96 protein-coding genes and 10 tRNA genes (2 of these 106 only partly in view) are annotated in these 115,343 nt (G+C 58.4%); 38 read left to right on the plus strand and 68 right to left on the minus strand.

Annotated elements, in window-relative coordinates; translation table 11 throughout:
• The 5 genes from HUW52_RS21085 to HUW52_RS21105 form a co-directional block, all read right to left on the minus strand.
• On the minus strand, nt 1-417 hold the beginning of the coding sequence (locus tag HUW52_RS21085) for a LacI family DNA-binding transcriptional regulator (protein ID WP_016984939.1). It extends 603 nt beyond the left edge of the window; only the first 417 of its 1,020 coding nucleotides appear in the window; the start codon lies at nt 415-417; its stop codon lies beyond the left edge, outside the window.
• A 3-nt stretch (nt 418-420) separates the two neighbouring features.
• Complete coding sequence (locus HUW52_RS21090) at nt 421-1,398, minus strand: ABC transporter permease (protein WP_016984938.1); 978 nt, start codon at nt 1,396-1,398, stop codon at nt 421-423.
• Nucleotides 1,395-2,948, minus strand: coding sequence for a sugar ABC transporter ATP-binding protein (locus HUW52_RS21095; RefSeq protein WP_175554810.1), 1,554 nt, complete (start codon nt 2,946-2,948; stop codon nt 1,395-1,397). The genes HUW52_RS21090 and HUW52_RS21095 overlap by 4 nt, the downstream gene beginning before the upstream one ends.
• Before the next feature lie 56 nt (nt 2,949-3,004).
• Nucleotides 3,005-3,961: a sugar ABC transporter substrate-binding protein gene (locus HUW52_RS21100; protein WP_016984936.1), complete on the minus strand. Its 957-nt coding sequence runs from the start codon at nt 3,959-3,961 to the stop codon at nt 3,005-3,007.
• A gap of 201 nt (nt 3,962-4,162) precedes the next feature.
• Nucleotides 4,163-4,612 carry a hypothetical protein gene (locus tag HUW52_RS21105; protein WP_016984935.1) on the minus strand — a complete coding sequence of 150 codons (450 nt, stop codon included), beginning with the start codon at nt 4,610-4,612 and terminating at the stop codon, nt 4,163-4,165.
• 348 nt (nt 4,613-4,960) lie between these two features.
• Here HUW52_RS21105 and HUW52_RS21110 point away from each other — a divergent pair, with 348 nt between their 5' ends.
• The 3 genes from HUW52_RS21110 to HUW52_RS21120 all read left to right on the plus strand — a co-directional run bounded on the left by HUW52_RS21110 (nt 4,961) and on the right by HUW52_RS21120 (nt 7,209).
• Entirely contained in the window at nt 4,961-6,049 is a 1,089-nt protein-coding gene (locus HUW52_RS21110) for an asparaginase (protein ID WP_034152752.1), read from the plus strand.
• A gap of 196 nt (nt 6,050-6,245) precedes the next feature.
• Nucleotides 6,246-6,515: a DUF1654 domain-containing protein gene (locus tag HUW52_RS21115; RefSeq protein ID WP_166219800.1), complete on the plus strand. Its 270-nt coding sequence runs from the start codon at nt 6,246-6,248 to the stop codon at nt 6,513-6,515.
• Between the two features lie 4 nt (nt 6,516-6,519).
• A complete protein-coding gene (locus tag HUW52_RS21120) occupies nt 6,520-7,209 on the plus strand; it encodes an endonuclease (protein ID WP_175554811.1) in 690 nt (229 codons plus the stop codon).
• Between the two features lie 54 nt (nt 7,210-7,263).
• On the opposite strand, the gene HUW52_RS21125 is transcribed toward HUW52_RS21120, so the two are convergent.
• Together HUW52_RS21125 and HUW52_RS21130 are read right to left on the minus strand one after the other, a co-directional pair.
• Nucleotides 7,264-8,166 (minus strand): siderophore-interacting protein, encoded by a 903-nt coding sequence (locus tag HUW52_RS21125; RefSeq protein ID WP_175554812.1) that lies wholly within the window; start codon nt 8,164-8,166, stop codon nt 7,264-7,266.
• An 87-nt stretch (nt 8,167-8,253) separates the two neighbouring features.
• Complete coding sequence (locus HUW52_RS21130) at nt 8,254-8,619, minus strand: hypothetical protein (protein WP_016984553.1); 366 nt, start codon at nt 8,617-8,619, stop codon at nt 8,254-8,256.
• Between the two features lie 250 nt (nt 8,620-8,869).
• Here HUW52_RS21130 and csrA point away from each other — a divergent pair, with 250 nt between their 5' ends.
• Nucleotides 8,870-9,064 (plus strand): carbon storage regulator CsrA, encoded by a 195-nt coding sequence (gene csrA / locus HUW52_RS21135; RefSeq protein ID WP_003179932.1) that lies wholly within the window; start codon nt 8,870-8,872, stop codon nt 9,062-9,064.
• Between the two features lie 211 nt (nt 9,065-9,275).
• Here csrA and HUW52_RS21140 read toward each other — a convergent pair whose 3' ends face one another.
• From HUW52_RS21140 to HUW52_RS21150, 3 genes are all read right to left on the minus strand, one after another.
• On the minus strand, nt 9,276-9,731 hold the full coding sequence (locus HUW52_RS21140) for a DUF2214 family protein (protein ID WP_175554813.1): 456 nt from the start codon (nt 9,729-9,731) through the stop codon (nt 9,276-9,278).
• 354 nt (nt 9,732-10,085) lie between these two features.
• Nucleotides 10,086-10,508, minus strand: coding sequence for an RDD family protein (locus HUW52_RS21145; RefSeq protein WP_175554814.1), 423 nt, complete (start codon nt 10,506-10,508; stop codon nt 10,086-10,088).
• 345 nt (nt 10,509-10,853) lie between these two features.
• Nucleotides 10,854-11,693: a class I SAM-dependent methyltransferase gene (locus HUW52_RS21150; protein ID WP_175554815.1), complete on the minus strand. Its 840-nt coding sequence runs from the start codon at nt 11,691-11,693 to the stop codon at nt 10,854-10,856.
• Between the two features lie 465 nt (nt 11,694-12,158).
• Between HUW52_RS21150 and HUW52_RS21155 the strand changes: the two genes are divergently transcribed.
• Nucleotides 12,159-12,332: a hypothetical protein gene (locus tag HUW52_RS21155; protein WP_016984549.1), complete on the plus strand. Its 174-nt coding sequence runs from the start codon at nt 12,159-12,161 to the stop codon at nt 12,330-12,332.
• A 387-nt stretch (nt 12,333-12,719) separates the two neighbouring features.
• Nucleotides 12,720-13,298 carry an acyltransferase family protein gene (locus tag HUW52_RS21160; protein WP_371929223.1) on the plus strand — a complete coding sequence of 193 codons (579 nt, stop codon included), beginning with the start codon at nt 12,720-12,722 and terminating at the stop codon, nt 13,296-13,298.
• Nucleotides 13,299-13,632: 334 nt separating this feature from the next.
• On the opposite strand, the gene HUW52_RS21165 is transcribed toward HUW52_RS21160, so the two are convergent.
• Nucleotides 13,633-13,732 (minus strand) — tRNA-Val (locus HUW52_RS21165).
• A gap of 24 nt (nt 13,733-13,756) precedes the next feature.
• Here HUW52_RS21165 and HUW52_RS21170 point away from each other — a divergent pair.
• The 5 genes from HUW52_RS21170 (at nt 13,757) to HUW52_RS21190 (ending at nt 19,197) form a co-directional block, all read left to right on the plus strand.
• The gene (locus HUW52_RS21170; protein ID WP_175554817.1) at nt 13,757-14,713 is read left to right on the plus strand and encodes a site-specific integrase; all 957 of its coding nucleotides are present in this window, start codon (nt 13,757-13,759) and stop codon (nt 14,711-14,713) included.
• A gap of 95 nt (nt 14,714-14,808) precedes the next feature.
• Nucleotides 14,809-15,705 carry a phage regulatory protein/antirepressor Ant gene (locus HUW52_RS21175; RefSeq protein ID WP_175554818.1) on the plus strand — a complete coding sequence of 299 codons (897 nt, stop codon included), beginning with the start codon at nt 14,809-14,811 and terminating at the stop codon, nt 15,703-15,705.
• Nucleotides 15,706-16,038: 333 nt separating this feature from the next.
• Nucleotides 16,039-16,929: a helix-turn-helix domain-containing protein gene (locus tag HUW52_RS21180; RefSeq protein WP_175554819.1), complete on the plus strand. Its 891-nt coding sequence runs from the start codon at nt 16,039-16,041 to the stop codon at nt 16,927-16,929.
• A gap of 1,332 nt (nt 16,930-18,261) precedes the next feature.
• Nucleotides 18,262-18,639, plus strand: a complete 378-nt coding sequence (locus HUW52_RS21185; RefSeq protein ID WP_175554820.1) for a hypothetical protein — start codon at nt 18,262-18,264, stop codon at nt 18,637-18,639.
• Between the two features lie 15 nt (nt 18,640-18,654).
• Entirely contained in the window at nt 18,655-19,197 is a 543-nt protein-coding gene (locus HUW52_RS21190; RefSeq protein ID WP_175554821.1) for a hypothetical protein, read from the plus strand.
• Between the two features lie 127 nt (nt 19,198-19,324).
• Here HUW52_RS21190 and HUW52_RS21195 read toward each other — a convergent pair whose 3' ends face one another.
• A complete protein-coding gene (locus HUW52_RS21195; protein WP_116657255.1) occupies nt 19,325-20,092 on the minus strand; it encodes an OfxX fusion product in 768 nt (255 codons plus the stop codon).
• A gap of 168 nt (nt 20,093-20,260) precedes the next feature.
• On the opposite strand from HUW52_RS21195, the gene HUW52_RS21200 reads away from it, so the two are divergent.
• The 5 genes from HUW52_RS21200 (at nt 20,261) to HUW52_RS30440 (ending at nt 23,254) form a co-directional block, all read left to right on the plus strand.
• Nucleotides 20,261-20,491: a helix-turn-helix domain-containing protein gene (locus tag HUW52_RS21200; RefSeq protein WP_116657254.1), complete on the plus strand. Its 231-nt coding sequence runs from the start codon at nt 20,261-20,263 to the stop codon at nt 20,489-20,491.
• Nucleotides 20,492-21,050: 559 nt separating this feature from the next.
• The gene (locus HUW52_RS21205) at nt 21,051-21,605 is read left to right on the plus strand and encodes a tyrosine-type recombinase/integrase (protein WP_175554822.1); all 555 of its coding nucleotides are present in this window, start codon (nt 21,051-21,053) and stop codon (nt 21,603-21,605) included.
• A gap of 456 nt (nt 21,606-22,061) precedes the next feature.
• Complete coding sequence (locus tag HUW52_RS21210) at nt 22,062-22,493, plus strand: hypothetical protein (protein ID WP_175554823.1); 432 nt, start codon at nt 22,062-22,064, stop codon at nt 22,491-22,493.
• On the plus strand, nt 22,490-22,843 hold the full coding sequence (locus HUW52_RS21215; RefSeq protein ID WP_175554824.1) for a hypothetical protein: 354 nt from the start codon (nt 22,490-22,492) through the stop codon (nt 22,841-22,843). Before HUW52_RS21210 ends, HUW52_RS21215 begins: the two co-directional genes overlap by 4 nt.
• 192 nt (nt 22,844-23,035) lie before the next feature.
• On the plus strand, nt 23,036-23,254 hold the full coding sequence (locus tag HUW52_RS30440) for a hypothetical protein (RefSeq protein ID WP_256667860.1): 219 nt from the start codon (nt 23,036-23,038) through the stop codon (nt 23,252-23,254).
• 176 nt (nt 23,255-23,430) lie between these two features.
• Here the strand turns inward: HUW52_RS30440 and HUW52_RS21220 are convergent, their stop codons facing one another.
• From HUW52_RS21220 to HUW52_RS21230, 3 genes are all read right to left on the minus strand, one after another.
• Nucleotides 23,431-24,393, minus strand: a complete 963-nt coding sequence (locus HUW52_RS21220) for an HNH endonuclease (protein WP_175554825.1) — start codon at nt 24,391-24,393, stop codon at nt 23,431-23,433.
• A gap of 81 nt (nt 24,394-24,474) precedes the next feature.
• Nucleotides 24,475-25,902: a hypothetical protein gene (locus HUW52_RS21225; protein WP_175554826.1), complete on the minus strand. Its 1,428-nt coding sequence runs from the start codon at nt 25,900-25,902 to the stop codon at nt 24,475-24,477.
• Nucleotides 25,903-26,578: 676 nt separating this feature from the next.
• Nucleotides 26,579-26,655 (minus strand) — tRNA-Val (locus tag HUW52_RS21230).
• Between the two features lie 183 nt (nt 26,656-26,838).
• Here HUW52_RS21230 and HUW52_RS21235 point away from each other — a divergent pair.
• Nucleotides 26,839-28,122 carry an FAD-binding oxidoreductase gene (locus HUW52_RS21235; RefSeq protein ID WP_175554827.1) on the plus strand — a complete coding sequence of 428 codons (1,284 nt, stop codon included), beginning with the start codon at nt 26,839-26,841 and terminating at the stop codon, nt 28,120-28,122.
• Nucleotides 28,123-28,169: 47 nt separating this feature from the next.
• Here HUW52_RS21235 and HUW52_RS21240 read toward each other — a convergent pair whose 3' ends face one another.
• From HUW52_RS21240 to leuC, 23 genes are all read right to left on the minus strand, one after another.
• Entirely contained in the window at nt 28,170-29,141 is a 972-nt protein-coding gene (locus HUW52_RS21240) for an XdhC family protein (protein ID WP_016984545.1), read from the minus strand.
• 1 nt (nt 29,142) lies between these two features.
• Nucleotides 29,143-30,378, minus strand: a complete 1,236-nt coding sequence (locus HUW52_RS21245; protein ID WP_175554828.1) for a cytochrome c — start codon at nt 30,376-30,378, stop codon at nt 29,143-29,145.
• Nucleotides 30,379-30,380: 2 nt separating this feature from the next.
• Nucleotides 30,381-30,920 carry a (2Fe-2S)-binding protein gene (locus HUW52_RS21250; RefSeq protein WP_016984543.1) on the minus strand — a complete coding sequence of 180 codons (540 nt, stop codon included), beginning with the start codon at nt 30,918-30,920 and terminating at the stop codon, nt 30,381-30,383.
• Nucleotides 30,913-33,744 carry a xanthine dehydrogenase family protein molybdopterin-binding subunit gene (locus tag HUW52_RS21255; RefSeq protein ID WP_175554829.1) on the minus strand — a complete coding sequence of 944 codons (2,832 nt, stop codon included), beginning with the start codon at nt 33,742-33,744 and terminating at the stop codon, nt 30,913-30,915. Before HUW52_RS21255 ends, HUW52_RS21250 begins: the two co-directional genes overlap by 8 nt.
• 503 nt (nt 33,745-34,247) lie before the next feature.
• Nucleotides 34,248-34,324, minus strand: a tRNA-Asp gene (locus HUW52_RS21260).
• A gap of 93 nt (nt 34,325-34,417) precedes the next feature.
• A tRNA-Asp gene (locus HUW52_RS21265) sits at nt 34,418-34,494 on the minus strand.
• 55 nt (nt 34,495-34,549) lie between these two features.
• Nucleotides 34,550-34,625, minus strand: a tRNA-Val gene (locus HUW52_RS21270).
• A gap of 168 nt (nt 34,626-34,793) precedes the next feature.
• Nucleotides 34,794-35,570, minus strand: a complete 777-nt coding sequence (locus HUW52_RS21275; protein WP_175554830.1) for an SDR family oxidoreductase — start codon at nt 35,568-35,570, stop codon at nt 34,794-34,796.
• Nucleotides 35,567-36,778 (minus strand): O-succinylhomoserine sulfhydrylase, encoded by a 1,212-nt coding sequence (locus HUW52_RS21280; RefSeq protein WP_175554831.1) that lies wholly within the window; start codon nt 36,776-36,778, stop codon nt 35,567-35,569. Before HUW52_RS21280 ends, HUW52_RS21275 begins: the two co-directional genes overlap by 4 nt.
• A gap of 73 nt (nt 36,779-36,851) precedes the next feature.
• Nucleotides 36,852-38,357: an amidophosphoribosyltransferase gene (gene purF, locus HUW52_RS21285; RefSeq protein ID WP_016984539.1), complete on the minus strand. Its 1,506-nt coding sequence runs from the start codon at nt 38,355-38,357 to the stop codon at nt 36,852-36,854.
• A gap of 41 nt (nt 38,358-38,398) precedes the next feature.
• Entirely contained in the window at nt 38,399-38,959 is a 561-nt protein-coding gene (locus tag HUW52_RS21290; protein WP_007913461.1) for a CvpA family protein, read from the minus strand.
• A 98-nt stretch (nt 38,960-39,057) separates the two neighbouring features.
• The gene (locus HUW52_RS21295; protein WP_016984537.1) at nt 39,058-39,714 is read right to left on the minus strand and encodes an SPOR domain-containing protein; all 657 of its coding nucleotides are present in this window, start codon (nt 39,712-39,714) and stop codon (nt 39,058-39,060) included.
• Complete coding sequence (folC, locus tag HUW52_RS21300) at nt 39,698-41,005, minus strand: bifunctional tetrahydrofolate synthase/dihydrofolate synthase (RefSeq protein ID WP_175554832.1); 1,308 nt, start codon at nt 41,003-41,005, stop codon at nt 39,698-39,700. Before folC ends, HUW52_RS21295 begins: the two co-directional genes overlap by 17 nt.
• Complete coding sequence (gene accD / locus HUW52_RS21305) at nt 41,002-41,922, minus strand: acetyl-CoA carboxylase, carboxyltransferase subunit beta (RefSeq protein ID WP_016984535.1); 921 nt, start codon at nt 41,920-41,922, stop codon at nt 41,002-41,004. Before accD ends, folC begins: the two co-directional genes overlap by 4 nt.
• Before the next feature lie 204 nt (nt 41,923-42,126).
• Nucleotides 42,127-42,753, minus strand: a complete 627-nt coding sequence (locus HUW52_RS21310; RefSeq protein WP_175554833.1) for a phosphoribosylanthranilate isomerase — start codon at nt 42,751-42,753, stop codon at nt 42,127-42,129.
• A 65-nt stretch (nt 42,754-42,818) separates the two neighbouring features.
• Nucleotides 42,819-43,643, minus strand: coding sequence for a tRNA pseudouridine(38-40) synthase TruA (gene truA / locus HUW52_RS21315; RefSeq protein ID WP_034152768.1), 825 nt, complete (start codon nt 43,641-43,643; stop codon nt 42,819-42,821).
• Nucleotides 43,644-43,915: 272 nt separating this feature from the next.
• The gene (locus tag HUW52_RS21320) at nt 43,916-46,576 is read right to left on the minus strand and encodes a FimV family protein (RefSeq protein WP_175554834.1); all 2,661 of its coding nucleotides are present in this window, start codon (nt 46,574-46,576) and stop codon (nt 43,916-43,918) included.
• Between the two features lie 208 nt (nt 46,577-46,784).
• Nucleotides 46,785-47,795, minus strand: coding sequence for an aspartate-semialdehyde dehydrogenase (locus tag HUW52_RS21325; RefSeq protein ID WP_175554835.1), 1,011 nt, complete (start codon nt 47,793-47,795; stop codon nt 46,785-46,787).
• Between the two features lie 154 nt (nt 47,796-47,949).
• Nucleotides 47,950-49,062, minus strand: a complete 1,113-nt coding sequence (gene asd, locus HUW52_RS21330) for an aspartate-semialdehyde dehydrogenase (protein WP_007913448.1) — start codon at nt 49,060-49,062, stop codon at nt 47,950-47,952.
• 66 nt (nt 49,063-49,128) lie between these two features.
• Nucleotides 49,129-50,211, minus strand: coding sequence for a 3-isopropylmalate dehydrogenase (gene leuB, locus HUW52_RS21335; RefSeq protein ID WP_016984530.1), 1,083 nt, complete (start codon nt 50,209-50,211; stop codon nt 49,129-49,131).
• A gap of 54 nt (nt 50,212-50,265) precedes the next feature.
• Nucleotides 50,266-51,033, minus strand: a complete 768-nt coding sequence (locus tag HUW52_RS21340; RefSeq protein WP_175554836.1) for a class I SAM-dependent methyltransferase — start codon at nt 51,031-51,033, stop codon at nt 50,266-50,268.
• A 147-nt stretch (nt 51,034-51,180) separates the two neighbouring features.
• Nucleotides 51,181-51,825 (minus strand): 3-isopropylmalate dehydratase small subunit, encoded by a 645-nt coding sequence (gene leuD / locus HUW52_RS21345; protein ID WP_175554837.1) that lies wholly within the window; start codon nt 51,823-51,825, stop codon nt 51,181-51,183.
• Between the two features lie 11 nt (nt 51,826-51,836).
• On the minus strand, nt 51,837-53,255 hold the full coding sequence (leuC, locus tag HUW52_RS21350) for a 3-isopropylmalate dehydratase large subunit (protein ID WP_016984527.1): 1,419 nt from the start codon (nt 53,253-53,255) through the stop codon (nt 51,837-51,839).
• A 140-nt stretch (nt 53,256-53,395) separates the two neighbouring features.
• Here leuC and HUW52_RS21355 point away from each other — a divergent pair, with 140 nt between their 5' ends.
• The 3 genes from HUW52_RS21355 to HUW52_RS21365 all read left to right on the plus strand — a co-directional run bounded on the left by HUW52_RS21355 (nt 53,396) and on the right by HUW52_RS21365 (nt 59,411).
• Nucleotides 53,396-54,280 carry a LysR family transcriptional regulator gene (locus HUW52_RS21355; RefSeq protein WP_016984526.1) on the plus strand — a complete coding sequence of 295 codons (885 nt, stop codon included), beginning with the start codon at nt 53,396-53,398 and terminating at the stop codon, nt 54,278-54,280.
• Between the two features lie 74 nt (nt 54,281-54,354).
• The gene (locus HUW52_RS21360; RefSeq protein ID WP_175554838.1) at nt 54,355-57,633 is read left to right on the plus strand and encodes a PAS domain S-box protein; all 3,279 of its coding nucleotides are present in this window, start codon (nt 54,355-54,357) and stop codon (nt 57,631-57,633) included.
• An 86-nt stretch (nt 57,634-57,719) separates the two neighbouring features.
• Nucleotides 57,720-59,411 carry a molecular chaperone HscC gene (locus tag HUW52_RS21365; RefSeq protein ID WP_175554839.1) on the plus strand — a complete coding sequence of 564 codons (1,692 nt, stop codon included), beginning with the start codon at nt 57,720-57,722 and terminating at the stop codon, nt 59,409-59,411.
• On the opposite strand, the gene HUW52_RS21370 is transcribed toward HUW52_RS21365, so the two are convergent.
• From HUW52_RS21370 to gltX, 12 genes are all read right to left on the minus strand, one after another.
• Nucleotides 59,408-62,104, minus strand: a complete 2,697-nt coding sequence (locus HUW52_RS21370) for a DUF805 domain-containing protein (protein WP_175554840.1) — start codon at nt 62,102-62,104, stop codon at nt 59,408-59,410. The two genes, HUW52_RS21365 and HUW52_RS21370, sit on opposite strands and share 4 nt — an antisense overlap.
• Nucleotides 62,101-62,796 (minus strand): DUF1266 domain-containing protein, encoded by a 696-nt coding sequence (locus HUW52_RS21375; RefSeq protein WP_016985253.1) that lies wholly within the window; start codon nt 62,794-62,796, stop codon nt 62,101-62,103. Before HUW52_RS21375 ends, HUW52_RS21370 begins: the two co-directional genes overlap by 4 nt.
• A 188-nt stretch (nt 62,797-62,984) precedes the next feature.
• Nucleotides 62,985-63,431: an Hsp20 family protein gene (locus HUW52_RS21380; protein ID WP_034152778.1), complete on the minus strand. Its 447-nt coding sequence runs from the start codon at nt 63,429-63,431 to the stop codon at nt 62,985-62,987.
• A gap of 121 nt (nt 63,432-63,552) precedes the next feature.
• Nucleotides 63,553-64,512: a tRNA-dihydrouridine synthase gene (locus tag HUW52_RS21385; protein ID WP_175554841.1), complete on the minus strand. Its 960-nt coding sequence runs from the start codon at nt 64,510-64,512 to the stop codon at nt 63,553-63,555.
• 168 nt (nt 64,513-64,680) lie between these two features.
• A complete protein-coding gene (locus tag HUW52_RS21390; protein WP_175554842.1) occupies nt 64,681-65,118 on the minus strand; it encodes a thioesterase family protein in 438 nt (145 codons plus the stop codon).
• 46 nt (nt 65,119-65,164) lie between these two features.
• Nucleotides 65,165-65,998: an alpha/beta fold hydrolase gene (locus tag HUW52_RS21395; protein ID WP_175554843.1), complete on the minus strand. Its 834-nt coding sequence runs from the start codon at nt 65,996-65,998 to the stop codon at nt 65,165-65,167.
• Nucleotides 65,999-66,028: 30 nt separating this feature from the next.
• Nucleotides 66,029-66,568, minus strand: coding sequence for a TetR/AcrR family transcriptional regulator (locus HUW52_RS21400; RefSeq protein ID WP_007913421.1), 540 nt, complete (start codon nt 66,566-66,568; stop codon nt 66,029-66,031).
• Between the two features lie 182 nt (nt 66,569-66,750).
• A tRNA-Glu gene (locus HUW52_RS21405) sits at nt 66,751-66,826 on the minus strand.
• Between the two features lie 80 nt (nt 66,827-66,906).
• Nucleotides 66,907-66,982 (minus strand) — tRNA-Ala (locus HUW52_RS21410).
• A gap of 53 nt (nt 66,983-67,035) precedes the next feature.
• Nucleotides 67,036-67,111, minus strand: a tRNA-Glu gene (locus HUW52_RS21415).
• Nucleotides 67,112-67,190: 79 nt separating this feature from the next.
• Nucleotides 67,191-67,266, minus strand: a tRNA-Ala gene (locus HUW52_RS21420).
• A 203-nt stretch (nt 67,267-67,469) separates the two neighbouring features.
• Nucleotides 67,470-68,951 (minus strand): glutamate--tRNA ligase, encoded by a 1,482-nt coding sequence (gene gltX, locus HUW52_RS21425; protein ID WP_175554844.1) that lies wholly within the window; start codon nt 68,949-68,951, stop codon nt 67,470-67,472.
• A gap of 228 nt (nt 68,952-69,179) precedes the next feature.
• Here gltX and HUW52_RS21430 point away from each other — a divergent pair, with 228 nt between their 5' ends.
• Nucleotides 69,180-70,229 (plus strand): HlyD family secretion protein, encoded by a 1,050-nt coding sequence (locus tag HUW52_RS21430; protein ID WP_127926569.1) that lies wholly within the window; start codon nt 69,180-69,182, stop codon nt 70,227-70,229.
• A gap of 49 nt (nt 70,230-70,278) precedes the next feature.
• A complete protein-coding gene (locus HUW52_RS21435; protein WP_175555719.1) occupies nt 70,279-71,769 on the plus strand; it encodes an MDR family MFS transporter in 1,491 nt (496 codons plus the stop codon).
• Between the two features lie 117 nt (nt 71,770-71,886).
• Here HUW52_RS21435 and uvrB read toward each other — a convergent pair whose 3' ends face one another.
• A complete protein-coding gene (gene uvrB, locus HUW52_RS21440) occupies nt 71,887-73,902 on the minus strand; it encodes an excinuclease ABC subunit UvrB (RefSeq protein ID WP_007913411.1) in 2,016 nt (671 codons plus the stop codon).
• A gap of 337 nt (nt 73,903-74,239) precedes the next feature.
• Here uvrB and HUW52_RS21445 point away from each other — a divergent pair, with 337 nt between their 5' ends.
• Nucleotides 74,240-75,436 carry an amino acid aminotransferase gene (locus HUW52_RS21445; protein WP_016983542.1) on the plus strand — a complete coding sequence of 399 codons (1,197 nt, stop codon included), beginning with the start codon at nt 74,240-74,242 and terminating at the stop codon, nt 75,434-75,436.
• Nucleotides 75,437-75,660: 224 nt separating this feature from the next.
• On the plus strand, nt 75,661-75,861 hold the full coding sequence (locus tag HUW52_RS21450) for a hypothetical protein (protein ID WP_016983541.1): 201 nt from the start codon (nt 75,661-75,663) through the stop codon (nt 75,859-75,861).
• Here HUW52_RS21450 and HUW52_RS21455 read toward each other — a convergent pair.
• Nucleotides 75,858-76,088: a hypothetical protein gene (locus HUW52_RS21455; RefSeq protein WP_175554845.1), complete on the minus strand. Its 231-nt coding sequence runs from the start codon at nt 76,086-76,088 to the stop codon at nt 75,858-75,860. The genes HUW52_RS21450 and HUW52_RS21455 overlap by 4 nt on opposite strands.
• 220 nt (nt 76,089-76,308) lie before the next feature.
• Here HUW52_RS21455 and HUW52_RS21460 point away from each other — a divergent pair.
• A tRNA-Asn gene (locus HUW52_RS21460) sits at nt 76,309-76,384 on the plus strand.
• Nucleotides 76,385-76,515: 131 nt separating this feature from the next.
• Here the strand turns inward: HUW52_RS21460 and HUW52_RS21465 are convergent.
• Entirely contained in the window at nt 76,516-78,039 is a 1,524-nt protein-coding gene (locus HUW52_RS21465; protein WP_016983539.1) for a nucleobase:cation symporter-2 family protein, read from the minus strand.
• Nucleotides 78,040-78,293: 254 nt separating this feature from the next.
• Between HUW52_RS21465 and HUW52_RS21470 the strand changes: the two genes are divergently transcribed.
• Both HUW52_RS21470 and HUW52_RS21475 read left to right on the plus strand, forming a co-directional pair.
• Nucleotides 78,294-78,578, plus strand: coding sequence for a BrnT family toxin (locus HUW52_RS21470; protein ID WP_175554846.1), 285 nt, complete (start codon nt 78,294-78,296; stop codon nt 78,576-78,578).
• A gap of 3 nt (nt 78,579-78,581) precedes the next feature.
• Nucleotides 78,582-78,908, plus strand: coding sequence for a BrnA antitoxin family protein (locus tag HUW52_RS21475; RefSeq protein ID WP_175554847.1), 327 nt, complete (start codon nt 78,582-78,584; stop codon nt 78,906-78,908).
• Here HUW52_RS21475 and HUW52_RS21480 read toward each other — a convergent pair.
• Both HUW52_RS21480 and xth read right to left on the minus strand, forming a co-directional pair.
• Complete coding sequence (locus tag HUW52_RS21480) at nt 78,905-79,738, minus strand: arylamine N-acetyltransferase (protein WP_016983536.1); 834 nt, start codon at nt 79,736-79,738, stop codon at nt 78,905-78,907. The genes HUW52_RS21475 and HUW52_RS21480 overlap by 4 nt on opposite strands.
• Before the next feature lie 101 nt (nt 79,739-79,839).
• Nucleotides 79,840-80,634, minus strand: a complete 795-nt coding sequence (gene xth, locus HUW52_RS21485) for an exodeoxyribonuclease III (protein WP_016983535.1) — start codon at nt 80,632-80,634, stop codon at nt 79,840-79,842.
• Between the two features lie 129 nt (nt 80,635-80,763).
• On the opposite strand from xth, the gene HUW52_RS21490 reads away from it, so the two are divergent.
• Nucleotides 80,764-81,339 (plus strand): GNAT family N-acetyltransferase, encoded by a 576-nt coding sequence (locus HUW52_RS21490; RefSeq protein ID WP_016983534.1) that lies wholly within the window; start codon nt 80,764-80,766, stop codon nt 81,337-81,339.
• A 4-nt stretch (nt 81,340-81,343) separates the two neighbouring features.
• On the opposite strand, the gene HUW52_RS21495 is transcribed toward HUW52_RS21490, so the two are convergent.
• The 4 genes from HUW52_RS21495 to HUW52_RS21510 form a co-directional block, all read right to left on the minus strand.
• On the minus strand, nt 81,344-82,786 hold the full coding sequence (locus HUW52_RS21495; RefSeq protein WP_175554848.1) for a mechanosensitive ion channel family protein: 1,443 nt from the start codon (nt 82,784-82,786) through the stop codon (nt 81,344-81,346).
• Nucleotides 82,787-83,008: 222 nt separating this feature from the next.
• Nucleotides 83,009-83,635, minus strand: a complete 627-nt coding sequence (ycaC, locus tag HUW52_RS21500; protein ID WP_175554849.1) for an isochorismate family cysteine hydrolase YcaC — start codon at nt 83,633-83,635, stop codon at nt 83,009-83,011.
• A 56-nt stretch (nt 83,636-83,691) separates the two neighbouring features.
• Nucleotides 83,692-84,375 carry an isochorismatase family protein gene (locus tag HUW52_RS21505; RefSeq protein ID WP_175554850.1) on the minus strand — a complete coding sequence of 228 codons (684 nt, stop codon included), beginning with the start codon at nt 84,373-84,375 and terminating at the stop codon, nt 83,692-83,694.
• 86 nt (nt 84,376-84,461) lie between these two features.
• Nucleotides 84,462-85,328, minus strand: coding sequence for a pirin family protein (locus tag HUW52_RS21510; protein ID WP_175554851.1), 867 nt, complete (start codon nt 85,326-85,328; stop codon nt 84,462-84,464).
• Between the two features lie 104 nt (nt 85,329-85,432).
• Between HUW52_RS21510 and HUW52_RS21515 the strand changes: the two genes are divergently transcribed.
• Both HUW52_RS21515 and dkgB read left to right on the plus strand, forming a co-directional pair.
• The gene (locus HUW52_RS21515) at nt 85,433-86,341 is read left to right on the plus strand and encodes a LysR substrate-binding domain-containing protein (protein ID WP_175554852.1); all 909 of its coding nucleotides are present in this window, start codon (nt 85,433-85,435) and stop codon (nt 86,339-86,341) included.
• A 219-nt stretch (nt 86,342-86,560) separates the two neighbouring features.
• On the plus strand, nt 86,561-87,364 hold the full coding sequence (gene dkgB / locus HUW52_RS21520; RefSeq protein WP_175554853.1) for a 2,5-didehydrogluconate reductase DkgB: 804 nt from the start codon (nt 86,561-86,563) through the stop codon (nt 87,362-87,364).
• Nucleotides 87,365-87,368: 4 nt separating this feature from the next.
• Here the strand turns inward: dkgB and HUW52_RS21525 are convergent, their stop codons facing one another.
• From HUW52_RS21525 to HUW52_RS21555, 7 genes are all read right to left on the minus strand, one after another.
• Nucleotides 87,369-90,587: a transporter substrate-binding domain-containing protein gene (locus HUW52_RS21525; protein WP_175554854.1), complete on the minus strand. Its 3,219-nt coding sequence runs from the start codon at nt 90,585-90,587 to the stop codon at nt 87,369-87,371.
• Between the two features lie 9 nt (nt 90,588-90,596).
• Nucleotides 90,597-91,223 carry a response regulator transcription factor gene (locus HUW52_RS21530; protein ID WP_016983528.1) on the minus strand — a complete coding sequence of 209 codons (627 nt, stop codon included), beginning with the start codon at nt 91,221-91,223 and terminating at the stop codon, nt 90,597-90,599.
• A gap of 134 nt (nt 91,224-91,357) precedes the next feature.
• Complete coding sequence (locus tag HUW52_RS21535) at nt 91,358-91,780, minus strand: hypothetical protein (protein ID WP_016983527.1); 423 nt, start codon at nt 91,778-91,780, stop codon at nt 91,358-91,360.
• 120 nt (nt 91,781-91,900) lie between these two features.
• Nucleotides 91,901-92,617: an MgtC/SapB family protein gene (locus HUW52_RS21540; RefSeq protein ID WP_007913384.1), complete on the minus strand. Its 717-nt coding sequence runs from the start codon at nt 92,615-92,617 to the stop codon at nt 91,901-91,903.
• Nucleotides 92,618-92,745: 128 nt separating this feature from the next.
• Nucleotides 92,746-95,445: a magnesium-translocating P-type ATPase gene (mgtA, locus tag HUW52_RS21545; protein ID WP_175554855.1), complete on the minus strand. Its 2,700-nt coding sequence runs from the start codon at nt 95,443-95,445 to the stop codon at nt 92,746-92,748.
• Nucleotides 95,446-96,037: 592 nt separating this feature from the next.
• Nucleotides 96,038-97,372: a lysine N(6)-hydroxylase/L-ornithine N(5)-oxygenase family protein gene (locus tag HUW52_RS21550; protein WP_175554856.1), complete on the minus strand. Its 1,335-nt coding sequence runs from the start codon at nt 97,370-97,372 to the stop codon at nt 96,038-96,040.
• Nucleotides 97,373-97,504: 132 nt separating this feature from the next.
• Nucleotides 97,505-97,987, minus strand: a complete 483-nt coding sequence (locus HUW52_RS21555; protein WP_016983524.1) for a sigma-70 family RNA polymerase sigma factor — start codon at nt 97,985-97,987, stop codon at nt 97,505-97,507.
• A gap of 319 nt (nt 97,988-98,306) precedes the next feature.
• Between HUW52_RS21555 and HUW52_RS21560 the strand changes: the two genes are divergently transcribed.
• The 3 genes from HUW52_RS21560 to HUW52_RS21570 are packed head-to-tail and all read left to right on the plus strand — an operon-like array spanning nt 98,307 to nt 102,855.
• Nucleotides 98,307-99,479 (plus strand): efflux RND transporter periplasmic adaptor subunit, encoded by a 1,173-nt coding sequence (locus HUW52_RS21560; RefSeq protein ID WP_175554857.1) that lies wholly within the window; start codon nt 98,307-98,309, stop codon nt 99,477-99,479.
• On the plus strand, nt 99,480-101,453 hold the full coding sequence (locus tag HUW52_RS21565; RefSeq protein ID WP_016983522.1) for a MacB family efflux pump subunit: 1,974 nt from the start codon (nt 99,480-99,482) through the stop codon (nt 101,451-101,453). It begins immediately after the preceding gene.
• A 7-nt stretch (nt 101,454-101,460) separates the two neighbouring features.
• Nucleotides 101,461-102,855, plus strand: coding sequence for an efflux transporter outer membrane subunit (locus HUW52_RS21570; protein WP_175554858.1), 1,395 nt, complete (start codon nt 101,461-101,463; stop codon nt 102,853-102,855).
• 122 nt (nt 102,856-102,977) lie between these two features.
• Here HUW52_RS21570 and HUW52_RS21575 read toward each other — a convergent pair whose 3' ends face one another.
• Nucleotides 102,978-104,597 carry a PvdJ/PvdD/PvdP-like protein gene (locus HUW52_RS21575; protein ID WP_175554859.1) on the minus strand — a complete coding sequence of 540 codons (1,620 nt, stop codon included), beginning with the start codon at nt 104,595-104,597 and terminating at the stop codon, nt 102,978-102,980.
• A 185-nt stretch (nt 104,598-104,782) separates the two neighbouring features.
• On the opposite strand from HUW52_RS21575, the gene HUW52_RS21580 reads away from it, so the two are divergent.
• From HUW52_RS21580 to HUW52_RS21600, 5 genes are all read left to right on the plus strand, one after another.
• Nucleotides 104,783-106,153: a dipeptidase gene (locus tag HUW52_RS21580; RefSeq protein ID WP_175554860.1), complete on the plus strand. Its 1,371-nt coding sequence runs from the start codon at nt 104,783-104,785 to the stop codon at nt 106,151-106,153.
• On the plus strand, nt 106,150-107,442 hold the full coding sequence (locus HUW52_RS21585; RefSeq protein ID WP_175554861.1) for an aminotransferase class V-fold PLP-dependent enzyme: 1,293 nt from the start codon (nt 106,150-106,152) through the stop codon (nt 107,440-107,442). The genes HUW52_RS21580 and HUW52_RS21585 overlap by 4 nt, the downstream gene beginning before the upstream one ends.
• A 43-nt stretch (nt 107,443-107,485) precedes the next feature.
• Nucleotides 107,486-108,400 carry a formylglycine-generating enzyme family protein gene (locus HUW52_RS21590; protein ID WP_371929224.1) on the plus strand — a complete coding sequence of 305 codons (915 nt, stop codon included), beginning with the start codon at nt 107,486-107,488 and terminating at the stop codon, nt 108,398-108,400.
• A 162-nt stretch (nt 108,401-108,562) separates the two neighbouring features.
• On the plus strand, nt 108,563-110,224 hold the full coding sequence (locus HUW52_RS21595) for a cyclic peptide export ABC transporter (RefSeq protein ID WP_175554863.1): 1,662 nt from the start codon (nt 108,563-108,565) through the stop codon (nt 110,222-110,224).
• 126 nt (nt 110,225-110,350) lie between these two features.
• Complete coding sequence (locus HUW52_RS21600) at nt 110,351-114,523, plus strand: non-ribosomal peptide synthetase (RefSeq protein WP_175555720.1); 4,173 nt, start codon at nt 110,351-110,353, stop codon at nt 114,521-114,523.
• A gap of 147 nt (nt 114,524-114,670) precedes the next feature.
• Here the strand turns inward: HUW52_RS21600 and HUW52_RS21605 are convergent, their stop codons facing one another.
• Nucleotides 114,671-115,343 carry the final stretch of a TonB-dependent siderophore receptor gene (locus HUW52_RS21605; RefSeq protein ID WP_175554864.1) on the minus strand. It continues 1,808 nt past the right edge of the window, so 673 of the gene's 2,481 nt are visible here — the last part of the coding sequence; its start codon lies beyond the right edge, outside the window — the gene reads right to left on this strand; its stop codon occupies nt 114,671-114,673.

Raw genomic sequence — 115,343 nt, forward strand, 5'->3', positions numbered from 1 at the left:
CGTTTTTACGCCAGCCAGTCCTTGCGCCAGACCGCTGTCACCGCCAGCGGAGGCGACGATCAAACCGTCGATGCGCTTCTCCAGCAATACGCGTAAATAGCTGCGCTGCTTGTCAGGGTTATCGTCGGAGTTGCAGAGGATCACGCAGTAGCCGTTACGCTCGCAGTAATCCTCGATGCCCCGCGCCAATTCCGCGAAGTACGGGTTGAGACTGTTCGGCACCAGCAAGCCGATGGTCGCAGTCGTCTTGGCCTTCAGCGAGCGCGCCACTGCACTTGGCACATAGTCGAGGCTCTTGATCGCTGCCTCGACTTTCAGCCGCACTTCCTGACTGACCGGCCGGGTGTTGTTCACCACATGCGACACCGTCGTGTAGGAAATTCCCGCGAGGGCTGCCACGTCCTTGATCGTTGCCATGTCTTAGCCCCGGCGACTGGCGCGCTGACTGCGATAAGTGTCGAGCACCACCGCGATCACGATGACCGCGCCCGTGATGATACGTTTGGTCGGCTCGGTCGCGCCGATCTGCGCCAGACCCGCCGCCAGTACCGAGATAATCAATACGCCAAAAAACGTGCTGATCACCGAACCGCGTCCGCCCATAAGGCTGGTGCCGCCGATCACCACCGCAGCGATTACTTGCAACTCCAGACCGGAACCGGCATTCGGGTCAGCGGCTTCCAGACGGGAAATCTGAAACAGCGCGGCGATACCGGCCAGCAGGCCCATCAGGCTGAACACCAGAATCTTGTAGGGTTTCGGATTGATCCCCGCCAGACGCACCGCCTCTTCGTTGGTGCCGATGCCGATCAGGTAGCGACCGAACACGGTCCGGGTCAACACAGCCTGGGCGATGATAATCACCAGCAACGCAATAATGAACGACGGCGAGATACCGAACGCGACCGGATTCGACAACCAGGCGAACGAGTCTCCGATGTATGCGGTGCGCGAACCGGTCATCTGATATGCCAAACCCCGAGCCATTTCCAGCACACCCAGAGAGACGATGAACGATGGAATCCGCCAGGCCACGGTGATCGAACCGGTGACCGTACCGGCCAGCGCCGCCACGGCCATGCCGAGCAACGCCGACGGCAACACGCCCCAGCCCCAACCAAGAATCGCTACGCTGACCGTCGATGCCGCCAGCGCCAGCACCGAACCCACGGACAAGTCGATGCCGCCAATGATCAACACGAAGGTCATGCCGACCGCCAGCACCATCAGATCAGGGATCTGGTTGGCCAGCGTACTGAAGGTGTTATACGACAGAAAGTGGCTGCTCAAGACCGAGAACAGCGCAATCATCGCCAGCAACGCACCGGCCAGGCCCAGATAAGTGCCCAGACCATAGAAGTTGCCACTACGTTTGCCGGCAGGAGATGCAGTTTTCATGGGAGATCCCTAGGCGCCGCTTCGTTGAGCAACGCATCACGTTTTTGGTAGCCGGCGAACGCGGCGGCAAGCAAATCATCCTGAGTCCAGCTGTCGCGCTCGAAGGTGTCGATCAAGCGCCCTGCCGACAACACGCCAATCCGGTCGCAGATCAGCATCAGCTCACGCAGGTCACTCGACACCACCACCAGCGCTTTGCCCTGGCGCGTCAGTTCGCCGAGCAAGGCATAAATGTCGAACTTGGCGCCGACATCAATGCCGCGGGTCGGTTCGTCGAACAGCAGCACCGAACAGTCGCGCTCCAGCCAGCGGCCGATCACGACCTTCTGCTGGTTGCCACCGGACAATTCTGAAACCAGCTGTGTCGGGCTTGAACTGCGGATGCGCATGGCGTCGATCTGACGCTGCGCCAGAGCGATCTCGTCGCCGTTGTTGACGACACCGCCACTGGAAATTTCCGGCATGTTGCCGAGCGCGATGTTGGCACTGATCGACTGACTGAGCAGCAGGCCTTCACCTTTGCGGTCTTCGGTGATCAGCGCGATACCATTGCGCACGGCATCGACTGGCGAGCGCACACTGACGACTTTGGCTGGCGAGCCAAGTGCAATGCTGCCGCTGTCGGCAACGTCTGCGCCGAAGATCAGTCGCAGCAGCTCTGTGCGCCCCGCCCCGATCAATCCGGAAATCCCGAAGATCTCGCCGGCACGCACTTCGAACGAGACATCGCGCACTTTGTCGGAACGGGTCAGGCCTTTGATCGTCAGCGCCGGGGCACCGATCTTGCGCGGGCCCATGTCGATATGCTCGCCCAATTCGCGACCGACCATCAGCGTGACCAACTGCTCGCTGTTGTAATTGGCCATCGGCTCGACGCACACCAGATTGCCGTCACGCAGCACGGCAATGCGCTGCGCTACGCGCGCAAGTTCTTCGAGACGGTGGGAAATGTAAATGATCGAGACACCACGCGCCTGCAGTCGAGTGATCTGCTCAAAGAGCATTTCGACTTCACGCGCGGTGAGCATCGCGGTCGGTTCGTCGAGGATCAGCACATGGCAGTCGCCAATCAGGTTGCGGGCGATTTCGACCATTTGCTGATGGCCGATACCCAACTCGCCGACCAGCGTATCCGGATCAATTGCGTCGAGGCCGACTTGCGCCATGGCTTCGATCGCAGCCTTGCGCAACTGCTTGCGGCTGATCCAGCCACCGTTGCTAGGCAGGTTGTCGAGAAACAGATTCTCCGCCACCGACAGGGTCGGCAACAGATTGAGTTCTTGCATGACCATACGCACGCCGAGGTCTTCAGCCTGGGTGCGACTGCCCGGTCGATAGTCCTTGCCCTGGAATTGCATCTGGCCGGTGGTCGGGGTGACCAGTCCGCCGATGATTTTCGACAGGGTACTTTTGCCGGCACCATTCTCGCCGGTCAGCGCCAGTACTTCACCGCGCATCAGCGTCAGATCGATGCCGGTGAGCACCGGTTGCGCATAGGTCTTACCGATACCGCTGACCGAGAGGACAGCGTTCGGGGCGGAAACTGACATAAAAACTCTCCATGCGCTCGCCCGGACGGACGAGCGCCGTTGTGTCGCCAGAAGACTTACTTGGTGACCAGCTCGACCGGTGTTTCGATCACGCCGTTGGCGCCGCTGTCGACTTTTTCGCCCTTGATGATTTTCAGCGCGGTTTCGATGCCGAACACCGCTTGCTTCGCAGCGAACTGGTCAGCCGTGGCCAACACGCGACCGTCCTTCAACATTGGCTTGATGGCATTGATGTTGTCGTAACCGACGACCTGAACCTGACCGGCCTTGCCAGCGGCACGGACTGCGGAAACGGCACCGACGGCCATGCTGTCGTTGCCGGCCAGCAGCGCTTTGACATCCGGATACTCACTGAGAATCGAAGCGGCAACCTTGTTGCCTTTGTCGATTTCCCAGTCGCCGGATTGCAGGGAAACGATCTTGATCTGCGCAGCGTCCATCGCATCTTTGAAGCCAGCGGTACGTTGCTGGGCATTGGTCGTGGTGGACACGCCTTCAATGATGCCGACTTCGTCACCGGCCTTGAGCTGCTTGGCCAGGTATTCACCGACCAGACGCGCACCTTTACGGTTGTCCGGGCCTACGAAGGGCACGCTGATGTTTTTGCTTTTGACGATGGCCGGATCGAGCTGGTTATCGATGTTGATCACGGTGATGCCGGCATCGACGGCTTTCTTGATCACCGGCACCATGGCCTTGGAATCGGAAGGCGCGATTACCAGTGCATTGACCTTGGCCAGAATCATCTGCTCGACGATACGGGTCTGGCCAGCAGTATCGGTTTCATCCTTGATGCCATTGGAGATCAGGTCGAAATCGGCGGAGTGTTCTTTCTGGTAGGCCTTGGCGCCGTCTTCCATGGTCAGGAAGAATTCGTTGGCGAGAGACTTCATGACCAGCGCGACTTTGGGTTTTTCGGCGGATTCGGCGAATGCCGAGGAGACAGGTAGTGCGGCGGCTGTGGCAGCCAGCATAGCGACAGCAAGAAGACGTCCAGCGAATGGCAGCTTCATGGGTTCACTCCGATCTTATGATTATTGTGAGCAACGCTTGCGCTGGCGTAAGCTATCTCGCTTGCTTCCGGGCCATACAGTGCCGGGAGAGCCGCGCAAACGTTTGCGTAGACCGAACTATGCGAATCCCGCCGACATTTGTCAACAATCAGAAATCGTCATTTGTTGTAGGGCGAATCGTCGGACTCGCCCTTTCGCTGCTTATGCCGTGGTGCTGACCAGGTTACCGCTAGTGGAACTCTTCGTCATTTCCTTGACCAGTGCACCAGCCACTTCTGCCATCGCAGCGCTGGTTTGCGCGATTTGCCCCTGAATGGACATCACCGCTTGCGATTTGGCCTCAGGCGTCGGATAGGTCTTGGCTTGTGCGGCCGCCAGTTGTTGTTGCTGCTCCTGCAGTTGCTTCTGCAGTTCCTGCATGCGCTTGAGCAACATCTTGACCGTGACGCTCAGGTTGTCGCCGCTTTCAGCCTTGCTGTCTTCTGGCGCAGCGGCACCACCGGTCCTGACCTGATTGTTCGATTCTTTCTCAGTGCCCAGCGCCTCGGTGGAAGCCTCCGCTCCCGCCTCGCTCAATGCATTGATAGTCGCTGCGGTTTTGCCGCCGATGGTGACTGCGCCAGGATTTGATAAACCGACCGTCAGTGACATGTGAACTCCCTAGATTCTGTTTCCTTGAACAACCATCGGCCCCCGTGAAGGTTTCTTTAGCACAAAAGCCGAAACAGGCCACTCGAATCACTCGACAAAAGCAGTAGTCCTTTTCGGAGAGCCGAACGCGAAAGCGTCCATTGTTCGGAAACCCGGATAAACGATTCACTCCGCAATTTGCCAACTCATAAAATCTTGATGTAAATCATCGAGTTAAACATTTCTCTGACGCAAAGTACGGATGGTACAGATCCTGCTCCCTTCATCGCACTCCGAGCATCCAGATCGGCTTGGGGTGCATCTAGATGAACCTGCATCAGCACCGTCTCACTACTAGAGAGAAAAATAATGAAATCTGCTTTCAACACTTTGGTCCCGGGCGCTTTGGCCCTTCTCCTGCTCCTGCCCACCGCCCTTCAAGCGAAGGAAGTCGAAACCCAGACCAAACTCGCGAACGTCGTGGTACTTGCCACGGGCGGCACAATCGCCGGTGCTGGCGCGAGCGCCGCCAACAGCGCGACCTATCAGGCAGCCAAGGTCGGCGTAGAACAATTGATCGCCGGCATTCCCGAACTGAGCAAACTGGCGAACGTGCGTGGCGAACAAGTCATGCAGATTGCCTCGGAAAGCATCACCAACGAAAACCTGCTGCAATTGGGTCGTCGTGTAGCCGAACTGGCCGATAGCAAAGACGTCGACGGCATCGTCATCACCCACGGCACCGACACCCTGGAGGAAACCGCTTACTTCCTCAATCTGGTGGAAAAAACCGACAAGCCAATCATCGTCGTCGGCTCGATGCGTCCGGGCACTGCCATGTCCGCCGACGGCATGCTCAACCTGTACAACGCCGTGGCCGTGGCCAGCAGCAAAGAAGCGCATGGCAAAGGCGTACTGGTGACCATGAATGATGAAATCCAATCCGGTCGCGACGTCAGCAAGATGATCAACATCAAGACCGAAGCGTTCAAAAGCGCCTGGGGTCCACTGGGCATGGTGGTTGAAGGCAAGTCCTACTGGTTCCGCTTGCCAGCCAAGCGCCACACCATGGATTCGGAATTCGACATCAAAAACATCAAAAGCCTTCCTGACGTAGAAATCGCTTATTCCTACGGCAACGTCAGCGATACTGCCTACAAGGCTCTCGCACAGTCCGGAGCCAAGGCCATCATCCATGCCGGTACTGGTAACGGCTCGGTATCCTCCCGCGTGGTTCCAGCACTGCAAGCGCTGCGCAAGGATGGCGTGCAAATCATTCGTTCGTCCCACGTCAACGCTGGCGGCTTCGTTCTGCGTAACGCCGAACAGCCGGACGACAAGTACGATTGGGTTGTGGCTCACGACCTGAACCCGCAAAAAGCCCGCATCCTGGCGATGGTCGCATTGACCAAAACCAACGACAGCAAAGAGCTGCAACGGATGTTCTGGGAATATTGATGGACCTTCGCCCAATCAATTCTTGATTGGGCACCCTGCGCCACTCGCCTGTCGGTTGGGTGGTGCATCGCTCACAAAGCTCTCGCATTTTTCCTACAAAAAATTCGACACGGCCTACACCAAAATCGGAAAAGCGCTGTCAGAGGATTTTCTTTAATTTTAAGCAGTTGCGAAAATGCTTACAGTTAAATACTGTATGCACGTACAGCTTAATAAGGATAACCTCGTGGCCACCTCCCCTGATGCTCCTGACGCTTACGAACGCATGGGCATGCGCGTTCAGAAAATCATCAATTCCCCCACTGCACAAAAAGCCAAAGCGGCACTGATCTTCCGTCTGCCGGACGAGCCGATGGACGAGTGGGAACGTCTGCTCGAGGAAATCGACGAGAACGACAACGTCACCCTCGCCTATCGCGACGATGGTGGTGTGCAGATTTTTTGGGTTGTACCGAAGGAAGATTGATTCAATGAGTGTCCGCTGTTTTGCTTTGTTGCTTTTGTTCATCGCCATGGGTGCCCAGGCTGGCGCACCCCGCACATTTTCCGAAGCCAAGAAGGCCGCCTGGAAGCTATATGCACCGCAGTCCACGGAGTTTTATTGCGGATGCAAGTACACCGGCAACAAGGTTGACCTGAAGGCTTGCGGTTACGTACCGCGCAAGAATGCCAAGCGTGCGTCACGCATTGAATGGGAACACATCGTGCCTGCCTGGCAGTTCGGCCATCAGCGTCAGTGCTGGCAGGAAGGTGGACGCAAGAACTGCACGCGTTACGACCCAAGCTATCAGAAAGCCGAAGCCGATCTGCATAACCTGGTGCCGAGTATTGGCGAGGTCAATGGAGACCGCAGCAACTTCAGCTACGGATGGCTGCCGGTGCAATCCGGGCAGTACGGTTCGTGTCTGACCCAGGTCGACTTCAAGGCGAAGAAGGTCATGCCTCGCCCGTCGATTCGCGGCATGATCGCCCGCACTTACTTCTACATGAGCAAGCAATACGGCTTGCGCCTGTCGAAACAGGATCGGCAATTGTACGAGGCGTGGAACAAGACTTACCCGGTGCAGGACTGGGAGCGTCAGCGTAATCAAAGCGTGGCGTGCGTGATGGGGCGCGGCAATGAATTTGTCGGCCCGGTGAACATGAAAGCCTGCGGCTGATCGACCACTTAAAAGAAAAGGCCTCGAACGTCATGTCCGAGGCCTTTTTTGTGGCTAGCTGCCCGCCTTGTTGTAGCGCCAGTACCCCATCAGGTTGAGCGACTCGCGTGCGATCCCGCATTCTTTGATCAGGTACCTGCGCAGACTCATCACCGCAGCGCTTTCTCCAGCGATCCAGCCATAGAAACTCTCATTGGCTGTCTCGGCTATTTCCCAAAGAATCTCTTTATCGATATCGACCTCGGCCAACTCGACAGCTTGGCCGATGGATGAGGCATGAATGGGTGCAACGGCTTTCTGAACCGCCGCCACCATCAACGTACCGGCGCTGGCCTGGTCCCGGACCAGCCACTGCACCATCAGCCCGGCCCAATCGGGAACTGCCAGCATATCCTCGACACTGTCGACTTCGAAAAACGCCTGCGTCAGGGGTGGCTCGGCCATAGCGGCCAATTCATCGAGAATGCCCATGGCCGCAGGTAGCGCCGTGCCGTCGGCGACCAGCAAAACCTGCTTAAGGGTCTGCGGCGGCTTCCATTCGAACCCTCCGGCGTCCTGTGCTGAAAAGCGGCGATCCGGGGCGAGAATCTGCATCGAATCACCGGGCTGCGCCCGAAGCGCCCAACGCGAAGCCGGCCCGGTTTCACCGTGCAGGACGAAATCAATATCCACTTCGCCTTGTTCGGCACGCAAATGGCGAATGGTGTAGGTGCGCATTGCCGGACGTCGATCGGCAATCATTGCCTTGAAGCGGGCGTACCAACCCTCGCCCTGAGCAAGCCTGGCAGGAGAACCATCAGCCGCAGGAAAAAACAGTTTCACCCTTTGATCCGGCGCCCAGGTAGCCATTTCTTTAACAGCAGGACTGGCCAGCGTGATCCGCATCATGTGCGGGCTAAGTAAGGTCTTGCGATGCAGTATGACGTCGAACAGCTGGTAAGGATTGGCGGAGGCCATGCGGAGCTCCTTCGGGAAATCGTGACTGACTCGTATTAGACGAGCCGCATCCGAGGTCCTTTAGGTTGCTCCGCTGAAACGCGGCGTTTACGGCGTGAGCGGGTGCTCGATCACCACCGATTCAATATTCTGCTTCTTGGCTTTCACCAGAGCGGCATCCACTTGTACTTTTCGGGCTTCAGCTTCGGCTTGCGAGTTGAAAGGACCAATCAGAATTCGCGCTTTGCCACTGCTGTCCTTGATCACCGTCGGTACGAAAGCGTGCTCGATCAACCAGCCACTCAGGTCGCTGATAGCCTGCGGGGTTTCGCCGCGCACTTCGAGATCCCATTGGGGGGCGGCCGCCGCCGGCGCCGACACTACAGCCGATTGTGGTTTTGCTGCGTTTACATTCTTGCCTTCACCGCACCCGGTCAATACCAGTGCTGCGATTACCCAAACCAATTTGCGCACAACGCTTCCCTCGAAATTCTCAAAGCCGCGATCTTATCATTCATAAATACTTCGCGAGGCCCGCAAAATGGGCACAAAACAACGAGATTGATGGTTGCAGCCTCTGTATAGTTACGCCCTGGGAATTAATGCCGCTTCTGCGCGTCAGAAAGAGGCACCCAAACCGTGAGACTTCGCACTAATCTATACGTACCACCGACCTCTGCACTGTCTGAATCAGGTGCCCTACAAAGCAATCAAGGAGAAGACCATGCTGATACTCACCCGCAAAGTCGGTGAAAGCATAAACATTGGTGATGACATCACGATCACCATTCTGGGCGTAAGCGGCCAACAGGTCCGCATTGGTATCAACGCTCCGAAAAACGTTGCAGTGCATCGTGAAGAGATTTACCAGCGCATTCAGGCTGGCCTGACCGCTCCGGACAAGCCACAAACTCCCTGAACCGCCTCGCAGTCAGTAGCCAGTCCGTTTACCTTGTGGAATGACTGGCTAGAGATTCACGCGCCGTTTTGCCATCCGCTCCCCACTCCGCTGGGCACGGCGCCTGACACACCTCCTCCCCTTCACACCTCCCCTCTTGCTGCCGGATACTACCTGCCATCCCCCTGGCTGGCTGTCGGACATTTCCGATAGAGCGCAGAGAATTCGCCCTCTAACCAAATGTCACGCCACGCGCCATGCCTGTGGCCGCCACCATCGTCAGTAGCAGCAAAAACGCCTCGACATGACTGATTCGCGCGTACAGCTGTGCACGCCCGGTGTCGATCGCTGCGCCGCGTGCGGACGCGCTCCGCCACTTTATCAACGTGATCATCGGGGCGAGCTCTACAATCAGGATCAGCACGAACAGCGTCATCTTCAGATGAAACAGCGGTTGATGAAGATAATAGTCGGTGCCTTTTTCAAAGCCGCCAAAAGCCCGCATTCCGCCTGTCACCAGCAGAATCAACGCAGAGACACCCCAAATATTATCGGCAAGCAAAACGCGCCTGGCCTCACCTGCGCCTGCAGCGAGGCGACTGAATGCCGTTCCACGCGTCAGAATCGCCCAAAAGCCCAAGGCATAAGCCAGTAGATGAATAGCCGCAAGAAACCAGTGAACCAGCATCGATACACCCCATCAGAAAGAGTTGAAAATCGGCCAGTCAGTAGTAGTCGAAAACGTAGGGAATTGCCTGCGAGGAATCGCCAGGCAATTACCAGGCATCGAGAGGAAAATGAAGCAACAAAGCCAAATCGCAGGCAAAAAAAATCCCAAGCAGCTGATGGAAGCTTGGGATTTAAAAATGCATAAACCGTGGTGGTGAACGCGGGACGGATGTTACTTAAGTTCACAACTCGTAACAAGGCTTTTTGGATAACCGGTCAGTTAAAAAAACTCGTAACCCTTTATATATCCACAATATTTTTATGGTCGGCCTACCCTGACGAACCTGCGAAAGCGCCTCGGCTGCCTCATGAATTACCTGGATCGGACCACGATCGTTGAAGCGAGCATGTCACCAAGACGCTTGCGCGAACCAAAGAAAATAAAGATCCAGTCAAGGACATTCAAAAACGGAGTGGTGATATTGCGCATGAACGATTGGTACAGATTGCAATTGAGGTAGCTACGCTCGTCAATCACCGACATCCCCAGCAGCTTTTTGCCCAGGCTTTGACCATTGGGCAGCGCATCGGAAAACAGGTAGTACCCCAAGCCAGCAACCAACGCCAGGATTGCGGCCACGTCCGATGGCAAGCCGATCAGCTCCGCGGTCCGACCTACGGCGAAGTACAAGAAAAAGGTAAAGAAAGAATCAATGATTTGCCCACCCCAGCGCCGCCCCAGTCCGGCCAGATTTTTCGGCTTTTGATATTCACTGCGTGTAGTGCTGATTTCCATGCGCTGCAATCCCGTTAGATTTTAGATACTGGCATATCGGCACTACTGAAGGATTATTTAATAACCGATTGCACGGCGCGGTCACGCCTGCAAAAGGAAGACAAATCACTGACAGACGGATAAAGCATTCTTTGTGAATAGGCGTTGGCAAAAGTTTTGCAAAGTGCAGCCAACAAAAAAGGGCCCACCTTTCGATGAACCCTTGCAGACCGCCCTTTCACATTATGAGGCGTCACAAAATGGCCAGCTTCCACTTGCTTCCGTCTCGCGACGGGTGCGTTACGAAAAGCCGGCTCTTGAAACCGCCAACGCAGAGCTCGGCTTGCTCTTGCCACGCATCGCGTATCAGCCCAAGGGCTTTCTGGTCACAAACACTTCCAGGTACTCCCCATCCAGACCCAGCGCTCTGTCTCTGGTGATATAAGTCGTCGTGGTGGCATCAGACCAGTGATTGATCAGGCACTCGAAATCATCTCCATAGTCCCAAGTTACCAATACTCTGCCATCCCCAATGGGGTTTCCATGGTAGGCCGGCTCGTGGATATGCTCTATCTCTGAGCCAGTCAGCCTGGCCCTTCGGTAACTGGCAGAAAGATTCTTGTGTTTGGGTGCCGTAAAGATGTGAGCGCCACCAGGCTTTAAAACTCTCATGATTTCCCGGGCAGCCAGATCAGGATTGAAGATATGCTCAAAAACATCTTGAGTAATGAACAAATCAAAAGATTTATCTTCGAATGTCAGCGCTTCCAGATTTTCGCAGCGCACACCTTCAACAAGGCTGCCCGGCGCCACGCCATTGAAGTATTGCGAAGTTGAATAATCATCACAGTAACGCGAAATCAGAGTATTCGAAGGTGAGGATTCATGAATACTTTTTCGCTCCCACCCCTGAAAATATTGATCCATGATGTATTGCATATGACGCTGACGCGGAATCGAACCGCAATTGACGCAAAGATACTGATCCCGCAACCAATCCCCTTCAATTTTAAAATACGTTTTCTCTCTGCAACAATGGCAGTAATCAACAGCCTCTGACTTCAACGCGTCAGGTTGGTTGTCTCGCCCTTTGCACCCCTCGGAAAAAGACAGTACCTCAGTGCGCAACCTGTCGCGCTCTACAACGACTCGACCTAATACAGGTACTCGAAGGGCAATTTGCTTTAATAGTTTTCGATGGATCAAAGTAAACTCCTTTTTTACAACCTGACCGAGTCTAAAATCTCATTGCAAATTGTGAAGCATTGCCTACTCTTGAAATTAGGCACCGATTCAGCATAGACAGGAATCCCGCACACGCCTCCCACCCAGACGCACGGTGCAAACGTTATGGAAAGAGTGGTTTTCCCGAGTCTGAAACAGCCCGCGCAGGGCGGGCCAGTTGTTAACCATGCCTGATGAGGGAGCATGTCCGGATGACCGCCTCTAGCATAAGTAGTGGACCAGCTAGAACCTGCTCAGTACGACCATGTGCTTGCTTCATCCAGTTGACTCAATCTCGCCGCAATGCATCAGCGCCATCCTGTAGCTGCGCCGCGTGCAAATTTAGCTTGCGCTGCCGATCATTTTATCCCTCAGAGCTGTATAGTGCCGGGTCGCAAAATCCGAACAGCATTCCAGCTGACACCCTGAGATCAAGCAGACTTGCGGATGACTAAACTCAAAGAAACCAAGCGCCTGGATTGGCTCCAGTCATTACGAGGGGTAGCGGCACTTTTGGTTGTTTTTGCTCACTCTTACTATTTTTTGCAGGGCACAGAATACGACGCGCTCGCAAGATCGATACTGCTGCCGGGCGCCATGGGCGTTGATATATTTTTCTGATCAGCGGCTTCATCATGACCCTCACAACTCGACAGTGATGACGGATCACTGATCACGACCTCTACGTTCTTGATTAAACGTTTTTTCAGGGTTTGACCAATTTATGCAATTCTGACGATTGCCGCCGTCTTCTTGCTTAGACCCAGCGGGTTTCTCAATGACCCGACAGGCCAGATTACTCTTATAAAAAGCTTGTCATTTCTGCCAGTGAACCCGTCTACACCACCCTACTTTGGTTTAGCTTACGGACTGGGCTGGACATTAAATTTTGAAATGTATTTCTACGCCATTCTAGGAATATCGCTACTTGCAAAAAACTACAGATGGCCGGTTTTCTACAGTTGGATCTTCATTACAATAGTTGCCATACCACTAACAGCAACAGGCATGATCAGCCTCAGTGCCAAGCACGACTATCAACTCTCGCTTATATACCTTAACCAAATAGCAAACCCAATTATATTATTATTTGTCGCTGGCGTTATCACCGGAAAGCTTTATCTGTCTGAGTTCGTAATAAAAAACAAAACATATGCTCAAGCTCTTTCAGCTTTAACTGTTCTCGTTGCTTTGGCATGGGCTTATCCAGGCATTCCTGATTTTCATGGGATGCTTGGGTGGGGGCTGCCTATTACTGTAGCGTTTCTCACCGTGGCAATAGCCAGCAAAACTCTGAAATTCAATCCACCCCGCTGGATTATCTGGATTGGTGAAATATCCTACTCTCTATATCTGACTCACCGGCTGACACAAGTATCCTGCACTAAAATACTGGAATTCATCGGGGCTGAATCCTTTGGTAAGACATGGCTATTCGTCATCTTGACTACACTACTCCGCATTTTAATGGCATCGATATTCTATTACCTTGTTGAAAAGAAAATCGCAGTCGCCCTCCAGCGCCTTACCAAGTCAAGAACTACAAACCGGAGTGGCGTGACCGCTAACGGCCGAGAACACAGCTGACCATTGATCGAGTGAAGTATGCGCGAAGGCAAAGAGCCCTGGTAGGCAGCGACGAAGGACGCTGCCTTGGGCTTGGAGAAGTTTACGGTTGAAGTCGTGAGGGGGCTCAGCCCGACTCAAGCGGTGATGGCCGACCATCGCATCAACAAGCAGCAGGACAGCCGCCTGAGGGTGGCAACCGACCAGATTCAATTGAGCTGTTGAGTTGAATTCGTGAAGGTAGCGATCTTCGCTTGCCCGAAGTATTCACAAAGTTTGCCCAAACGACAGACAACAAAAAAGGGCTCACCTTTCGGTGAGCCCTTCCAGACCGCCCAGCAGAGCGGATTTTGTTTGGTAGGCGCGATTGGACTCGAACCAACGACCCCCACCATGTCAAGGTCTGCTAGGAGCAAGCTCCAAGCCCTGCTGCTCTTGGATTTCACAGAACGCCCATTCACATCAATGAGGCGTCACCAATGGCCAATTTCCGCTTACTTCCCTCTGGCAACTGGAATGTCCAGGTCCGGGTTAAGGGCAAGTCTCCCCAGTCGAAAACCTTCAGCAACAAGGCTGATGCAGAGTCGTGGGCAAAACAGATCGAAGCTGTGACGGTGGATCGCAAGCACCACACCATCTATACGCTCGGGATGACTTACTGTGAAACCATGCTCAAGGGTAAAGGCAGCTACAACCACGCACTGAAGATCGTGGAGCACCTGGGCAGGCACTTCACTCAGCCGATTCACGAGATTACGCCGCAGATGATCAACGACTTCAAGATTATGCGGCTGAAGACGGTGAAGCCTTCCACTTGCAGGACGCAGCTCGCGTTCATGTCCCGCTTCTACCGGTTCGCCAAACGGGGCCTATTAATCGACATCCACAACCCTGTCAGTGATATCGCACTGCCCAAGCCTGACCGTTCTTCTGACAAAGTGATTCGAGCAAGCGAGCTTGAGCGGCTACTGGCGAAGCTGTCGCCCGTGATGAAACTTATAGTCGAACTGGCATATGAAACCGCCATGCGTCGATCAGAAATTCTGAGGCTGACAAAAGACTGCCTGCATTTGAAAGACCGCATTGTCGATGTGATTGATGGGAAAAGCGGAACACGATCAGTTCCTCTAACTCACCGAGCTGTGGAAATTCTCCAACTTGCCCAACTGTGGGCCACTGTGGGGCGCCACCCGAACGGCCAAGTGTTTTCGGTTACACCGCACGCCGTGACTCAAGCGGTACGCTTGGCACGCGTGAAGGCTGGCTTGGATAGTAGCGTTCGACTTCACCAACTCAGGCACACTAGGATCACAAACGTTGCCAAGAAGGGATTCAACAACGCTCAAATCATGATCGTCTCGGGCCACCGGGATACTCGATCCGTCGCTCGATACTCACATCTTAATGTCAGGGACGTTCTACACCTGATCGACTAACCCCCACGCCTTTTCCACAGCCAAGGCGCTATCGCTTTGGCTGTTTTCCGTACTACACCAACGGCAACGGCAGCACGCAGTTTTCCGAGTACAAGTTGACCATCCACGACTTCGAAAAGATCCGTCACCGATTGACTGACAAGGAGCTGAAGGGTGTACGTCGATACTTCGGCGTGAAATCAACCGCCGACGTAGCTCTAGATCCGGAGGCAGTTTCGCCGGTTAAAGTGACGGGGCTGGTCGAGGTGACTGTTTTGCAGGCCGCAGGCCCAACAATGAGCAGTAACGAGATTGCTCAGTTGACCGGGAAGCGTCACGACAACGTAGCTCGTGATATCCGAGCAATGCTGGAAGGGTTGAATTTACCCGCCCTCAATTTTGAGGGGAGCTACAAAGATCAAAATAATCAGGATCGCACCTGCTTCTACCTGAATCGTGATCTGACTGAAACACTGATTTTGGGGTACAGCATCCCACTGCGTCACGCTGTCGTTGTTCGTCTACGTGAACTGGAAGCCCAAGTAGCCAAGCCAGTTGTACCGACTCTTCCAGACTTCTCCAATCCCGCTGAGGCCGCTCGTGCCTGGGCATCGGAGTTTGAAGGTCGAGCCTTGGCCCTCGAAGTTCTGAAGGTGAAAGAAGCGAAGATTACCGAAGACGCACCAAAGGTTGAGTTCTACGGCGATGTTGCTGTAGCTGAAGGTTCACACACCGTTAAGCAAATAGCTGACATGTTGAAGACTGGTCGCAACGAACTGTACCGCTTCCTACGGAGGCACAAAGTTTTGATCGAACATGGCAAAGATCACAACTTGCCGTACCAAGTGCAGAAGACCGCAGGTCGATTCACTGTTCTGGAAGAGCCATATAAGCACCCGCTCACCGGCAAGATCACGCTCGGTACTCGCACGATGGTGACTGGTAAAGGTTTGATCTTTATTCGGGAACTTAACGAAGAACATAATCGAGTAGAGCTAGACAGAGTGGAATAACACCCATGCACCCAAATACCGTTGAATACAGGGCCGCACTCGCTTGCTCCGGGGAGTAAAGCTCTGCTTAGTTGACATTTCGCCCACAATGTAGCCATGATTTTTATCTTGACGTCAAAAGCCAAGGCGCTATCATCCGCACCCAGCCAACGACGCTGGCACCGCAACACCTCCCCTGCTGATAAACCATTATCTCGTTTGTTCAAGCCATTAGGCCGCTGAGCAGAACGGGTTTCGTGCTGCCTGGAATATGACATGCGTAACCGACGGTACATCAACGGGAACACATATGAGGGATTGCCATGACCGTATAAACAACAAGGAAAAATAACTATGAATATCAGAACGAAGAAACCAACCGCCTGCCCCCACGAAAACTACAGGGCAAAGATTGCAGAAACCAGAACGGTATGTCTGGCCGATCATATATACGACAAGCGGACGGGTGAACTGGTCGGAACATATATCACCAAAGAGTTCTCACCAGAACTGTTTGTAGCGGACGCTCACAAGTTAACCGCAGCCAGCGTCTTTTGGTATATGGAAGAAGATGGCACCCCGGTGTTTTACAAATATTCCGAGACTCCCTCGCCACGCATCGCTGAGGTTGTAGAGTTGTTTCCTGAACAATCGCCCCCGCAGGCCATCCATCCAACAAGTAAGTCGGGCAGGAAACCTCAGGCCATTCAGAACCACTTGTCCACGGCGTTGACCGTATTGATCCTAGAAGACAGGGCGTCCTGGCTGGAGGACTTCACTTTGGGGGCGATCTGCACCGGCCCCGGTGTAATCAACGGGAAGCACAGCGTAAGCCGGTCTGACGTGAAGAAGTTGCTACGTCTGCCTGTTATTTCGGTAGCCAATGCCGCTGACTGCCTGCTCAACCACAATAGGGCACCCATGAGCACGCGGCAGCTACAACGAGTAGTCGAAGCAGCCAGAATCGCACTGCGTGGTGTTGCCCTGCACCTTGAGCGGCACCCAGAGATTTTGCAATCCATTGAGATGACAGTTGATTTCGACAAGTTCTGGATCACTGACGCCGCCCAGTCAGGGCACCAGGAACATCCGAAGAAATCGTTGGTCCTGGAAATGATCAGAGCCGGTACCGCTATTAAAGCTACTGCACGGGAACTCGGCATCTCGAAGAACACTGTTAAGAAGTGGGACGCCGAAGCCCGGTCATCAGCAGGGACAACAATGGGGGGGGTCAGTGATCGTTGATTAGCGACAGATATAAAGAGTGAAGCTCGACATGCTCCGCATGGTGAGTGAGCGAATCGCCAAAGCGTAGCTTTGAGATTAACCACCTCTATTAAGGATCAACCCTGTAAAGTTAACACAGCAGAAGATAACTTGTGCCCAGTGCATGGATATCAACTCTATAGATTAAAGGGAAGAGATGGGGCAGACAGCCCCTTCCCGCTCTTGCTTCTAACCCTGCTTAGTAACTTGTGGCACCAGCAGCGATTATCAATGTAAGTTACAAGTTATCTTGCAGGATTGATAGCCTGTGCCTATGGGCACAAGTTACTCCTACAGTTAACATCATGAACAGGTGGTGGCTCATCCACCAACCTTCCTTCTTGAATCTCTAGAGGTATCAATCTGGAGAAGAGCTGATTAGATGATTGCCACGTGACGTGAACGTCACAGCATATCTGCACGGGTTAACTGTAGTACTGGGGGCTTTCTTGCCCCTGCCCCCTTATTGCCCATCTGCCGTGAGGCAAGATATCAAGTCTATAAGCCAGGACGAGGTGGTGCAGAACCACGCTCTTCTACGCTTACACATGCCGAGAGGCATAAGATATTATGCCCCGTGGCGGAGCGCCACATATTAACCCCAGCGAGACTCACCTTTTTCACGCACACCTGAAAGGAAACTTACCCGCAAGCACAAACTGAAAAGGAAAGCAACTTTATTTGCATGAAGGTATTGACTACCACAACTTCTGTGTTAATATTAAACAGTGAAAGAAACACATTCAAACATTCTTCAGACCACCTTCCAAAAACACCAAGTCTGCAGCAACCTAGTAAGGATCTATTCCTTTCCTTACTGAGTTGTGTATTCCTGTTTCCGATCCAGAGCAGATGATCGGTGAACCCCGTTGCACCAGATCGCAAGTTAAGTCGAGATTTCGTGCTTGAAGGTCAAAGTTCTAGGCCAGGGAATGCAGCGGAAGCTGGCCACTAATCAAACTGATTTGCTCTGCAACAGAGCAATAGTGCACTTACCCATAACGAGTGCACACGCTAGAAGCACGAATCGCCCGTAACCGCCAACATGAGCTACGGGCTCTTTTTGTCTCGAATAAAAACCAACATACATTCAGAGGTATCTATGGCACAGCGCCGACCACTTCGCCTACGGACTTGTGAGTCCTGCGGCCGCAACTTCTACAGTCGTAGTTCACTCAGCAAGTATTGCTGTATCGCTCATCAGGTCAAAGAATGGAGAGCCCGCAATAACTTTACGCTTGCCGAACTAGAGCAACAGTACATCGCCCAAGAGCTTAAGAAAGCCAACCCATCAGCACAGGAAAAAACACAGTGACTATCAACATCTGGCTCGAAGTAGACAAGAGCAATGGGGCGATCATGTCCTACTACCTACACTTGCCCACAACCTCATCCAGCAAGTTCGACTACATCGAGGCCACCCAAGATGAATTGACCTACTTGAACGCTCTTGAGGAGGCAGTATTTCCCCAAGGAACTATAGCAACAATCAGTGACCTATCAGAGCACCGGGCAAGGGTACGAACGGCAAAAGCTAACGCCGCCAAGACACCAGTCAAGGCAGCCTACAAGCCTTCAAAGAAGCCCCAGAAGCCCGCTGACAAGGCAAAAGACACCAACGCACCAGCGAGCAAATCTAACGCAAAGGAACGCTTTATAGCGGCCCTGAAACAGCGTCGCTCACGTTAGTAATCGAGAACAAACATGACAACACAGTATAACTACGGCATCGACACCGTTGAGTTCTTCAAACACACCGAGCAAGAACTTCAGAAACTAACCAAAGACAAGGAGACGGCCTACTTCCGGCACTGCACTTCACTGGCCTACCCGCAACAAGGCGTAAACGTAGCCTGGGTAAGTGAGAAGCCTCTAACCGCAGCTCTGAACGAGCTGGCAGGATGGATGATCGCGGGTTACACCGTTGTAACTTCCGTAAGCCAGCCGTTGTATCTCAGCGTCAATCTACGAAAGCCACAGAAAATGATCGAGGATGACCTTCTTATCGTTGCAGATGAGGCCAAGGCTGAATACGCAGCCAGCCGCTATGCCCGCAACGTTGCAGAGACGCGTCGCCAGATGGAAATCACCATCACACGACGTGCGAGGGAAGCAGCAGTGGAAGCAGCCAAGGTTGCAGCGGTTCACCAAGTGTCCGAGGAAGAGTTTGCCCTTGCCGACCTGTTGAAGGCCTACCGCAAACCGCCTAAGACCAAGGCTACCAAGTCCGATGAGGTGGCAGCGTGAAGCCAGAACAATTCAAGACTCACATCGAGTCAGACTCAAGGAAGACCTAATGCCAGCAGCAATGGTTGCGGATGTAACAGGCTTGTAACAGTGGCGTCCATCGCAGTCCACGCCCGCATCGGAACGGTCAGTCAGCAGCGATCCCCTTAGGCAAGTGATCACCGAAGATTTCTTCCGGTATTGTGCCGCCCATGTCCCTCATGATCCTCAAGAAACTGTCGACGGCGACCAACCAAGCGTCGTGCGTCCAGACGGGTGCAATCAGGTTCGAGTTCAGGTTGCCAATTGGATTGAGTAGCAGCCTCGGGCTCTTCCATGAAGCTGCGAACAACGACAGCTTGCCATCGACAATCGAAAACTTTGGTAACGGCTTCAACTCGCCTTTGCGTGGACCGTGCGGCTCTTTGGGCTCGTGGCTATGCCAACTTACCCTGATGGCATCATTGAATCTATCAACCAGCACCTGCGGTTCCGACGCCAGCAGCTTTGACGTTAATTCGTTTAAGGCACCGAACGCTATTTGAGCTTTCGTTATCTGGACAGCTTGAATCTGACGCTTGCGATTGTACTCAGCAAGCTCCTGGCGATCTCGCTCAGCTAGTTGATTCGCGCGTTGGCGCTTTGCCTCACGAACGGCATCCCGGCGTTGCTGAGCTTCTGCAGTCAGGGCTGGTTTGGCAATCGTTCCGGACTGAGCGGTAATCTCTAGAACGAGTGGATGATGACGCTCATCCACGATAGTCAGCAAATCCCCGTCTGTATCGTAAGGGGTTAGATACAAGTTGGCTCCGTAAAACTTCGCACCCGGCTGGAGGGACTCCAGCACCTTCACCGCCTCGTCCAAGGCCTTTGCCAACTGCTCTTGAGTAATTTCACCTTTGATCTTCAGTCTCACGCTGCGATTCCTTAGCGTTCATTCGCCTGTGCGGCTTGCCGAGCCCCCACCAGACTGACAACTCGCTATGCAAGCGGCGCCTACGGGCAATGGGCAGACCGACTGATCGGCCCCGAATGTCACGATTAGTGTGTTCACGATTACAGCACATGGACCCAGCATTGGGGAATGCCTGCACCACTACCCTCCCCAGCGCTTCAACACCAGTTCGGCACCCGTATAAGGGAGCTGCGTGTCGCCATGAACATGAGTCAGGAAGCGTTCGCTGACAAGTGCGGCTTCGCAAGGACGTATATGTCCCGCATTGAAACTGGTGGTGCCAACCCTTCTATCAATGCCATCAAGGTGCTCGCGGATGCTCTGGGCGTCAGCATCTCGGATCTGTTTGAAGGAATGTAAGACAGGGCAGCTCCCGAGGAGCCTTACAAGTAACTGATCAGAACTAACCAACACCTAATCCCTCGCTGGCGTCCGTCCGAGCCCCAGCACCACTCCCCCCCCCTGCCAAAGTCCCTATTTCAGAGGCCCAAGCTACATTAGGGTCAAGCGAAGTCTCCTCGACACGCATTTTCCCGCCGTATACGGCAGATTTACTTACACCAGTCTGATTACAGCACCAGCAATCGCCGGACCTGCACTACAGCGGGGCGGCATCGCCGGATCATCCTGCACTACACACCCAACGCCCTGCACGGCACTTGCAAAGTAGTTGCACACCATGACGACACCGCTACGGTCAGGGATAAGGGGCACCTCCACGGCCAAGGCGGAGGAGGACAACGAAAAACCCACACCACAAACGGACTTACGCGTCTGCTCAGGTGCAGCCGCAGCAACGATCTAATTAACAGAATGGTATTGTGTTAATAAGCCAGCCCTCGGAAACACTGGACTTTACTTGAAGAGGCATGCTCTAATTAACATATCAATGGATAAACCCATGGGGTGTTAATTAGAGATGAACATCGTAGAAGCGGTGAAAACAGAGGGCGAAGCCGAAACCATCTCTCGCAAACTGACTAAGAACGCCAGGGGCAATCCCCTGTACGCCGACATCTGGCGGTTCGGTGTCAACACAGCCCTTCGCATCAGCGACTTACTCAGCCTCACCTTCGGGGATGTGCAAGGTGACAGGCTGGTGATCAAGGAAGGCAAGACCGGGAAGACCCGCATCATTGACCTGAACAGTTCTGTTAAGACCATCGTAGGGCGCCGCAGGGCTGCTCACCCCACGCACACGTACCTGTTCGAGGTAGACAGCAACCGGGCCAAGGGTAAGCCAGTAAGCCGCGTCTCTGTGGCCAACGCCTTCAAGGCCGTAGGTGAGGAAATGAGCCTGCAACTCGGCACTCACTCTATGCGAAAGACTCGCGGCTGGCTGATGTACAACGGCGGGGTGTCCATCGAGAAGATCTGTAAGGTACTGAACCATTCCAGTCCCGCCGTTACGATGGCGTACATCGGCATCACCCAGGCTGAAGTCGACGCCACTTACCATGAGTTCGTGTTCTAGGCGCTGTAGGGCCCGATAGCGTGACATCAGGCGCCTGCGGGCGGCTTTTTCGTGCCGAACATATTTTGAATTCGTAGCCACTGACATCGTGGTAACACGGCAATGGCTCTTAACCTCGACCCACACTGTGCGGGATTCCCTCGTTTCGCCAGACACCTTTCTGATATTTCCATCCGCAGATTCACGGGTGATGTCCACCAAGGGTGGGTTCAAAAATTTAAAAGTGTGGGGTTAAGGAATGCACACCGCTTGACCAGCAAGCTAAGTACCATGATCGGTAGAGAGCTGCCCATTGCTGCCACCGGCTACAGGCAGAAATCGACCCAAAACGGACCTTTAATAGGGTGCGAAAGCAGACGGTCGTTTGAACTGCTGCGATTCATAATTCACGAGGCATCGCGCATTGCGTCCGGCCTTGATACGCTAGGCCCAGTTTATTGAGGATGGATTATTTACATGGCTAACGATCAGCCAGATGTCGAACCGCAAGAGCCATCAGAAGAGACCATAGTAGGTGCTGTCAAAGGAGCTTCGAGCAGAAAGTCCTTCGCGAAATTACGTCGGGAGCTGAGTGATGACGAGCTTTCGTCCCCGGCTGTGCAGCGAATGCTGATTGATGAAATAGAACGTCTGGATAGTGAACGAATAGATCTAACTGTTTATCGCGAAAAATTCCATATTACAGATAAAAAATCTGCAATATTTGAAGAGCGCTTTAAAGCCAAAATTTCAATTGAGATTATTCATATAGCATGTGTAACTGTGGGGGCCGCCGCACTTGGCTTTGCACCTTCAATATGGACGACTCAGCCAACTGCAATGATGATCGTTGTTTTTGGCTCAGTTCTGATCATCGCAGGCTTGGCTGCAAAGGCAGTTAAACCATGAAACTACGAGTTCTCAGAATTGCAGATGCAGGCGATCTTAACAAAGAACGCATCGTGATGAAGGCGGCATCTACCTTAGATGTAGGGGAGTACCTTATGATCAAAGTAAGTACTTTCGAAGAAAAAGTCACAACTGACGTAAGTGCTACGTACTGGTTTCCGGACAAGGAAGTTAGCCCTGGCGACTTCGTCATCCTTTACTCAAAAAAAGGCAAAGATAATGAAAAGCCCTTTAAAGAAGTGAAGTCTCACTTTTTTTATTGGGGACAGGCGGAAAGTCTATGGGACAAAGATGATGTGGCCCCTATTCTTTTGAATGCGCCAGAGTGGGATACGCTGCCAAGCGAATAATCGCAGAGTATCAATAAAACGCTCAACGAAGGTTGAACGCTCCATCGGCCATAAAATGCCGGTGGAGTTCAATCGGCAAATGGATGATCAAGTCAGTGCAATTACCTAGGTGTCAGCGGATCTGGAGAAATGGCTCCAGCCAGCGGCGAGTTCAGCTAGTCTTCCCGCACCAGTCACTCAAGGACGATACCCATGCCAGATAACTCTGAAGCCAACATAACCACAGCGGACGCTCTCACACTTCTCCTGCACAACCAGCACGCCATATGTGCGGCAATTGAAGAGGTCACCAAGTGGCTCTCAGAGAACGGAGTCGGGAGCGTTGCCGCTAATGCAACAGCGGCCATGGAGACGCTGGACCTGAATGCTCAAGCGATCACAGACGCCATCTTGCGGCTACGGCGTTCATAGCATCAGACAACTCCCTCGCCCTGTAGCCCTGTAGCCCTGTACCGCCTACTAAGCGATCCAAGCGCCCAGGGTGGTTTATTTTTCTTCCTGCGAATCCGGATCGCATCATGAGTTGTACGGCATAAAATCCATCCGACAAAGCTACCGTGACAGCCGCTACACAGAAAGCTGACTCGCTACACTACCAGGCCAACACAGGCGACCTGCACACCATCAAGCTCTGGGTAATGCTCTAGCGCTCCTTCTACTAGTTGTACATATCCATCATCCGAGATTCGAAGTAGCCCAGCATCGTAGAGTGCATGTAAGTCCTTACGCATCAATAAGCCATCACGGATATCGTTGTGCCCATCGCGCCACTTTCGACCACGCCGATGAGCCGCATCTAATGCCTGAACGACAGAGCACCCTGTAATCACACATCGTCCGTTATACGCAATAAACAGTTTTCGCCTGAAGGACGCTTGTTCGGGACGGACCTCCACACTACAAAATTTTGCAGCACGATCTTCTAACGAATCGGAATCTGACAAGCCAGGAGCAGCATTCCCATCCCCCGCCCCAAAAGATTTCGACGCAGCTACAGGTGTTTGAATAAAACTCTCAGCCCAATTGTCAACCGAACCATACTGACTTATTAGATAGGAAAGTTTGAAAGGATCAGCAAGCTTCGTTGAACCCTGAGGACTTTTCTTATAAAAGGCTCCAGAGGGATCTATCAGCTTAGAAAACTCCTCAAAACTCAGATCAATTGGAACCGGCTTTTCGAGCAGGTAGGGCAAATATTTTTCTGAATCCCAAAACGCTTCCGATACACTTGAGAAATACTCAGGATCAACTTTCCCGCTCACCCTTGCGACCCAACGGTAAGCATTCTTCCAGTCTTTTCGCTTGCCAGCAACATCGGTAGTACAAAAGAAGCAGGTATCCCCTATCGCAATGTCCGCAATCTTCTTCCGATTTCCACCCTTCGGAGTATCTGGAAAGCCCCAGGCGTAAAGATCACCAGACGGAAGACTAACACTGCTAGGTATTAGTGCTCGCCGTGCAGCCGAGATCGGCGAGCTCAAGGTTTTACTATAGTTATCAATGGATGCCTTATCTAACAACCCACCAGCCGCAATCATCCAAACTGCCACAATTCATCCCCCAACAAAATTCCGAAAAACTGCAACATCTACTCAGCGAGAGCGATCAGAGGCAGTAATAATCTAAAGATGTCAGCGCTTACTAGCTGAAGCCCGCCGATTGCCGTCAACCAAGAAGATCTTAGATGTCTTCTCTCCTCGCTCTATTGCCGCAAGCCTAGATCTTTGTACTTCGGCGTACTTCTGACCAATCCCACCGACATCGACCACCAAGTAAATGCCATGATCGGTATCATCGGCCTTTTTATATATCTCCAATTGCTTTTCATATCCATGCAACAGAGTATTCGTTGAAAGTTTTATCTCTACCAGTACACGAGCATTAAAGCCTGAAGAAAACTTGAAATCTACGGGTCCGTTACCAGCATCCGCCTCGGGAGTGACATCCAAATTATTAGCCTTGCAATAAGAATACGCCACAGTGAAGAACAATCGCTGAGCGGCCTTCTCTTTCCTAGGCTTTTTATCATCGGTCCAAAGTTCCTTCCAGATGCCCTTGTTTTCGATGAGATCTTGGAATTGAAGAATTATTTCTTCAACCAGCTTGACCGCTTCTTCTGGAGAGGATGGAGAACTAGACCCTTTAAATTTCAGCGGGTGCTCTTGTGCAATTCTCGTTAACCTTGCCCAAAAAACCTCACCGTTTTCGTCCTTCGCAAAGTCATAGGAGTCCTTCGGTACCTCTCTGAGCATCTCTAGCAGTTGTTCAAACGACTCTTTGCTCGACAAGGCCGCCGCCTTAACCCGCGCCTTATCCTTCCTACTCATCGTGGCCCAAATATCACCGATTCTACCGCTCACCCGCTCCCGCAGATCTTCGTTAGCCTTGACTGCACGTGAAATATCACTCCAGTCAGTTGCGATTGGAAGATCACGCACAATATCCGTAGGAACAAATAACAACGGGTCATTCGTGTAAGGATTTATCGGCAGAACCTCCTTACCACCCACTACATCAAATTCCCTAGACGGAATCCCGAGTTCTTGGTTCACCCGCTGAGTCAATTGAACAAGATCTTTTAGAATGATATTGGTTGTCATATCGCTTATACGATCGGCACCAATTCCCTCTTCGAAAAGTGAAAGCCCCATAAAGAAGTCGACATCAGTGATACCTAGCTTAACAATTTCCGATGCCGTATCTAGTGCATGAGCAGCCAGCTCTTTTCCAAACCCCGCTCCATGCACTGAGGAGCTATAACCAAGACAAGTCCAGCTTACCTCGGAAAACTTAAATAGCTTTTCAACTTGTCGCCATGGCACATCGCCCTTCACTTTCGAGGCGATGAGTAGCTTAACTATCCATTCAAATCGTTGTTCGTAAGCAGTCACAGCCCCTGTGTTTATCTCTGGATGAACACTTTCCGCCAGCAGGAGAGGATCGATAAACAAATTGGTATCACTTGCCAACTGAGTGTCAATTATCCCCAGCTCGAATAGACGATCTGGATCAATTCCAAACTCGGTACTGATTGTTGCAGGGCTTTTAATTGTTGCCATATCCCGACTCCATTCGACCCAAAAGTAAATCCTTTCAGTGGCCAGACGAAAGCAGAGTGCCACCAGCGATCTCAATCATGGCAGAGCGCTCGTGCGGGAAGCAAGGTGATATGGGGAAACGAGGAAACGAGGAAACAGCTCAGAACAACCTAGTGACAATAGATCATGTCAATAAGGCTTAATGGATGCACGTGAACGAAATGAGATGAAGGTGGGAGAAGAACAGGCAGCACTCAGGCCGCAGCGGGGGTAAGTCTTTCGCAATGCTGGATGCTTGGAAATGATTAGCTTGGTGATAGCATTCCCGGGAACGTGCACCACTTAGGTGTACCTTAACGCTGTCACACTTCGAGTTTTTAGGCTGATAGATCCTTGAATAATCAAGGACTTAAAGATAGGAGGCGACCCCAGCAGCCACACCCCGGCACACAGTATTCCCGCTGTGGCTGGCCGCTATCACATCACACGTTCACCAAACCACATCGAACACAATGCCCCATCCCCCCCCACGACATGCATAAGAATCGCAGCCCAGAAAAGGGTTTTTAGGCGTTCACATTGCCCAGTGTGAATGAACCCTATATTTTGTGAACGTTCTGCAAGAAATCCAACGCAACAAAAAAGGGCCCACCTTTCGGTGAGCCCTTCCAGACCGCCCAGCAGAGCGGATTTTGTTTGGTAGGCGCGATTGGACTCGAACCAACGACCCCCACCATGTCAAGGTGGTGCTCTAACCAACTGAGCTACGTGCCTGCTGTGAGGCGGCATTCTACGGAATTCCGGAGGGGTGTCAACACCTTTTTTTCACCTAAGCCTATGAATATGCAAAATATTTAATTTCCGCCCTGCGAGGAAGATTTTCCGGTGGCTGGCGGAGGTTTTTCAACTCGGGTAGGATCGACGCACTCGTAAAATATATTAAACAGAGGCTGCAGGATGGCGAACACCCCTCACCCAGAGTCTTATTACGCTGCGTCGGCCAATGCCGTACCACCCCGCCCTGCCTTGCAGGATGATGTGGAGACGGACGTCTGTGTGATCGGCGCCGGGTATACCGGACTGTCCTCGGCGCTGTTCCTGCTGGAAAACGGGTTTCGCGTCACCGTGCTGGAAGCAGCCAAGGTCGGTTTCGGTGCCTCCGGTCGTAATGGCGGGCAGATCGTTAACAGTTATAGCCGTGATATCGACGTGATCGAACGCAGCGTTGGCCCCAAGCAAGCGCAATTGCTAGGTCACATGGCATTCGAAGGGGGCCGGATCATTCGCGAGCGGGTGGCCAAGTACAACATCCAGTGCGACCTGAAGGACGGCGGTGTGTTCGCCGCGTTGACGGCCAAGCAGATGGGCCATCTGGAATCGCAGAAGCGCCTTTGGGAGCGTTTCGGTCATACGCAACTCGAACTGCTCGATCAACGCCGTATCCGCGAAGTGGTGGCATGCGATCAATACGTCGGTGGCATGCTCGATATGAGCGGCGGCCACATCCATCCGCTGAACCTCGCGCTCGGCGAAGCGGCGGCGGTCGAGTCCCTCGGCGGCACTATCTATGAACAATCGCCTGCCGTGCGCATCGAGCGCGGCGCCAATCCGGTGGTACATACACCGCAATGCAAGGTCAGGGCCAAGTTCATTATCGTCGCCGGCAACGCCTATCTCGGCAATCTGGTGCCGGAACTGGCGGCCAAATCGATGCCATGCGGCACACAAGTGATCACTACCGAGCCGCTAGGTAGTGAGCTGGCGAAAGCGCTGCTGCCGCAGGATTACTGTGTTGAGGACTGTAACTACCTGCTCGACTACTACCGCCTCACGGGCGACAAGCGCCTGATCTTCGGCGGCGGCGTGGTGTATGGGGCACGGGATCCAGCGAACATCGAGGCGATCATCCGTCCGAAAATGCTCAAGGCCTTTCCGCAGCTCAAGGATGTGAAGATTGATTACGCCTGGACCGGAAATTTCCTGCTGACCCTGTCGCGTTTGCCACAAGTTGGACGCCTGGGCGACAACATCTATTACTCACAGGGTTGCAGCGGCCACGGCGTGACGTACACGCACCTGGCGGGCAAAGTATTGGCTGAGGCTTTACGCGGTCAGGCCGAACGCTTTGATGCGTTTGCCGATTTACCGCACTATCCGTTCCCCGGCGGGCAACTGTTGCGCACGCCGTTTGCCGCGCTGGGTGCTTGGTATTACGGCTTACGCGACAAATTCGGGATGTAAAAAAGGGCCGCTGAACAGCGGCCCTTTTTATTCAACACTGAACGGTTTCAGAGCTGATCCCGAGCAATCCCGCTACGGATGCGCAAGATATCCGCCAGCACAGCCAGCGCGATTTCTGCCGGCGTCTTGCTGCCGAGGTTAAGACCGATCGGCGCATGAATCCGCGCCAGCTCACCCTCCCCTAAACCACCAATCCGACGTAACCGTTCGAAGCGTTTCTGCGACGTCTGCTGCGAACCCATCACGCCAATGTAGAACGCTTCAGTGCGCACCGCCTCCATCATCGCCAAGTCGTCGATACGTGGATCGTGGGTTAGCGCCACGACCGCCGTGTCGCGATGGCAACCGCCGTCGGCAATAAACACCGATGGCAATTGCCGACGAATTTCCACGCCATCCAGCACAACGCCTTCGAGCACTTCATCGCGCGGATCACAGAGAATCACCTCAAACCCGAGGCCGACAGCAAACTCGGCACACGCCTGCGCCACGCTGGAGTATCCGGCGAGCAACAAACGCTGGGCCGCGCCAACACGAATGCGCACCCGATCAATCTCACGCTCGATCCGCGCACCCTGCTCGCGATCAGCGAACAAACTGCGCGCACCGCTGGCCAGATCGACCTCGCGAATCAAGCGCCGCTGACCAAGCAGCGCCGACTCCAGTTCACGCAAATGCGCCTGTACTTCGCAGTCGGCGTCAAATTTCTCTACCAGCACATCGAGAATGCCGCCACAGGGCAGGCTGACCCGCGAACGCGGATCGTCGCCCTCGCCGTAACGCACGACATTGACTGCATCGAGAAACGCACCTTCGGCGACGCGCTCAAGGAAATCTTCCTCGACGCAACCACCCGATAGCGAGCCGATCCACTGTCCGCCATCGTTCACCGCCAGCAGCGAACCCGGCGCACGCGGTGCCGAACCGTAAGTCGTCAGCACGGTGCAAAGCCAGATGCGCTGCCCCGCCACCGACCACTCCAGCGCGCGGCGCACCACTTGTAGATCGAGATGCTGCATGTCAGTGCGCCTTGTGCTCGATGGACGGTGCGTCGTCTTTCAGCTTTTGCACTTCGCTCACTGCCAGCTCGGCGGACTGCCCACCCCACCCTTGACGCAGGTAGTTGAGCAGATCGGTCAGCTGTTCAGGACTGAGCTTGTCGGCGAAACCCGGCATCGGTTGCATGTGCTCGAAGCCGGAGAACTTCTGCTCGCCGATACCGTCCTCGATCACCCGCAAAAGATTGCGCGGGTCTTCCAGGCGCAGCGTGGTGTTGCCGCGCATGGCCACCGCGATGTGCGGCTTACCTTCGCCCCCGACCGCGTGACAGCCGGCGCAGACGTTCAGATATTCCTGACGGCCGCGTTGGGCACTGGCACTGAGTTGCTCGACGGGCACTTCAACCAGTGCTTTCGCTGCCGGCGGTTTGTCGCCGAGCAGGAAGGTCGCCATCGCCGCCAGATCGGTATCGTTCAGGCCTTGGGTGCTGTTGTGGAACACCGGGAACATCTCGTTGAACATCGTCCCCTGCGCACTCATGCCATGCTTGAGGAACGTGCCCAGATCCTGCTCGTTCCAGCCGCGCGCGGCCAGATCAGTGGCCAGCAGGCTCGGCGCCAGGTAGCCATTGAGGATGCCGCCGGTCAGGCGCTTATCCAACTGCATCGCACCCGGCAGACCGCGCGGGGTGTGGCATTCGCCGCAGTGACCGAGCACCTCGACCATGTACTGGCCACGCTTCCAGGCTTCGCTTTTGCCTTCCGCCGACTCCAGCTTCAGGGCTTTGCCGTACATCATGTTCCAGCCGATCAGACCCGGACGCACGTTGAACGGAAAGCTCAGGCTGGTGACCGGGGCTGCACGCTCGATCGGCTCGATGGTTTTCAGGTACGCATGGATCGCGTCCGAGTCTTCACGCGGCATCAGGTGATACGAGGTGTAAGGCATCGCCGGATACAAATTGGCGCCATCACGACGCTTGCCCTCGGTCAGCGCAACGAAAAACTCATCATCATTGTACAAACCAATGCCGTGCTCTTTGCTCGGCGTGATATTGGTGCCATAGATCGTGCCGAACGGCGAGACGATCGGCAGACCTCCGGCAAATGGCGCGCCGCCCGGTGCGGTGTGGCAAGCCATGCAGTCGGCGGCGCGGGCGAGGTATTCGCCGCGCTTGACCTGATCATCGGCGTGGGCAAACAACAGCGGCGCAGCGAGGCCGACCGCCAGGGTCAGGCGAGTCAGTAAAAGCTTCATGCTTAACCCTCCTTGACCAGGCCGAGATCGGTCAGCACGTTGCGGGTGGCGTTGTAATAACGCACGTACCCGGTGCAACGGCAGACGTGATGGCCGAGGCTGTCCTCGATGACTTGTTCGAGCTTGCTTTGCACGGTCGGCTGGCGTTGCAACTTCTCGACCAGCACGGTCGCGGCGTTGACGAAGCCCGGTGCGCAGTAGCTGCACTGAAAAGCGAATTCGTCTACGAAGCGCTGCTGGATCGGGTTCAGTTCGGTGACCTGGCCCGCCTCATCACGCTTGGCGTGAGCTTCGATCGTGCGGACTTGCTTGCCTTCGAAATAATGTGCGCCGGTGATGCAGGTGCGCACTTCTTCGCTGGTGCCATCCGGGTTATCGACGATCACCACGCAGGCGTGGCAGATGCCCTGCCCGCAGCCCAGACGCGAGCCGGTGAGGTTTTTGTATTCGTGCAGGTAGTCGATCATCGGCAGGTCATCAGGGATGTCCACCGGGCCGACGGATTGACCGTTGAGGGTCAGTTGAAGCGGACGGTTAGCCATTGAGGGCCTCCTTGATGCGCGCAGCAGTGATAGGCAGATCGCGAACACGTTTACCGATGGCGTGCGCCACGGCGTTACCGATGGCACCGACAATCGGGATCATCACCACTTCGGCGATGCCTTTGGACGGGTCGCTCGGCGACAGCGCCGGGAGAATCTCCGACGTCTGCTTCCATACGGCAACGTGACGCGCCATCGGCAGACGGTAACGGTTGAAGTTCCAGTCACCCTCCCCCGGCCCGCCTTCATACAGCGGCATCTCTTCCATCAAGGCGTGGCCGATGCCCATGGCGATACCGCCTTCGAGCTGGCCCTTGACCAATTCTTCAACCAACACGCGACCGCACTCGACCCACGAATGGTGGTTGAGCACTTCGACTTCCGCCGAGCCCTTGTTGACCTTCAACTCGACCAGCGTGGCGACCGGGCTGTAGTAGGTCACAGCAGCGTTGTTCAACTGCACAACCGGGTAATTGATGTTCTGGCGATCCAACAAGTGGAAACCGGACGTGGTCATCAACGCCTTCTTCGCTTTCGGCGCGCCGTCACCGTACTTCACCGCCAAACCGTCGAGCGGCAGGCGTTCGCGCACGCCGTCGATGCTGTATTCGGCTTCAGCCCAGCTCCAGCGGTTGAATGCGTGAACGGTAGCGCCGGTCACCAGACCACGCTCGTGAGCGTGTTTGGCCAGCTCTTCGAAGGTCAACGGCTGCATGCCGTTGGCGGTGAGTTTGCCGTCGACCCAGTGCGCATCTTCGCGACGCACGACGTAAGGGTTGGCTTGACCGCCATAAGGACCCTGACGCCAGATCTCCATGGCCGCTGGCCACAAACCGTTGTTGAACAGCACGCGCGCCGCTTCACGGGTGGCATGGCTGAAGTAGTACGCCGAGTTGGTCGCGGACGAAGCCGATGCCAGCTTGCCGACCCAACGCGGATTGCGCAGCAGGTTGTCCTGCTCGGCCTGACTCATGATGTAAGGGTTGCCGCTGGTGATCAGCTGCATTTCCTTCCATTCGGTTTCGCCGGTCTTCACTTCGTGCGCCGGGCTGCCGAGGAAATCGGCCACGACCAAGGCTTGCGAGGTGGACATGCCGGTACCGATTTCAATGCCGATATGGCGCAGAGTGATGCGGCCGTCTGCGGTGAATTCGATACTGGCCATTGGCGCTTCAGAACCGGTGCCGAAGTCTTTCTGGCAAATGGCAAAACCAACGCCGTACCAGTTGTCCGGGTCGGCGGCTTCGCGCTGCTTCTTGATCGCGTCGCGGTTTTTCCAGACTTCGTGCACCGAGGCTTTGTCGAGAATTTCATGCAAGCGCAGAGCACCGGCCGGAATCGCGCCCTGAGTATTTTTCATGCCCGAACGCAGGGCGTTCTTGCGACGCAGGTCGATGGCATCGACACCGAGGCGATTGGCGATTTCGTCGACCATCATTTCGGTCGCTGCCATGCTTTGCAGGGTGCCGTACCCGCGCATCGAACCGGCCTCAACACCACGCGAGTGATAAGCGGTGACTTGCAGATCGTTCTGCGGCATGTAGTAGATCGATTGCGCCGCCGTGGCACCTACTGCTGCTACGGAGGGGCTGTAGTTGATTCGGCCGCCACCGTCGACACTCATTTCCGCGCGGAAAATCTTGAAGGTGTAGTCATTCTTATCCACGGCCAACTGGTAGCGGATGTCGAACGGGTGGCGCTTGATGCCGCTCTGGAATTGCTCGTAGCGGTCGTTGGCCAGACGCACCGGCACACCGGCGCCGTATAGCGCAGCAAGGGCTGCGTAGTAGACGAAGATGTTATGGTCTTTGGAACCGTAACCCACGGTGTAACCCGGGTGCATGTTGAGGTTGGCCAGGCCGAAGCGCGACGGCGAGATCATTTTTGCGGTCTCGGTCGCAGCTTCCAGTGGGCACTGGGTGGCTACCACGAAGTGCAGGGTCTTGGTTTTCGGGTCGTACCAGCCGTTGCCGTTGTCCGGCTCCATCGCGGCCGGTTCGATCGACGGGGTCTTGTAGCGCTCGTCGAACACCAGCCAGTTGTCTGGCGGCGTATCGATATCTTGCTTCATGCGGTCGGCGTAGAACAGGCCGCGCTCGGTCAGGTTGCCGTGCAGGTTCGGCTGGGAATTCCACACCGGACGACGGTTCTTCAGCATCGGAAAGAGGATCGAATCCTTGAGGCTGGCGAATTCATCCTCGTCAGCCGAGGTCGCGCCACCCACACGTACGTAGCGGAAACTGCCATAGGGGTCGCCTTCGTAGAACGGCACTTGGGCACCGTAACGAATCGCTTTGTCATTGAATTTGAGTTTGTTCTTGGCCTGACGGAAACGCTCGAAGTCGTTCCAGATCAGGATTGCCACCGGGTGACCGATGAACATCGGCACCTTGCCTTCTGGCAGCAGTGGATCCGGTGCGTGTTCTTCCGGGAAGACAATGCCGTCCTTGTCCAGGTCAGCGGCGGTGACGATTCGGTCAGGCTGCAGGTCGGCGCCAAGCCACGACAGATCGTAGCCGTCGTAGATGCGGTCGGCCTTGATGGTTTTCAGCAACATGGCGTGGCCTTGCTGTTCGGGCCAGCCCGGCATGTCCTTGGAGCGGATGTCGCGGGCAAAGACCTTGCTGCCGCAGACTTTGGACAGTGCGTCGTTACGCTGACGCGCCTTGCCGTTGTTGCCGAGCCACTTCTCGGACGGCACGGTGACAGTGTTTTCCATCAAGGCAGCCAGCGCCTGACTGCTGAGCGGCGTGAGCGTGACGCTCACACCCGCCACCAGCCCGCCCTGGAGGAACGAGCGCCGGGATATATCACGGTTGGACATGGATCATCCTCTGGGCGGTTATGTGTCCGCCCTTCTGGTTATCTACTGGGGAATCTCGAGTCTTGCAGAAGCCCTCTTTGGCTAAACAAAGGGCGTGTTGACAGTGCAAAGCTGACCGAAAGGTTAACTTTAAAGGTTTCTGCGCTCGCAGCAAACAACCAGTTACAAAAATTTGACTAAAGAATCAAAAAATCAATGCGACGTGGCACCGCATCTAGACCGCAGAGATAATTGGGCATGCCCATGTGGGAGCGAGCTTGCTCGCGAAAGCGTTGTGCCAGCCGATGCAAATTTTGAATGTGCCGACGCCTTCGCGAGCAAGCTCGCTCCCACAGGGATTTGTGTAGGGCACAGGATGGAGGGGATAGAAGAAAAAAGCGGAAAAGCCAAATTTCAGACACAAAAAACCCCGGTCTTTCGACCAGGGTCTTTGCTATCGATTCCGAACCAGCCAATGGCTGGTTTCGGTGCTTCAAGGCGTTCAGTGGTCCTTGAAGCAGATATGGCGCAGCGGACGGGACTCGAACCCGCGACCCCCGGCGTGACAGGCCGGTATTCTAACCGACTGAACTACCGCTGCGTATCGCTTTGAGCTTTCGCTCAAGTAACTCGTTTTGACTGCAGGCTTCGGTGCTTTGCAATCGCGAACCAGACAAGTCTGACTCGTAAAATATGGCGCAGCGGACGGGACTCGAACCCGCGACCCCCGGCGTGACAGGCCGGTATTCTAACCGACTGAACTACCGCTGCGCGTCGGTGCAGGCACTTTCAGCCTACGCTCTTGCTTACGCAAGTCTCTCGGGAGTGGTGGGTGATGACGGGATCGAACCGCCGACATTCTGCTTGTAAGGCAGACGCTCTCCCAGCTGAGCTAATCACCCGTTTGCATCTCCGAGGCCGCGAAATTTACGCAGGTAGCGAACCTAAGTCAATAGCAGGATTGAAGTTTTTCTAAAAAAGACGAAATTGAGTCATTCTCGGGAAAAGTCAGCAACCAGAAGAACGCTATCGCGAGCAGGCTCACTCCTACAGGATCGCAGCTTCGCCTCCTACTCTGTGTAAATCATCTTTTTCGTCATGCCGCCATCGACGACGAATTCCTGCCCGGTGACAAACCCGGCATTCCTCGACAGCAACCAGGCGACCATCGCCGCTACGTCTTCAACCGTCCCTACCCTGCCCGCCGGATGCTGGGCATGATCGGCATCCGCCAGCGGCTCAGCCCGACGCGCAGAAGGATCTCGCGCATCGATCCAGCCCGGGCTGACTGCGTTGACGCGAATCTCCGGCCCGAGGCTGATCGCCAGCGCATGCGTCAGCGCCAGCAAGCCGCCCTTGCTCGCCGCATACGCCTCGGAGTCGGCCTCCGACTGCCGGGCACGGGTCGAAGCCAGATTGACGATGGAACCGTTGTGCGCACGCAGATACGGCGCACAGTGCTTGGCCAACAACATCGGCCCACTGAGATTCACCGCCAGCACGCGATTCCAGTACGCCAGATCAAGGCTTTCCAGGGTGATGTTGTGTGGATCAGCCACCGCCGCATTGCACACCAGTGCATCGAGACGACCAAACTGCCCCAGCACCTCGGCAACGCCCAGCGCTACTTGCCCTTCATCCGCGACGTCCATGGCGATGAACCAGGCGTTTTCGCCCAGCACTTTCGCCACTTTCGAACCGCGCGCACGATCCAGATCCGTCAGCACCACTTGCCAGCCTTCGCTGATCAGCCATGCCGCAATTCCCAGACCGATACCGCGCGCAGCACCCGTGACCAACGCAACGCGGCCATGGGTGCCTGCTGTTGGCGTCGACAACTCGATCACAACGCTGCCAGACCGCGCGCCAGATCGGCTTGCAGGTCAGCTACGTCTTCCAGACCGACCGCGATGCGGATCAGACTGTCGCGAATGCCCGCCGCTTCACGCTCCTGCGGCGCCAGACGGCCGTGGGAGGTGGTGCTCGGGTGCGTGATCGTGGTTTTGCTGTCACCGAGGTTGGCAGTAATCGAAATCAACCGGGTGGCATCGATAAAGCGCCACGCGCCCTCTTTGCCGCCCTTGACCTCAAAGCTCACCACTGCACCAAAGCCCTTTTGCTGGCGCTGGGCCAACTCGTGCTGCGGATGACTCTTGAGACCGGCGTAATGCACCCTCTCAATGCCGTCCTGCTGCTCCAGCCATTCAGCCAGTTCCTGGGCATTCGCGCAGTGCGCCTTCATCCGCAGGTTCAGGGTTTCCAGACCTTTGAGGAAGATCCACGCATTGAACGGGCTCAGAGTCGGGCCGGCAGTGCGCAGGAAGCCGACGACTTCTTTCATCTGCTCGCTGCGACCGGCAACCACACCACCCATGCAACGACCCTGGCCGTCGATGAACTTGGTCGCCGAGTGCACCACGATATCTGCGCCCATTTTCAGCGGCTGCTGCAACGCCGGGGTGCAGAAGCAGTTGTCGACTACCAGCATCGCGCCTTTGGCGTGGGCGATTTCCGCCAGTGCGGTGATATCGACCAGCTCTGCCAAAGGATTGGACGGAGATTCGACGAAAAGCAGCTTGGTATTCGACTTGATTGCCGCGTCCCAACCCGAAAGGTCAGCCAGCGGCACGTAATCGACTTCCACGCCAAAACGCTTGAAGTACTTCTCGAACAGGCTGATGGTCGAACCGAATACGCTGCGCGAGACCAGCACGTGATCGCCAGCACTGCACAGGCTCATCACCACCGCCATGATCGCGGCCATGCCGGTGGCGGTCGCCACGGCCTGCTCGGCGCTTTCCAGCGCGGCAATGCGCTCTTCGAACGCACGTACGGTCGGGTTGGTATAACGCGAGTAAACGTTGCCCGGCACTTCCCCGGCAAACCGCGCGGCCGCATCGGCAGCGGTGCGGAACACGTAGCTGGAGGTGAAGAACATCGGATCACCGTGCTCGCCTTCCGGCGTACGGTGCTGACCGGCACGTACGGCCAGGGTATCGAACGCTACGCCTTCGAGGTCGCTGTCCAGCCGACCGGCATCCCATTCCTGACTCATGCTGTCACTCCTTGCCCTGTTCGCAAAAATTGAAATTCAGATACAAAACCGGCCCCTCAGGGCCGGTAGAAACTCAGTTGTTGTACAGATCGATGATCGCACTGACCGCCTGGGTCTTGACCTTCGAGGCATCGTTGCGTGCCTGCTCGATCTTGTCCAGATAGGCCTCGTCGACATCGCCGGTGACGTACTTGCCGTCAAACACCGCGCAATCGAAGTTCTCGATCTTGATCTTGCCGCCACCGACCGCTTCGATCAAGTCAGGCAGGTCCTGATAGATCAGCCAGTCAGCGCCGATCAGGTCCGCCACGTCTTGAGTGGAACGGTTGTGCGCGATCAGTTCGTGGGCGCTCGGCATGTCGATGCCGTAGACGTTCGGGAAGCGTACCGCCGGCGCGGCCGAGCAGAAGTAGACGTTTTTCGCGCCGGCTTCGCGGGCCATCTGGATGATCTGCTTGCAGGTGGTGCCGCGCACGATCGAGTCGTCAACCAGCATCACGTTCTTGCCGCGGAATTCCAGCTCGATGGCGTTGAGCTTCTGGCGTACCGACTTCTTGCGCGCCGCTTGGCCCGGCATGATGAAGGTACGGCCGATGTAACGGTTCTTGACGAAACCTTCGCGGAATTTCACGCCCAAGTGGTTGGCCAGTTCCAGTGCCGCGGTACGGCTGGTGTCCGGAATCGGGATAACCACATCGATGTCGTGCTCTGGACGCTCGCGCAGGATCTTCTCGGCGAGCTTCTCGCCCATGCGCAGACGGGCCTTGTAGACCGACACGCCGTCGATGATCGAATCCGGACGCGCCAGGTAGACGTGCTCGAAAATGCATGGAGTCAGGGACGGGTTGGTCGCGCACTGACGTGTGTGCAGCTTGCCGTCTTCAGTGATATAGACCGCTTCGCCCGGTGCCAGGTCGCGAATCAGGGTAAAACCGAGCACGTCCAGCGAAACGCTTTCGGACGCGATCATGTATTCGACGCCTTCGTCGGTATGACGCTGGCCGAACACGATCGGGCGGATGCCGTGCGGGTCACGGAAACCGACGATGCCGTAGCCAGTCACCATGGCGACTACTGCGTAGCCGCCGACACAACGGTTGTGCACGTCGGTCACGGCGGCAAACACGTCTTCTTCGGTCGGTTGCAGCTTGCCGCGCTGGGCCAGCTCGTGGGCGAACACGTTGAGCAGCACTTCCGAGTCGGAACTGGTGTTGACGTGACGCAGATCGGATTCGTAGATCTCTTTGGCCAACTGCTCAACGTTGGTCAGGTTACCGTTGTGCGCCAGAGTGATGCCGTAAGGCGAGTTGACGTAAAACGGTTGGGCCTCGGCCGACGTCGAGCTGCCCGCGGTCGGGTAACGGACGTGGCCGATACCCATGTGGCCGACCAGACGCTGCATGTGACGCTGTTGAAAGACGTCACGCACCAGGCCATTGTCCTTGCGCAGGAACAACCGGCCATCATGGCTGGTGACGATACCGGCAGCGTCCTGGCCGCGGTGCTGGAGCACGGTTAGCGCGTCATACAGCGCCTGATTGACGTTCGACTTACCGACGATACCGACGATGCCACACATGCGACGCAACCCCTACTTAATGGATCTGAACTGAACAACACTCACTGAGGCGTTTTCGCCGACGGCAAGAGTTGCTCCTTGAACGGAATATCAGCGGGTACGCTGATTCCGCTGGCAAGCCACTGACTGCTCCACCCGAGTATCAGGTTTTTGGACCAGTCGGCGACCAATAGAAACTTTGGCACGAGCTGTGATTCTTTCCACCACCCGTCCTGCTGTACCGGCCCCAGGCTCAATAGCCCGACCGCCACGACCACCAGCAACACGCCACGCGCTGCGCCGAAGGCCATGCCGAGGAATCGATCGGTCCCGGACAACCCGGTGACGCGAACCAACTCGCCGATAAGATAATTGATCATTGCGCCCACGATCAGTGTGGCGACAAACATGATGGCACAGCCCGCGATCACGCGAGCCGATGGGGTTTCGATGTATCCGGCGAGGTACTCGGACAATGAACCACCAAACATCCAGGCGACGACTCCTGCGATGATCCAGGTCACCAGCGATAATGCTTCCTTGACGAAGCCGCGGCTCAAACTGATCAAAGCGGAGATGGCGATGATTGCAACGATCGCCCAGTCAACCCAGGTAAATGGCACAGTGCAGCCTACAGACGGATAAGGCGGCGCATTTTAGCAGAGCGCATGCCTCTCGGTAAGCTGCGATTGTCAGTGCATTTCAATCGAGGCGATAGTTTTTAACCGCGCTCGGGCTGGAAGCGCACAACAAAACCCTTGAGGTTCTGCTGACGACCCAACAGATCACGCAGACGATCGGCTTCGGCACGCTCGATCAGCGGACCGACAAACACCCGATTCTTGCCATCGGCGGAGCGGATGTAAGCGTTATAGCCCTGACTGCGCAGGGTCTTCTGCAGGCTTTCGGCGCTGGCACGACTCGACAGACTGGCCAGTTGCACCGACCAGCTCACCGACAGACCGTTGGCATCGACGCGGCTTTGCGTTGTGTCCGGCTTGGACGAGGACGCAGTGATCGGCTGAGCAGGCGCAGGAATCGGCTTGGCCACCGCCGGCGGCGCAACAGGCTTGGTGATCATAATGGGCGCTGTCGGTGCCGGCGCCGTCGCAACGGGTGCGGTAGGCGCCGTCTCTTCTGCGACTTCTTCATCCGTCGGCACAGGTTCTTGCGGCAAGGTTTGTGGCTCAGGCACGGCCACCGTTTCCATTTGCACTTGCGGCATGGCGGGTGCTTGCGGAGCGGCCGGCGCCTCAACGGTCACCTGACGCTGCTCATCCTGACGCGAAAACAGCATCGGCAGGAAGATCACCGCCAGCGCAACCAGCACCAAAGCGCCAACCATGCGCTGCTTGTACGCTTTATCCAGCAAAGCCATTTGCCGCTTCCTCCGTGGAGCGCCGGGCCAGCCATTCAAGGGCCTCGGCGACACAATAAAATGATCCGAACAACAGAATCTCGTCGTCACTGGTGGCTACTGCGCACTGCCCTTCCAGCGCAGCGGCGACACTGTCGTAAGACGTGACGGCGGCACCAAGGTTCTGCAATGCCGCGTTCAATTCAGCCACCGGACGGGCACGCGGCGAATCCAGCGGGGCAACAGCCCAATGCTCGACACTAGCATTCAATTCACTGACAACACCATCCAGATCCTTGTCCGCCAGCAGACCGAACACCGCCAGACGCTTGCCGACCGCTGGCCGCGAGGCCAGACGACGGGCCAGATACTCGGCGGCATGCGGGTTATGGCCTACATCGAGCAACAGATTCAGGCGCTTGCCATTCCACTCGAAGGAACGACGATCCAGCCGACCCACCACGCGCGTCGCCTGCAACGCCGTCACGATCTGCTGAGCTTCCCACGGCAAATCGAGCAGCAGATACGCCTGCAACGCCAGCGCGGCGTTTTCCATCGGCAGATCGAGCAGCGGCAAATCACGCAATTCGACAACCTGGCCTCGCGCATCGGTACCGCGCCATTGCCAGTGCTGATCAGTCATCCCGAGGTCGAAATCACGCCCAAGCAAAAAGAATGGACAAGCCAGTTCACGCACCTTGTCGAGCAACGGTTGCGGAGGATTCAGATCGCCGCACAAGGCAGGCTTGCCCTGGCGTAAAATTCCGGCCTTTTCGAAGGCCACGGATTCGCGGGTATCACCGAGATAATCGGCATGATCAACACCGATGCTGGTAACCAGCGCGATATCAGCATCGACCACGTTGACCGTATCCAGACGCCCGCCCAGCCCGACTTCCAGCACCACAGCGTCGAGTTTTGCCTGTTGAAACAGCCAGAACGCCGCCAGAGTGCCCATTTCGAAGTAAGTCAGAGAAGTGTCGCCACGCCCGGCCTCGACCGCAGCAAAGGCTTCGCACAGCTGCGCGTCAGTGGCTTCGACGCCATTGAGCTGCACCCGCTCGTTGTAACGCAGCAGGTGCGGAGAATTGTAGACACCAACGCTCAGACCCTGCGCACGCAGCAATGAAGCCACGAAAGCGCAGGTCGAACCCTTGCCGTTGGTGCCGGTGACCGTAATCACCCGAGGCGCCGGCTGGCCCAGCCCCATGCGGGACGCTACCTGTTGCGAACGCTCCAGGCCCATGTCGATGGCCGACGGATGCAACTGCTCAAGGTAGGCGAGCCATTCGCCAAGGGTGCGCTCGGTCATAGGCCAGCAGGTACCGGTGGAACCACGATTGGCTCGATTGGCGCGGCGACGAATTTCGGCGTCGGCTTGCCAGTCATTTGTGCCAGCAGGTTACCCAGACGCGGGCGCAGTTCCTGACGGTGGATGATCATGTCGATCGCACCGTGTTCCAGCAGGAATTCACTGCGCTGGAAGCCTTCCGGCAGCTTTTCACGCACGGTTTGTTCGATAACGCGCGGACCAGCGAAGCCGATCAGGGCTTTCGGCTCACCGACGATCACGTCACCGAGCATCGCCAGACTCGCCGAAACACCACCGTAGACCGGGTCGGTCAATACGGAGATGAACGGGATGCCCTCTTCACGCAGACGCGCCAGTACCGCCGAGGTCTTGGCCATCTGCATCAGCGAGATCAGCGCTTCCTGCATGCGCGCACCACCGGAGGCGGCGAAGCAGATCATCGGGCAGCGGTTTTCCAGCGCGTAGTTGGCCGCGCGCACGAAGCGTTCGCCAACGATAGCGCCCATCGAACCGCCCATGAAGCTGAATTCGAACGCAGAAACCACCACCGGCATGCCCAGCAAGGTGCCGCTGACGGAGATCAGCGCGTCTTTCTCGCCAGTCTGCTTCTGGGCAGCGGTCAGACGATCCTTGTATTTCTTGCCGTCGCGGAATTTCAGACGGTCAACCGGCTCCAGATCGGCGCCCAGTTCGTTGCGACCTTCAGCATCGAGGAAGATGTCGATGCGTGCACGTGCGCCGATGCGCATGTGGTGGTTGCATTTAGGGCAAACGTCCAGGGTCTTTTCCAGCTCTGGACGATACAGCACCGCCTCGCAAGACGGGCATTTGTGCCACAGACCTTCAGGGACCGAGCTCTTCTTGACCTCGGAACGCATGATCGAAGGGATCAGTTTGTCTACTAACCAGTTGCTCATGCTTTCTTTCTCCAGTACCGGCGGCCCGAACGCTCTGGTTCGCAGCCCCGCGTATGCCCTTCAGCTAAATTCATGTGTGTGGCGATGGTTGATGGACAGCCACGGTCAGCGCGAAACATGACCTGCGTGCTATCCAGAAACCCTCAGCCGCGCCTGCTTTGTGCAAGTGCATTGATGGACGGCGGCAGACTGCCAGCCGTCACATCAATATGGCGCTTTGCGTACCGCGTTGATGAACGCGTGAATCTTTGCGTGATCCTTGATGCCCTTGCTCGCCTCTACCCCACCGCTGACGTCTACCGCGTACGGTTTCACCCGAGCCACGGCGTCTGCAACGTTCTGCGGGGTCAAACCACCGGCCAGAATCAACGGTTTGCTCAAACCTTGCGGAATCAATGACCAGTCAAACGCCTCCCCGGTTCCACCGGGCACGCCCTCAACGTAGGTGTCGAGCAGCACGCCACTGGCGCTTGGATAGGCATCAATCGCTGCCGCAATATCGTCGCCAGCCTTGACCCGCAGCGCCTTGATATACGGACGATGCCAGCCTTCGCAGTCTTCAGCGACTTCATCGCCATGGAACTGCAACAGATCCAGCGGCACGGCATCGAGGATTTCCCCCAACTCGCAGCGGCTGGCGTTGACGAACAGGCCCACGGTGGTCACGAACGGCGGCAATGCCTGAATAATCGCCCGCGCCTGCTGCACGGTGACAGCACGCGGACTCTTGGCGTAGAACACGAACCCGATCGCATCCGCCCCGGCTTCGACGGCGGCCAACGCATCTTCTATGCGGGTAATCCCGCAGATCTTGCTGCGAACGGCTGACATGTCGAGAAAAACTCCAAGGCAAAATCCGGGAAAGTCCCGGATGGTAACAAAAGCGTTCAAGGGCGTCAGCCGTCAAGTTCGGAGAAACCCGTAAGGAAATGTGGCCCGATAAAACGCTCGGGCAACGGGAATTCGTCGTGGTACTCGACCTGCACCAGATACAAGCCGTACGGATGCGCCGTGACACCGCCGGACCGGCGCTCGCGGCTTTCCAGAACTTCTTTCATCCACTCCACCGGACGTTCGCCGGCACCGATGGTCATCAGCACCCCGGCGATATTGCGCACCATGTGATGCAGGAACGCATTGGCGCGGATGTCGAGCACGATCATCTTGCCGTGACGGGTCACGCGCAGGTGATGCATCTTCTTGATCGGCGACTTGGCCTGGCACTGCCCGGCGCGGAACGCACTGAAATCGTGGGTGCCAATCAGGTATTGCGCGGCCTCGGCCATGCGCTCGACGTCGAGCGGGCGATGGTTCCAGGTGATTTCTTCGTTGAGATGCGCCGGACGGATCTGATCGTTGTAGATCACATAGCGATAACGCCGCGCGATAGCTTTGAAGCGCGCATGGAAATGCGCCGGCATCACCCGCGCCCAACTGACGCTGATGTCATGCGGCAGATTGATGTTGGCGCCCATGACCCAGGCCTTCAGCGAACGATCGACCGTCGTATCAAAGTGCACCACTTGTCCGCAGGCATGCACGCCCGCGTCGGTGCGTCCGGCGCACTGTAGTGAAACCGGTGAGTTGGCGACTTTCGACAGGGCTTTTTCGAGTTCTTCCTGCACCGTCGCCACACCCGTCAACTGACGCTGCCAGCCACTGTAGCGCGAGCCTTTGTACTCCACGCCCAGCGCGACGCGGTAAAAGCCGTCGGGGGCCATTTCGGCGACCGGGTTATCTATGTTTGCCAAGGTGGGACAGCCTGCTGTTTGTGCAAAGGCGGGCATTATAAGGCGGTGGTTCAGGGATGCCAGAGAGTTCTCTGTCGCCTGTAACACCGCTTTCGCGAGCAAGCTCGCTCCCACAGGGGAAATGCATTCCAAATGTGGGAGCGAGCCTGCTCGCGAAAGCGATGGATCAGACACCACTGGATCCGGCACAAACAAAAACGGCAGCCTAAATGGGCTGCCGTTTTCATTTACCGCCGGGCTTACTACAAGCTCGAGAGCATGTCCTTGGCCTCGCCACGCTGCTTCTCGTCACCCTCGGTCAACACTTCGTTGAGGATGTCGCGTGCACCGTCGCTGTCGCCCATGTCGATGTAGGCCTGGGCCAGATCGAGCTTGGTAGCGGCTTCATCAGTGCCGGCGAGGAAGTCAAAATCATCTTCGCCCAGATCACCACCGATTGCCGCATCGGCTTCGGTGAAGGTCGGTTCGGCAATGGTTTGCGACAGACGATCCAGCTCGGCGTTGACATCATCCAGTTCGGTAGCGAACGCATCCGGTTCCGCCGCTGGATTGCTGTCCATTTCGTCGGCCAGCGACAGGTCGAAATCGGCCGGCAGCTCCAGATCATCCTGTGGCACGTCAGCGACGGCCGGCGGCTCGACTGGCGACAGGTCCTTCACGCCTTCGTCCAGATCCAGCAGGAAATCATCGTCCGCCAGATCAATCGCAGGCGCCGGCTCGGCCCCCAGATCCATATCCAGGTCGAAGTCCGACAGGTCGTCCAGGTTCTCTTTGATCTCGGTCTGCTGTTGCAGCACCGATTCGAAGCTCAGGTCGTCGTCGGACGGGAATTCGTCCAGCTCGACCGGCGCTTCTGCCTCAACCACCGGCGCAGGCTCTACCGGCGTGATGTTGTCGAGATCGTCCAGGCTCAGGTCAAACGCGCTGTCCAGGTCATCTTCAACCGGGGCTGGCGCAGGTACTTCTGGCTCGTCCAGCAGCAGATCCTTGACGTATTGCGCATCCAGTTCGGCTGCGACGGCAGCAGCCGCCAAACCAGCGGCAGCCACGACGGCCATCGCTGGGAAGCGGCTCTTCAGCTCCTCAACCTTGGCGAAGTTGTCGCCATTGGCCACCAGTTGACGCTCCTGACCGACGAACGCATCGCGGTCACCCTGCTGACCATAGACTTCCATCAGTTTCAGACGCAGATCACTGCGCTGCGGCTCCAGGCTGACGCCCTCTTCCAGCAGTGCGGCAGCCTGATTCAAACGGCCGGCGTTGATGTGCGATTGCGCCTTGTCGAGCACGTCATCGGAGCGCTCGGCGGCCGGTGCCACCAGCGGCGCGGCAATCGGCTCAGCCATCACGATCGGCGCCACTACCGGAGCCACGACTGGAGCAGGAGCAGGCGCCGGGGTGTTGAGCTTGACGCTCGCCGCAGGGGTCTCCAGACCTTCGAAGCTGCTTTCCGGCAGATCCTGCTCGGCGGAGAACTCTTGCTCCTCAGACAGCGCTCGGGCCATGCGCAGATGTTTCTCGGCTTCCTGCTGAGCTTTGCGGCGACGCGCCAGCAGCAACAGCAGAAGCAGCAGAACAACTGCGCCACCACCGATCAGACCCAACAGGATCGGGTTGGTCAGCAGCTCGTTGAAGGTCTTGTCATCATCGACGGCAGGCTTGGTTTCGACAACTGGTTCGACCACAGGCTCAACCGGCGTCTCGGCGGGTGGCGCAATGGCAGATTCTGGCGTCGGCGATGCCGCCGCGGCTTCTGCCGGAGTGGCTGGCGGTGTCGCCGCCAGCTCAGCAGTGATCGCCGGAACCGGCGCGACTGCGCCGTTCGCGGCCGGTGCAGCGCCCGCCCCTTCGGCCTGCAGTTTCGCCAGTTGATTGTTCTTCAGCTCGATCAGCTTTTGCAGCTTGTCCATCTGGCTTTGCAAATCGGACACGCGGCTTTTCAGTTCCTCATTGTCACGACGGGTCGTGTCGAGGCTTTCCTGAGTGACCGCGAGCTTGTTGCTCAGCGCCTTGGCATCACCCGCCGGGCCTTTGCCGCGCGCCTTGGCGCTTTCAGCGGAGACCAGACTCAGATTGTCCTGGGCGTTCTGTGCTGCACCGGTATTGCCACGACCACGGTTGGTCGCATCGAGCTGCTGCTGACCGGTGCCTGGCTTAGCCACATAACGACGGCCCTGACGCCAGGCTTCGTTCTGCGCCGCCACTTCAGCAATCGCTTTCGATTGCGGCAATGCAGTGCTTTGTACCGAATCCGGCAGGCGCAGCACTTGACCGGTTTTCAGGCGGTTGATGTTGCCGCCAATGAACGCATCCGGGTTGAGCGCTTGAATGGCCAGCATGGTCTGCTGCACAGAACCGCCGGTACGCGCCTTCGCGGCGATTTCCCACAAGGTGTCGCGCGGCGTGGTGGTGTATTGCGTCGGGTGCGTAGCGCCAGTGGTTGGCGCAGTGATGGTCTGCGACGGCGCCGGTTGTGCGGCAGCATCAGCGGTCTGTGGCGAGAACTTCGACGGATCGAGCAGCACACTGTAATCGCGCAGCAGACGGCCGTTCGGCCACATCACCTGCACGAGGAATTTGACCATCGGCTCCGACAGCGGTTTGCTCGAGGTGACGCGCAGTACGCTTTTGCCACTGGCGTTGAGCACCGGGGTGAAGGTCAGATCATTGAGGAAGGCCTGGCGATCGACGCCGGCCTTGGCAAAGTCTTCAGGTGAAGCCAGGCTCGGCACCACTTCGGCAGCGGTGAGATCCTTGACGTCGAGCAGCTCGATTTCAGCCACCAGCGGCTGGTTCAGGGTCGACTTCAGGGTCAGCTCCCCGAGCCCGAGGGCATGCGCCATACCGGAGGACAGCGCCGAGGCGGCCGCTATTGCTAACACCAGTTTGCGAACTTGAACCATAGCCTCATCCTTTGTTTGAACGTTCCTCGGCCAGCGAGAAGATGTTGAATACCGCTGCCGTAAGGCATTGCGCGCGACGACGACAGATGTCGCGCGCGATCATTTCTTTGATGCCCCGGAAAGTCCCGGAGGGTGACACGTTATCAAGCAATCTGGGCAAGCATAGCGCTCACCTAGAATCAGTCGACAAATTGTTGCCAAGTATCTTTTACAGCAGGTCTTTTATCAACAATTCAGCCACCTGCACAGCGTTTAGGGCTGCGCCTTTGCGTACGTTATCTGACGTCAGCCACAGATTTAGTTCCGCCGGGTCGTCGACACCGTTGCGCACGCGACCGACATAGACAACATCCTGCCCTACCGCGTCACCGACTGCAGTCGGGTAATCACCGGCCTCGACCAGCTCAATGCCCGGCGCTGCTTCGAGTGCAGCGTTGACCTTTTCCAGGTCGACAGCCTGCGTTGACTGCAAGGTCACGCTAAAGCTATCGCCAAAAAACACCGGGGCTTGAACGCAAGTTGCGGAAATCTTTAATAAAGGCAGTGCCAGCACCTGACGCAGCTCGCGCACCAGACGTTTTTCCAGCGGTGTATGACCCTGCGCGTCGGGCGTGCCGACCTGGGCCAGCAGGTTGAACGCTACTTGCCGATCAAAAAACGTTGGTTCCAGCGGGCGCATATTCAGCAGCTCGGCAGTTTGCCGCGCCAGCTCAGTCACCGCTTCGCGACCTTGGGCGGACATCGCCAGACTGGCGCTGACATTGACGTATTGCAGGTCGATCAGATCGAGCAACGGCGTCAACACCACGGCGAGGGTGGTGGCCGACGGACTCGGGCTGCTGACCTGGAACGGCGCTTTCAAACCGGCGAGTACTTCGGCGTTGGCTTCCGGCACCACTTGCGGCGCCTGAGCGGCCGGCAGCGCGCCGGACAGGTCGATCAGCGAGCAACCGGCGGCGTGGGCACGGGCGGCGTAGCTCAGGGTGATAGCCGGGCCAGCGGCGAAAAACACCAGTTTGACCTTGCTGAAATCGAACTCGTCGACTTCGCGAACGCGCACGTTCTTGTTGCGGAACAGCACCGAGCTGCCGGCGGATTCGCTGCTCGCCAGCAAGTGCAGATTACCGACCGGGAAGTCGCGTTCTTCGAGAATCTGAACGAGGGTTTCGCCGACAGTACCGGTGGCGCCGATCACGGCAATATCTAGGGTCTGGGTCATGGTGCGAGCCTCTGGCGAAACGGGGGGAGCGGCACTTTACCGGGTGACTGGCGCACAGGCAATTTCTGCCCGACATTTGCGGTGCCTGGAAACTCCAGGCATAAAAAAACCCGCACCCCTTTCAAGGCACGGGTTCTTTCATTACTTCAAGCAATCAACGCTCAAGCAAAATCCGCAACATGCGACGCAGCGGCTCGGCCGCGCCCCACAGCAGTTGGTCGCCAACGGTGAAGGCACCGACGAACTGCGAACCCATGTTCAGCTTGCGCAGACGACCGACCGGAACATTCAGGGTGCCGGTGACCTTGGTCGGGCTCAGCTCCTGCATGCTGATTTCGCGCTGGTTCGGTACCAGTTTGACCCAAGGGTTGTGCTGGCTGATCAGCCCTTCGATATCGGCGATCGGCACGTCTTTGTTCAGCTTGATGGTCAGCGCCTGGCTGTGGCAGCGCATGGCGCCGATGCGCACGCAGATGCCGTCGACCGGGATCGGGCTCTTGAAGCGACCGAGGATCTTGTTGGTCTCGGCCTGGGCTTTCCACTCTTCGCGGCTCTGGCCGTTCGGCAGTTCCTTGTCGATCCACGGGATCAGGCTGCCGGCCAGCGGTACGCCAAAGTTTTCGGTCGGGTACGCTTCGCTGCGCATGGCATCGGCCACGCGACGGTCGATGTCGAGGATCGCACTGGCCGGATCAGCCAGTTGATCGGCGACAGCAGCGTGGGTCGCGCCCATTTGCTTGATCAGTTCACGCATGTTCTGCGCGCCGGCACCGGAGGCCGCCTGATAGGTCATGGCGCTCATCCACTCGACCAGACCGGCTTCGAACAGACCGCCCAGGCCCATCAGCATCAGGCTGACGGTGCAGTTGCCGCCGATGTAGTTCTTGGTGCCCGCGTCGAGCTGCTGGTCGATGACCTTGCGGTTGACCGGGTCGAGAATGATCACCGCGTCATCGTTCATGCGCAGGCTCGAGGCCGCGTCGATCCAGTAACCCTGCCAGCCGGCTTCGCGCAGCTTCGGGAACACTTCGCTGGTGTAGTCGCCGCCCTGGCAGGTCAGAATCACGTCGAGGGTCTTCAGCTCGTCAATGCTGTAAGCATCCTTGAGCGGAGCAATGTCCTTGCCCACGGACGGGCCTTGGCCACCGACGTTGGACGTGGTGAAAAACACCGGCTCGATTAGATCGAAATCCTGCTCTTCCAGCATCCGCTGCATGAGCACGGAACCGACCATCCCGCGCCAACCGATCAGACCTACACGTTTCATCGCAACTACACCTTCTTGAAAAGTGGGCCGCTGCTTTGTATTGAATTTCGCAGCGGGCCCGAGAGATTACAGATTCCGCAGCGCGGCGACTACTGCGTCGCCCATTTCCTGCGTACCGACTTTGCTACAACCCGGCGAATAGATGTCACCGGTGCGCAAGCCTTGATCCAATACCACGCTCACGGCTTTCTCGATGGCATCGGCCGCGTCGTGCAGATTGAAGCTGTAACGCAGCATCATCGACACCGACAAAATGGTCGCCAACGGGTTGGCGATGCCTTTGCCAGCGATGTCCGGAGCGGAACCGTGGCAAGGCTCGTACATGCCCTTGTTGTTCGAATCCAGCGAAGCCGACGGCAGCATGCCGATGGAGCCGGTGAGCATCGACGCTTCATCGGACAGGATGTCGCCGAACAGGTTGTCGGTGACGATCACGTCGAACTGCTTCGGCGCGCGCACCAGTTGCATGGCGGCGTTGTCGACGTACATGTGGCTCAGTTCGACTTGCGGGTAATCCTTGGCCACTTGTTCGACCACTTCACGCCACAGTTGGCTGGAAGCCAGCACGTTGGCCTTGTCCACCGAGCAGAGCTTTTTGCCACGAACCATGGCCATGTCGAAACCGACACGGGCGATGCGGCGGATTTCGCTCTCGCTGTACGGCAGCGTGTCGTAGGACTGACGCTCGCCGTTTTCCAGAGTACGGGTGCCGCGTGGCGCGCCGAAGTAGATACCGCCGGTCAGCTCACGGACGATGAGGATATCCAGACCGGCAACGATTTCCGGCTTCAGGCTCGAAGCATCGGCCAGTTGCGGGTACAGGATCGCCGGACGCAGGTTGCCGAACAGGCCCAGTTGCGCACGGATTTTCAGCAGACCGCGCTCAGGGCGGATGTCACGCTCGATGGCGTCCCATTTCGGGCCACCGACGGCGCCCAGCAACACGGCGTCAGCAGCGCGGGCACGGTCGAGGGTTTCATCGGCCAGCGGCACGCCGTGCTTGTCGATGGCGGCGCCACCGATCACGTCATGGCTCAGCTCGAAGCCCAGGCTGTATTTGTCGTTGGCCAGCTCCAGCACCTTGACCGCTTCGGCCATGATTTCCGGACCAATACCGTCACCTGGGAGAATCAGAATCTGCTTGCTCATGCTTTCCTCGTGTCTTCAGTCGGTGCGCCATCTCAGGCGCGCCCGGAAAAATTCTTATCGCTCGGCCATCAATACAATTACATCTGTACTGAACGAGCCATCGGCCTCAATCTCAAAATATTCGCGCACTTCGTGGCCCATCGACTGCTGCAACTGACGGATCGCTGCGCGCATCACTTCAGGTGTGCGCATGCGCTCAACCCAGCTGGTGTACTCCAGACGCAGGCGCTGACGCGTGGCGCTGCGCACATGCAAACCGGCTTCGCTGACCTGACGCAACCATTCGGCGCCTGAATAGTCGCGCACATGGCTGGTGTCGCGCAGCACTTCGACGCTCTGCAGGTAAGTGTCGAACAACGGACTGCCCGGTGACAACACGTCAACGAACGCCGCCACACCGCCCGGCTTCAGCACACGACGCACTTCGCGCAGGGCCACACCCAGATCGCTCCAGTGATGCGCCGAATAACGGCTGAACACGAAGTCGAACTCGCCATCGGCAAACGGCAGACGCTCGGCGGCGCCGTTGACTGTGGCGATGTTGGTGAAACCGCGATCAACGGCAGCGGCGGCGACCACGTCGAGCATTTGCTGCGACAGGTCGTAGGCGACCACTTCCCTGACCAGCGGTGCCACGTGGAAACTGACGTGACCGGCGCCGCAACCCAGATCCAGCACCCGCGCCCCGCCCTGCCCGGCCAGCTCAGCCTGTAGCAGTGCGAATTCGGTGCCTTGCGCGTGTACGGCGCTGCTCAGGTAGGCGGCGGCCTGTTCACCGAATTGCTTTTGTACGACCTGAGCGTGTTGGGCGGTGCTGGTCATGGGGACTTCCTTCTGGGCTTTAGCCTTGTATTGCCTGGACTACCGCATTCGCGAGCAAGCTCGCTCCCACATTTGAAATGCATTCCCCTGTGGGAGCGAGCTTGCTCGCGAAGAGGCCAGCCTGAACTGCATCAATTCAAAACTTGCTTATGCGTCGCGGAACAACCACGGCTGGCGAACCCGGTGCTTGGCCTCAAACGTCGCAATCGCATCGCCGTCCTGCAAGGTCAGACCGATATCGTCCAGACCGTTCAACAGGCAGTGCTTGCGGAACGCATCGATCTCAAAGCTGTACACCTTGCCATTCGGGCTGGTCACTGTCTGCGCTTGCAGATCGACCTGCAATTGATAGCCCGGCTCAGCCTCAACTTGCTTAAACAATTCATCGACTTCGGCGTCGCTCAGAATGATCGGCAGCAAGCCGTTCTTGAAGCTGTTGTTGAAGAAGATGTCGGCGTAGCTCGGCGCGATGATGCTGCGGAAACCGTATTCTTCCAGCGCCCACGGCGCGTGTTCACGGCTGGAGCCACAACCGAAGTTCTCGCGAGCGAGCAAGACGCTGGCGCCTTGATAACGCTCGGCGTTGAGGACGAAGTCCTTGTTCAGCGGGCGCTTGGAGTTGTCCTGATACGGCTGACCAACATCGAGGTAACGCCATTCATCGAACAGGTTCGGGCCGAAACCGGTGCGCTTGATCGACTTCAAGAACTGTTTCGGAATGATTTGGTCGGTGTCGACGTTGGCACGATCCAAAGGCGCGACAAGACCAGTGTGCTGGGTAAAAGCTTTCATGCTGCGCTCCTTTAGATCAATTCACGAACGTCGATGAAACGACCGTTCACCGCTGCCGCAGCCGCCATGGCCGGGCTGACGAGGTGGGTGCGGCCACCGGCGCCCTGACGGCCTTCGAAGTTACGGTTGGACGTCGAGGCGCAATGCTCGCCGGACTCCAAACGGTCCGGGTTCATCGCCAGGCACATCGAGCAACCCGGCTCACGCCATTCGAAACCGGCTTCGAGGAAAATCTTGTCGAGACCTTCGGCCTCCGCCTGCGCCTTGACCAGACCCGAGCCCGGCACCACGATCGCTTGCTTGATGGTCGAAGCGACTTTGCGGCCCTTGGCAATCACTGCCGCAGCGCGCAAATCTTCGATCCGCGAGTTGGTGCAGGAACCGATGAACACGCGATCCAGCTGAATGTCGGTGATCGCCTGATTGGCGGTCAAACCCATGTATTTCAAGGCACGGACGATCGAGTCGCGTTTGACCAGATCCATCTCTTTGGCCGGGTCCGGCACGTTCTGATCAACGGCCAATACCATTTCCGGCGAAGTGCCCCAGCTGACTTGCGGCTTGATCTGCGCAGCGTCGAGTTCAACCACGGTATCGAACTTGGCATCGGCGTCGGAGACCAGATCTTTCCAGGCTTCGACGGCCATGTCCCATTCCGCGCCTTTCGGGGCGAATGGGCGGCCTTTCACATAGTCGACAGTCTTCTGATCCGCCGCCACCAGACCCACGCGGGCACCAGCTTCGATGGACATGTTGCAGATGGTCATGCGGCCTTCAACGGACAAGTCGCGGATCGCGCTGCCAGCGAATTCGATGGCGTGGCCGTTACCGCCGGCGGTGCCGATCTTGCCGATCACCGCGAGGACGATGTCCTTGGCGGTCACGCCGAACGGCAATTGCCCTTCAACGCGCACCAGCATGTTTTTCATTTTCTTGGCGACCAGGCACTGGGTGGCGAGCACGTGCTCGACCTCGGAAGTGCCGATACCGTGAGCCAGAGCGCCGAACGCGCCGTGGGTCGATGTGTGCGAGTCGCCGCAGACCACGGTCATGCCCGGCAAGGTCGCGCCCTGCTCCGGGCTGATGACGTGGACGATGCCTTGGCGGACGTCGTTCATCTTGAACTCGACGATGCCGTATTCATCACAGTTGTCATCGAGGGTCTGAACCTGCAAACGCGAGACCTGGTCGGCAATGGCTTCGATGCCGCCCTTGCGCTCAGGAGTCGTTGGTACGTTGTGGTCCGGGGTCGCGATGTTGGCATCGATGCGCCAAGGCTTGCGCCCGGCCAGACGCAGGCCTTCAAAGGCTTGCGGCGAAGTCACTTCGTGAATGATATGACGATCGATATAGATCAGCGCCGAGCCATCGTCGCGCTGCTTGACCAAATGCGAATCCCAGAGCTTGTCGTAGAGCGTTTTGCCGGCCATCAGACGGTTCCTCATCAGCTTGTTTCTATGCCCTGGGCTTATCAATAACCCTTTGGCTTGTGAGGCCGATCCTATGGGGTTAGATTAAATAACTCAAATTCATATTTTTTATGCTTTGGATAACCAACTGGAATACGAACATGGATCTGGCCAACCTCAACGCTTTTATCGCGATTGCCGAGACCGGCAGCTTCTCCGGTGCCGGCGAACGTCTGCACCTGACGCAGCCGGCGATCAGCAAACGCATCGCCGGGCTGGAGCAGCAATTGAAGGTGCGTCTGTTTGATCGACTGGGCCGTGAAGTCGGCCTGACCGAGGCCGGCCGCGCCCTGTTGCCACGGGCTTATCAGATTCTCAACGTGCTGGATGACACCCGCCGCGCCCTGACCAACCTCACCGGCGAAGTCAGCGGTCGCCTGACGCTGGCCACCAGTCACCACATTGGCCTGCACCGTTTGCCGCCTCTATTAAGGGAATTCACCCGCCGTTACCCACAGGTGGCGCTGGATATTCAATTCCTCGATTCGGAAGTGGCCTACGAGGAAATTCTCCATGGTCGCGCCGAACTGGCGGTCATCACCCTGGCGCCAGAGCCGCACGCACTGGTCAAAGCCACGCCGGTGTGGGACGACCCGCTGGATTTCGTGGTTGCCCCTGAGCATTCGCTGATCAGCAATGGCCCCGTCAATCTGGCGGACATCGCCGGTCATCCGGCGGTTTTCCCCGGTGGCAACACCTTCACGCACCACATCGTCCAACGCTTGTTCGAGGCCCAGGGCCTGACGCCGAACATCGCCATGAGCACCAACTACCTGGAAACCATCAAGATGATGGTGTCGATTGGCCTGGCCTGGAGCGTTTTGCCGCGCACCATGCTCGATGATCAGGTGGCGAGCATCGCTTTACCGGGCATACAACTCACTCGCCAGCTAGGCTATATCCTGCACACCGAACGGACGCTATCGAATGCGGCGAGAGCCTTTATGGCATTGCTGGACGCACAACTCGATCTGCCAGGGACTTGAGGCCAACTTGTGCTACTCCTATAGAGCCGCTGCCCCTGCGCCTAATGACACCATCAGCTCAAGGCCTGCCCACAATGCCGAAATCTGTTGACCGAACTCCGCCGATGCCGCGTATTCAGGCGATTGACCCGCGTCATTCCGAGCAGAGCTGGGAGAGTGCGCCGCAATTGCTGGCGGCGCTCAACGGCGCGCGGCTCGGCGCCTGGTATTGGGACATCGAGCGCGGGCAGATCAGTTGGTCACGGGGCACTCAGGCGTTGTTCGGCTTCGATCCACGCCAGCCGTTGCCGGAAGACCTCGAATACCTCGATTTGCTGCCGCCCGAAGACCGCGCAAAAACCGTTCGCGCCTTCCACGCGGTGATTGCCGGCGCGCCGCTGGAACAAGCGATGCACCACCGCATCCGCTGGCCCGACGGCAGCCTGCACTGGCTGGAGATCAACGGCAGTTTGCTGCCGGACAAAAACGGCCGCCCCCGAATGATCGGGGTGATTCGTGAAATCACCCACCAGCGCCAACGCGAACAGGCACTGAGCAGCTCGGAGAAACGTTTCGCGACACTTTTTCACCTGTGCCCGAACATGGTCTTGCTGACCCGCCAGGAAGACGGTCTGATCAGCGAAGCCAATCAGTATTTCGAAAGCCTGTTCGGCTGGCCGGTGCAGAGCGCCATCGGCCGTACCACCCTTGAGCTGGGTTTGTGGGTGCACCCGGAGCAACGCGGCGAACTGGTGAAGAAGACCAACACCAAGGGCGAATTGATCAGCATGGAGGTGCAGTTTCGCGCCAGCAACGGGCAGATTCACGACGGCATTCTCAGTGCGCAGAAAGTCGAGCTCGAAGGCCAGCCGTATCTGCTCAGCACCTTCCTCGACACCACCGAACGCAAAGCCGCCGAACACGCCTTGAAGGACAGCCAGGAACGTCTCGATCTGGCGCTGGACTCGGCGCAACTCGGCACCTGGGACTGGCACATACCCAGCGGCATGCTCTACGGCTCGGCGCGGGCCGCGCAATTGCACGGACTGGAGCCGAAACCGTTTCATGAATCGTTCGAAGAGTTTTTCGAAGGCGTGCCCGGCGAAGAGCGCGACAGCATGCGCGACGCCTACCGCAGCCTGCGCGAAGGTCCGGCGGGCAATTATCAACTGACCTATCGCGTGCAATTGCCGGACGGCAGTTCGCGCTATCTGGAAAGCCGCGCCCGCCTCTACCGCGACGACAACGGCGCACCGCTGCGCATGGCCGGCACACTGCTCGACATCACCGATCAGGTCGAGCGTGAACAGCGGCTGGTGGCCTCGGAAGAGAAATTCGCCACGCTGTTCCAGGTCAGCCCGGACCCGATCTGCGTCACCCGCCAGGACAGCGGCGAGTTCATCGAGATCAATAACAGCTTTACCCAGACGTTCGGCTGGAGCGCCGCCGACGTCATCGGCCATACCGCAGAAGAAATTGGCCTGTGGGACGCCTCGGCGAAAAGCCTGCAACGGATTGAACGGGTGATTCGCGAACAGGGCTTGAGCAATGTCGCGATCATCGTCCAGCACAAGGACGGCCAGTCGCTGACCTGTGTGATTTCCAGCCGGCAGATCAGCGTCGGCGACCAGGCTTGTATCGTCACCACCCTGCGCGACATTACCCAGCAGCAGCGCTCGGAAGCGGCGCTGAAAGCCAGTGAGGAGAAATTCGCCAAGGCGTTCCACTCCAGTCCCGACGCAATCACCATTACCGAGCGCGACACCGGGCGTTATCTGGAGGTCAACGACGGTTTTTGCCGTCTCACTGGCTATCGTGCCGAAGAGGTCGTGGGCAAAACGGTTTATCAGGTGGGTATTTGGGCTGAAGAGAAACAGCGTTCGGCGTTACTCGCCGAGTTGCAGATCAAGGGTCGCGTACACCACCAGGAAATGCTCGGGCGCAACAAACGCGGGGAAATTCTGACGGTGGAGGTCTCGGTCGAGCCGATCACTCTCAATGAAACCGCGTGCCTGCTGCTGACCGCGCGGGACGTCAGCCTGCTGAAAAACGCCGAAGCGCAGATTCGACATCTGGCCTATCACGACCCGCTGACCAACCTGCCCAACCGCGCCCTGCTGATGGATCGCCTGAGCCAGCAGATCGCCCTGCTCAAGCGCCACAACCTGCGCGGCGCCTTGCTGTTTCTCGACCTCGATCACTTCAAGCACATCAACGATTCCCTCGGCCACCCGGTCGGCGACACGGTGCTGAAGATCATCACCGCGCGGCTCGAAGCCAGCGTGCGCATGGAAGACACGGTCGCGCGCCTCGGTGGCGACGAGTTTGTCGTGCTGCTCAGCGGTCTCGAAGGCTCGCGTAATGAAGTCAGCGCGCAAGTGCGCAATCTGGCCGACACCCTGCGTGAATTGCTCTCGGAACCGATGTTCCTCGACGGCCAGCGCCTGCAAGTCACGCCAAGCATTGGCGTAGCGCTGATCCCCGATCACGGCTCGACGCCGACCGACCTGCTCAAACGCGCCGACATTGCCCTGTACCGGGCCAAGGATTCCGGGCGCAACACCACGCAGATGTACCACAACACCATGCAGAAAGCCGCCAGCGAACGGCTGCGCATGGAGACCGACTTGCGCCTGGCGCTGTCGCGCGGTGAATTCAACGTGCACTTTCAGCCGCAGGTCGACGCCCGCGACAACCGCATCATCGGTGCCGAAGCCTTGGTGCGCTGGAATCACCCGGAGCTGGGCGCGCAGTCACCCACCGAGTTCATCAAAGTGCTGGAAGACAGCGGCCTGATTCTCGAAGTCGGCACCTGGATCCTCGACGAAGCCTGCAACGCCTTCAAACAACTGATTGCGTTGAAGCTGGTCGATCCGCTGAATTTCAGCCTGTGCGTGAACATCAGTCCACGACAGTTCCGCCAGAACGACTTTGTCGAGCGCATCGAGCACAGCATGAGCAGCCATGGCCTGCCCTGTTCGCTACTGAAACTGGAGATCACCGAAGGCATCGTCATCCAGAATCTGGAAGACACCATCAGCAAAATGCGCCGGCTGAAAAAGCTCGGCGTAAGTTTCGCCATGGATGATTTCGGCACCGGTTATTCGTCGCTGACTTACCTCAAACGGCTGCCGGTGGACACGCTGAAAATCGATCAGTCGTTTATTCGCGATGCGACGACCGATCCGAACGATGCCGAGATCATCCGCGCAATCGTCGCCATGGCGCGCAGCCTTGAGCTGGAGGTGATTGCCGAGGGCGTGGAAACCCCGGAACAACTGGCGTTCCTGCAGGGTTTGGGCTGCCATTTGTATCAAGGCTATCTGCACAGCAGACCGGTTGCACTGGAGGATCTGAAAAAGCTCCTGCCATAACCGGTGCACGTTGCAACAGAAGCGCAATTGCCACGATTTGCGCCAACCTGTAGGGTCGCGTTTTTTGCGCCGTTTCGAGATCTGACATGCAGGATGCAACCCTCCCCCGCCCGGCTCTGCTGGGCATCGACCTTGGCACCACCAACAGTCTGATCGCCGTCTGGCAGGACGGTCAGGCCCGCCTGATTCCCAACGCCCTGGGTGATGTGCTGACGCCCTCGGTGATCAGCCTCGATGAAGACGACACGATTCTGGTCGGCAAAGCTGCCCGCGCCCGCCTGACCACACATCCGGAACGCAGCGCTGCGGCGTTCAAGCGCTTCATGGGCAGCGATAAACAAGTCCAGCTCGGGGCACGTCAGTTCAGTCCGGAAGAGTTGTCAGCGCTGGTGCTCGGTTCACTCAAGCAGGACGCCGAAGCCTTTCTCGGCCACCCGGTTACGGAAGCGGTGATTTCCGTGCCGGCGTATTTCAGCGATGAACAACGCAAACGCACGCTGTTCGCCGCCGAACTGGCCGGGCTCTCGGTGACGCGCCTGATCAACGAACCCACGGCCGCCGCCATGGCTTACGGGCTGCATGAGCAGAAGTTCGAACGCACGCTGATCTTCGATCTGGGCGGCGGCACCTTCGACGTCACGGTGTTGGAATACGCTTTGCCGCTGATCGAAGTGCACGCCTCCACCGGCGACAACTTTCTCGGCGGCGAAGACTTCACGGCTGCGCTGTTGCAGGCCTGCCTGAAACACTGGCAACTGACCCCGGCAATGGTCGACGCGCAAAGCATGGCCAGCCTCGGTGATGCGCTTGAGCAGCTCAAATGCAAACTCGGCGAAGGCACTCAACACCTGAGCTGGCGCCACGCCGACAAGACCTTCGAATGGTCACTGGACGAAGCGGCGGCGGTAAAAATCTGGGAACCGCTGCTGGCGCGTTTGCGCGCGCCGATCGAACAAGCGCTGCGCGATGCCCGACTCAAGCCCCGCGACCTCGACAGCCTGGTGCTGGTCGGCGGCGCCACGCGCATGCCGGCGGTGCAGCAAATGGTCGCCACGCTGTTCGGGCGCCTACCTTACCGGCATCTTGATCCGGATACCATTGTTGCGCTGGGAGCGGCGACGCAAGCGGCGTGCAAGGCGCGCGACGGTGCGGTTGAAGAGTTGATTCTGACCGATGTCTGCCCGTATACGCTGGGGATTGCGACCATGCGTGGCGAAGACATCAAAGGTGCCTTCTCGCCCATCATCGAACGTAACACCATCATTCCGACGTCAAGGGTGGAGCGCTATTACACCACCCAGCCTAAGCAATCGCTGCTGCGCATCGCCGTCTATCAGGGTGAACGGCCGTGGGTGTGCGACAACATTCTGATTGATGCTTTCGATGTCACGTTGACGCCCACTGAACACATCCAGGAACTGGACGTGCGCTTCAGTTATGACATCAACGGTTTGCTCGAAGTCGACGTTACCCTGCTCGAAACCGGCGAGCGTCACAGTCACAGCATCGACCGCAGCCCCACCGGCCTGGACGAGCAAGCGCGCCGAGACAGCCATAACCGGCTGTCTACTCTGAAAGTCCATCCACGCGACGCGCTGCCCAACCGCACGTTGCTCGCCCGCCTGGAGCGGGCATGGATGCAGAGTCTGGGCGAGCAACGCGAGCACATTGCCGAATGGTTGCACAACTTCACCAGCGTGCTCGGCGGCCAGCAATCAGCGGAGATTGCCAGCCATCGCTCAGAGCTGAACAAGGCGTTGGATCAACTGCGCCTCTAGCCGTTGAGCCGCCGTAAAGCAGCCTGCAGGCCGCCGGACAGCGTCTCGCTATCGCCGCTGTCCGGCGGCACACCATAGCGGTTGGGCAACTTGTCACCGGCAAGCCCGAACAACACCAACGGCAGGAATGGCAAAAACGGCGTCAGCGCCATGAAGATCAGCAACGTCGGAATGCCCCGGCCCATGTCGTGCAAACGGCGCAGAATGGCGCCGAACACCAGCAGCACGCCCAATAGCAGGATAAGAATGCCAGCGCCCGTGGTGCCACTGATCAGCCCGGCCACTGGCGCAATCACTACGCAGGCCAAGACCTGAGCGATAAAAGCCTTACGCCCCAACCGCGATCCCAGACGCCAGATCGCTGTCGCCGGTACCGGCTGAGCATCGCTTTTCGCCAGCAGTAATCGTTCCGACCAGGACAATAACGCGCACAGAGCCAGGCGCAGGCCGACGCTGTTCTGCACATCGTCCTTGCCCTGTTGCAGTTGGCGCAGGACGCGCGTTTTCGGCACCCCGGCAGCGCCATAACGAATCAAGCCCTTGAGCGCATCCAGTGCTTCGTACGCCAGCAGTTTGTCGACGCCAAAATCGGTCAGCACTTTGCGCGGCGGCCACACCGGTTCGCCTTTGATCAAACCGTCGCGGAAGCCTTCGAACCAATCGTCCTCACAACTGATCGCCGCGATCGATTGCAACAACGCGCGATGCTGCTCGGCACTCAGGCTCGGATCGTGATAGAGCACGCCCCAGAACATCATCAACCCCAGCAAATCGTCGCCGCAGGCAGCACGATCACTTTCGAGGCAGGTGTAAAGCAGGCTATTGGCCGGCAACCGGATACTGTCGAGTGCCTGCTGTACGCTGAACAATTGCTGCACCAACAAGCCGTGCACCGGGTCATTGCCTTGCAACCATCCGAGCAAACCGGCGCAATGGCCTTGCTCACGCTGCAAGCGCCGCAACAACGGTTGCAGGCGACCCAAGGGATGGGCCGGATTGAAAGGCAGGCGCTCCACGCACTGCGCGTCAATCAGTTGCAACCAGCGTTCGGGCTGGTCCAGCAATGCCAGCAAAAACAAGGTCTGTGCGTGCCACTCCCAAGTGGCCTCACCCAGCCCGACTGGCGGAAACTGAATGCCGCGACGGCTCAACTGGAGCATCAAGTCGAGCTCGGACAAGTCACAGTCGTCTTTGAGCGCAGCCAGCTTGAACGCGTCTGCCAATCGTTCCAGCGCAGCGTCGCTGTAAGGCCGCAAGCGACGCAACCACAGCCGACAGACCTTGTGCCGCTCGCCGTCGGTCAGCACCTGCGGCAATGGCCGCGCAGCTGAATCAGCATCGCTGAACACGCTCATGGCCGACGCAATCGGCGCCGTGCGCAACCAGTGCAGGTGTTGCCCGGCCTGATATTTGAACCCGCTCATCACCAGGCTTTCGAGGGCATCGATGGGCAGCGGTGCATCCACAATCTGCTGCAACAACGCCGTATCACCGCGATGCAGCGCCCAGGCGTACCGGTATAAATGCAGCAATCGGCTGTCGGCATTTTCGCCCAGCAATTGCGCGAGCAATGGCAGTTCATCACCGGTCACGCGCCAATCGACAAAGCTTTGCGCAAGGCTCTCAAGCTTTAACCGCCCGACACCCAGCCAACGGTTCAGCGTCTCGGGATGTAGTGACGGACAGCCATACACCTGGGCGTCATCGCCAAGATCCTCTGGCCAGGCAGAAATGCCCTGCAGACGATCGAATGCCTGAATCAGCAAGGGCAGAAAAGTCGGCTGGCGCTTGGCACACAGCTCCAGCAGACGACTTTCCGCCATCGGATGGCGATGTTCGTTCCACAGCCGGATCCAGCACGGCAATGCCTGATCGTCGCGCCCCAGCAGACTGCTCTGACACGCCAACAGGTAAAGCCAGTCGACATCGTCCGGTGCAGCAAGCTGCTGCTCGATACAGCACTGCAAAAACGTCGGCCCGCCAATACCCGCCTGAGTGAACTGCACCAGCAGACGCTTGAGGAACGCGGCATCATTCGGCAACGGCAGGCAGGTGTGCTGACTGGCGAAGTCGGCGAACTCAGGCAGTGGACGCTGGTTGAAGATGAAGTCGAGGCTACGGGCATACCACAGTGATTCAGTCTGGGCGGCCTCTGACCATGTGCTCATCAGATCCGTATCGAACGGGTCCGGCGTTTCGATTCGCTGGAGAAAGGACTCCACCCGATGCGCGTCGTCGAAACCCAGATCCAGCAACTGTTGATCCCAGGCCATACGTTTGGCCAAAAGATTTGCGCAGCGGTACGACAACGGACCGGCGTCGGCCAGCCGGTGGTACAAGCCCCAGCTGAGTTCATCGAGCACGTCCAGCGACAGCTCATCCAGCCTCCGGACAAATGCCTGCCACGCAGCGAAATTGAACCGGCGAGCAGGATCATCCAGCAGCTCGCAGAATTCCACGAATGCCCGAGGGATTTCAACGACCTCGGGTTCTGATGCTTCGAGCGTTTGTTCGGGCTCTTCTTCCTCGCCTTCACGAGCCAGACGCAGGGCGTTTTCGTAGGCCATGCGCAACGCCTGGAAGCCTTGCGGGTCAGTCTCCGGATGATGCGCCGGCAAGCGTGCGCGGTAGGCGTTGCGAATCAGGGTTTCGTCGTTGGTAGGCTCGATGCCCAGGCGGATCCAGCAACTCATGACCAGTCGAACTCCTTGAGCGATGCCGGGCGTGGTGGTAGATCAATCTCCATGTGCCATGGCAAATCAGCCAGAAACTGAGGGATGTTCTCGGCAAGGCCGCGGGCAATCCGCACGTTAAGGGGATTGGCGCCTTGTCGGTCCAGCTCACGCGCAAGCTCATCGTCGCTGGCGCTCAGGCAGGACCAAAAGGTCCGACCCACGACAAAGCCATCGAAGTAAGCCATCCAGCTACCGTAGTGAAATTGCGCTCTGAGGGCCAAACGGCTGTGCAGCCAGTTGCTTTCGTCCAGGTCGACCCACTGATTGCGCACCGCGCAACGCAAGAGAAAACCCATGCGGCCATAGTCCCAGGACAATATTCCGCCCGGCCCACAACTGCCGAACGTGCGGCTGGCAAACTCATGCAGGATGCGTTCGCGGGGACTCAGATCGTCGAGCAAGGCCTGCCATTCACTCGGCAGACAGCGCTGCCACGCCAGGTAGGCTGCACTCAGGTGCTTGGCATGGCCGTCGTCGGTCATCCGTTCGAGCATGTCGAACAGCTGGCCTCGGTCGTCGATCCCCCAACTGTCCTGCAGATCGATGTAGCGATCATTGCAAAACGCCGGGTCGTCGTAGCTGGCGCCGGTATTGATCGCCGCCATGGGTGCAGACAGGGCGCACAGCCAGCGCTGTTGAATCTCGTCCATGAAAAAAGGCTCCAGGCCGACCGGTGAGGAATGGGGGTCGGCAAAACTGCCGCGGATTGTAGAGAAACCGCCGTCAGCGGCAAAGGCGTATAGCGCTTTTCTTGCGCGCACAAAAAAGGCCCCGACGTATCGGGGCCTTCATTCAGCGGCTCATCGCCTGTTCAGACGATTGTGTTGCGGCGCATGACTCAGTGCTGCAACGCCGGCTTCTGCGTCCCGTTGATCGGGATGCGTTTGGCTTTCGCTTCTTCCGGGATCACTCGCAACAGGTCGATGCTCAGCAGACCGTTTTTCAGATCCGCCGCCTTGATCTCGATGTGATCGGCCAGACGGAAGGACAGCTTGAACGCACGCTGGGCGATGCCCTGGTGCAGGAAGGTCACGCCTTCGTTGGCATCACGCTTGCCGCCACTGATGGTCAGCACACCTTTCTCGACTTGCAGCTCCAGGTCTTCTTCCTGGAAACCGGCTGCCGCTACGACGATGCGGTATTGGTCATCACCGTGTTTTTCGACGTTGTAAGGTGGGTAGCTGCTGCCTGGCTCGTTGCGCAGGGCGGTTTCGAACAGGTCGTTGAAACGGTCGAAACCCACCGAAGAACGGAACAGTGGCGCGAGGGAAAATGCAGTACTCATGGTTCAAATCTCCTGAAAACAATCAGCAAGGTTTTTTGACTCCGCGACCCGAATTCGGCATCGCGTAACCCTTAGATAAGGACCGCTGAAATGATTTCAAGAGACTATTTGCAGATTTTTTTCAGGCCGCTTCGGCGACCGGCAGACCGAGCAAACGCGAGACGTGATCCGGCTCGGTCTCACGGCGCAGGACGGTGAACAGCTCAACCGCCTCGGGATAATTGCGCGTCAGCATGGCCAGCCATTGCTTCAAACGGCCCGGCGACTGGCGCGCGGTCATCTGCGCTTTGGCTTGCAGCCAGAAGTCCTGGATCAGCGGCATCAGCTCGGCCCAGGTCATCTCAACGACTTCCTCACCGGCACGAGCGGCGGCGATCTGCTTGGCCAGATCCGGACGCGACACCAGACCGCGACCGAGCATGATGTCTTCCACGCCACTGATTTCGCGGCAACGCCGCCAGTCTTCGACGCTCCAGATATCGCCGTTGGCGAACACCGGGACTTTGACCACGTCCTGCACGCGAGGGATCCACTCCCAGTGTGCGGGCGGTTTGTAGCCATCCATCTTGGTTCGGGCGTGAACCACGATGTGTTCGGCGCCGCCTTCGGCCAGCGCCGTGGCGCAGACCAGCGAACCGTCGGGGCTGTCGAAACCGAGGCGCATTTTTGCGGTGACGGGAATGTGCGCGGGTACGGCGCGGCGCACGTGCTCGACGATCTGGTTGAGCAGTTCCGGCTCTTTGAGCAGAACGGCGCCGCCACGGGATTTGTTCACGGTCTTGGCCGGGCAGCCGAAGTTGAGGTCAATGACTTCGGAGCCGAGTTCGCAGGCCAGTGCAGCGTTTTCCGCCAGACACACCGGATCGGAACCGAGTAATTGCACACGCAATGGCACACCGGATGCGGTACGCGCGCCGTTGAGCAACTCCGGGCCGAACTTGTGGAAATAGGCCGGGGTGAGCAACTGGTCGTTGACGCGAATGAATTCGGTGACACACCAGTCGATGCCGCCAACGCGGGTCAGCACGTCGCGAAGGATGTCGTCGACCAACCCCTCCATGGGCGCCAGAGCAATTTGCATGGGAAAACACTACTTGAAGAAAAACGTGCGGCAGTTTACTGGATATCGAGAAAAACCGCAGATCCCTTGTAGGAGCTGCCGAAGGCTGCGATCTTTTGATCTTGATTTTGATCTGCAAACAGCAAAATCAAAAGATCGCAGCCTTCGGCAGCTCCTACAGGGATCGGGTCAGGCTGAGGCAAGGATCGCCGGGCCGTAGCCTTCGATGAACTCAGCCGGCATGCGCTTCGGCTTGCCCGTGGACAGTTCGATGCAGACAAACGTGGTTTGCGCACGCAACAGCGTGGTGTTGTCACTCGGGCGCTTGAGTTGGAAATGCCGGGTCATCTTCAAGCGTTGATCCCAATCGACAATCCACGTCGCCAATTGCAGTTCGTCGCCTTCATAGGCTGCAGCGAGATAATCGATCTCGTGGCGCACTACAGCCATCGCCCGATCCAGTCGCCGATACTCGACCAGATCCAGGCCCAGACGTTGCGAGTGGCGCCAGGCACAGCGCTCGAGCCAGGTGACGTACACCGCGTTGTTCGCGTGGCCCAGCCCGTCGATGTCCTCGGCGCCTACTTGCAGATCAATGGTAAACGGCGTTGCCCGATCCCAGCCCATGCCCCACTCCCGGTCAATGTATTCAACCGGGGCAGTGTAACGGAGCTCACGCCGATTGGCGCGCCTGAAGGCTGCGACCGGCGAGCAGTGATAACACGCCATCAATCACCCGAGGGTCGGCCAGCACGCGCTGGTGACCGCCATCTTCAAGGCGCAACAAACGGCTATCGAACCAGGATTCGTGGATCACTTGCGATTCCTTGACCGAGACGAAATTGTCATCCTCGGCATGCACGATCAGGCCGGGCATATCCAGTTGATAGTGAGCGACATCAAGGGTGGCGGCGCGCATACCGACATCTTGCTCGACTTGGCGGATGAAAGCGGAACGGGCTCGGGGCGGCATGCCGACGTAGCGGGCAAAACCGCGCAGTACGCCGAGTATTCGAGCCGGCGCGGCAATGCTGACCAGCGTTTCGGTGCGCAAGCCCAATTGCACGGCGAGCATGGCGCTGGCGCCGCCCATGGAATGACCGATCACCGCTTGCAGCGGCGGCAACTCCGCAGCTGCTTCGAGCATCGCCCGAGCAAACAATACGACGTTGGCTTCACGCCCCGGCGAACGCCCGTGGGCCGGACCATCGAGCGCGACAACGGTATAACCGGCCTCGACCAGCGCGGTAATCAGTGCGGCGAACTGAGTGGGCCGCCCTTCCCAACCGTGCATCAGCAGCACTGTAGGACCTTGGCCCCAGCGCAGCGCCGAGAGGCCGAAGCGCAAAGTGATGCGTTCGGAACTGGCCAGCAGCGGCAACTCCCAATCGCGCAGCGGCAGCGAGCGTGGCGTCATGAATGCCAGACGCATTTTGCTCGCCACTCGTTGCGGTGCAATCCAGCCCAAGGTGCCATTAACGCCACGAACCCACTTCAACGTGTTCATCGCTCTCTCCTCAGGCGTGTTGCCTTCAGGTCAACGCACCGCCGACTTGGCAGCGCGCAGCAATCGATCGGATAAATCCCCCGGGCCGAGCGCCCTTGCGAGTGCCAGACCACCCACCATCAAGGCCACATCGGCCAAGGCTTTGTCGGTGTCCTCAGGGCTGGACGCCAACTGCGCAATCATCAACTCCAGGTGCTCGTTCAGCGCAATGCGGAACGATTCCGGCAAACGGCCCAATTCGCCGATCGACGCTGGAATCGGACACGCCGCGTCACTGGAATCACGATGTTTGCGCGACAGGTAGAAGGCAGCGACCAAAGCGCGCCGCTCTTCACCGGTCAATTCGGCATCCATGTCGGCAATCAGGTCGCGGCGGCGACCGAGCAATTGCTTGAACGCTTCGAGCATCATTGCGTCTTTGCTTTCGAAGTGCGCATAGAAGCCACCGACGGTGAGGCCGGCTGCGCCCATCACTTCGCCCACGCTAGGATCCGCCGGGCCACGCTGAATCAGTGCGGCGCTGGCAGCCTTGAGGATGCGTTCGCGGGTTTGAGCTTTTTTATCGTTCATCGTTGCCTCCGAATATTACGACTAGAATATTATTTGCATAATAATATTCTGCAAGTCAAGGATATGACCGCTGGTCTGAAGCACAGTGTAAGGAAGAAGGAGAATTGGCCAAACGCCAGACAAACAAAAGGGCCATTCAATAATTGAATGACCCTTATAAAATCCCGCAGAGCGGGTAATCGTGGCGTCCCCTAGGGGACTCGAACCCCTGTTACCGCCGTGAAAGGGCGGTGTCCTAGGCCACTAGACGAAGGGGACACAAACCTTCTATACAACTGATCAGCGCTGAGATCTGATCGATTCAAGGCCGGTGTGGCCAGACCTTGAACGTGTAAAATTGGTGGAGCTTAGCGGGATCGAACCGCTGACCTCCTGCATGCCATGCAGGCGCTCTCCCAGCTGAGCTAAAGCCCCGGATTTTTCGCCTCGCGGCGGAGCGACATCTTGCAACATCGCTTCTGTAAAACTGGCGTCCCCTAGGGGACTCGAACCCCTGTTACCGCCGTGAAAGGGCGGTGTCCTAGGCCACTAGACGAAGGGGACGCAAACCCTTCTATACAACTGATCAACGCTGAGTGTTGATCGCTTCGGAGCCGGTGTGGCCAGGCTTCGAAGTGTAAATTGGTGGAGCTAAACGGGATCGAACCGTTGACCTCCTGCATGCCATGCAGGCGCTCTCCCAGCTGAGCTATAGCCCCTCATCGTTGATGTCATCGCTGAGGACGGGGCGAATCTTAAGGGCGTATCGAAAGCCTGTCAAACTTATTTTTGAAATTTTTCAAAGTTTTTCGTCGGCATAACAATCACTTACCGCCCTCCCCCGTAAATTCGGGGGGAAAAACGCCGAAGGCCGGAATCAAAAGATCCCGGCCTTCGGTGGTTCCTGCAGAGTCAGACGTGCTTAAGCGATAGCGCCCAGCAGCTTTTCCCACTCTTTGTTTTCTTTCTTCGACACGCCACCCAGCAGGTCAATCGCCTGACGCAGACGATAACGGGTCAGGTCCGGACCGATGATTTCCATCGCATCGAGCACCGACACCGAACTCGCCTGCCCGGTGATCGCGGCAAACATCAATGGCATCGCATCGCGCAGTTTCAACTCCAGCGATTCAACCACAGCCTGAATCGTTGCAGTGATGTTGTCCTTCTCCCACTGACGCAGGCTTTCCAGCTTCCACAGGATCAACTGCATCAACTGCCGAACCTGATCGCCCGACAGTTTCTTCGATTCGAACAGCTTGGCATCCGGATTGACGCCGCCGGCGAAGAAGAAACCGCCCAGCGGTGCAACCTGGCTGAAGGTTTCAACGCGGCCCTGCACCAGCGGCGCGATCTTCATCATGTACTCCGGGTTCAATGCCCAGGTCTGCAAGCGGCTGGCGAACTCTTCCACCGGCAGGTCACGCAGCCATTGGCCGTTGAGCCACGACAGCTTCTCGATGTCGAAGATCGGCCCACCCAGCGAAACACGCTTGAGATCAAAGTTGTCGACCATTTCCTGCAGCGAGAACTTCTCGCGCTCGTCCGGCATCGACCAGCCCATGCGACCGAGGTAGTTGAGCATCGCTTCCGGCATGAAGCCCATGCGCTCGTAGAACGTTACCGAGGTCGGGTTCTTGCGCTTGGACAGCTTGCTCTTGTCCGGGTTACGCAGCAGCGGCATGTAACACAGCTCTGGTTGTTCCCAGCCGAAGTATTCATACAGCAGAATCAGTTTCGGCGCCGATGGCAGCCACTCTTCGCCGCGCAGCACGTGGGTGATGCCCATCAGGTGGTCGTCGACGACGTTGGCGAGGAAGTACGTCGGCAGGCCGTCGGTCTTCATCAGCACTTGCATGTCCATGCGATCCCACGGGATCTCGACATCGCCACGGAGCATGTCCGGGACGACGCAAACGCCTTCGCTCGGCACTTTCATGCGGATCACGTGGGGTTCGCCGGCAGCCAGACGCGCCGCAACTTCTTCCTTCGACAGCAGCAGCGCGCGGCCGTCATAGCGCGGGGTTTCGCCGCGAGCCATTTGCTCAGCGCGCATCTGATCGAGTTCTTCAGCAGTGCAGAAGCATGGGAACGCATGACCCACGTCGACCAGTTGCTGGCAGTACTTCTGATAGATATCGCCACGCTCGCTCTGACGGTATGGACCGTGCGGGCCGCCAACGTCCGGGCCTTCGCTCCAGTCGATACCCAACCAGCGCAGGGCGTCGAAGATCTGCTGTTCGGACTCGCGGGTCGAACGCAACTGGTCGGTGTCTTCGATCCGCAGGATGAACTCACCGCCATGCTGCTTGGCAAAGCAGTAGTTGAACAATGCGATGTAAGCGGTACCTACGTGGGGATCCCCGGTAGGCGATGGCGCGATGCGAGTGCGGACGGTGGTCATGGCATGTCTCGAAAAGAATGAAAAGCAAAACAATCAAGCGGCGAATGGTAACAGGCGACACCCGCCCCGCTCCAGCGGGCAGGGCATTTAAGCCAAGTTTGCGTCTGTAACGCCCGTAAGCCGTGGTGAATGGGCAATAATCAACGGATGGCATTTACCGTTTATCGGCTGTATGCCAGATTCGCCTGCTGATAACTTTCCTTACAATTCCTCGACTACAGTTTGCCCATGCCTGCCCAACTCAAGCGTCGCCTGTTGATTTTCCTGCTGCTCGTCCTGCTGATCGCCGGGGGCTTTTTCGCCCATTGGTTTTTCAAGGGACGCTTTTATGAAAGCACCGACAACGCCTATGTCCAGGGCGAAATCACCCGTGTGTCGAGCCAATTGAGCGCGCGTATCGATGAAGTGCTGGTGCAGGACAATCAGCACGTGGAAAAAGGCCAACTGCTGGTGCGCCTTGAGCCGAATGATTTCCGCCTGGCCATTGATCGCGCCAATGCCGCCCTCGCCACCCGAGAAGCCGAACGCCTGCAGGCGCAAAGCAAACTGACTCAGCAAGCCAGTCTGATTGCTTCCAGTGATGCGCAGGTGGCGACCACACAAGCAACGCTCGGCCGCTCGCAGATGGATTTGTCGCGCGCCGAAACCCTGCGCAAACCCGGTTATGTTTCCGAAGAACGCGTGACCACCCTCTCCGCTGACGCGCATATCGCCCGTTCGCAAGTGGCCAAGGCGCAAGCCGACGCACAGGGCCAGCGCCAACAGGTCAACGCCCTGAACGCGGAAATCAAACGCCTCGACGCACAGATCGCCAACGCCCGCGCCGATCTCGCGCAAGCCGAACTCAACCTGACCCGCAGCGAAATCCACGCGCCAATCAGTGGTCTGGTCGGCCAGCGCGCCGCCCGTAACGGCCAAGTGGTGCAGGCCGGCGCTTATCTGCTGTCGATCGTCCCGGACGAAGACATCTGGGTGCAGGCCAACTTCAAGGAAACCCAGATCGGCCACATGCAGCCCGGGCAAAAAGCCGAACTGACCTTTGATGCGTATGGCGACACGCCGATCGAAGCGCGGGTCGACAGCCTGTTCGCCGCGTCCGGCGCGCAATTCAGTCTGCTGCCACCGGACAACGCCACCGGCAACTTCACCAAGGTCGTGCAGCGGATTCCGGTGAAACTGACCTTCAAGGCCGATAACCCGTTGCACGGCAAGATCCGTCCGGGCATGTCGGTGACCGCCACCGTGAACATCAAAGACGCCCCGGACAATGGCCGGTGATTCGCTGATCCGCCCGGTCGGCGAACCGACCCGGCGCGATTGGATCGCAGTGATGAGCGTGATGCTCGGCGCCTTTATGGCGGTGCTCGACATCCAGATCACCAACTCTTCCTTGAAAGATATTCAGGGCGCCTTGTCGGCGACGCTGGAAGAAGGCTCGTGGATTTCCACGTCGTATCTGGTCGCGGAAATCATCATGATCCCGCTGACCGCGTGGCTGGTGCAGTTGCTGTCGGCGCGGCGACTGGCGGTGTGGGTGTCGCTGGGTTTTCTGGTTTCGTCGTTGCTGTGCTCGATGGCCTGGAGCCTGGAGAGCATGATCGTCTTTCGCGCCATGCAGGGTTTTACCGGCGGCGCGCTGATCCCGTTGGCGTTCACCCTGACCCTGATCAAACTCCCCGAACACCACCGCGCCAAAGGCATGGCGATGTTTGCGATGACCGCGACGTTCGCGCCGTCCATCGGCCCGACGCTGGGCGGCTGGCTTACGGAAAACTGGGGTTGGGAATACATCTTCTATATCAACATTCCGCCGGGCCTGATCATGATCGCCGGTTTGATGTACGGGCTGGAGAAGAAGGAAGCGCACTGGGAACTGCTGAAAAGCACCGACTACACCGGCATCCTCACGCTGGGGATTGGCCTCGGTTGCTTGCAGGTGTTTCTGGAAGAAGGCCATCGCAAGGACTGGCTCGAATCAAGCCTGATCGTGACGCTGGGCAGCATTGCGCTGGTGAGCCTGATCACTTTTGTGATCGTGCAGATCTCCAAACCCAATCCGTTGATCAACCTTGGCATTCTGCGCAATCGCAACTTTGGCTTGTCGAGTATTTCCAGCCTGGGAATGGGTGTCGGGTTGTACGGTTCGATTTATTTGTTGCCGTTGTATCTGGCACAGATCCAGAACTACAACGCCCTGCAGATTGGCGAAGTGATCATGTGGATGGGCGTGCCGCAGCTGTTTCTGATTCCGCTAGTGCCCAAGCTGATGAAGTTTGTTTCGCCAAAATGGCTGTGCACGATCGGATTTGGACTGTTCGGGTTGGCGAGTTTTTCGTCCGGTGTGCTCAATCCGGATTTTGCCGGGCCGCAGTTCAATCAGATCCAGATCATTCGGGCGCTGGGGCAGCCGTTGATCATGGTGACCATTTCGCTGATCGCCACGGCGTACATCCTGCCGCAGGACGCGGGGTCGGCGTCGAGTCTGTTCAACATTCTGCGTAATCTTGGCGGTGCGATCGGGATTGCTTTGCTGGCGACGCTGCTGGATGCGCGCACCAAGACTTACTTCGACTATTTGCGCGAGGCGGTGGTGCCGACCAATCCGCAGGTGGCGGAGCGATTGGCGTCGATGACCGATCGGTTTGGCAGTGATACAGCAGCGTTGGGCAAGTTAAGTGAGATCGTCCATCAGCAGGCAGCGATCATGGCTTACAACGATGCGTTTCACTTTGTCGGGATTGCGCTGGGGATCAGCATGCTGGCGATATTGTTGACCAAAAAACTGCCGCAAGGGTTGAAGGCTGGGGAGTCTCATTAAGACCGAGTCGCCGCCATTCGCGAGCAAGCTCGCTCCCACAGGGAATTTGCAAACGACACAATTCCAATGTGGGAGCGAGCTTGCTCGCGAAGAGGCCCGACTAAACACTGCAAATCTTTAGACAGCCAAAAGCCGCTCGCGCAGTTTGGCAATCTCGTCGCGCATCTGCGCCGCCGCTTCAAACTCCAGATCCCGCGCCAACTGATACATCTTCTCTTCCAGAGCACGAATGCGTTTGGTGATTTCGCTCGGCGAGCGCAGTTCGGCTTCGTACTTGGCGTTCTCTTCGGCGGCTTTGGCCATGCCTTTGCGCTTCTTGCTGCGCGAGCCCGGCACGGTGGCGCCTTCCATGATGTCGGCGACGTCCTTGATCACCCCGCGCGGGGTGATGCCGTTTTCCAGGTTGAAAGCGATCTGTTTGTCGCGACGACGCTCGGTCTCGCCAATCGCCCGTTCCATCGAACCGGTCATGCGATCGGCATACAGAATCGCCCGGCCATTGAGGTTCCGCGCCGCGCGGCCAATGGTCTGGATCAGCGAACGTTCGGAACGCAGGAATCCTTCCTTGTCGGCGTCGAGAATCGCCACCAGCGACACTTCCGGCATGTCGAGGCCTTCACGCAGCAGGTTGATCCCGACCAGCACATCAAAGGTGCCAAGGCGCAGGTCGCGGATGATCTCGACTCGTTCAACGGTGTCGATGTCTGAGTGCAAATAACGTACGCGCACGCCGTGGTCAGCAAGGTAATCGGTGAGGTCTTCGGCCATGCGCTTGGTCAGCGTGGTGACCAGCACCCGCTCCTCAACCGCGACACGCTTGCTGATTTCCGAGAGCAAGTCATCGACCTGAGTCAGCGCCGGACGTACTTCAACCTGCGGATCGACCAGACCGGTCGGCCGCACCACTTGCTCGACCACGCGCCCGGCGTGCTCGGCTTCGTAGTTACCCGGCGTCGCCGAAACGAAAATGGTCTGCGGGCTGACCCCTTCCCACTCGTCAAAACGCATCGGCCGGTTATCCAGCGCCGACGGCAGGCGGAAACCGTATTCGACGAGGGTTTCCTTACGCGAACGGTCGCCCTTATACATCGCGCCGACCTGCGGCACGCTGACGTGGGATTCGTCGATCACCAGCAAGGCATCGGCCGGCAGGTAATCGTAAAGGGTCGGCGGTGCAGCGCCGGCCGGACGCCCGGACAGATAGCGCGAATAGTTTTCGATGCCGTTGCAGTAGCCCAACTCGAGAATCATTTCCAGGTCGAAACGGGTGCGCTGCTCAAGGCGCTGGGCTTCCACCAGTTTGTTGTTGCTGCGCAGGTATTCGAGGCGTTCCTGCAATTCGACCTTGATGTGTTCGATAGCGTCGAGCAGGGTTTCCCGTGGCGTCACATAGTGGCTCTTCGGGTAGAAGGTGAAGCGCGGCATCTTGCGGATGACTTCGCCGGTCAGCGGGTCGAATGCGGAAATGCTTTCGACTTCGTCATCGAACAGCTCGATGCGGATCGCTTCCAGATCGGATTCCGCCGGATAGATGTCGATCACATCGCCGCGTACCCGGAACGTCGCACGGGCAAAATCCATGTCGTTGCGGGTGTATTGCAAATCGGCCAGACGCCGTAGCAGCGCGCGCTGATCGAGCTTGTCGCCGCGATCAACGTGCAGCACCATCTTCAAATAGGTTTCCGGGCTACCCAGACCGTAAATACACGACACCGTGGTGACGATGATCGCGTCCTTGCGCTCCAGCAGCGCTTTGGTCGCGGACAGGCGCATCTGCTCAATGTGGTCGTTGATCGACGCGTCCTTCTCGATGAAGGTGTCGGACGACGGCACATAGGCTTCGGGCTGGTAGTAGTCGTAGTAGGAAACGAAGTATTCGACGGCGTTGTTCGGGAAGAACGCCTTGAACTCGCCGTACAGCTGCGCGGCGAGGGTTTTGTTCGGCGCCAACACTAACGTCGGCCGTTGAATCTGCGAGATGACATTAGCGATGCTGAAGGTCTTGCCCGAGCCGGTCACACCGAGCAGCGTCTGGTGCGCCAGCCCGGCTTCGATGCCCTCGACCAATTGGCGAATGGCTTCCGGCTGATCGCCGGCGGGCTCGAAGCGGGTGACGAGCTGGAATTCGGACATAAACACCTCTGGAATCGCGGCATTCCGAGCAAAGCGGAGCACCACGGGGACGACCGCAAACGACCGGTGTCGCGCAAGAAAAAACCTGGATTGTGCTCAATGTGGTGGCGATTGCCTGACCTTTCAAGGCAAACGTCCTACATCCGGTAAAGACTCTGACACGCGCAGTCGACTAACGGTCAAGAAATAATCGGAAAAACTTACCCGAAAAGCCGAATCGCCTGTCGCCATTGTTCAGTAATGGCCTCTATACTAGCTCCCCGTTTGTGCACCGCTCTAGTGCATCCGGCTGGAGCGCGACACGTCCCTCCATTCTCCATTCAGAGCCGCCGCAATAATGAGCCTGTTCTCCGCTGTCGAAATGGCACCCCGCGATCCAATCCTGGGCCTCAACGAAGCATTCAACGCCGATACCCGGACCACCAAGGTCAACCTGGGCGTGGGTGTTTACTGCAACGAAGAGGGGCGAATTCCACTTCTGCGCGCCGTGATCGAAGCCGAAACCGTTCGCGCTGCTCAACACGCTTCGCGCGGTTACCTGCCGATCGATGGCATCGCTGCCTACGACCAGGCCGTGCAAAAGCTGCTGTTCGGCAACGACTCGCCGCTGATCAGCGCCGGTCGCGTCATCACCACTCAGGCTGTCGGCGGGACCGGCGCACTGAAAATCGGTGCCGACTTCCTCAAGCAACTGCTACCGAACGCTGTTGTAGCGATCAGCGACCCGAGCTGGGAAAACCACCGCGCGCTGTTCGAAACCGCCGGTTTCCCGGTGCAGAACTACCGCTACTACGACGCCGCCACCCACGACGTTAACCGTGCCGGCATGCTCGAAGACCTCAACGCCCTGCCGAACGGCTCGATCGTTATCCTCCACGCGTGCTGCCACAACCCGACCGGCGTCGACCTGACCCCGGCGGACTGGAACAACGTGCTGGAAGTGGTCAAGGCCAAAGGTCACGTGCCGTTCCTCGACATGGCTTACCAGGGATTCGGCGACGGTATCGACGAAGACGCCGCTGCCGTGCGCCTGTTCGCTGAATCCGGCCTGACCTTCTTCGTCTCGAGCTCGTTCTCCAAGTCGTTCTCGCTGTACGGCGAGCGCGTTGGTGCGCTGTCGATCATCAGCGAATCGAAAGAAGAAAGCGCGCGCGTGCTGTCGCAGGTCAAACGCGTGATCCGCACCAACTACTCCAACCCGCCAACACACGGTGCGAGCATCGTGGCTGCAGTGTTGAACAGCCCGGAACTGCGCGCGCAGTGGGAAGCCGAGCTGGCTGAAATGCGTCTGCGCATTCGTGGCATGCGTACGCAGATGGTCGATCTGCTGGCAGAGAAAGCCCCGGGTCGCGACTTCAGCTTCGTCGGTCGTCAGCGCGGCATGTTCTCCTACTCGGGTCTGACCACTGAGCAAGTGCATCGCCTGCGTAACGAGTTCGGCATTTACGCACTGGACACCGGCCGGATCTGCGTGGCTGCGCTGAACCAGAGCAACATCACGGCTGTGACGGATGCGATTGTTCAGGTCATCTGATAACGCTGCGTGATGAAAAACGGGAAGCCTTGGGGCTTCCCGTTTTTTATTGTCACGAAACAATCCCTATCCCCTCTAAACTGCACACATGTCCAAATGTGGGAGCGAGCTTGCTCGCGAAAGCGATCTGTCATTCAACATCGTTGTCGACTGACATGACGCCTTCGCGAGCAAGCTCGCTCCCACAGGTGATGAGTACATTCCAGAATTTTGTGAGATCAGATATGAAAAACGACAACCTGCGCGCCGACCGTGACGATCTGGATGATTTCATCCCCCGCGCATCGGCCAAACGCGAAAAAAGCCTGGTGCTGCAAGTCGCGGCCGGGGTCTTCCTTGGCGGCCTCGCCCTGTGGCTGGTGCAACTGGCCGCCACTGCGGCTTACGCCAAACTGATGCTGGGTACCATTACCTTCGGCAGTTAAGCCAGTTCGCTCGCGCGCTGAGTGGCGGCATCGTCATAAGCGACGTAAAGCGATTCGGCGATCTGGCCTTTGATCGCTTTGGTGCTTTCCAGACCGAGGACAAATCCTTCGGCCTTGCCACCGGCACGATTCAGCTCTTCAGCTGTGCTGGCCTGAGTGATCGCATCGAAGAGTTTTTCGGCGTGTGGGCCGACGCCCTTGGGCAGGCTGATTTGCGCGATGCTCATGCGAACACCTCGCTGTTGCGGGATAAATGGTTCATGACGCGGACCTTTTTCGGCGAATGGCCGGCAGCGCGTGTGACCACTTCCGGGCGGCCATGGTAGACCTCTGCTGCGGTTCTGGTAACCGCCAATCGCTGACAAAACGCCGTTCGTCCCGATGATTCACTTAATTTTGGAACCGGCGCTTGACTTCTCTTTTTGAATCAGTAACATACGCACCAATTCCGCAATAGCTCAGTTGGTAGAGCAAATGACTGTTAATCATTGGGTCCCTGGTTCGAGTCCAGGTTGTGGAGCCAAATAGCAAAGCCCCTGAATCGAAAGATTCAGGGGCTTTTTTGTGGGCGCTCGAAAAGGTCAAAAGATCTTGAAATGAAAAAGGGCCGATCTGTGCTTACCAGATCGGCCCTTTTCTATTCAGGCACAGCCGTCAGACATGCTCGCTGCTTTTCACCTGCACCTTCGGCGCACCGTGCCCATGGTCGTGATCATCCGGCTCGATGACCGGCACTTCCTTGCCATCGCAGTCATGCAGTTTGCCGTCGCTGAAGTAATCGCCTTCGCGCAGCGCATCCAGATCGCGATAACGCAAAGTCCGCTCTTCCGCCGCCGCAAACACCGATTGCTGATCCGAGTTACCGGCAGTGAAGTGGTTGAACGCCAGGTTGAGCAGAATCGCCATGATCGCCGACGAGCTGATGCCCGAGTGGAAAATGGTCGCGAACCAGCTTGGGAAGTGATCGTAGAAGTTCGGTGCGGCAATCGGGATCATGCCGAAACCGATCGAGGTGGCGACGATGATCAGGTTGACGTTGTTGCGGTAATCAACCTTGGACAGCGTACGGATGCCGCTCGCTGCCACGGTGCCGAACAGCACGATACCGGCGCCACCGAGCACCGAAGTCGGCACTGCCGCAATGACCCGGCCCATGAATGGCAGCAGGCCGAGGATGACCAGGAAGATACCGCCCGTAGCGACCACGTAACGGCTCTTGATCCCGGTGACCGCCACCAGCCCGACGTTCTGGGCGAAAGCGCTCTGGGTGAACGAACCGAAAATCGGCGCAAACATGCTCGACAGCATGTCCGCCCGCAGGCCATTGCCCAGACGTTTGGAATCGACCTTGGTGCCGATGATTTCACCGACCGCCAGAATGTCCGCCGAAGTTTCCACCAGCGTCACCATGACCACGATGCACATCGACAGGATCGCGGCGAAGTGGAAAGTCGGCATGCCGAAATGGAACGGCGTCGGGAAGCCAAACATCGGTCCGGTGGTGACGCTGGAGAAATCCGCCATGCCGAGGAACACCGCCAGCACCGTGCCGATCACCATGGCCAACAGAATCGACAGACGCGAGATGGTCGAGCTACCGACCTTGCTCAGCAGCAATACCAGCACCAGCGTCACCGCCGCCAGACCGATGTTCTGCATGCTGCCGAAGTCCGGCGCGTGGCTGTTGCCACCCATCGCCCAGCGCGCGGCCACCGGCATCAGCGTCAGGCCGATGGTGGTGATCACGATGCCGGTGACCAGCGGCGGGAAGAACTTGGTGATGCGCGAGAACACCGGTGTGATCAATAAGCCTATCAAGGACGCCGCAATCACTGCTCCCAGCACCGACTGGAAGCCGCCCTCCCCGCCACTGCTGACGATCGCGACCATGGTCGCTACGCCGGAGAACGACACGCCCTGTACCAGCGGCAACTGACAGCCAAAAAACGGCAGACCCAGGGTTTGCAGCAGCGTCGCCAGCCCCCCCGCAAACAATGAAGCAGCAATCAGCAAACCAATGTCCGCCGGCGACAAGCCGGCCGCCTGGCCGATGATCAGTGGCACCGCAACGATACCGCCGTACATGGTCAGAACATGTTGCAGGCCGTAAGCCATATTCGCGCCGACCCCGAGATTTTCGTCCTCGGGCCGTTGGTGTGAAACATGGGGCGTTTTCATGGTGGGGGGTTCCCTGGTTTTTGTTATGCGCACACTGTATTCAATACTCGTGACAAATGTCCATAGAGTTGTATACAACTTGTCAGTCACAAAATGGATAGGTAGCCACCCAACCTTCTATCCCGCCGGTCCCATCCCCCACAAATCCGGCAACACATCCCTTCCTGCACCTGCCCGCGTGCGCACTAGGCTGAATTGTTCATGGCGACCGACGGCACCGTCGCGCTCTTTTTTATACATATAAAGTATGCATAATGAAGTCATTCGAAATTCAGTACGACAAAAGCAAGAACGCAGCCAACAAACTCAAGCACAAAGGCGTCAGCCTCGCCGAGACCGGGCCGGTCTTTGACGACGAACGAGCACTGACGATCGAGGACAACGACCATGACGAACAGCGCTGGATGACTATTGGCCTCAACGGCAAAGGGCGCTTGTTGGTCGTTGCTTACAGTGACCGGGATGCGAATGTCGTTCGAATCATTTCTGCACGTGTCGCCACACCCAGCGAACGTAGCGCTTATTTTCTGGAGGCTTGATCGATGCAAGACGAATATGACTTTTCTCAGGGCAAACGCGGCGCAGTGGCGTCAAACAAAGGCAAAACCCGCATCACCATCATGCTCGACGACGCCGTCATCGAAGCGGCGCGTACGGTCGCGGAGAACGAAGGGTTCGGTTATCAGACGGTGATCAATAACACCCTGCGTCATGCCCTGCTCGATGCCGTTGCCAAACCGGAACAAGCCGAATCGAGCGGGCAATTCAAGAAAGGCATCACCGCCGCAGACCTCAAGAGTCTCGAGAAAAAACTGTCGGCAGCGGTCGGGGAGATCCGCCGAGTGCTGGAGCCCGACGCCAAACCCTAAACGGAATTCGGTACGATCATCCGCGCCAGAGCTTGCCGTATGTGGGGCAGATCCGGCAGGTGCAGAGCAAACTCGCGCGCCAGCAATTCAATCAGCTCATCGACCTGCGTTACCTCGCGTCGCTCACTGTTGGCGCCCATGCGATGAACAGCGAAACTGCCGTTGTTCAGGGTCTTGCGCCAGCCATTACCCGTGCGCGCGACCATCAGACGCTGGGTGAACGGCGACTCTGGATGCGTCGAGACATACCAGTTGCCAATGGTGTAATCGATGTCTTCCTGGCGTTGCAGGTCAAACAGGTACATCGGCCGCCATTCACCCGTTACGTTGGCACGCAGCATGTAGCCGTCGGCCTGCTTTTCAATGCGATAAGGTTCGTGAGGGGTCGCTTGCTCGGTCTCGGTGTCGAGGAGCAGCGGCGCGGTCGGGACCATGCCACCGAAGCCGACATCGCTGATGTAACGCACGTCGTCGATGGTCACCAGACTCAAACGGTGCGTGCGTGCCGTCCAGCTGCCTTCCGGCTGATTCATCACCACCCGCCCGCTGATGGCCCGAGCGTCGAAACCCAATTCCAGCAACAAGGCAAAGAACAGGTTATTCAGCTCATAGCAGTAGCCACCGCGCCCACCGAGCAGGACTTTTTCCTCGATGGACGGCAGATCGATCAACACCGGAGCCCCGGTAATCGTCGCCAGGTTCTCGAAAGGAAACACGCCGGTATGGCGCAATTGCAGGAGACGCAAGGTCTCAAGTGTCGGTGCTGGTGGCGTTTCGAAACCGAGGCGTTGCAGGTACAGCTTCAGATTCGTCAGGCGTGGCTCGCTCATTGCTAGGTCCTTATGCATGGGGCCGCAGGTCACTGCGTTGATGAGCGCCATGTATACGGGATCGGGCACTGGTTTCAACAATTGATTTCGCCAATCGCCCGCTAGCGTTTCTTGCGTGAGCCGATACGAATCCACGTTGGCGCATGGTCACTGGCGTGGGGTTCGTTGCGCACCCAGGCGTCTACCCCGGCTTCCTGCAAGTACGGGCTCAGCGCCGGGTTGAGCAATAGATGATCGATGCGCAAACCGGAGTTGGTTTGCCAATGCTGCCGGAAGTAATCCCAAAACGTATAGAGCCGATCCGCGGGATACAGATGCCGCAGCGAATCGGTCCAGCCCTGATCGAGCAAGCGCTGATAACACTCGCGGCTCTGCGGTTGCAGCAACGCATCCTTGAGCCAGGAACGAGTGTTGTAGATGTCCATGTCGGTGGGCACGACGTTGTAGTCACCCGCCAGCACCACCGGGTGATCGCTGCTTTGCAGGTCTTTCGCATAGCTGATCAATCGTTCAAACCAGGCCAGTTTGTAATCGAATTTTGGCCCAGGCTGCGGATTGCCGTTGGGCAGATACAGGCAGCCGACCAGTACGCCGTGCACCGCTGCCTCCAGATAACGACTGTGCTTGTCATCCGGATCGCCCGGCAGACCGCGCCGGCTCTCCAGTGGCTGCGCATCGCGGGCGAGAATCGCCACGCCGTTCCACGAAGCTTGACCCTGCCAGATCGCGCCGTAACCAGCGGCTTCCAGTTCGGCGGCGGGGAACGCCGTGTCGACGGATTTGAGTTCTTGCAGGCAGGCAATGTCCGGCTGTTCGCGCTTGAGCCAGTCCAGCAGGTTTGGCAAGCGTGCGCGCAGGCCATTGACGTTGTAGGTGGCGATCCGCAGGTTTTTCATCGGCTGAGGCTCCTGCCCATGGGCTGTAAAAAATCTGACCCTGCAATCATCGCGGCGGTTGCATCGGATCCGCCCGGTACGGCGTAATAGGCGCTCGCCTTTCGCCCGCACTGCCGAGACCGGAATCCCATGCCAACCACGCTGCAAGGTCAGCGCATCCTCTTGCGCCCGCTTCAGTATGCCGACGCCGCTGCCCTGCTCCATGCCGCCGCCGACGGCGAGCTGTGGAATCTCACCGTCACCGTGGTGCCGTCGGCCAGCACCGTCGACAACTACCTGAAAAAAGCGCTCGATGGCCGTGACGCCGGCACGGTAATGCCATTTGTCATCGTATTGAAAGACACTGGCGAAGTGATCGGTTCAACACGTTTCTGGAAGATCGACCCGCTCAATCGCAAGCTGGAAATCGGCAGCAGCTGGATCTCCGCGAGTTGGCAGAAATCCTTCGTCAACACCGAAGCCAAGTACCTGATGCTGTGTCACGCCTTCGACGTGCTCGATTGTGTGCGCGTACAGTTCACCACCGACGAGAACAACCAGAAGTCACGCAACGCGATCCTGCGTCTTGGTGCGCAGCAGGAAGGCATCGTCCGGCATGAGCGGATCATGCCGGACGGGCGCAAGCGCAATTCGGTCCGTTTCAGCATCATCGACGACGAGTGGCCACAGGTGCGCTTGCATCTGGAACAGAAACTCGGCGCCTGACCCTTCAGGCGCGATTGCGCAGCCACTGCAGAAAGCCTCTTTTCGGTACCACCGCCGGCGCTTCCTCGGTCAGGGACTGCGCCTTGTGCAAGCGGTAATCGAGCAGCGTCTGCATCGCGTCGTGGATGTCATGACGCGCATCGAGGCACGGCTTGAGGTAGGATTTTTCGATGCGGTACAGCACGCAGAAGGTCTTCGCCGAAAAGTCCGCCGGCAACGAGGAATCGGACAGAATCCCCGCCTCGCCAATCACTTCCCCCGGCCCCATGCGCCCGGATTCGAACGGCGTACCGTGGCGTTTCAACGTCACCGAAACCACGCCGGACTCGATAATGAACAGGTGATCGCTGACCTCGCCGCCCGCGAGAATGACTTCACCGGCGCGGAAGGTTTGCTGGCTCATGTTCTGACTGAAGGTGTCTTTTTCCTCCTGACGCAGGGTGGAGAAGATTGGCGAACTGTCGAGCAGCGCCCGAGGCCGCGACAGGTTGGTCGGCGCAGTGCTTTCATCGCTCGACAACAGATTGACCCCGGACGCCTGCAAGTGCCGATACGCCAGGTCAAACAGTTGATTGCGCACCACGCGCTTCTCACCCATCGACGCCACGAACCCGCTGATTTCGTATTCCGCACCGCTGCTGCCGGAGCTTTTCAGTGCGACGCTCGGTGCAGGTGTGTCGAGCAATTGCCGGCAGCCCTGCATCGCCCGCTCCAGTGCCTCAATCACCGAACTGGGCCGCGCATGCGGGCTGACCTGCACGCTGACCGCGACGCCAAACATATTGCTCGGCCGACTGAAGTTGATGATCTTGGCCTTGGCCGCCAGCGAGTTGGGGATCACCGCCATGCTGCCCTGACTGGTTTGCAGGCGCGTGGCGCGCCAATCGATATCGGTGACCCGGCCTTCGGTGCCGTCGATGGAAATCCAGTCATCCAGTTGATACGGCTTGGTGGTGTTGAGGACGATCCCGGAAAACACGTCGCTGAGCGTGCTCTGCAAGGCCAGACCAACGATAATCGCCAGGGCGCCGGAGGTGGCGAGCACGCCTTTGACCGGCAGATCCAGCACATAGGCCAGCGCAGCAATGATCGCGATAAGGAAAATCACCGCGCCGAGCAGATCCTGCAACAGCCGCCCGGTGTGGCCGACCCGTTGCATCATCACCGCACCGATCAACACCGTCAGGGTGCGCGCGCCGAACAGCCACCAGCCAATCTGCAACCCGGTCGCCGCCAGGTGCAGCGGCACATTGTCGGCCCACGGCGCCGGCTCCATCGGGTTGAGGCCTTCGTTGAACAGCAGCACGCTGAACAGCGTGAAAATCAGCACCCGCACCAGCAGTTTCCACTCGCTGCCATGGGAACTGATCAGACGCCACAGACCGAGATCGAGAAGGATCAGGATCAACGCGCAGAACAACGGATGTTCGGTGAGCAGAGACAGCATCAAACAACTCCGACGGGGGCCAATCGCGAGAAGATCGCACAGATTGAGCAAGTGTAGGAGCAATTGATTTCAGAGGATGAACCACCCCGCAAAAACACCATAAACCCCATGTGGGAGCGAGCTTGCTCGCGAAGGCGTCGTGTCAGTCAATACGTCTTTGACTGATCCACCGCTTTCGCGAACAAGCTCGCTCCCACAAGGGAGATTGAAGTGTGACCCAGGTTACTTACCGTTAGTCAGGCTGTTGTAGCTGGTGAACAGGTTGCGGTAGTCCGGGATGTGGTTGGAGAACAGCGTGCCCAACCCTTCGATGTCGTTGCGCCAGTCGCGATGCAGTTCGCAGGCCAGACCGAACCAGGTCATCAATTGCGCGCCGGCCGAGGACATGCGATTCCACGCCGATTCGCGGGTCAGTTCGTTGAACGTGCCCGAGGCATCGGTGACCACGAACACATCAAAACCTTCCTCTATCGCCGACAGTGCCGGGAATGCCACGCAGACCTCGGTCACCACGCCAGCAATGATCAACTGCTTCTTGCCAGTCGCCTTGATCGCCTTGACGAAATCTTCGTTGTCCCAGGCGTTGATCTGCCCCGGACGGGCGATGTATGGCGCCTCAGGAAACAACGCTTTCAGCTCTGGCACCAGTGGGCCGTTGGGGCCGGTTTCGAAACTGGTGGTGAGGATCGTCGGCAGTTTGAAGTACTTGGCCAGATCGGCCAGCGCCAGCACGTTGTTCTTGAATTTGTCCGGTTCAATGTCACGCACCAGCGACAGCAGCCCGGCCTGATGGTCGACCAGCAGTACCGCAGCGTTGTTCTTGTCCAGACGTTTGTATTGAGTGGTCATTGCAGTAATCCTCGCGTGTTGTCTGAGCCGACGTCGGGTCGGCGTGGATGAAACAATCAGCGCTGGGAATCCAGCACTTCGTGTTCGTTCGCGACTTGCTGAGCCTTGAGGTAGCTCTCGATCAGCAATTGATAATGCGGCATGGCCTGGGCGTAGACGGCCGCCCACTGCTCGGCATCGGGACGGTTCCACGAGCCTTGCAGCTCGGAAAGCGTAGCCATGATGTCGATCGGCACCACCCCGGCCTGGGCCAAACGGGCAACTGTCAGATCAGTGGCCAGTTTCGAGTGATTGCCGGACGCGTCGACCACGGCGAACACCTTGTAGCCTTCGTGCACGGCGGCGATCGACGGGAACGCCAGGCAAACGCTGGTCAAGGTGCCAGCGATCACCAGGGTTTTCTTGCCGGTGGCTTTCACGGCGGCGTGAAACTCCGGGTTGTCCCAGGCATTGATCTCGCCTTTGCGCGCCACGTATTGCGCATGCGGTGCGGCTTCGTGAATCTCCGGAATCAACGGCCCGTTCGGCCCTTGCGGCACGGAGGCGGTGGTGATCACCGGCATCTTCAACAAGGTCGCGGCCTTGGCCAGTGCGATGGCGTTGGCGCGCAGTTGCGGCACGTCCATGTCCTTGACGATCTGGAACAGACCGCTCTGGTGGTCGATCAACAACATGGCCGCGTCGTTGGCATCGATGGTCGGTTTCTGGCCGTCGAAGTTCGCTGCATTGACAGTGTTCATGTGCGTGTCCTCTTTTCTATAGGCAACAGCCATCCCTGGCCTGCGAACCGGCCTACGCGTCCTGTGTAGAGCGGAGTGGTTGTGCGTTAAGCGTGCATCTGGCCGAAGCGGCCGGACTGGAAGTCGGCGAACGCCTGGTGAATTTCCTGCTCGGTGTTCATCACGAACGGGCCGTGGCCGACGATCGGTTCGTCGATCGGCTCGCCGCTGAGCAGCAACACCACCGCGTCCTGGCTGGCTTCGAGCGTCAACTGATGGCCGTCACGTTCGAACAGCGCCAACTGCCCTTCGCGCACCGATTCCACACCGTTGACCTGCACCGAGCCTTTCAACACCACCAACGCGGTATTGCGGCCTTCGTGCAGATCCAGCGTCAGCAACTTGCCGGCGTTGAGGCGCAGATCCCACACGTCGATCGGTGTGAAGGTGCGCGACGGACCGGTGTGGCCATCGAACTCACCGGCGATCAGCCGAAGGCTGCCCGCGTTGTCCTTGAGCGCGATGCTCGGGATGTCGCTGTCGAGAATGGTCTGATAGCCCGGCGCGGCCATTTTGTCCTTGGCCGGCAGGTTGACCCACAGCTGGACCATTTCCAGTTTGCCGCCGGTCTTGGCGAAGTTTTCCGAGTGGAACTCCTCGTGGAGGATCCCGGAAGCGGCGGTCATCCATTGCACATCGCCCGGGCCGATGATGCCGCCGCTGCCGGTCGAGTCGCGGTGCTGCACTTCGCCTTCATACACGATAGTCACGGTTTCGAAACCACGGTGCGGATGCTGACCAACGCCACGGCGTTCGGTGGTCGGGGTGAAATCGGCAGGGCCGGCGTGATCGAGCAGCAGGAATGGGCTGATGTGCTTGCCCAGGTTGTCGTAGGAAAACAGCGTGCGAACCGGGAAACCATCGCCGACCCAATGGCCGCGCGGGCTGGTGTAGATACCGATGATATTTTTCATGGTCGTCTCCAATAGGGTGAGTGATGCGATGGATCAAGCTTAAATCCATGACCATTAATGCACTAGACTGCAAAAATCAGCCTTAGCGTTCTATATGGAGAACGATGGTGGAAGACCTCAACACCCTCTACTACTTCACCCAAGTAGTCGAACATCATGGTTTCGCTGCCGCCGGGCGGGCGCTGGACATGCCCAAATCAAAGCTCAGCCGACGGATTTCCGAACTGGAAGAACGCCTCGGCGTGCGCCTGCTGCACCGCACCAGTCGCCACTGTTCATTGACCGAAATCGGTCAAGCCTACTACCAGCGCTGCCTTGCGATGCGCGTCGAGGCCGAAAGCGCCGCCGAGCTGATCGAGCGCAATCGTTCCGAACCACAAGGCCTGGTGCGCCTGAGTTGCCCGACGGCGCTGCTCAATTCGTGGGTCGGGCCGATGCTCACGCGCTATATGCTCAAGTACCCGCTGGTGGAGTTGTTCATCGAGAGCACCAACCGCCGGGTCGATTTGATTCACGAAGGATTCGACATTGCGCTGCGAGTGCGTTTTCCGCCACTGGAGAACACCGACATGGTCATGAAAGTGCTCGGCAACAGTACGCAATCAGTGGTCGGCAGCCCGCAGTTTGTCGAACGCCTGTCGTCACCGCCCTCGCCTGCGGATCTCAACGGACTGCCGAGCCTGCACTGGGGCGCGGCGCAGCGTGAGTATCAGTGGGAGTTGCTGGGGCCGAATGACAACACGGCGCTGATCCGCCATACGCCACGGCTGGTCACTGATGATCTGATCGCCTTGCGTCAGGCAGTGATTGCCGGGGTCGGCGTGGCGCACTTGCCGAGTGTGGTGGTGCGTGAGGACATTGCCGCCGGACGCGTGGTCGAGTTGATTCCCGGTTGGGCACCGAAGTGCGGGGTGGTGCATGCGATCTTTCCGTCGCGGCGCGGGTTGCTGCCGTCGGTGCGTACCTTGATCGATTTTCTCGGCGAAGAGTTTGCGCACAGCGATATTGCCTGAATTGGTGGTGCGCCCTTCGCGAGCAAAGCTCGCTCCCACAAGAGCACGCATTCCAATGTGGGAGCGAGCTTGCTCGCGAAGAGGCCAGCCCGGACAACACAAATCCTGGAAATGATTCATGACTTCTGATCAACAGTGCTTTGTCCCGTCAGCGGTTTTTCTCAACCATCCGGATGCGGATACTCCTGGCCATTCCCACTGCAACCCCTGGAGTCTTTCATGTCTGTTCCCGCTTTCGGTCTTGGTACATTTCGTCTGCAAGGCCAGGTGGTCATCGATTCGGTGAACAACGCCTTGGAGCTCGGCTACCGGGTCATCGACACCGCGCAGATCTACGAAAACGAAGCCGATGTCGGTGTGGCCATTGCGGCCAGCGGCATCCCCCGCGATGAGCTGTTCATCACCAGCAAGATCTGGATTGCCAACTTCGCCAGGGAGCGTCTGATCGCCAGTCTCAAAGAGAGCCTGGAGAAGCTGCAGACCGATTACCTCGACCTGACGCTCATCCACTGGCCATCGCCGGACGACCAAGTGCCGGTCGAAGAATTCATGGGCGCATTGCTGGAAGCCAAGCGTCTGGGCCTGACCCGGCAGATCGGCATTTCGAACTTCACCATCGACCTGATGAAACAGGCCATTGCGGCCGTCGGCGCCGAAAACATCGCGACCCACCAGATCGAGTTGCATCCGTACCTGCAAAACCGCCAAGTGGTCGAGTTCGCCCGCAGCCAGGGTATTCACATCACCTCGTACATGACCCTCGCTTACGGCGAAGTACTGAAGGACCCGCTGATCCAGCAGATCGCCGAGCGCCTGCAGGCCACCCCGGCGCAAGTCACTCTTGCCTGGGCGATGCAATCGGGTTATGCGGTTATTCCGTCATCGACCAAGCGCGCCAACCTGCTCAGCAACCTCGGCGCCACCGCAATCACGCTGAGCGATACCGACATGATGCACATCGCCACGCTCGATCGTGGCTATCGCCTGACCAGTCCAACAGGCATTGCGCCACAGTGGGATTGAACCGTTAAGTCTCAAGACGTTGCGCGAGGCCGTGCATGGCATCGCGCAACGTCTTGATCGCCATGACGACCGCCACGGCTTCGGTCGCACGGCAAGCCTCTTCCAGATCCGTGCACGCGGACACCAGCCGCGCCGCGCCGACCATTTGCGCGCCCCCCTTGATGTGATGGGCCAACTCGCGCAGCCCGGAGCGGTCTTGTTCATGGTTCATCTGGTCGAGTTGTTGCAGATCGTTGTGCAGGCTGTTCAATACTTCTTCACGCAGGCGTTGGATCATCGAATGGTCATTGCCAGCCATCTGCTCCAGCGTACTCAGATCGAGCTCCTTCAGGGCGACCTCCTCGACCGACTGAACTTCACTGTCACAATGGCTGGCCCCCTTCAAGGCCTGCTGCAGATCGTGCAAGCGAATCGGTTTGAACAGGCACTCATCCATACCGGCATCGAGGCAGCGAAGCTTCTCCTCCACTTGCGCGTTGGCGGTAAACCCGAGGATCAGGCAAGGTGCCCGAGCGCGCTGCGCTTCCTCATCACGAATGGCCCGCGCGAGCGCGTAGCCGTTACGCCGCGGCATGTTGCAGTCGGTGATCACCACATCGAACGCCTGTGCCCGCCACCGCTCCAGCCCGGCATGACCGTCCTCGGTGTCAACCGTGCGATGCCCCAGTTCACTCAACTGCCAGCACAACAACAAACGATTGACCGGATGATCGTCCACCACCAGAACACTGAGTGAATGCCCAACCGTCTCCAGTACTTGCGGGGAGGCCGGAACGTGTGACAACGCCTGCAGCAGAGGCATCTGGAGTCTGATTTCAACCCGAGTCCCGAGACCCGGTTCACTGTCGAGCCGCAATTCGCCGCCCATCATTTCGCACAGGCTGCGACTGATCACCAGGCCCAGACCGGAACCGCTGCGCGCCGATCGAACGTTATTGCTCGCCTGCACGAACGGACTGAACAGCCGTTGCCGGTCCTCATTGCTGATCCCGATCCCGCTGTCTTCGATGAGCACTTTCACCGCCAGTCGCTCGGCTGACGTTGGCGTCACAACCAGCCACAGACTCACTTCGCCTTCTTCGGTGAACTTGATCGCGTTGCTCAGCAGGTTTGACAGCACCTGCTTGAAGCGCGTCGGATCAATCAATATGTCGACGTCGCTATGGGCATCCAGTTCGATGTGCCACAGCAAGCGTTTCTGCCGTGCCAGCCCCTCGAACACCCGACACACCGACACCACCAGTTCACGCAGATTGGCCCGTTCGGGAGCGAGGGACAAATGGCCAGTCTCGATACGCGCGATGTCGAGAATGTCACCGATCAATGCCAACAACTGTTGGCCGGCGTTGGAGGCTACCTGAATCGCCAATCGATCGGTGACACCTTCCTCTGCCCGTTTCAAGGCCAGCTCGAGCATGCCGATAAGGGCGTTCATCGGGGTACGAATTTCATGGCTCATGGTTGCCAGAAACGTGGTCTTGGCCCGGTTGGCATCGTCCGCTGCGTCCTTGGCTTGCTGCAATTGCCGTAACCACTGCTGACGCTGGCGGATCTGCCAGCGCTGAAAACCGATCCACGCCAGCGCCAGTATCAGCAAGCCTGCCGCACCGGCAAAACCAAAGACAATCTCACGGCGATGCCGCAACCAATAGCTGTCATCCACCACCACGTCATGGCTCCAGCGTTCGACCAGTTCGTCCATCTGTTGCGGGGCGATGCTCAACAGCGCCTTGTTCAGGATCGAATGCAACGTCGATGCTTGCGGCGCAGTGGCCAGCGCGATACGGGCCGGTTGGTCGCCGATGGTACTGGCGATGCGCAGACGATCACGGTAATGACGCGAGATCAGAAAGCGCGCGACCAGCAAAGAGCTGACCGTGGCGTCGACCTGCCCCTTGGCAATCATTTCCATGCCCTCGGCGGGACTTCTGACGTCGACAATGCGTAAGCGCGCGACGCGTTCCTGCAGATAACCACGCAATGGATGGCCGCGATAAATCGCCAAGCGTTTGCCCTGCAGATCGTCGAGACTGCGCACACCCTGCGTCGTTGCCGCACTGACCAGCACAAACGGATTATTCAGATAGGCACGGGTAAATTGCAGTTCGTTTTCGCGCTCACTGCTGGGCGTTACCACGGGCAACAGATCCAGTTCCCCGGCCTTCAATTGCTCGATCTGACGATCCAGCGAGTTCCCTCGGACAATCTCGAAATTCAACCCGCTACGCTGGCTGATCAAGGCCAGCAGTTGCGCTGAAAGCCCACTGAAACGGCCATCCGCGTCAAAGAACGTCAGAGGAGCGAAGTCTTCAATGCCGCCGACCCGTATCACTGGATGCTGATCTCGCCATTGCCGCTCGACGGCACTGAGTTGCACCCGTGATTGTTCCGCCATCTCGGCGAGGCCGGCACTCCAGCGCTGTTCGATGCGCTGCCGATGCTCCATGGGGATGACTGCCAACGCCTTGTCAACGATACGCTTGAGGCGCACCTGGCTACGCAGCAGCGCAAAACCGAACGGATTGGCGTCGAGCCCGGCCGGCCCGGTCAACTGCAGATCGTTACGATAATTGGTGTTGATCAAGTAGTTGGCACTGATGAAGTCGCCCAGGTAAACGTCATCTGTGCCAAACGCCACGGCGCCGAGTGCATCCATCGCCGACGGGTAGCGCTGCACGTTGGCTTCGGGATAGAACGCCTGCACACTCGCCAACGGCAGATAATCCTCGACCATGGCCACGCGCTTGCCCGCAAGATCCACCGGCAAGGTTTCTTCGAGTCGGGTCACCAGCATCGGCTGATCTTCGGCGTAGGCCCGGGACAAAATGAACGCAGGATCAGCAAGCTCAAAACTGTTCGAAGTGCCCAGCAGCTCCACTTCACCGTGTTTGAGCGCGGCCATGGCCGCATCCCGGTTGGCGTAGCGTTGTACCTGTATTCGCACGTTGAGCAATTGCGCGATCAGATCCGCGTAATCAGCCGTCAGCCCTTCCAGCTCATGCCGATTGCGCGTCACCTCGAACGGCGGATAGTCGGGCCCTGAAATACCGACGCGCAAGAGTGGGTGCTCCTGCAGCCATTGACGATCCTGTTCATCCAGTCGTATCTGGATATTTTCCGGGCGGGTCCGGCTCAGCACTTCCAGCATCACTGGCGCGTCGTTTGCTCCTGCCGATGCGCCGAGGGTCATCAACAGCGCGAAAACGACCCGACGCAGCTCCATGGCCGATCCTCAAATCAAACTGTTACGTTGGGCAAATTCGCGTAGCATCACCAGTGACAAAATTCCCAGCTTGATCATCAGGCGGGTCTTGTAGGTGCTGACGGTTTTGTGGCTCAGGTGCATGTCCTGGGCAATGGTCTTGTTGGCTTTGCCTTGTGCCAGTTGCAGCAAAATGGCCAGCTCACGATCGGAAAGCTGATCGATCATCTGCTTTTCCGATAGCTGGATAGCGTTCAAAGTACTGGTGCTTTCAGGCAGCGCGCTGAAATAGCTGTAGCCCGCCATCAGCGCCTGGATCGCCTTGTGCAGCTGCTGCAATTGATTGCTTTTGGTCACATAAGCCATGGCTCCGGCGCGCAGGCAGCGTTCCTGATAGATCTCCGGCGCATGCAGTGAGAACACCAGTATTCGGCAGGCCGGGAAGTTGGCTTTGATGCGCACGATCACATCCAGGCCACTGAGCCCCGGTAAATTGAGATCCAGCACCACCAGCTGTGGCGAGTGCTCACGGATCATTTCCAGCACTTGCTCGCCAGTGGAAACCTCATGTATCTGTTTGAAGCTTTCGGCCTGCAACACGATTTTAACGGCGGCGCGCACCACCGGATGATCCTCGACGATCAGCGCTGACCTCATGTCCACTCCCGGTGCAAAATCTGACGACGGACCACTGGCACAGGCTCACGCGGACTCAGTGGCTGCGCTGGGACTGTTACACGTAACGGGAAGTGAATCACCTGTCAGACCTGACAGTTGCGCCCAGTGTCTTTCTATGCATAAGCCAGACGCCGCACCGCCTCATCCTGCTCCGACCGAGGTCCGTCGACCCACGCCATCAAATGCATGATCGCCTGTGCATTGGGCAATGCCGCATGACTGATCTGCAGGTTGCCTTGGGCAAAGCCCTCGGCCATCTGTATCGTTTTCGACGGCACTTTGTAGACCAACGCATGACGCACCTGCGGGTTATCGAGCAGGAATTCCGGCAGATCCAGCGCGCCGCCCGCCAGTTCGGCGTTGATGACTACCACATCGAACGGTTCGCAACCGTAGTCCACCAGTGTCAACAGCTCGGCGAGGCTCTGCACCGGTGCAACACGGTAGTAATCGAGCTCGTTGAACAACCGCTCGATTTTCATCCGGTAAAAGTGTTGCGTGTCGGCGATGAGGATACGCAGGGCTTTATTGATCATGCTCAATCTCTTGGCAGCCAGGTTTTCGGGTGCGGCAAGACTACGCAACCTGATCGGCAGCTTCTGTAGGACTTTTCCGAAAAAATTGGCCCTTCGCCTGCGCGTCAGCACGGTTGCCACTCATTCGGTGGTACTCGGACTCCAGAACGCCTGCACCACCAGCGCCGACGTCGAGATCCGTGCCACCAGAGCATCCAGTTCATCACCATCCACCGAAGTGGTCGCCAGGGTGGCTTCGATCTCGATTTCATCGGCACCGAAGGCATGGACGTCGACATCACTGGCCGGGTAATTGCTGCGCTCAAGCTCGGCTTCGAGCAAAGCGAACACGGCGGTTTGCTGTGAACGTCGAGCGATGACGTAGACAATGTTGGTGACTTCCGCCGAGACCACATCCAAAGGCTGACGGTTGATGTTGTTGACGATCGGCCGCAGCAAGGTGTTGGCGGCCAGAATGAACAGTGTGCCGAGCACGGCTTCGGCGAGCAGATCAGCACCCGCGCAAGCGCCGACTGCGGCGGAGGTCCACAGAGTCGCGGCGGTATTGAGGCCACGTACGTTGCCTTCTTCTCGCATGATCACGCCGGCGCCAAGAAAGCCGATGCCGGAGACCACGTAGGCAACCACGCGCACCGCGCCTTCAGCACCGGCGAGACGGTTGGCCATGTCGACAAAAATCGCCGCGCCGACGGCGACCAGGACGTTGGTGCGCAGGCCGGCGGTGCGTTGCCGGTACTGGCGCTCGAAGCCGATCAGGCCACCGAGGATGAATGCAGCGCTAAGGCTGACGAGGGTGTCGAGCAGCGAATCGAGGTTGAGGTTGTTGATGGCTTGCATAGTCTTGTCCTTGAAAACACCCAAATCCCCTGTAGGAGTGAGCCTGCTCGCGATAGCGGTGTGTCAGTCGCTGAAATTTTGACTGACAGATTGCTATCGCGAGCAGGCTCACTCCTACAGGGGCAGCATTACTGCCAGCCGAAGCGGCGGATGTAGAAACCTTTCACTGCCTGGGTCAGCGCCATGTACGCCAGCAGAATCACCGGCAGGAACACGAAGTACAGCGACGGCAGCGCCTGCAATTTGAAGTAGTGCGCCAGCGGCCCCATCGGCAGGAAGATGCCGACCGCCATGATGATTCCGGTCATCACCAGCAGCGGCATGGCGGCGCGGCTTTGCAGGAACGGAATCTTCGGCGTACGGATCATGTGCACGATCAGCGTCTGGGTCAGTAGCCCGACCACGAACCAGCCGGACTGGAACAGCGTCTGGTGATCCGGGGTGTTGGCGTCAAACACGTACCACATCAAGGCGAACGTGGTGATGTCAAAGATCGAACTGATCGGGCCGAAGAACAGCATGAAGCGCCCGACGTCGCCCGGCTGCCAGCGTTGTGGTTTCTTCAGCATTTCCTCATCGACGTTATCGAATGGAATCGCAATCTGCGAAATGTCGTAGAGCAGGTTCTGCACCAGCAGGTGCATCGGCAGCATCGGCAGGAACGGAATGAACGCACTGGCGACCAGCACCGAGAACACGTTGCCGAAGTTGGAACTGGCGGTCATCTTGATGTACTTGAGCATGTTGGCGAAGGTGCGACGCCCTTCGAGCACGCCCTCCTCCAATACCATCAGACTCTTTTCGAGGAGGATGATGTCCGCCGCTTCCTTGGCGATGTCCACCGCGCTGTCCACGGAAATTCCAATGTCGGCGGTGCGCAGCGCGGGTGCGTCGTTGATGCCGTCACCCATGAACCCGACCACATGGCCGTTGCCTTTGAGGATGCGCACGATGCGCTCCTTGTGCGACGGCGTCAGTTTGGCGAACACGTTGGTCTTCTCCACGGCCACCGCCAGTTCGGCATCGCTCATGCGCTCGACGTCGTTGCCCAGCAGCAGACCTTGTTGCGCGAGACCCACTTCGCGGCAGATCTTCGCGGTCACAAGTTCGTTGTCGCCGGTCAGCACTTTCACCGCTACGCCATGTTCGGCCAAGGCTTTGAGCGCCGGCGCGGTGCTTTCCTTCGGTGGATCGAGGAACGCCACGTAACCGATCAGCGTCAGTTCCTGTTCATCGGCCAGGCTGTAAATCTCACGACCTTCAGGCATCGAGCGAGCGGCTACCGCCACTACGCGCAAGCCTTCAGCGTTGAATGCTGCGGTGACCTGACGAATCCGGGTCAGCAATTCATCGCTCAAGGCTTCATCGACCTCGCCGTGACGCACGCGGCTGCACACCGCCAAGACTTCTTCCACCGCGCCTTTGCAGATCAGTTGATGTGGCTGGCCACGCCCTTCGACCACCACCGACATGCGCCGACGATTGAAGTCGAACGGGATCTCATCGACCTTGCGAAATGCCGTGCCGACTTTCAGTTCGCGGTGGACTTCCACGTGTTCCAGCACCGCGACGTCGAGCAGGTTTTTCAGGCCGGTCTGGTAGTAGCTGTTGAGGTAAGCCATTTCCAGCACGTCATCGGAGTCTTCACCCCAGACGTCGACATTGCGCGCCAGGAAGATCTTGTCCTGAGTCAGCGTGCCGGTCTTGTCGGTGCACAGCACGTCCATGGCGCCAAAGTTCTGGATCGCATCAAGACGTTTGACGATGACTTTTTTGCGCGACAGAAACACCGCACCTTTGGCCAGCGTCGAGGTGACGATCATCGGCAACATTTCCGGGGTCAGGCCGACGGCAATCGACAGCGCGAACAGCAGTGCTTCGGTCCAGTCACCCTTGGTGAAGCCGTTGATGAACAGTACCAGCGGCGCCATCACGAACATGAAACGGATCAACAGCCAGCTGACTTTGTTGACGCCTTGCTGGAACGACGTCACTGCGCGATCAGTCGCGCCGACACGCTGAGCCAGCGCACCAAAATAGGTGCTATTGCCGGTGGTCAGGATCACCGCCACCGCTGTGCCGGACACGACGTTGGTGCCCATGAACAGGATGTTTTCCAGCTCCAGCGGATTGCGCGTATCGCGATCAGCCTGACGTGGAAACTTCTCGACCGGCATCGATTCACCGGTCATCGCCGCCTGGCTGACGAACAGGTCCTTGGCGCTGAGCACCCGGCAATCAGCAGGAATCATGTCACCGGCCGAGAGCACGATGAGATCGCCCGGCACCAGTTGCTTGATCGGCAATTCGCTGCGCGGCGCGTCACGGCGCATTACCGTGGCGGTGTTGCTGACCATGGCTTTCAGTGCATCAGCGGCCTGGTTGGATTTGCTTTCCTGCCAGAAGCGCAGCAGCGTCGACAGCACCACCATGGAGAAAATCACCACGGCGGCCTTGAGGTCTTCAGTCAGCCACGAGATCACCGCCAACAGGGTCAACAGCAGGTTGAACGGGTTTTTGTAGCAGTGCCACAGGTGAGTCCACCATGGCAGCGGCTGCTCGTGCTCGACCTCGTTGAGGCCGTACTGCGCACGCAGCGCATCGACTTCGAAATCGGTCAGGCCATCGGAATGCGTGCCGAGTGACGACAGTAAACCCGCGGTGTCGCAATGCGCGGCATCGACCAGGGTGTTGGCCAAAGTGGGTGGGACTTCACGGCTGACCGTGGTGTCGTTGATCGACTCCAGCAGCGCCAGGCGACGGAAGTGCCGGGCGATGTGGCGGGTCCGCAGAAAACCTGCGAAAAATTCCTTGAGCGTAAGTTTCATGGCTGTTGCCCCTATGGTCAGCCGGGAAACCGTCAAGCAGGTACGGCCGCGCCTCGTCCGCCGGAAAAACCGGCACGGTAAGGCCTGGCGCGCCGGTCAGGAAAGACAGGCGTGTCGATAGGGCTGCGATCACAACAATAAAGTCGCAATCACGCTCTGTTCAGCGTCGATGAGAAGGACGTCTAGCCATGGCCCAGGACGGGTCATGCACGGGATGCCGCTGCTCGCTTTTACGGCGAGACAACGACAGAGAAAGTCTGCGCGTTATCTTGCCGAGAATCTGCCGGTTACCGAGACCGGCCGACAACTGTCACTCGAACAAGTACCCACTGTGGGTCTCCGCTATTGATGAAAACGCGCGAAGCTTACGCCCCGATGATTGGAGAGTAAACCCGCAAAAGGCAGTGTGTCGGGGAATATGGGGGATGTTCAGGAAGGGTTCAGGAACAGAATGTGTGGCGCTTTTGATGGCCCCTTCGCGAGCAAGCTCGCTCCCACACTGGATCTTCATCTGACACAAAATCTGTGTTCAATGAAAATCCCCTGTGGGAGCGAGCTTGCTCGCGAAAGCGGTATGTGAGGCGCTAAAAAATCAGCTGGCAGTCGCCAACAGCAGATCCGCCATCGAACGATGCCCACGGTTTTTGCCATGCTCATACAAAGAACCGGCAATCTCGTCCGCGCGAATCGGCAACACCGACAGCAACGTATCGCTCAAACCATGGCTGGCCTGGCAGAAGCCCTGCATGTAGATGCCGGCCTTGCAGCGTTCGTCGGTAATCAGTTTGTAGTTGCGATCAACTTCGAAATCACCCAGGTATTCTTCCAGCGGCGCCAGCAGTTTGCGATGCATCTGCCGCTCGTAGCCGGTGGCCAGAACAACCGCATCGTAATTGCGCACGGTGACTTCGCCAGTGGCGCTGTTGCGCACGGCCAGTTCGATACCGTTGTCGGTGGCAGTAGCGCTCTCGACAGTGGTCAGCGTGCGGAACGCGTGACGGGCAATCCCGGACACCTTCTGACGATAGAAGATGCCGTAGATGCGTTCGATCAGGTCAATGTCGACCACCGAGTAGTTGGTGTTGTGGTACTCGTTGACCAGACGCTCACGCTCGGCGCTGTTCTGCTGGAACACCAGGTCGGTGAATTCCGGCGAAAACACTTCGTTGACGAACGGGCTGTCATCCGCAGGTTTCAGGGCCGAGCCGCGCAGGATCATGTCGACCTGTACCGACGGGAACGAATCGTTCAGGTCGATAAAGGCTTCCGCCGCACTCTGCCCGCCACCGATGATCGCGATGCTCATCGGCTGATTGTTCACACACGGCTGCTTGGCCATTTGCGACAAATACTGCGAGTGGTGGAACACGCGAGTGTCGCCCTTCAGCGCTTTGAACGCCTCGGGAATACGCGGCGTGCCGCCGGCGCTGACCACCACCGAACGGGTGGTCCGCACATGCTGCTGGCCATCGCTGCCACGGGAAATCACGCGCAGCGCTTCAACCTGATGGTTGTGCAGCACCGGCTCAATGGTCAGCACTTCTTCGCCGTAACGGCTTTGTTCGGTGAACTGCCCGGCGACCCAACGCAGGTAGTCGTTGTACTCCATGCGGCATGGATAGAAGGTGCCGAGGTTGATGAAGTCGACCAGACGACCGTGGTACTTCAGGTAATTGACGAAGGAATACGGGCTGGTCGGATTGCGCAGGGTCACCAGATCCTTGAGGAAGGAAATCTGCAACTCGCTCTGGGTCGACAGGGTGTTGCCGTGCCAGCTGTAGTTGGCCTGCTTGTCGAGGAACAGCACATCCAACTCGCCCTGGGTCGGGCCGCGCTCTTGCAGAGCGATGGCCAGCGCCAGGTTCGAAGGGCCGAAACCGACGCCGATCAGGTCGTGAACGATGGGCGATGCAATTGCCTGTGTCATTTCCAGTGTCCTCTGGATGAACCCCTCAACCGTGGGGATAAAGCCTGGGTGACCTGACCGGCCCGAAGCAGGACAGCAGATCGTCTGTTGAGTAGGAACGAGGACGGTGAAAAAAAATTTACTGAGGAAGGCTCAATGGGCGTCCCATTGTTTGATGCGTAGCCGGCAATGTTTCATGGCATTGACGATGTGTTTCTCTACCAGCGCTTTGGAAATCCCGAGGCTCTCGGCGATTTCGTTATGGGACAGGCCTTCAATCTTGCGCAGCAGAAAACTTTCGCGACACAGCGGCGACAATTCTGCAAGTGCGCGCTGAAGCATCGCCAGGCGCTGACCGTGATCAAGGGTTCCATGGGGCGACGGGGTGAAATAGCGCTCTTCGCTGTCCAGCACGTCAAGCGGCTCGGCCTGACGCAAGGCGTTGCGCCGATGATCATCGATGACCAGGTTCAATGCCGTGCGATAAAGGAAGGCACGCGGTTGTTCGATCGGCGTGTCGCTGGAACGCTCCAGCACCCGCACATAAGCGTCATGCACCACATCTTCGGCCACCTGACGGTTGCCCAGCCTGGCGTTAAGGAAACACACCAGCTCGCGATAGTAGTTTTCCAACATGACTCCCGACCGCAACGGTGCGGTTTCGATCCTTGAGCCAGATCCGCCAGGGTCAAAACGACAATGGCACGATGGTGGCAATTTCAGATGCGTAATTTATAGTAATTCTCATATAGATTTAAAGTGCTGTTTCAATTTGCCCGACAAATTGTGGGCATCTATACCTGTTACCGGGTTTTTCAGCGCTTAAATTACCTGCCGCGTCTCTCGTTTAAAGGACAGCTCCCCGTATCTGTCGCCTCCTGCGCCAGCGTTCGGTCGTGGCCCGCGTGCGGTGCCGGCTGGATGACGGGTCGATTCTCACTGGCCGGAATCCTGCATGAAACGTCCCCGCCCCGCCCGACGCGCCCTGCTCGTAGCCCTTTGTCTGATTCCCGTTGTCGCCGTAGCCGCCTGGCAGATATTGCCGCCCGGCCGGGACAAGTTCGCCACCGTGCAAGTCAGTCGCGGCGACATTGAAAGCAGCGTCACTGCCCTTGGCACTTTGCAGCCACGGCGCTATGTGGACGTCGGCGCCCAGGCTTCCGGGCAAATCCGCAAAATCCATGTGGAAGTCGGCGACGTGGTCAAGCAAGGCCAATTGCTCGTCGAAATCGACCCGTCGACGCAAAAGGCCAAGCTCGACGCCAGCCAGTTCTCCATCGAAAATCTCAAGGCGCAGCTGCAAGAGCAACAGGCGCAGCACGAACTGGCGCGGCAGAAGTACCAGCGCCAGCAGAACCTCGCGGCCGGCGGCGCCACCCGTGAAGAAGACGTGCAGACCGCCCGCGCCGAGCTCAAGGCCACCCAGGCACGTATCGACATGTTCCGCGCCCAGATCCGTCAGGCCGAGGCCAGTCTGCGCAGTGATCAGGCCGAACTCGGTTACACGCGCATTTATGCGCCGATGGAAGGCACCGTGGTCGCACTCGATGCCCGCGAAGGCCAGACACTCAATGCCCAGCAGCAGACGCCACTGATCCTGCGCATCGCCAAACTGTCGCCGATGACGGTCTGGGCCGAGGTCTCCGAGGCCGATATCGGCCATGTAAAACCGGGCATGACTGCTTACTTCACCACACTCAGCGGTGGCAATCGGCGCTGGAGCAGCACCGTTCGGCAAATCCTGCCGGTGCCACCCAAACCGCTGGACCAGACCAGCCAGGGCGGTGGCAGCCCGGCCAGCTCGAGCAAAAGCGGCAGCGCGCGCGTAGTGCTGTACACCGTGCTGCTGGACGTCGACAACGCCGACAACGCCTTGATGGCAGAGATGACCACGCAAGTGTTCTTCGTCGCCGACCAGGCGAAAAACGTGCTCACCGCACCGGTCGCCGCCCTGCAAGGCAGCGCGGCGGCCAATCGGCAGACCGCGCAGGTCATCGCCGCCAATGGCGAGATTCAGTCCCGCGAAGTACGCACCGGCATCAGCGACCGTCTCAACGTGCAGATTATCGAGGGCTTGAACGAAGGCGATCACTTGCTGATCGGCCCGGCCGACGGCAGCGGAGGTTGAATGCAAACGCCTCTGATCGACCTGCAGGACATCCGCAAATCCTACGGCGGCGGTGACGCTCCCGAAGTTCACGTGTTGCGCGGCATCGACCTGTCGATTCACGCCGGCGAGTTCGTAGCGATTGTCGGCGCGTCCGGTTCCGGCAAATCGACACTGATGAACATTCTCGGCTGCCTCGACCGGCCGACGTCCGGCGAATACCGCTTCGCCGGGGAAAACGTCGCCGGCCTCGACAGCGATGAACTGGCCTGGCTGCGGCGCGAAGCCTTCGGTTTCGTGTTTCAAGGCTATCACCTGATTCCGTCCGGCTCGGCCCAGGAGAACGTCGAGATGCCGGCCATCTACGCCGGCACCCCCGCCGCCGAACGGCATGCCCGCGCCGCCGCCCTGCTCGACCGTCTCGGCCTCGCCTCGCGCACCGGCAACCGCCCCCATCAGCTTTCCGGAGGCCAGCAACAACGCGTGTCGATTGCCCGCGCACTGATGAATGGCGGCCACATCATTCTGGCCGACGAACCGACCGGCGCCCTCGACAGCCACAGCGGCAAGGAAGTCATGGCGCTGCTCGATGAACTGGCGAGCCAGGGCCATGTGGTCATTCTCATCACCCACGACCGCGAAGTGGCGGCGCGTGCCAAGCGCATTATCGAAATCAGCGATGGCTTGATCATCAGCGATAGCGCCAGAGACAACCCCGACGCCCAGCACAGTGCCAATCCCGGCGCCCTGCAAGCGGTGGATCTGCGCAAGCGCTTGAGCGAAGGCGCCGAAGCTACCGGCGCCTGGAAAGGCGAACTGGTGGACGCCCTGCACGCCGCGTGGCGGGTGATGTGGATCAACCGCTTCCGCACCGCGCTGACCCTGCTCGGCATCATCATCGGTGTGGCCTCGGTGGTGGTCATGCTCGCGGTCGGCGAAGGCAGCAAGCGCCAGGTCATGGCACAAATGGGCGCGTTCGGCTCGAACATCATTTATCTCAGCGGCTCGGCGCCCAACCCGCGAACGCCACCGGGCATCATCACTCTTGACGATGTGCATGCCCTGGCGAGCCTGCCACAAGTGCAGCGGATCATGCCGGTCAACGGCGCCGAGGCCGGTGTGCGCTTCGGCAATGCCGATCACCTCAGTTACGTTGGCGGCAATGACACCAACTTCCCGGCAATCTTCAACTGGCCGGTGGTTCAGGGCAGTTACTTCACAGAGGCCGACGAACAGAACGCGGCAGCCGTTGCAGTGATCGGCCACAAGGTGCGCACCAAACTCCTCAAAGACATACCGAACCCGATCGGCCAGTACATCCTGATCGAGAACGTGCCGTTTCAGGTGGTCGGGGTACTGGCGGAAAAAGGTGCCAGCTCCGGCGACTCCGACAGTGACAACCGCATCGCCGTGCCCTACTCCGCCGCCAGCGTGAGGTTGTTTGGCACGCGTAATCCGGAGTACGTGGCCATCGCTGCCGCCGACGCGCGCAAGGTCAAGGACACCGAACACGCCATCGAACAATTGATGCTGAACCTGCACAACGGCAAGAAGGATTTCGAACTGACCAACAACGCCGCAATGATCCAGGCCGAAGCGCGCACACAAAACACCCTGTCGCTGATGCTCGGCTCGATTGCGGCGATCTCGCTGCTGGTCGGCGGCATCGGCGTGATGAACATCATGCTCATGACCGTCCGCGAACGCACCCGCGAAATCGGCATCCGCATGGCCACCGGCGCCCGCCAGCGCGACATCCTGCGCCAGTTTCTCACTGAAGCGGTGATGCTCTCGGTGGTCGGCGGCATCGCCGGCATCGCCCTGGCGCTGATCATTGGCGGCGTGCTGATTCTCAGTGAAGTCGCGGTAGCGTTCTCGTTGATGGCGGTCCTCGGCGCTTTTGGTTGCGCCCTGGTCACCGGTGTTGTCTTCGGCTTCATGCCGGCCCGCAAAGCTGCCCGACTCGACCCGGTCACGGCCCTTACCAGTGAATGATCGCTCTATGAAACCGCGCCTCAGTCTGTTGACCGCCTGCCTGATACTCAGCGCTTGCGGCAGTTCCCCACAACGCCCGGACAGCGGCATTGTGCCGCCTGCCGCCTGGCAATCACCGCACAACACCAGCGCCGAACGCGACGCCCTGCGCTGGTGGACGCGCTTCGCCAGCCCGCAACTCGATCAATTGATCGAGCAGGCCCAGGTCGGCAGTTACGACCTCGCCGCCGCCATCGCTCGCGTGCGCCAGGCGCGTGCCGACACCGTGATTGCCGGCGGCTCGTTGCTGCCGGAAATACAAGGTACCGGCAACGCCAATCGGCAAAAGCTGTTGCGTGGCGATGGCTATCGTCAACTGGATGCCGACAGCAACAACAAGGCGGTGGACTACTTCGACATCGGCCTCAGCGCCAGCTACGAAATCGACTTCTGGGGCGGTAAGCGCGCATCGCGCGACAGTGCCCAGTTCAGCCTGCAGGCCAGCGAGTTTGATCGCGCCACCGTCGAGCTGACCCTGCTCAGCAGCGTCGCCAACAGCTACACCCAGGTGCTGTCGCTGCAGGAACAGAGCCGCATCGCCGAGCTTAATCTGGCCAACGCGCAAAACGTCCTGCAACTGGTGCAGACGCGCTACAACGCAGGCTCCGCCACGGCGCTTGAACTGGCGCAACAGAAAAGCCTGGTGGCCGCGCAGCAACGCCAACTGCCGACCGTCCAGCAACAGGCTCGAGACGCTCAGATCGTCCTGGCGGCACTGCTTGGCCGCCCGGTGCAAGACCTGCCGGCCAGCCACGAGGCCTTCGACCAGTTGCAATGGCCGCCGATATCCGCCGGCCTGCCCAGCGAACTGCTGACCCGGCGTCCGGACATCGCCCGTGCCGAGGCGCAATTGGCGGCAGCTCAGGCGAACGTCACGGTGGCGCGGGCGGCGATGCTGCCGAAAATCACGCTGGGCGCGAGCATTGGCTCGGGTGCCAACCAGGCCGATGACCTGTTGCGCAGTCCGTTCTACAACCTCACCGCCGGGCTGATCGCACCGATCTTCAACAATGGCCGTCTGGGGGCCGAGCGCGACAAGGCCACGGCCCGCCAGGAGGAGCTGCTGCAAACCTATCGGGGCGCCATCATCAATGGTTTCGCCGACGTCGAAAAAGCCCTCAACAGCATCCGCGGTCTTGATCAACAACGGCAGTGGCAGAGCGAAGAACTGAATCAGGCGCAAACCGCCTTCAACATCGCCCAGAGCCGTTATCAGGCCGGCGCCGAAGACTTGCTGACCGTGCTGGAAACCCAGCGCACGCTGTATGCAGCGCAAGACCAGAACGTGCAACTGCGGCTGTCGCGAATGCAGGCGAGTATTGCCTTGTACAAAGCTTTGGGCGGCGGGTGGCAGACCCTGTAATCGCGCAGCCCGTTCAAGCGCGTTCGCGAGCAGGCTCGCTCCCACAGGGGATCACATTTCAATTGAAGGAATGCGGTCAACCTGTGGGAGCGAGCTTGCTCGCGAAGAACGATGACGCCGTCTCAGAGCGAAGTCTGTTTCGGTTTCAGATTGCGCGCATACCACGGCCGTTGCGGCACGCGGCGGAACAGGCCGGCGAGTTTTTTCTCGTCATTGAGAAAGGTGATGCGCAGTGCCAGCTTCATGGTTTCCGGGTCCATCTCCACCGTCTTGCCCGCCTGCAACCCCAGCGTAGTGCTGCAGCCATGGGTGACCGGCCCCAGCCACGGATCATCGACTTCGTTCCAGCGCCCTGGTGCAAACCACTGCACACCATTGACTACCTTGCGAGTGACTTCACCCGGATGGAAGCGCTCGTGCGCGCGAAACCAGTCTTCGATACGGTCGTCGATCCAGCCATGAAAATGCCAGAACGACGGATTGACATGGGATGAAAACGGGTCGCCAAGGAAGTCATTTTCCGGGCCGTACCAACGCGCTGCGAAGTCGGCAGGATCACGCGCGAAAGGCACCGGCTGACCGTTCGACGGGTCGCGCGGTACAGACGCCCAGCGCATGTGCAGCCAGTCGTGCAGGCCCAGTTCAACCTCGGAACCGAACTGTCCGAGCGTGAGCCTGGCCAGGTACACCGGATCACGGTATTGCGACTCCCAGACCTGGAAGTTGCTTTCGTAGGTCTCGGCCGTTTTGATGTCGCTGACCCACTTGCTGTACTCGTCATCACCGTCAGCCAGCCATGCGGGCGGCAGCGCCGTGCCGTCATGGTTGTCGAAGTAACGGGCGAAGCCCGGGCGATCTCGGATCAATTCCGGCTGTGGCAGCGGAAAAAATTCCCACGATGGCAAGTCCTGCATTGAACGCGCCGTGCCGAGCATGTGCCGATGCATGAAGAAGAAATCCACACCGGAGCCGTTGCGATCCTTGCGCGGCCCACGGGCATCGCGCTCCTTGTCACGCGGTCCGGGCTGCCAGCCGATGCCGCGCAGGGCTTCGCGCTTGTCTTCGGGCAAGGTGTGCCACTTGTCCCGCGTGGCATGCCACAACTGGTGGAACAGTCGGTGCTCGGGGGAAATCAACCAGGCCAGCAACGTCGGATTCAACGGCGTACGTTCACGCGCCTCGGGAAACAGGCGCTTGACTGCGACGAAACCATTGTCCTGTACCGGCAAGGCCAAGGGACGATCCAGGCGCAAGACTTTACCGCTGAGGGTGCCTTTGCCGGCGTTGCCGAAATCGGCCCAGACCTCATCGAGGATCATTTCCAGCTCATAGCTGATCTGGCCTTGCGCACCGATCAGCCGCCAACTCAGTTTCGCCGCATCGGCACCGGCCAGATCGCCAAGAATTCGGTAACGAGGTGTTTCGCCGGAACGCAAACGCTCCGGCGTATCAAGGAAACCACAGACGCCACGACCTTTCTGGCCGATGTCGAGGAACACTTGCAGCCCCCTGACCGGCAGGCCTTCAAGGCCCGCGTCACGGCCTTCGAAGCGAATATCCCAGACGCCCCGCAAGGCACTGGCCAAACGTTGTCCGGCGAGGTCGGCGACGTCGAAAGACGCTTCACCCGGAGTGATCGTCGGATCCGGCTTCGTCCATTCACGATGCCCAAAATAAGCCGCCGGCACGGCAGCGCCGGTCAGCGCCAGGCCTGCCATGAACCATCGTCGAGAAATCTTCATTGCCCTACCTGTGTCAGCCATGAAGCAGGCTTTATCCAAGCTAGAACGTTTGCTGCCCGGGCAAATTTAAGCCGTCATTTTCGCCGGGGGGCGCTCGTCCTAAATTTCCCGCTCGATCGCTCGTTCCTCCCAGATAGCAAAGGCTTTGCGCCTGCACCTCGATGGCGAACCCGACTGAGATGGCAATGACAAAACCACGTTCGAAAAAGGCTCTATTCATCGGCCTGCCCTTAGCCCTGGCGATCAGCGCCGGTGCAGGCTTTGCCGCTTGGCATCACTGGTTCAAGGACGACCTTGGCTATGACGCCAGGATTGTGAAACAGGCAGATGAACTGCACGAACGCATGCTCTCTTTCGACAGCCATGTCAGCCTGATGCAGAACTTCGGCACCGACGGTCACGAAGCCGACAAGGATGGCTCCGGCCAGTTCGATCTGGCCAAAACCAGTCGCGGTCGCTTGTCTGGCGCGGCGCTGACCATTTTCGGCTGGCCGGAAATGTGGAACGGCCCCGATGCCCCCCACAAACCGACTGCCGGCTTCATCGACGAAGCCCGCAACCAGCAGGAAATCCGCTACCGGATCATCTCCGGGATGGTTCGCGACTACCCCAATCAAGTCGCGATCGCCTATACCCCGGACGACATGCGCCGCCTGCACGGCGAAGGCAAGTTCGCGATTTTCATCAGCATGCTCAACGCCTATCCGCTGGGCCATGATCTGAATCTGCTGGACCTGTGGACGGCGCGCGGCATGCGCATGTTCGGCTTCAGCTACATCGGCAACAACGACTGGGCGGATTCGTCTCGCCCACTGCCATTTCTCAATGACTCACCGGACGCCCTCGACGGCCTCTCCGATCTGGGCAAGCAGGCGGTCAAGCGCCTCAATGATCTGGGCGTGATCATCGACGTGTCACAGATGTCGACCAAGGCCCTCGAACAAGTCGCACAGCTGAGCCGTACGCCGCTGGTTGCCTCGCACTCGGCGCCGCGCGCGATGGTCGACATCCCACGCAATCTCAGCGACAAAGAGATGCAACTGATCAAGAACAGCGGCGGCGTGGTGCAAATCGTCGCGTTCTCGCAGTACCTGCGGCCGCTGACCCAGAAGACCCAGGATCGCCTCAACGAGCTGCGCAAGGAATTCGACTTGCCGCCCCTGCCGAACCTGGCGATGGCGCTGATGCCGGGCGACCCGATCATTGCGGCCTGGTCCGAAACCAAATTCGGCCTGTACGCCAGCCGCCTCTACGCGATCCTCGAAGACGAACCGAAGGCCAGTCTCAAGGATTTCGGCGACGCCATCGAATACGCCGTGCGCAAGATCGGCATCGACCATGTCGGCATCAGCTCCGACTTCAATGAGGGCGGCGGCGTCAAAGGGTTCGAGAACGTCGGCGAGATCCGCAATGTCACCGCTGAACTGCTGTCGCGCGGTTACTCCGAAGCCGACATCGGCAAACTCTGGGGCGGCAACTTCCTGCGCGTCTGGGATCAGGTCGAAAAAGCCGCGAAACCGGCGCTGGCCAACGCGCAGGGAACGACGCAGCCATGAGCAATCGTCGTGATTTTCTGAAACAGGCCGGACTGCTCGCCGCTGCGCTGCCACTGGGCGCAAGCCTGCCGAACATCGCCAGCGCTGCCGCCACGGCTGCGCCCCCTGCGCCAATGCCGCGCAGCAAGTGGACGCAGTTGCAGCAACTGTTCAATCAGGATCCGGACTACCTGCACTTTTCCAACTTCCTGATCACCTCGCACCCGAAACCCGTGCGCGAAGCGATTGAACGGCATCGCGCCGCCCTCGACAAAAATCCCGGCCTGGCCATGGATTGGGACCTCGGCGTGATCGAGCAGCGCGAGGAAAACGTGCGCGTCTGGGCCGGCCAATACCTGCAAGCCAACGCCAAACAGATCGCCCTGACCGGCAGCACCACTGAAGGTCTGACGATGATTTACGGCGGTGTGCATGTGCGCCCCGATCAGGAAATCCTCACCACCGCCCACGAACACTATGCCACCCACACCATCCTCGCCTTGCGCAAGGAACGTGAAGGCACGCAGGTGCGCAAGATCCGTCTGTTCAAGGATCCACAGACCGCGACCAAAGCCGAAATCCTCGCCGCCATCGACACGGCCATCCGCCCTGAAACCCGCGTGCTGGGCATGTGCTGGGTGCATTCGGGCAGCGGCGTGAAGCTGCCGATCGGTGACATCGGCGCCATCGTCGACAAGCACAACCGTGGCCGCAGCGATGCCGACCGGATCATTTATGTGGTCGACGGCGTGCACGGTTTCGGCGTCGACAACCTGAGCTTCGCGCAGATGAACTGTGACTTCTTCATCGCCGGCACCCACAAGTGGATGTTTGGCCCGCGCGGCACCGGCATCGTCTGCAGCCGTTTCGAGGAGGTCAGATACGTGACGCCGATCACCCCGACCTTCTCCGAAGCCACAGCGTTTTCCACCACCATGACGCCCGGTGGCTATCACTCCTTCGAGTATCGCTGGGCGCTGGACGAAGCCTTCAAGCTGCACCTGCAACTGGGCAAGGCCGAGGTCGAAGCGCGCATCCACGCGCTCAACAGCTACCTGAAGAAGCGTCTGCTGGAACACCCGCAAATCGAACTCGTCACCCCGCTGAGTCCGCAACTGTCGGCCGGTTTTACCTTCTTTCGAGTCAAGGGCCAGGACAGCGACAAAGTCGCCGCGTACCTGATGCAGAACCGCGTGGTTGCCGACGCCGTGAACCGCGACGTGGGTCCGGTGATTCGTACCGCACCGGGCCTGCTCAACGACGAAGCGCAAATCGATCGCTTGATGGCGCTATTGGCCAAACAGCTGTAGGCGCCCCGCTCTCACGTTTCCTTTCAACCTGTTATCGAGAATCATGATGAACAGTAGTGAACTGCGTAATTTTTCCTTGAAAGCGTTGCCCGCGCTCGGTCTCGCTGCATTGCTCGGTTGTGCCTTGTCAGGGCTGGCGCAAGCGGCCGAGCCGCTCAAACCGGGCAAGGTCTTCAAGGACTGCAAGGACTGCCCGGAAATGGTCGTGCTGCCCACCGGCACCTTCACCATGGGCACTCCGGATGACGAAGTCGGCCGCGAACCGGACGAAGGTCCGATGCACCCGGTGACCTTTGCCAAACCGCTGGCCATCAGTCGTTTCCAGGTGCTCAAAGGGCAATGGGACGCCTACCTCGCCGACACCGGCTATCGAATGCCCGACGGCGACAAACGCCCGGGCCGCGCGTGCAAGGCCGGTATTCCCGACTACGCGGGCAGCGATCCGAAAAAGCAGTACACCGACAAGCATCCGGCGGTGTGCATGGACTTCGCCGAAGCCGAGGCCTACGTGGCCTGGCTGTCAAAGAAAACCGCTAAATCGTATCGACTGGTCAGCGAATCGCTGCGTGAATACGCCGCCCGTGCCGGTAGCACCGGGCCTTTCCCGTTCCCCTTCGATGAGGGCAAGGAATACAGCATCGCCAAACACGCCAACACCTATGGCGCCGCCGACGGCTACAACTTCACCGCTCCGGCGGGCAAGTTTCCGGCCAATGCCTTCGGCGTCTACGACATGCACGGCAACATCTACGAATGGACCGCCGACTGCTACAACGAAAACTATGTCGGCGCGCCGAGTGATGGCAGCGCCTGGTTGACCGGTGACTGCAAGATTCGCCGCATCCGCGGCAACGACTGGGGTGAAGCACCAGTGTTCTCGCGCTCGGGCAACCGCAACGCCACCTACAGCGACACCCGCGGCGACTGGATTGGTTTTCGCGTCGCGCGCGATCTGTAAGGACAGCGGTAACGGCAACCGCCACGGCGGCGCTGGGCGCTCGCTCGTCGTCTCAGCCTCGATAAACCCGTGGTCGGCTAAATCGCCGCCCACGGGTTTCGTCTTTTAACCAGCCCAATCCTTGAAACGATGCCGTTAGCGGCACTAGAAGCGGAAACCTCCATGACCACAAAATCGCGCGGAGCCATCAGTGAAGTCCTCGGCCTGCTCAAGCCTTACCGGGTCGTCGTGGCGCTGTCGATCCTGCTCGGCATGCTCGGTGGCGTCAGCGTCACTGCCCTGCTCGCGACCATCAACAAAGCCCTGAACGGCAGCGGCGTTCCGTCAGCCACCGTACTCCTGACGTTTGCCGGCCTCTGCGCGTTCGCCCTGTTGACTTCGATTCTGTCGGACATCGGCACCAACCATGTCGGCCAGCACATCATCGCCGGCCTGCGTAAATCACTCGGCGAAAAAGTCCTGCTGGCGCCCATCGAGCAGATCGAGAGGTTTCGCAGTCATCGCCTGATTCCGGTGCTGACCCATGACGTCGACACTGTCAGTGATTTCGCGTTTTCCTTTGCGCCACTGGCGATCGCTTTCACCGTCACTCTCGGTTGCCTGGGTTACCTGGCCTATCTGTCCCTGCCAATGTTTGCCCTGCTGTTGATCGCGATCGTGATCGGCACCGTCGTGCAATACATTGCCCGGGCCAAAGGCATCAAAGGTTTCGAAGCGGCGCGCGAAGCCGAGGACGAGCTGCAAAAGCACTACAGCGCGATCGCCGCGGGCGCCAAGGAACTGCGTATTCATCGCCCGCGCCGCCAACGCATGTTCAGCCAGCGCATCGAGGGCACGGCGGATTACATCTGCAACACGCACATCCGCTCCATCAACACGTTCGTGGTGGCGAAAACCTTTGGCTCGATGCTGTTTTTCGTGGTGATCGGTCTGGCCCTGGCCCTGCAATCGTTCTGGCTCGGTACCGATAAAGCCGTGCTCAGCGGCTTCGTGCTGGTGCTGCTGTACATGAAAGGCCCGCTGGAATATTTGGTGACCACGCTGCCGGTGGTCAGTCGCGCGAACATTGCCTTCAAACGCATCGCCGAACTGGCCGAACAGTTTTCCTCGCCGGAACCGCACTTGCTCCTGCGCGACTCCGCTGCGGCGAGCAAAACGGCGGTACAACAGTTGCAAATGCACAACGTGCACTACGCCTTCCCGCCGGTTCAGGGCAGCGCAGCGTTCGAGCTGGGGCCGGTCAATCTGGACATCGCGCAGGGTGACATCGTGTTTATCGTCGGCGAGAACGGCGGCGGTAAAACCACCCTGATCAAATTGTTGCTGGGCCTCTATGCGCCGCAACGCGGGGAAGTCCTGCTCAATGGCCAGGTGGTCGATGCCCAGGCTCGCGATGACTATCGCCAACTGTTCACCACGATCTTCGCCGACTACTACCTGTTCGATGAACTGGTACAGGGCGACAAACAAGTGCCGGCCGACACCAGCCGCTATCTGGAACGCCTGGAGATTGCGCACAAGGTGAGCATTAACGACGGTGTTTTCAGTACCACCGATCTGTCCACCGGCCAGCGCAAACGCCTGGCGCTGATCAACGCCTGGCTGGAAGAGCGTCCGGTGCTGGTGTTCGACGAATGGGCTGCCGATCAGGATCCGGCCTTCCGGCGCATCTTTTACACCGAGCTGCTGCCGGAGCTGAAACAGATGGGCAAGACCATCATCGTGATCTCCCACGATGACCGCTACTTCGACGTCGCTGATCAGTTGGTGAGGATGGAGGGAGGCCGAGTGGTCACCCACAAGAAGCCCCTCGAGACTGCTTGATCGATTGCACCTTTGCAGCCGGCTGGACACCCGCCCTGCCGGCCTTCAATCCGAATGTTTATCGCCGTGGACCCGACTGTCGGCAACGCCGTCAGCGCTCACGGTGCTGCCAACCACGAGAGCCCGATGAACGACTTACTCGATGATGAGGTACTGGCGCTGCTGATGGCAGATGCCGGCGAGCAATCCCAAGGCATCATTGCCCGCCCCCACCCGGCCCCGGCCCCCCTCTCCTTCGCGCAACAGCGACTGTGGTTCGTGCAACAGCTGACACCTGACAGTGCCGCCTATAACCTGCCACGCGCCGTGCGCCTCAGCGGTGCCCTGCAAGCACAACATCTGGAAATGGCGCTGAATAAAGTCATCGAACGCCACGATGTCCTGCGCAGTGCGATCGTCGAGATCGACGGGGTAGCCATGCAGGTGGTCGATGCACACGCAACGCTGCAGCTGGGGTTCGATGATCTGCGCGGCCTGAGCGCTGAAGCACGCGAACAGCAGATTGCCCGGCGCACTGCCGAAGAGGCCGCCAAACCCTTCGACCTGAAGCAAGCACCACTGATGCGCGCGACACTGCTGCAAGTCGCCGACACGGAGCACTTGCTGTTGCTCAACATGCACCATATCGCCTCGGACGCCTGGTCCAACGCGATCCTGATGCAGGACCTGACCCGCGCCTATGCGCAAGCGGCAATGGGCATGAGCGCGCCACTGCCGCGCCCGGCCATCCAGTACGCCGACTATGCCGACTGGCAGCGTGGCGACTATCTGCACAGCCCGGCCTGCAAGACCAGCGCCGAATACTGGCAGAATTATCTGGGTCAGACGTTGCCGCCGCTGGATCTGCCGGTGGACTTTGCGCGCAACGACCAGCACAGCCATGCGGCCGGCAAACACGACTTCAGCCTGCCCGCCACCTTGGCGCAAGCACTTAATCGCTTCTGCCAGCAGCACGGTTTGACTCCCTTTGTGGTCGCCCTGGGCGCCTGGCAATTGCTCCTGAGCCGCTACAGTGGCCAGGACGATTTCACCGTCGGCGTGCCCAACGCCACACGCAACCGCAGTGAAATTCAGGACCTGGTCGGGTTCTTTGTCAGCACCCAGGTCTATCGCGTGCGGATTGACCCGCAGCTGCCTTGCAAGGACTTCCTGCTGCGTCTGCGCCGCGAATCGCTGGCCGCGCTCGACCATGCCGACTATCCGCTGGAATTGAGCTTCGACGACCTGCAACTGCAAAGCAGTCAGCAGATCAATCCGTTGTTCCAGGTGCTGTTCAACTGGCGCACGGACGGCGGCGCCTCGGTGCCGCTGAACCTGGGCGAATTGACCCTGGACTTTGTCGATGCCGGCAGCGGGCAGGCGAAATTCGACCTGTCGCTGGACGTCAGTTATTCCCTGAACCGCATCGACGCCAACATCGAATTCAGCCGCGATCTGTACAGCCCCGCCACCATCGAGCGGTTGGCCGGGCATTGGCAGAACCTGTTGCACGCCATCACCGCCAATCCCGAGGTTGCCCTGAGCGAATTGTCGCTGCTGAGCGACACCGAGTGCCGCCAGCAACGCGAACAATGGAATCCAGCCGTGGCGCCATTGCCGAGCGCAGGCGTGCATCAGCTCTTCGAACGCCAGGCACTGGCCACGCCGCATGCCCTCGCGCTGATTTGCGATGACGTGCGCATGAGCTATGCCCAACTCAACTCGGCAGCCAATGGCCTGGCACAGACCCTGCTCGGCTACGGCGTGGGCCCGGAAGTGCGGGTGGGCATCGCGGTCGAGCGCTCGGCGCGGATGATCGTCAGCCTGCTGGCGGTGCTCAAGGCCGGCGGCGTGTACGTGCCCCTCGATCCCGAATACCCGCAGGAACGCCTGACCTCGATGATCGAAGACAGCGGCCTGAGCGTGCTGCTCAGCCAGCGCTCTCTGCTCCAGCGCCTGCCCTCGGTAGACGCGGTGAGCGTGCTGTGCGTCGACGAACTCGACCTCGCCGACAGCGCGCACAGCGACAATCCGACCTGCCGTACCCATGGCCATAACCTGGCGTATGTGATGTTCACCTCAGGTTCCACCGGTCGACCAAAAGGTGTGGGAATTACCCAGGCGGCGTTGACCCGACACGCGCAAGTCGCCCTGGAATTCCTTGGCCTGACACCCGCCGATCGTTCGCTGCAATTTGCCACGTTCAACTTCGATGCCTTTGTCGAACAGCTCTACCCGGCGCTGATCTGCGGCGCGTCGGTGGTACTGCGCGGGCCGGACATCTGGGACAGCGAAACCTGGTACCAGCAGTTGCTCGACAAGCAATTCACGGTGAGCGACCTGACCACCACGTACTGGAACATGCTGGCGAGGGATTTTGCCGCTGCCGGTGTCCGTGACTATGGCCCGTTGCGCCAGGTGATCGTGGGCGGCGAAGCCATGCCACCGGAAGGCGTGGCGGCGTGGGGCAAGGCGGGACTTGGCCATGTGCGCCTGCTCAACACCTATGGCCCGACGGAAACCACGGTCAGTGCCACGGTGCTCGATTGCACGGACTATGTCACCGGGCATGCGCCGCTGCCGAAAACCATGCCGATCGGCCGCCCCTTGGCTGGACGCGCCATTTACCTGCTGGACAGCGGTGGCCAACCGGTCCCGGTGGGCGTCGTCGGTGAATTGGTGATTGCCGGCGATCTATTGGCCCGGGGCTATTTCCAGCGCCCGGAGCTGACCGCCGAACGCTTCATGCCTGATCCGTTCAGCACGCAGGGCGGGCGTCTGTACCGAACCGGCGATCTGGCGCGCTATCGCGCCGATGGCGTCATCGAATACGTCGGCCGACTCGATCATCAAGTGAAGATTCGCGGCTTCCGTATCGAACTCGGTGAAATCGAATCCTGCCTGCTGCAAATCCCGGCCGTTCGCGAAGCCCTGGTCCTTGCCCGCGAAGGATTGGCCGGGATGCAGTTGATCGGTTATGTCGTGCCGAGCGACAGTGATTTGTCGAGCGAACAGCACGATCAACTGCGCGCAGCGCTCAAGGCTGAACTGAAAAGCCGTCTGCCCGCTTACATGGTACCGAGCCATCTGCTGATGCTTGAGACCATGCCCGTCAGCCCGACAGGCAAACTTGATCGCAAGGCGTTGCCGCTGCCTGACTTCAGTCAATCGGAGACCCGCTTCAAGGCCCCGGAAACTGCATTGGAGCAAGCGCTGGTCGAGCTCTGGCAGGAAACCCTGCACGTCGACCGGGTCGGCCTCGACGACAACTTCTTCGAACTGGGCGGGCATTCGATTCTGGCCATCCAGTTTATTGCCGCGCTCAATGCGCGCCTGGGGATCAAACTCGCCTTGCAGCAAATGCTCGCCCACGCCACCGTCGAAGCCCTGGCGCAATTCATTGCTACGCAACACCAGCAGCAAGCCAAATGTGTGGTCGAACTTTCCGCCTCAGCCGCCAGCGCCCCGCCGCTGTTTTGCCTGCATCCCAGCGGCGGCATCGTGTTCTGCTACCAACCGTTGGCCAAACGCCTGAGCAAACACGCGCGCACCTTCGGCGTGATGCACACGGGCTTCGCCGACAAACACGCCCACGCCCAGACCTGGGCGCAGATGATCGCCGATTACACCCGACAGATCATCGATAAACAGGCGGACGGCCCGTATCGCTTGATGGGCTGGTCGCTCGGCGGCTCCATCGCCATGGACATCGCCGCCGAACTGGAGCGTCAGGGACGTGAAGTGAGCTTCCTCGGTCTGGTCGATACCACACTGCCGGACAGCCTGTTGCCGGCCGACCTGCCGCGCAAACCGCTGGAAGAAGAAAATCCCGAGTACTTCAGTGCACAAAATGAACTGGCGACGGCCGTGGAAATGTTCAGCCTGATGTTCGCGCATCTGCACGAGCCGGCGGCACGCTTCCTCGCCGAAAACCCGCAAACCGATCTCAAGGCTTTCTACCAGTGGGCCAGCCAACAGGCCGCCACCAGCGAACAGGAAATGGTGGCGACGCTGGACGCCATCAAACAGGAAATCATGAACGCCCAGGCGTTCGAAATTCATGACCGACTGGTGAAATCCTACGACGCCTTCACGCTGCCAACGCTCAAGGTCGAGGCCAGTTGCTGGTGGTCGCTGTCGCACAAGACCCTGGAGCAGGTGTTGCACTCGGAACAGGTGCTGCGTGAACACACCGTCAGCGGACGACTGCAAGGCTCGGTGCATTCCACCCTGCCCCACCGCAGTATGATTTACGGTGAGTCGTTGCTCGAGTCCTTTGAAGCGGTGTTCCTGACGTGTGAGGCGGCACTGAACAACTGACTTTCATGCGTTTTTGTTTGCATGATTTGCCACATCACCTGCGCGCGCTGCGCCCACCGCGATTCACCTGCCGACGGTATGCAAAAAAAACGGCCCACGCCCTCTTTCGAGGAGCGTGGGCCGCTTCGGTGAAGGCCCTTCAGTGCATCAGAACTTTGGGGTCCACTTCACGGAGAACATCAGGTTGCGTGGATCACCGAAGTTGTTGTTGCCGTCGAGCTGGTTGTAACCGGCCGCAATGTACTTCTTGTCGAACAGGTTGTTGGCGTTCACGGCCAGATCGACTTCCGGTGTCAGCTGGTAACCGACACGGGCGTTCCATACGGTGTAACCCGCGACATCGTAGGTCCCTTCATAGCCCAGCGTATGGCTCTGAGTGGTGAAGCCCAGACCGGTGCTGACACGATCCCACTCACCCGGCAACTGGTAGTTGGCCCACATGCGCAGCATGTGTTTTGGCGTCCAAGTGCTGAACACACGGCCTTCCCTGTCCGGGTCTTTGAGGTACTTGGTGGTGTTGTAGGTGTAACCGGCGAACAGTTGCAGGTCTTCCACTACTTCGCCGCTGATCTCGGCGTCGATACCCTGGCTGCGCACTTTGCCCGAGGCCGTCGAGCAGTACGAACCGTCGCACTCGAAGCCACCGGCAATGTCGTTGACCGCACGGTTTTCCTGGTCGTAGCGGAAGAGTGCCAAGGAGGTGTTGACCCGGCCGTCCATCAGCTCGCCCTTGAGACCGATTTCGTAGTTGCTGCCGACCACCGGTTTGAGCACGGTGCCACCGGCATCGCGGTTGGTCTGCGGCTGGAACACGTCGGTG

This window comes from Pseudomonas sp. 43A, assembly GCF_013363935.1.
GTDB lineage: Bacteria > Pseudomonadota > Gammaproteobacteria > Pseudomonadales > Pseudomonadaceae > Aquipseudomonas > Aquipseudomonas crudilactis.

Coding starts and splice junctions, on each gene's coding strand:
- HUW52_RS21090 (WP_016984938.1), bottom strand. CDS start 1,398: ATGAAAACTGCATCTCCTGCCGGCAAACGTAGTGGCAACTTCTATGGT.
- HUW52_RS21095 (WP_175554810.1), bottom strand. CDS start 2,948: ATGTCAGTTTCCGCCCCGAACGCTGTCCTCTCGGTCAGCGGTATCGGT.
- HUW52_RS21100 (WP_016984936.1), bottom strand. CDS start 3,961: ATGAAGCTGCCATTCGCTGGACGTCTTCTTGCTGTCGCTATGCTGGCT.
- HUW52_RS21105 (WP_016984935.1), bottom strand. CDS start 4,612: ATGTCACTGACGGTCGGTTTATCAAATCCTGGCGCAGTCACCATCGGC.
- HUW52_RS21110 (WP_034152752.1), top strand. CDS start 4,961: ATGAAATCTGCTTTCAACACTTTGGTCCCGGGCGCTTTGGCCCTTCTC.
- HUW52_RS21115 (WP_166219800.1), top strand. CDS start 6,246: ATGCACGTACAGCTTAATAAGGATAACCTCGTGGCCACCTCCCCTGAT.
- HUW52_RS21120 (WP_175554811.1), top strand. CDS start 6,520: ATGAGTGTCCGCTGTTTTGCTTTGTTGCTTTTGTTCATCGCCATGGGT.
- HUW52_RS21125 (WP_175554812.1), bottom strand. CDS start 8,166: ATGGCCTCCGCCAATCCTTACCAGCTGTTCGACGTCATACTGCATCGC.
- csrA (WP_003179932.1), top strand. CDS start 8,870: ATGCTGATACTCACCCGCAAAGTCGGTGAAAGCATAAACATTGGTGAT.
- HUW52_RS21140 (WP_175554813.1), bottom strand. CDS start 9,731: ATGCTGGTTCACTGGTTTCTTGCGGCTATTCATCTACTGGCTTATGCC.
- HUW52_RS21145 (WP_175554814.1), bottom strand. CDS start 10,508: ATGGAAATCAGCACTACACGCAGTGAATATCAAAAGCCGAAAAATCTG.
- HUW52_RS21155 (WP_016984549.1), top strand. CDS start 12,159: ATGACTAAACTCAAAGAAACCAAGCGCCTGGATTGGCTCCAGTCATTA.
- HUW52_RS21160 (WP_371929223.1), top strand. CDS start 12,720: ATGATCAGCCTCAGTGCCAAGCACGACTATCAACTCTCGCTTATATAC.
- HUW52_RS21170 (WP_175554817.1), top strand. CDS start 13,757: ATGGCCAATTTCCGCTTACTTCCCTCTGGCAACTGGAATGTCCAGGTC.
- HUW52_RS21180 (WP_175554819.1), top strand. CDS start 16,039: ATGAATATCAGAACGAAGAAACCAACCGCCTGCCCCCACGAAAACTAC.
- HUW52_RS21190 (WP_175554821.1), top strand. CDS start 18,655: ATGACAACACAGTATAACTACGGCATCGACACCGTTGAGTTCTTCAAA.
- HUW52_RS21200 (WP_116657254.1), top strand. CDS start 20,261: ATGCCTGCACCACTACCCTCCCCAGCGCTTCAACACCAGTTCGGCACC.
- HUW52_RS21205 (WP_175554822.1), top strand. CDS start 21,051: ATGAACATCGTAGAAGCGGTGAAAACAGAGGGCGAAGCCGAAACCATC.
- HUW52_RS21210 (WP_175554823.1), top strand. CDS start 22,062: ATGGCTAACGATCAGCCAGATGTCGAACCGCAAGAGCCATCAGAAGAG.
- HUW52_RS21215 (WP_175554824.1), top strand. CDS start 22,490: ATGAAACTACGAGTTCTCAGAATTGCAGATGCAGGCGATCTTAACAAA.
- HUW52_RS30440 (WP_256667860.1), top strand. CDS start 23,036: ATGCCAGATAACTCTGAAGCCAACATAACCACAGCGGACGCTCTCACA.
- HUW52_RS21225 (WP_175554826.1), bottom strand. CDS start 25,902: ATGGCAACAATTAAAAGCCCTGCAACAATCAGTACCGAGTTTGGAATT.
- HUW52_RS21235 (WP_175554827.1), top strand. CDS start 26,839: ATGGCGAACACCCCTCACCCAGAGTCTTATTACGCTGCGTCGGCCAAT.
- HUW52_RS21240 (WP_016984545.1), bottom strand. CDS start 29,141: ATGCAGCATCTCGATCTACAAGTGGTGCGCCGCGCGCTGGAGTGGTCG.
- HUW52_RS21245 (WP_175554828.1), bottom strand. CDS start 30,378: ATGAAGCTTTTACTGACTCGCCTGACCCTGGCGGTCGGCCTCGCTGCG.
- HUW52_RS21250 (WP_016984543.1), bottom strand. CDS start 30,920: ATGGCTAACCGTCCGCTTCAACTGACCCTCAACGGTCAATCCGTCGGC.
- HUW52_RS21255 (WP_175554829.1), bottom strand. CDS start 33,744: ATGTCCAACCGTGATATATCCCGGCGCTCGTTCCTCCAGGGCGGGCTG.
- HUW52_RS21280 (WP_175554831.1), bottom strand. CDS start 36,778: ATGAGTCAGGAATGGGATGCCGGTCGGCTGGACAGCGACCTCGAAGGC.
- purF (WP_016984539.1), bottom strand. CDS start 38,357: ATGTGTGGCATCGTCGGTATCGTCGGTAAGTCGAACGTCAATCAGGCG.
- HUW52_RS21295 (WP_016984537.1), bottom strand. CDS start 39,714: ATGGCTTTGCTGGATAAAGCGTACAAGCAGCGCATGGTTGGCGCTTTG.
- folC (WP_175554832.1), bottom strand. CDS start 41,005: ATGACCGAGCGCACCCTTGGCGAATGGCTCGCCTACCTTGAGCAGTTG.
- accD (WP_016984535.1), bottom strand. CDS start 41,922: ATGAGCAACTGGTTAGTAGACAAACTGATCCCTTCGATCATGCGTTCC.
- HUW52_RS21310 (WP_175554833.1), bottom strand. CDS start 42,753: ATGTCAGCCGTTCGCAGCAAGATCTGCGGGATTACCCGCATAGAAGAT.
- truA (WP_034152768.1), bottom strand. CDS start 43,643: ATGGCCCCCGACGGCTTTTACCGCGTCGCGCTGGGCGTGGAGTACAAA.
- HUW52_RS21320 (WP_175554834.1), bottom strand. CDS start 46,576: ATGGTTCAAGTTCGCAAACTGGTGTTAGCAATAGCGGCCGCCTCGGCG.
- HUW52_RS21325 (WP_175554835.1), bottom strand. CDS start 47,795: ATGACCCAGACCCTAGATATTGCCGTGATCGGCGCCACCGGTACTGTC.
- asd (WP_007913448.1), bottom strand. CDS start 49,062: ATGAAACGTGTAGGTCTGATCGGTTGGCGCGGGATGGTCGGTTCCGTG.
- leuB (WP_016984530.1), bottom strand. CDS start 50,211: ATGAGCAAGCAGATTCTGATTCTCCCAGGTGACGGTATTGGTCCGGAA.
- HUW52_RS21340 (WP_175554836.1), bottom strand. CDS start 51,033: ATGACCAGCACCGCCCAACACGCTCAGGTCGTACAAAAGCAATTCGGT.
- leuD (WP_175554837.1), bottom strand. CDS start 51,825: ATGAAAGCTTTTACCCAGCACACTGGTCTTGTCGCGCCTTTGGATCGT.
- leuC (WP_016984527.1), bottom strand. CDS start 53,255: ATGGCCGGCAAAACGCTCTACGACAAGCTCTGGGATTCGCATTTGGTC.
- HUW52_RS21355 (WP_016984526.1), top strand. CDS start 53,396: ATGGATCTGGCCAACCTCAACGCTTTTATCGCGATTGCCGAGACCGGC.
- HUW52_RS21360 (WP_175554838.1), top strand. CDS start 54,355: ATGCCGAAATCTGTTGACCGAACTCCGCCGATGCCGCGTATTCAGGCG.
- HUW52_RS21365 (WP_175554839.1), top strand. CDS start 57,720: ATGCAGGATGCAACCCTCCCCCGCCCGGCTCTGCTGGGCATCGACCTT.
- HUW52_RS21370 (WP_175554840.1), bottom strand. CDS start 62,104: ATGAGTTGCTGGATCCGCCTGGGCATCGAGCCTACCAACGACGAAACC.
- HUW52_RS21375 (WP_016985253.1), bottom strand. CDS start 62,796: ATGGACGAGATTCAACAGCGCTGGCTGTGCGCCCTGTCTGCACCCATG.
- HUW52_RS21380 (WP_034152778.1), bottom strand. CDS start 63,431: ATGAGTACTGCATTTTCCCTCGCGCCACTGTTCCGTTCTTCGGTGGGT.
- HUW52_RS21385 (WP_175554841.1), bottom strand. CDS start 64,512: ATGCAAATTGCTCTGGCGCCCATGGAGGGGTTGGTCGACGACATCCTT.
- HUW52_RS21390 (WP_175554842.1), bottom strand. CDS start 65,118: ATGGGCTGGGATCGGGCAACGCCGTTTACCATTGATCTGCAAGTAGGC.
- HUW52_RS21395 (WP_175554843.1), bottom strand. CDS start 65,998: ATGAACACGTTGAAGTGGGTTCGTGGCGTTAATGGCACCTTGGGCTGG.
- HUW52_RS21400 (WP_007913421.1), bottom strand. CDS start 66,568: ATGAACGATAAAAAAGCTCAAACCCGCGAACGCATCCTCAAGGCTGCC.
- gltX (WP_175554844.1), bottom strand. CDS start 68,951: ATGACCACCGTCCGCACTCGCATCGCGCCATCGCCTACCGGGGATCCC.
- HUW52_RS21430 (WP_127926569.1), top strand. CDS start 69,180: ATGCCTGCCCAACTCAAGCGTCGCCTGTTGATTTTCCTGCTGCTCGTC.
- uvrB (WP_007913411.1), bottom strand. CDS start 73,902: ATGTCCGAATTCCAGCTCGTCACCCGCTTCGAGCCCGCCGGCGATCAG.
- HUW52_RS21445 (WP_016983542.1), top strand. CDS start 74,240: ATGAGCCTGTTCTCCGCTGTCGAAATGGCACCCCGCGATCCAATCCTG.
- HUW52_RS21450 (WP_016983541.1), top strand. CDS start 75,661: ATGAAAAACGACAACCTGCGCGCCGACCGTGACGATCTGGATGATTTC.
- HUW52_RS21455 (WP_175554845.1), bottom strand. CDS start 76,088: ATGAGCATCGCGCAAATCAGCCTGCCCAAGGGCGTCGGCCCACACGCC.
- HUW52_RS21465 (WP_016983539.1), bottom strand. CDS start 78,039: ATGAAAACGCCCCATGTTTCACACCAACGGCCCGAGGACGAAAATCTC.
- HUW52_RS21470 (WP_175554846.1), top strand. CDS start 78,294: ATGAAGTCATTCGAAATTCAGTACGACAAAAGCAAGAACGCAGCCAAC.
- HUW52_RS21475 (WP_175554847.1), top strand. CDS start 78,582: ATGCAAGACGAATATGACTTTTCTCAGGGCAAACGCGGCGCAGTGGCG.
- HUW52_RS21480 (WP_016983536.1), bottom strand. CDS start 79,738: ATGAGCGAGCCACGCCTGACGAATCTGAAGCTGTACCTGCAACGCCTC.
- xth (WP_016983535.1), bottom strand. CDS start 80,634: ATGAAAAACCTGCGGATCGCCACCTACAACGTCAATGGCCTGCGCGCA.
- HUW52_RS21490 (WP_016983534.1), top strand. CDS start 80,764: ATGCCAACCACGCTGCAAGGTCAGCGCATCCTCTTGCGCCCGCTTCAG.
- HUW52_RS21495 (WP_175554848.1), bottom strand. CDS start 82,786: ATGCTGTCTCTGCTCACCGAACATCCGTTGTTCTGCGCGTTGATCCTG.
- ycaC (WP_175554849.1), bottom strand. CDS start 83,635: ATGACCACTCAATACAAACGTCTGGACAAGAACAACGCTGCGGTACTG.
- HUW52_RS21505 (WP_175554850.1), bottom strand. CDS start 84,375: ATGAACACTGTCAATGCAGCGAACTTCGACGGCCAGAAACCGACCATC.
- HUW52_RS21510 (WP_175554851.1), bottom strand. CDS start 85,328: ATGAAAAATATCATCGGTATCTACACCAGCCCGCGCGGCCATTGGGTC.
- HUW52_RS21515 (WP_175554852.1), top strand. CDS start 85,433: ATGGTGGAAGACCTCAACACCCTCTACTACTTCACCCAAGTAGTCGAA.
- dkgB (WP_175554853.1), top strand. CDS start 86,561: ATGTCTGTTCCCGCTTTCGGTCTTGGTACATTTCGTCTGCAAGGCCAG.
- HUW52_RS21525 (WP_175554854.1), bottom strand. CDS start 90,587: ATGGAGCTGCGTCGGGTCGTTTTCGCGCTGTTGATGACCCTCGGCGCA.
- HUW52_RS21530 (WP_016983528.1), bottom strand. CDS start 91,223: ATGAGGTCAGCGCTGATCGTCGAGGATCATCCGGTGGTGCGCGCCGCC.
- HUW52_RS21535 (WP_016983527.1), bottom strand. CDS start 91,780: ATGATCAATAAAGCCCTGCGTATCCTCATCGCCGACACGCAACACTTT.
- HUW52_RS21540 (WP_007913384.1), bottom strand. CDS start 92,617: ATGCAAGCCATCAACAACCTCAACCTCGATTCGCTGCTCGACACCCTC.
- mgtA (WP_175554855.1), bottom strand. CDS start 95,445: ATGAAACTTACGCTCAAGGAATTTTTCGCAGGTTTTCTGCGGACCCGC.
- HUW52_RS21550 (WP_175554856.1), bottom strand. CDS start 97,372: ATGACACAGGCAATTGCATCGCCCATCGTTCACGACCTGATCGGCGTC.
- HUW52_RS21555 (WP_016983524.1), bottom strand. CDS start 97,987: ATGTTGGAAAACTACTATCGCGAGCTGGTGTGTTTCCTTAACGCCAGG.
- HUW52_RS21560 (WP_175554857.1), top strand. CDS start 98,307: ATGAAACGTCCCCGCCCCGCCCGACGCGCCCTGCTCGTAGCCCTTTGT.
- HUW52_RS21565 (WP_016983522.1), top strand. CDS start 99,480: ATGCAAACGCCTCTGATCGACCTGCAGGACATCCGCAAATCCTACGGC.
- HUW52_RS21570 (WP_175554858.1), top strand. CDS start 101,461: ATGAAACCGCGCCTCAGTCTGTTGACCGCCTGCCTGATACTCAGCGCT.
- HUW52_RS21575 (WP_175554859.1), bottom strand. CDS start 104,597: ATGAAGATTTCTCGACGATGGTTCATGGCAGGCCTGGCGCTGACCGGC.
- HUW52_RS21580 (WP_175554860.1), top strand. CDS start 104,783: ATGACAAAACCACGTTCGAAAAAGGCTCTATTCATCGGCCTGCCCTTA.
- HUW52_RS21585 (WP_175554861.1), top strand. CDS start 106,150: ATGAGCAATCGTCGTGATTTTCTGAAACAGGCCGGACTGCTCGCCGCT.
- HUW52_RS21590 (WP_371929224.1), top strand. CDS start 107,486: ATGATGAACAGTAGTGAACTGCGTAATTTTTCCTTGAAAGCGTTGCCC.
- HUW52_RS21595 (WP_175554863.1), top strand. CDS start 108,563: ATGACCACAAAATCGCGCGGAGCCATCAGTGAAGTCCTCGGCCTGCTC.
- HUW52_RS21600 (WP_175555720.1), top strand. CDS start 110,351: ATGAACGACTTACTCGATGATGAGGTACTGGCGCTGCTGATGGCAGAT.